Origin of the sequence: Devosia ginsengisoli (assembly GCF_024707105.1) — a bacterium.
Classification (GTDB): Bacteria; Pseudomonadota; Alphaproteobacteria; order Rhizobiales; family Devosiaceae; genus Devosia; species Devosia ginsengisoli_A.
In genome coordinates, this window is the sequence record NZ_JANQAJ010000006.1 from 617,262 (window position 1) to 726,798 (window position 109,537).

Annotated in this window: 122 protein-coding genes and 6 pseudogenes (1 of these 128 running past the window's edge); 59 read left to right on the forward strand and 69 right to left on the reverse strand. The window is 64.0% G+C overall.

What is annotated here, in order from left to right:
• Positions 1–606, forward strand: partial view of a cyclopropane fatty acyl phospholipid synthase gene (cfa, locus tag NVV79_RS06765; protein WP_303987444.1) — the 3' portion only. It extends 513 nt beyond the left edge of the window; the window shows 606 of its 1,119 coding nt (coding positions 514–1,119); the start codon falls outside the window, past its left edge; it ends in the stop codon at positions 604–606.
• A gap of 50 nt (positions 607–656) precedes the next feature.
• Here the strand turns inward: cfa and NVV79_RS06770 are convergent, their stop codons facing one another.
• Together NVV79_RS06770 and NVV79_RS06775 are read right to left on the reverse strand one after the other, a co-directional pair.
• Positions 657–1,001, reverse strand: a complete 345-nt coding sequence (locus NVV79_RS06770; RefSeq protein WP_303987446.1) for a VOC family protein — start codon at positions 999–1,001, stop codon at positions 657–659.
• Positions 1,002–1,012: 11 nt separating this feature from the next.
• The gene (locus NVV79_RS06775; protein ID WP_303987448.1) at positions 1,013–2,536 is read right to left on the reverse strand and encodes a YifB family Mg chelatase-like AAA ATPase; all 1,524 of its coding nucleotides are present in this window, start codon (positions 2,534–2,536) and stop codon (positions 1,013–1,015) included.
• A 182-nt stretch (positions 2,537–2,718) separates the two neighbouring features.
• On the opposite strand from NVV79_RS06775, the gene NVV79_RS06780 reads away from it, so the two are divergent.
• The gene (locus tag NVV79_RS06780) at positions 2,719–3,558 is read left to right on the forward strand and encodes a GH25 family lysozyme (RefSeq protein ID WP_303987450.1); all 840 of its coding nucleotides are present in this window, start codon (positions 2,719–2,721) and stop codon (positions 3,556–3,558) included.
• A gap of 59 nt (positions 3,559–3,617) precedes the next feature.
• Here NVV79_RS06780 and NVV79_RS06785 read toward each other — a convergent pair whose 3' ends face one another.
• A complete protein-coding gene (locus tag NVV79_RS06785; protein ID WP_303987452.1) occupies positions 3,618–4,049 on the reverse strand; it encodes a hypothetical protein in 432 nt (143 codons plus the stop codon).
• A gap of 71 nt (positions 4,050–4,120) precedes the next feature.
• A complete protein-coding gene (locus tag NVV79_RS06790; protein ID WP_303987455.1) occupies positions 4,121–4,327 on the reverse strand; it encodes a hypothetical protein in 207 nt (68 codons plus the stop codon).
• A gap of 354 nt (positions 4,328–4,681) precedes the next feature.
• Here NVV79_RS06790 and NVV79_RS06795 point away from each other — a divergent pair, with 354 nt between their 5' ends.
• Positions 4,682–4,804, forward strand: coding sequence for a hypothetical protein (locus NVV79_RS06795; RefSeq protein ID WP_303987457.1), 123 nt, complete (start codon positions 4,682–4,684; stop codon positions 4,802–4,804).
• Positions 4,805–4,912: 108 nt separating this feature from the next.
• Here the strand turns inward: NVV79_RS06795 and NVV79_RS06800 are convergent, their stop codons facing one another.
• The 8 genes from NVV79_RS06800 to rsmI all read right to left on the reverse strand — a co-directional run bounded on the left by NVV79_RS06800 (position 4,913) and on the right by rsmI (position 9,045).
• Positions 4,913–5,065: a hypothetical protein gene (locus tag NVV79_RS06800; protein ID WP_303987459.1), complete on the reverse strand. Its 153-nt coding sequence runs from the start codon at positions 5,063–5,065 to the stop codon at positions 4,913–4,915.
• 87 nt (positions 5,066–5,152) lie between these two features.
• Entirely contained in the window at positions 5,153–5,791 is a 639-nt protein-coding gene (locus NVV79_RS06805; protein ID WP_303987461.1) for a MarC family protein, read from the reverse strand.
• A 3-nt stretch (positions 5,792–5,794) separates the two neighbouring features.
• Positions 5,795–6,175, reverse strand: coding sequence for a helix-turn-helix domain-containing protein (locus NVV79_RS06810; protein ID WP_303987463.1), 381 nt, complete (start codon positions 6,173–6,175; stop codon positions 5,795–5,797).
• A gap of 9 nt (positions 6,176–6,184) precedes the next feature.
• Entirely contained in the window at positions 6,185–6,430 is a 246-nt protein-coding gene (locus NVV79_RS06815; protein ID WP_303987465.1) for a type II toxin-antitoxin system RelE/ParE family toxin, read from the reverse strand.
• A gap of 31 nt (positions 6,431–6,461) precedes the next feature.
• The gene (locus NVV79_RS06820) at positions 6,462–6,842 is read right to left on the reverse strand and encodes a hypothetical protein (RefSeq protein ID WP_303987467.1); all 381 of its coding nucleotides are present in this window, start codon (positions 6,840–6,842) and stop codon (positions 6,462–6,464) included.
• Positions 6,842–7,792: a glutathione synthase gene (gshB, locus tag NVV79_RS06825; protein WP_303987469.1), complete on the reverse strand. Its 951-nt coding sequence runs from the start codon at positions 7,790–7,792 to the stop codon at positions 6,842–6,844. The genes NVV79_RS06820 and gshB overlap by 1 nt, the downstream gene beginning before the upstream one ends.
• A gap of 7 nt (positions 7,793–7,799) precedes the next feature.
• Positions 7,800–8,189 (reverse strand): YraN family protein, encoded by a 390-nt coding sequence (locus tag NVV79_RS06830; RefSeq protein ID WP_303987471.1) that lies wholly within the window; start codon positions 8,187–8,189, stop codon positions 7,800–7,802.
• Positions 8,158–9,045 (reverse strand): 16S rRNA (cytidine(1402)-2'-O)-methyltransferase, encoded by an 888-nt coding sequence (gene rsmI, locus NVV79_RS06835; RefSeq protein WP_303987472.1) that lies wholly within the window; start codon positions 9,043–9,045, stop codon positions 8,158–8,160. The genes NVV79_RS06830 and rsmI overlap by 32 nt, the downstream gene beginning before the upstream one ends.
• A 75-nt stretch (positions 9,046–9,120) precedes the next feature.
• On the opposite strand from rsmI, the gene NVV79_RS06840 reads away from it, so the two are divergent.
• A complete protein-coding gene (locus NVV79_RS06840; RefSeq protein WP_303987474.1) occupies positions 9,121–10,335 on the forward strand; it encodes a penicillin-binding protein activator in 1,215 nt (404 codons plus the stop codon).
• Between the two features lie 44 nt (positions 10,336–10,379).
• A complete protein-coding gene (locus NVV79_RS06845; protein WP_303987476.1) occupies positions 10,380–11,186 on the forward strand; it encodes an MBL fold metallo-hydrolase in 807 nt (268 codons plus the stop codon).
• A gap of 286 nt (positions 11,187–11,472) precedes the next feature.
• On the opposite strand, the gene hemW is transcribed toward NVV79_RS06845, so the two are convergent.
• The 3 genes from hemW to rph form a co-directional block, all read right to left on the reverse strand.
• Positions 11,473–12,609 (reverse strand): radical SAM family heme chaperone HemW, encoded by a 1,137-nt coding sequence (hemW, locus tag NVV79_RS06850; RefSeq protein WP_303988346.1) that lies wholly within the window; start codon positions 12,607–12,609, stop codon positions 11,473–11,475.
• A 10-nt stretch (positions 12,610–12,619) separates the two neighbouring features.
• Positions 12,620–13,261 carry a non-canonical purine NTP pyrophosphatase gene (locus NVV79_RS06855; RefSeq protein WP_303987478.1) on the reverse strand — a complete coding sequence of 214 codons (642 nt, stop codon included), beginning with the start codon at positions 13,259–13,261 and terminating at the stop codon, positions 12,620–12,622.
• A 204-nt stretch (positions 13,262–13,465) separates the two neighbouring features.
• Positions 13,466–14,182: a ribonuclease PH gene (gene rph / locus NVV79_RS06860; RefSeq protein ID WP_303987480.1), complete on the reverse strand. Its 717-nt coding sequence runs from the start codon at positions 14,180–14,182 to the stop codon at positions 13,466–13,468.
• A gap of 140 nt (positions 14,183–14,322) precedes the next feature.
• Here rph and hrcA point away from each other — a divergent pair.
• Both hrcA and grpE read left to right on the forward strand, forming a co-directional pair.
• Positions 14,323–15,400 (forward strand): annotated as a pseudogene (gene hrcA, locus NVV79_RS06865) (heat-inducible transcriptional repressor HrcA).
• 77 nt (positions 15,401–15,477) lie between these two features.
• Positions 15,478–16,056, forward strand: a complete 579-nt coding sequence (grpE, locus tag NVV79_RS06870; protein ID WP_303987482.1) for a nucleotide exchange factor GrpE — start codon at positions 15,478–15,480, stop codon at positions 16,054–16,056.
• A 227-nt stretch (positions 16,057–16,283) separates the two neighbouring features.
• On the opposite strand, the gene pncA is transcribed toward grpE, so the two are convergent.
• Both pncA and pabB read right to left on the reverse strand, forming a co-directional pair.
• The gene (pncA, locus tag NVV79_RS06875; RefSeq protein ID WP_303987484.1) at positions 16,284–16,919 is read right to left on the reverse strand and encodes a bifunctional nicotinamidase/pyrazinamidase; all 636 of its coding nucleotides are present in this window, start codon (positions 16,917–16,919) and stop codon (positions 16,284–16,286) included.
• A 2-nt stretch (positions 16,920–16,921) separates the two neighbouring features.
• Positions 16,922–18,688 (reverse strand): aminodeoxychorismate synthase component I, encoded by a 1,767-nt coding sequence (gene pabB / locus NVV79_RS06880; RefSeq protein ID WP_303987486.1) that lies wholly within the window; start codon positions 18,686–18,688, stop codon positions 16,922–16,924.
• 161 nt (positions 18,689–18,849) lie between these two features.
• Between pabB and NVV79_RS06885 the strand changes: the two genes are divergently transcribed.
• The 11 genes and pseudogenes from NVV79_RS06885 to NVV79_RS06935 all read left to right on the forward strand — a co-directional run bounded on the left by NVV79_RS06885 (position 18,850) and on the right by NVV79_RS06935 (position 29,118).
• Positions 18,850–19,182 (forward strand): hypothetical protein, encoded by a 333-nt coding sequence (locus tag NVV79_RS06885; RefSeq protein ID WP_303987488.1) that lies wholly within the window; start codon positions 18,850–18,852, stop codon positions 19,180–19,182.
• Positions 19,183–19,416: 234 nt separating this feature from the next.
• Positions 19,417–21,334 (forward strand): annotated as a pseudogene (dnaK, locus tag NVV79_RS06890) (molecular chaperone DnaK).
• 114 nt (positions 21,335–21,448) lie between these two features.
• Entirely contained in the window at positions 21,449–22,045 is a 597-nt protein-coding gene (locus tag NVV79_RS06895; protein ID WP_303987489.1) for a hypothetical protein, read from the forward strand.
• A gap of 116 nt (positions 22,046–22,161) precedes the next feature.
• Positions 22,162–22,623, forward strand: a complete 462-nt coding sequence (locus NVV79_RS06900) for a hypothetical protein (RefSeq protein WP_303987491.1) — start codon at positions 22,162–22,164, stop codon at positions 22,621–22,623.
• A 260-nt stretch (positions 22,624–22,883) separates the two neighbouring features.
• Complete coding sequence (locus tag NVV79_RS06905; RefSeq protein ID WP_303987493.1) at positions 22,884–23,969, forward strand: alpha/beta hydrolase; 1,086 nt, start codon at positions 22,884–22,886, stop codon at positions 23,967–23,969.
• 152 nt (positions 23,970–24,121) lie between these two features.
• Positions 24,122–25,261, forward strand: a complete 1,140-nt coding sequence (dnaJ, locus tag NVV79_RS06910; protein WP_303987495.1) for a molecular chaperone DnaJ — start codon at positions 24,122–24,124, stop codon at positions 25,259–25,261.
• A gap of 1 nt (position 25,262) precedes the next feature.
• Complete coding sequence (locus tag NVV79_RS06915; RefSeq protein WP_303987496.1) at positions 25,263–26,147, forward strand: glycosyltransferase family 8 protein; 885 nt, start codon at positions 25,263–25,265, stop codon at positions 26,145–26,147.
• Between the two features lie 161 nt (positions 26,148–26,308).
• A complete protein-coding gene (locus NVV79_RS06920) occupies positions 26,309–26,854 on the forward strand; it encodes an NADPH-dependent FMN reductase (RefSeq protein WP_303987498.1) in 546 nt (181 codons plus the stop codon).
• Position 26,855: 1 nt separating this feature from the next.
• The gene (locus NVV79_RS06925; protein WP_303987500.1) at positions 26,856–27,461 is read left to right on the forward strand and encodes a histidine phosphatase family protein; all 606 of its coding nucleotides are present in this window, start codon (positions 26,856–26,858) and stop codon (positions 27,459–27,461) included.
• 188 nt (positions 27,462–27,649) lie between these two features.
• Positions 27,650–28,348 carry an orotidine-5'-phosphate decarboxylase gene (gene pyrF / locus NVV79_RS06930; protein ID WP_303987502.1) on the forward strand — a complete coding sequence of 233 codons (699 nt, stop codon included), beginning with the start codon at positions 27,650–27,652 and terminating at the stop codon, positions 28,346–28,348.
• Positions 28,345–29,118, forward strand: coding sequence for a TIM barrel protein (locus NVV79_RS06935; RefSeq protein ID WP_303987504.1), 774 nt, complete (start codon positions 28,345–28,347; stop codon positions 29,116–29,118). Before pyrF ends, NVV79_RS06935 begins: the two co-directional genes overlap by 4 nt.
• Before the next feature lie 176 nt (positions 29,119–29,294).
• Here NVV79_RS06935 and NVV79_RS06940 read toward each other — a convergent pair whose 3' ends face one another.
• Together NVV79_RS06940 and NVV79_RS06945 are read right to left on the reverse strand one after the other, a co-directional pair.
• Complete coding sequence (locus tag NVV79_RS06940) at positions 29,295–30,299, reverse strand: adenosine kinase (RefSeq protein WP_303987506.1); 1,005 nt, start codon at positions 30,297–30,299, stop codon at positions 29,295–29,297.
• A gap of 63 nt (positions 30,300–30,362) precedes the next feature.
• Positions 30,363–30,929: a TetR/AcrR family transcriptional regulator gene (locus tag NVV79_RS06945; protein ID WP_146291012.1), complete on the reverse strand. Its 567-nt coding sequence runs from the start codon at positions 30,927–30,929 to the stop codon at positions 30,363–30,365.
• Between the two features lie 58 nt (positions 30,930–30,987).
• Between NVV79_RS06945 and NVV79_RS06950 the strand changes: the two genes are divergently transcribed.
• Positions 30,988–31,443, forward strand: coding sequence for a DUF2214 family protein (locus tag NVV79_RS06950; RefSeq protein ID WP_303987508.1), 456 nt, complete (start codon positions 30,988–30,990; stop codon positions 31,441–31,443).
• A gap of 15 nt (positions 31,444–31,458) precedes the next feature.
• On the opposite strand, the gene nth is transcribed toward NVV79_RS06950, so the two are convergent.
• A complete protein-coding gene (gene nth / locus NVV79_RS06955) occupies positions 31,459–32,115 on the reverse strand; it encodes an endonuclease III (RefSeq protein ID WP_369684705.1) in 657 nt (218 codons plus the stop codon).
• Between the two features lie 66 nt (positions 32,116–32,181).
• Here nth and NVV79_RS06960 point away from each other — a divergent pair, with 66 nt between their 5' ends.
• Together NVV79_RS06960 and NVV79_RS06965 are read left to right on the forward strand one after the other, a co-directional pair.
• Complete coding sequence (locus tag NVV79_RS06960) at positions 32,182–32,667, forward strand: DUF2244 domain-containing protein (protein ID WP_303987512.1); 486 nt, start codon at positions 32,182–32,184, stop codon at positions 32,665–32,667.
• Positions 32,668–32,740: 73 nt separating this feature from the next.
• Complete coding sequence (locus NVV79_RS06965; RefSeq protein WP_303987514.1) at positions 32,741–33,610, forward strand: bifunctional helix-turn-helix domain-containing protein/methylated-DNA--[protein]-cysteine S-methyltransferase; 870 nt, start codon at positions 32,741–32,743, stop codon at positions 33,608–33,610.
• 256 nt (positions 33,611–33,866) lie between these two features.
• Here NVV79_RS06965 and NVV79_RS06970 read toward each other — a convergent pair whose 3' ends face one another.
• The 3 genes from NVV79_RS06970 to dapB are packed head-to-tail and all read right to left on the reverse strand — an operon-like array spanning position 33,867 to position 35,763.
• The gene (locus NVV79_RS06970; protein WP_303987516.1) at positions 33,867–34,481 is read right to left on the reverse strand and encodes a 2,3-bisphosphoglycerate-dependent phosphoglycerate mutase; all 615 of its coding nucleotides are present in this window, start codon (positions 34,479–34,481) and stop codon (positions 33,867–33,869) included.
• Positions 34,478–34,930 carry an EVE domain-containing protein gene (locus tag NVV79_RS06975; protein WP_303987518.1) on the reverse strand — a complete coding sequence of 151 codons (453 nt, stop codon included), beginning with the start codon at positions 34,928–34,930 and terminating at the stop codon, positions 34,478–34,480. The genes NVV79_RS06970 and NVV79_RS06975 overlap by 4 nt, the downstream gene beginning before the upstream one ends.
• A 5-nt stretch (positions 34,931–34,935) precedes the next feature.
• Positions 34,936–35,763, reverse strand: coding sequence for a 4-hydroxy-tetrahydrodipicolinate reductase (dapB, locus tag NVV79_RS06980; RefSeq protein WP_303987520.1), 828 nt, complete (start codon positions 35,761–35,763; stop codon positions 34,936–34,938).
• Between the two features lie 117 nt (positions 35,764–35,880).
• On the opposite strand from dapB, the gene NVV79_RS06985 reads away from it, so the two are divergent.
• Positions 35,881–36,231, forward strand: coding sequence for a VOC family protein (locus tag NVV79_RS06985; protein WP_303987521.1), 351 nt, complete (start codon positions 35,881–35,883; stop codon positions 36,229–36,231).
• Positions 36,232–36,379: 148 nt separating this feature from the next.
• On the opposite strand, the gene coaA is transcribed toward NVV79_RS06985, so the two are convergent.
• The 7 genes from coaA to hisB form a co-directional block, all read right to left on the reverse strand.
• Entirely contained in the window at positions 36,380–37,330 is a 951-nt protein-coding gene (gene coaA / locus NVV79_RS06990; RefSeq protein ID WP_303987524.1) for a type I pantothenate kinase, read from the reverse strand.
• The gene (locus NVV79_RS06995; protein WP_303987526.1) at positions 37,330–37,647 is read right to left on the reverse strand and encodes a phosphoribosyl-ATP diphosphatase; all 318 of its coding nucleotides are present in this window, start codon (positions 37,645–37,647) and stop codon (positions 37,330–37,332) included. The genes coaA and NVV79_RS06995 overlap by 1 nt, the downstream gene beginning before the upstream one ends.
• Before the next feature lie 149 nt (positions 37,648–37,796).
• Positions 37,797–38,600 carry an imidazole glycerol phosphate synthase subunit HisF gene (hisF, locus tag NVV79_RS07000; protein WP_303987528.1) on the reverse strand — a complete coding sequence of 268 codons (804 nt, stop codon included), beginning with the start codon at positions 38,598–38,600 and terminating at the stop codon, positions 37,797–37,799.
• Complete coding sequence (hisA, locus tag NVV79_RS07005) at positions 38,597–39,328, reverse strand: 1-(5-phosphoribosyl)-5-[(5-phosphoribosylamino)methylideneamino]imidazole-4-carboxamide isomerase (protein ID WP_303987530.1); 732 nt, start codon at positions 39,326–39,328, stop codon at positions 38,597–38,599. The genes hisF and hisA overlap by 4 nt, the downstream gene beginning before the upstream one ends.
• Entirely contained in the window at positions 39,325–39,975 is a 651-nt protein-coding gene (hisH, locus tag NVV79_RS07010; RefSeq protein ID WP_303987532.1) for an imidazole glycerol phosphate synthase subunit HisH, read from the reverse strand. The genes hisA and hisH overlap by 4 nt, the downstream gene beginning before the upstream one ends.
• Positions 39,972–40,319: a DUF2628 domain-containing protein gene (locus tag NVV79_RS07015; protein WP_303987534.1), complete on the reverse strand. Its 348-nt coding sequence runs from the start codon at positions 40,317–40,319 to the stop codon at positions 39,972–39,974. Before NVV79_RS07015 ends, hisH begins: the two co-directional genes overlap by 4 nt.
• 137 nt (positions 40,320–40,456) lie before the next feature.
• A complete protein-coding gene (hisB, locus tag NVV79_RS07020) occupies positions 40,457–41,044 on the reverse strand; it encodes an imidazoleglycerol-phosphate dehydratase HisB (protein ID WP_303987536.1) in 588 nt (195 codons plus the stop codon).
• A 123-nt stretch (positions 41,045–41,167) separates the two neighbouring features.
• Here hisB and NVV79_RS07025 point away from each other — a divergent pair, with 123 nt between their 5' ends.
• The 4 genes from NVV79_RS07025 (at position 41,168) to hslU (ending at position 44,105) form a co-directional block, all read left to right on the forward strand.
• On the forward strand, positions 41,168–41,659 hold the full coding sequence (locus NVV79_RS07025; protein ID WP_303987538.1) for a hypothetical protein: 492 nt from the start codon (positions 41,168–41,170) through the stop codon (positions 41,657–41,659).
• Between the two features lie 63 nt (positions 41,660–41,722).
• A complete protein-coding gene (gene hslV / locus NVV79_RS07030) occupies positions 41,723–42,283 on the forward strand; it encodes an ATP-dependent protease subunit HslV (protein WP_303987540.1) in 561 nt (186 codons plus the stop codon).
• Complete coding sequence (locus NVV79_RS07035) at positions 42,280–42,798, forward strand: GNAT family N-acetyltransferase (protein ID WP_303987542.1); 519 nt, start codon at positions 42,280–42,282, stop codon at positions 42,796–42,798. Before hslV ends, NVV79_RS07035 begins: the two co-directional genes overlap by 4 nt.
• Positions 42,795–44,105 (forward strand): ATP-dependent protease ATPase subunit HslU, encoded by a 1,311-nt coding sequence (gene hslU, locus NVV79_RS07040; RefSeq protein WP_303987544.1) that lies wholly within the window; start codon positions 42,795–42,797, stop codon positions 44,103–44,105. Before NVV79_RS07035 ends, hslU begins: the two co-directional genes overlap by 4 nt.
• A 149-nt stretch (positions 44,106–44,254) precedes the next feature.
• On the opposite strand, the gene NVV79_RS07045 is transcribed toward hslU, so the two are convergent.
• The 3 genes from NVV79_RS07045 to NVV79_RS07055 are packed head-to-tail and all read right to left on the reverse strand — an operon-like array spanning position 44,255 to position 45,964.
• Positions 44,255–44,623 (reverse strand): helix-turn-helix domain-containing protein, encoded by a 369-nt coding sequence (locus NVV79_RS07045; RefSeq protein WP_303987546.1) that lies wholly within the window; start codon positions 44,621–44,623, stop codon positions 44,255–44,257.
• Between the two features lie 10 nt (positions 44,624–44,633).
• A complete protein-coding gene (locus NVV79_RS07050) occupies positions 44,634–45,221 on the reverse strand; it encodes a Smr/MutS family protein (RefSeq protein WP_303987548.1) in 588 nt (195 codons plus the stop codon).
• Between the two features lie 29 nt (positions 45,222–45,250).
• Complete coding sequence (locus NVV79_RS07055) at positions 45,251–45,964, reverse strand: Tim44/TimA family putative adaptor protein (protein WP_303987550.1); 714 nt, start codon at positions 45,962–45,964, stop codon at positions 45,251–45,253.
• 163 nt (positions 45,965–46,127) lie between these two features.
• On the opposite strand from NVV79_RS07055, the gene NVV79_RS07060 reads away from it, so the two are divergent.
• Together NVV79_RS07060 and secB are read left to right on the forward strand one after the other, a co-directional pair.
• A complete protein-coding gene (locus NVV79_RS07060) occupies positions 46,128–46,577 on the forward strand; it encodes an FxsA family protein (protein ID WP_303987552.1) in 450 nt (149 codons plus the stop codon).
• Positions 46,578–46,666: 89 nt separating this feature from the next.
• Complete coding sequence (secB, locus tag NVV79_RS07065; protein WP_303987554.1) at positions 46,667–47,188, forward strand: protein-export chaperone SecB; 522 nt, start codon at positions 46,667–46,669, stop codon at positions 47,186–47,188.
• Between the two features lie 137 nt (positions 47,189–47,325).
• On the opposite strand, the gene dnaQ is transcribed toward secB, so the two are convergent.
• Genes dnaQ through NVV79_RS07085 form a run of 4 tightly spaced genes read right to left on the reverse strand, consistent with a single transcriptional unit; the run spans position 47,326 to position 50,067 of the window.
• Complete coding sequence (gene dnaQ, locus NVV79_RS07070; protein WP_303987556.1) at positions 47,326–48,042, reverse strand: DNA polymerase III subunit epsilon; 717 nt, start codon at positions 48,040–48,042, stop codon at positions 47,326–47,328.
• A complete protein-coding gene (gene coaE, locus NVV79_RS07075) occupies positions 48,039–48,635 on the reverse strand; it encodes a dephospho-CoA kinase (protein ID WP_303987559.1) in 597 nt (198 codons plus the stop codon). The genes dnaQ and coaE overlap by 4 nt, the downstream gene beginning before the upstream one ends.
• Before the next feature lie 2 nt (positions 48,636–48,637).
• Complete coding sequence (locus NVV79_RS07080; RefSeq protein ID WP_303987560.1) at positions 48,638–49,468, reverse strand: shikimate dehydrogenase; 831 nt, start codon at positions 49,466–49,468, stop codon at positions 48,638–48,640.
• Positions 49,465–50,067 (reverse strand): Maf family protein, encoded by a 603-nt coding sequence (locus NVV79_RS07085; RefSeq protein ID WP_303988348.1) that lies wholly within the window; start codon positions 50,065–50,067, stop codon positions 49,465–49,467. The genes NVV79_RS07080 and NVV79_RS07085 overlap by 4 nt, the downstream gene beginning before the upstream one ends.
• A 498-nt stretch (positions 50,068–50,565) precedes the next feature.
• Between NVV79_RS07085 and hemE the strand changes: the two are divergent.
• The 8 genes and pseudogenes from hemE to NVV79_RS07125 all read left to right on the forward strand — a co-directional run bounded on the left by hemE (position 50,566) and on the right by NVV79_RS07125 (position 59,224).
• A pseudogene (gene hemE / locus NVV79_RS07090) lies at positions 50,566–51,529 on the forward strand (uroporphyrinogen decarboxylase).
• Between the two features lie 29 nt (positions 51,530–51,558).
• Complete coding sequence (hemJ, locus tag NVV79_RS07095; RefSeq protein ID WP_146290984.1) at positions 51,559–51,987, forward strand: protoporphyrinogen oxidase HemJ; 429 nt, start codon at positions 51,559–51,561, stop codon at positions 51,985–51,987.
• Positions 51,988–52,243: 256 nt separating this feature from the next.
• Positions 52,244–53,509, forward strand: coding sequence for a transcription termination factor Rho (rho, locus tag NVV79_RS07100; protein ID WP_303987562.1), 1,266 nt, complete (start codon positions 52,244–52,246; stop codon positions 53,507–53,509).
• 9 nt (positions 53,510–53,518) lie between these two features.
• Positions 53,519–54,808, forward strand: a complete 1,290-nt coding sequence (mnmE, locus tag NVV79_RS07105; protein WP_303987564.1) for a tRNA uridine-5-carboxymethylaminomethyl(34) synthesis GTPase MnmE — start codon at positions 53,519–53,521, stop codon at positions 54,806–54,808.
• Between the two features lie 104 nt (positions 54,809–54,912).
• Complete coding sequence (gene mnmG, locus NVV79_RS07110; RefSeq protein ID WP_303987566.1) at positions 54,913–56,775, forward strand: tRNA uridine-5-carboxymethylaminomethyl(34) synthesis enzyme MnmG; 1,863 nt, start codon at positions 54,913–54,915, stop codon at positions 56,773–56,775.
• Positions 56,775–57,422, forward strand: a complete 648-nt coding sequence (rsmG, locus tag NVV79_RS07115; RefSeq protein WP_303987568.1) for a 16S rRNA (guanine(527)-N(7))-methyltransferase RsmG — start codon at positions 56,775–56,777, stop codon at positions 57,420–57,422. The genes mnmG and rsmG overlap by 1 nt, the downstream gene beginning before the upstream one ends.
• Before the next feature lie 27 nt (positions 57,423–57,449).
• A complete protein-coding gene (locus NVV79_RS07120) occupies positions 57,450–58,250 on the forward strand; it encodes a ParA family protein (RefSeq protein ID WP_303987570.1) in 801 nt (266 codons plus the stop codon).
• A 101-nt stretch (positions 58,251–58,351) separates the two neighbouring features.
• Complete coding sequence (locus NVV79_RS07125; protein WP_303987572.1) at positions 58,352–59,224, forward strand: ParB/RepB/Spo0J family partition protein; 873 nt, start codon at positions 58,352–58,354, stop codon at positions 59,222–59,224.
• A 43-nt stretch (positions 59,225–59,267) separates the two neighbouring features.
• On the opposite strand, the gene holA is transcribed toward NVV79_RS07125, so the two are convergent.
• The 3 genes from holA to leuS are packed head-to-tail and all read right to left on the reverse strand — an operon-like array spanning position 59,268 to position 63,401.
• Entirely contained in the window at positions 59,268–60,290 is a 1,023-nt protein-coding gene (gene holA, locus NVV79_RS07130) for a DNA polymerase III subunit delta (protein WP_303987574.1), read from the reverse strand.
• A complete protein-coding gene (lptE, locus tag NVV79_RS07135) occupies positions 60,290–60,796 on the reverse strand; it encodes an LPS assembly lipoprotein LptE (RefSeq protein WP_303987575.1) in 507 nt (168 codons plus the stop codon). Before lptE ends, holA begins: the two co-directional genes overlap by 1 nt.
• The gene (gene leuS / locus NVV79_RS07140; protein ID WP_303987576.1) at positions 60,783–63,401 is read right to left on the reverse strand and encodes a leucine--tRNA ligase; all 2,619 of its coding nucleotides are present in this window, start codon (positions 63,399–63,401) and stop codon (positions 60,783–60,785) included. The genes lptE and leuS overlap by 14 nt, the downstream gene beginning before the upstream one ends.
• A gap of 129 nt (positions 63,402–63,530) precedes the next feature.
• Here leuS and NVV79_RS07145 point away from each other — a divergent pair, with 129 nt between their 5' ends.
• The gene (locus tag NVV79_RS07145) at positions 63,531–64,205 is read left to right on the forward strand and encodes a YggS family pyridoxal phosphate-dependent enzyme (protein ID WP_303987578.1); all 675 of its coding nucleotides are present in this window, start codon (positions 63,531–63,533) and stop codon (positions 64,203–64,205) included.
• Between the two features lie 310 nt (positions 64,206–64,515).
• Entirely contained in the window at positions 64,516–65,199 is a 684-nt protein-coding gene (locus NVV79_RS07150; protein ID WP_303987580.1) for a response regulator transcription factor, read from the forward strand.
• 79 nt (positions 65,200–65,278) lie between these two features.
• Here NVV79_RS07150 and NVV79_RS07155 read toward each other — a convergent pair whose 3' ends face one another.
• Positions 65,279–65,932: an NADPH-dependent F420 reductase gene (locus NVV79_RS07155; RefSeq protein ID WP_303987582.1), complete on the reverse strand. Its 654-nt coding sequence runs from the start codon at positions 65,930–65,932 to the stop codon at positions 65,279–65,281.
• Between the two features lie 217 nt (positions 65,933–66,149).
• On the opposite strand from NVV79_RS07155, the gene NVV79_RS07160 reads away from it, so the two are divergent.
• The 3 genes from NVV79_RS07160 (at position 66,150) to NVV79_RS07170 (ending at position 68,381) form a co-directional block, all read left to right on the forward strand.
• Entirely contained in the window at positions 66,150–67,043 is an 894-nt protein-coding gene (locus tag NVV79_RS07160) for a LysR family transcriptional regulator (RefSeq protein WP_303987584.1), read from the forward strand.
• Positions 67,044–67,203: 160 nt separating this feature from the next.
• Entirely contained in the window at positions 67,204–67,662 is a 459-nt protein-coding gene (locus NVV79_RS07165) for a Crp/Fnr family transcriptional regulator (RefSeq protein WP_303987585.1), read from the forward strand.
• A gap of 71 nt (positions 67,663–67,733) precedes the next feature.
• A complete protein-coding gene (locus NVV79_RS07170) occupies positions 67,734–68,381 on the forward strand; it encodes a DUF930 domain-containing protein (RefSeq protein ID WP_303987588.1) in 648 nt (215 codons plus the stop codon).
• A 5-nt stretch (positions 68,382–68,386) separates the two neighbouring features.
• Here NVV79_RS07170 and NVV79_RS07175 read toward each other — a convergent pair whose 3' ends face one another.
• The 5 genes and pseudogenes from NVV79_RS07175 to rimM form a co-directional block, all read right to left on the reverse strand.
• The gene (locus tag NVV79_RS07175) at positions 68,387–69,199 is read right to left on the reverse strand and encodes an exodeoxyribonuclease III (protein ID WP_303987590.1); all 813 of its coding nucleotides are present in this window, start codon (positions 69,197–69,199) and stop codon (positions 68,387–68,389) included.
• Between the two features lie 397 nt (positions 69,200–69,596).
• Entirely contained in the window at positions 69,597–70,187 is a 591-nt protein-coding gene (locus NVV79_RS07180) for a hypothetical protein (protein WP_303987592.1), read from the reverse strand.
• A gap of 92 nt (positions 70,188–70,279) precedes the next feature.
• Positions 70,280–70,832: pseudogene (rplS, locus tag NVV79_RS07185) on the reverse strand (50S ribosomal protein L19).
• 187 nt (positions 70,833–71,019) lie between these two features.
• Positions 71,020–71,712, reverse strand: a complete 693-nt coding sequence (gene trmD / locus NVV79_RS07190; RefSeq protein ID WP_303987594.1) for a tRNA (guanosine(37)-N1)-methyltransferase TrmD — start codon at positions 71,710–71,712, stop codon at positions 71,020–71,022.
• On the reverse strand, positions 71,709–72,245 hold the full coding sequence (gene rimM / locus NVV79_RS07195) for a ribosome maturation factor RimM (RefSeq protein WP_303987596.1): 537 nt from the start codon (positions 72,243–72,245) through the stop codon (positions 71,709–71,711). The genes trmD and rimM overlap by 4 nt, the downstream gene beginning before the upstream one ends.
• Positions 72,246–72,361: 116 nt before the next feature.
• Between rimM and NVV79_RS07200 the strand changes: the two genes are divergently transcribed.
• Positions 72,362–72,658: a hypothetical protein gene (locus NVV79_RS07200; protein WP_146290969.1), complete on the forward strand. Its 297-nt coding sequence runs from the start codon at positions 72,362–72,364 to the stop codon at positions 72,656–72,658.
• A gap of 51 nt (positions 72,659–72,709) precedes the next feature.
• Here NVV79_RS07200 and NVV79_RS07205 read toward each other — a convergent pair whose 3' ends face one another.
• From NVV79_RS07205 to htpX, 8 genes are all read right to left on the reverse strand, one after another.
• Complete coding sequence (locus tag NVV79_RS07205) at positions 72,710–73,015, reverse strand: hypothetical protein (protein ID WP_146290968.1); 306 nt, start codon at positions 73,013–73,015, stop codon at positions 72,710–72,712.
• 156 nt (positions 73,016–73,171) lie between these two features.
• On the reverse strand, positions 73,172–73,600 hold the full coding sequence (locus tag NVV79_RS07210; RefSeq protein WP_303987600.1) for a metallopeptidase family protein: 429 nt from the start codon (positions 73,598–73,600) through the stop codon (positions 73,172–73,174).
• On the reverse strand, positions 73,591–74,997 hold the full coding sequence (gene leuC, locus NVV79_RS07215) for a 3-isopropylmalate dehydratase large subunit (protein WP_303987602.1): 1,407 nt from the start codon (positions 74,995–74,997) through the stop codon (positions 73,591–73,593). Before leuC ends, NVV79_RS07210 begins: the two co-directional genes overlap by 10 nt.
• 90 nt (positions 74,998–75,087) lie before the next feature.
• Positions 75,088–76,440, reverse strand: coding sequence for a lipopolysaccharide biosynthesis protein (locus NVV79_RS07220; RefSeq protein ID WP_303987604.1), 1,353 nt, complete (start codon positions 76,438–76,440; stop codon positions 75,088–75,090).
• A 123-nt stretch (positions 76,441–76,563) separates the two neighbouring features.
• Positions 76,564–78,150, reverse strand: a complete 1,587-nt coding sequence (gene purH, locus NVV79_RS07225) for a bifunctional phosphoribosylaminoimidazolecarboxamide formyltransferase/IMP cyclohydrolase (RefSeq protein ID WP_303987606.1) — start codon at positions 78,148–78,150, stop codon at positions 76,564–76,566.
• 171 nt (positions 78,151–78,321) lie between these two features.
• Entirely contained in the window at positions 78,322–79,917 is a 1,596-nt protein-coding gene (locus tag NVV79_RS07230; RefSeq protein WP_303987607.1) for a heparinase II/III family protein, read from the reverse strand.
• Between the two features lie 112 nt (positions 79,918–80,029).
• The gene (locus NVV79_RS07235; protein WP_303987609.1) at positions 80,030–81,328 is read right to left on the reverse strand and encodes an RsmB/NOP family class I SAM-dependent RNA methyltransferase; all 1,299 of its coding nucleotides are present in this window, start codon (positions 81,326–81,328) and stop codon (positions 80,030–80,032) included.
• Between the two features lie 9 nt (positions 81,329–81,337).
• On the reverse strand, positions 81,338–82,321 hold the full coding sequence (htpX, locus tag NVV79_RS07240; protein WP_303987611.1) for a zinc metalloprotease HtpX: 984 nt from the start codon (positions 82,319–82,321) through the stop codon (positions 81,338–81,340).
• A 94-nt stretch (positions 82,322–82,415) separates the two neighbouring features.
• Between htpX and NVV79_RS07245 the strand changes: the two genes are divergently transcribed.
• Positions 82,416–82,619, forward strand: coding sequence for a DUF1674 domain-containing protein (locus NVV79_RS07245; protein ID WP_303987613.1), 204 nt, complete (start codon positions 82,416–82,418; stop codon positions 82,617–82,619).
• A 34-nt stretch (positions 82,620–82,653) separates the two neighbouring features.
• On the opposite strand, the gene NVV79_RS07250 is transcribed toward NVV79_RS07245, so the two are convergent.
• From NVV79_RS07250 to ccmA, 6 genes are all read right to left on the reverse strand, one after another.
• A complete protein-coding gene (locus tag NVV79_RS07250) occupies positions 82,654–82,797 on the reverse strand; it encodes a Flp family type IVb pilin (RefSeq protein ID WP_303987615.1) in 144 nt (47 codons plus the stop codon).
• 112 nt (positions 82,798–82,909) lie between these two features.
• Positions 82,910–83,443: a DsbE family thiol:disulfide interchange protein gene (locus NVV79_RS07255; RefSeq protein WP_303987617.1), complete on the reverse strand. Its 534-nt coding sequence runs from the start codon at positions 83,441–83,443 to the stop codon at positions 82,910–82,912.
• Complete coding sequence (ccmD, locus tag NVV79_RS07260) at positions 83,443–83,589, reverse strand: heme exporter protein CcmD (RefSeq protein ID WP_303987619.1); 147 nt, start codon at positions 83,587–83,589, stop codon at positions 83,443–83,445. The genes NVV79_RS07255 and ccmD overlap by 1 nt, the downstream gene beginning before the upstream one ends.
• A complete protein-coding gene (locus NVV79_RS07265; protein ID WP_303987621.1) occupies positions 83,586–84,347 on the reverse strand; it encodes a heme ABC transporter permease in 762 nt (253 codons plus the stop codon). The genes ccmD and NVV79_RS07265 overlap by 4 nt, the downstream gene beginning before the upstream one ends.
• Before the next feature lie 117 nt (positions 84,348–84,464).
• Positions 84,465–85,118, reverse strand: a complete 654-nt coding sequence (ccmB, locus tag NVV79_RS07270) for a heme exporter protein CcmB (protein ID WP_303987623.1) — start codon at positions 85,116–85,118, stop codon at positions 84,465–84,467.
• Positions 85,115–85,750, reverse strand: coding sequence for a heme ABC exporter ATP-binding protein CcmA (gene ccmA, locus NVV79_RS07275; RefSeq protein ID WP_303987625.1), 636 nt, complete (start codon positions 85,748–85,750; stop codon positions 85,115–85,117). The genes ccmB and ccmA overlap by 4 nt, the downstream gene beginning before the upstream one ends.
• A gap of 170 nt (positions 85,751–85,920) precedes the next feature.
• Here ccmA and acnA point away from each other — a divergent pair, with 170 nt between their 5' ends.
• Positions 85,921–88,593 carry an aconitate hydratase AcnA gene (gene acnA / locus NVV79_RS07280; RefSeq protein WP_303987627.1) on the forward strand — a complete coding sequence of 891 codons (2,673 nt, stop codon included), beginning with the start codon at positions 85,921–85,923 and terminating at the stop codon, positions 88,591–88,593.
• 122 nt (positions 88,594–88,715) lie between these two features.
• Here acnA and NVV79_RS07285 read toward each other — a convergent pair.
• A pseudogene (locus NVV79_RS07285) lies at positions 88,716–88,883 on the reverse strand (helix-turn-helix domain-containing protein); the annotation flags it as partial.
• 196 nt (positions 88,884–89,079) lie between these two features.
• Here NVV79_RS07285 and NVV79_RS07290 point away from each other — a divergent pair.
• Both NVV79_RS07290 and NVV79_RS07295 read left to right on the forward strand, forming a co-directional pair.
• On the forward strand, positions 89,080–89,817 hold the full coding sequence (locus NVV79_RS07290) for a thioredoxin family protein (RefSeq protein ID WP_303987629.1): 738 nt from the start codon (positions 89,080–89,082) through the stop codon (positions 89,815–89,817).
• Between the two features lie 334 nt (positions 89,818–90,151).
• A complete protein-coding gene (locus tag NVV79_RS07295; protein ID WP_303988349.1) occupies positions 90,152–90,499 on the forward strand; it encodes a DUF2794 domain-containing protein in 348 nt (115 codons plus the stop codon).
• Between the two features lie 153 nt (positions 90,500–90,652).
• Here NVV79_RS07295 and NVV79_RS07300 read toward each other — a convergent pair whose 3' ends face one another.
• Together NVV79_RS07300 and NVV79_RS07305 are read right to left on the reverse strand one after the other, a co-directional pair.
• Complete coding sequence (locus tag NVV79_RS07300; RefSeq protein ID WP_303987631.1) at positions 90,653–91,153, reverse strand: GNAT family N-acetyltransferase; 501 nt, start codon at positions 91,151–91,153, stop codon at positions 90,653–90,655.
• 103 nt (positions 91,154–91,256) lie between these two features.
• Complete coding sequence (locus tag NVV79_RS07305; protein WP_303987633.1) at positions 91,257–92,027, reverse strand: Bax inhibitor-1/YccA family protein; 771 nt, start codon at positions 92,025–92,027, stop codon at positions 91,257–91,259.
• Between the two features lie 201 nt (positions 92,028–92,228).
• On the opposite strand from NVV79_RS07305, the gene thpR reads away from it, so the two are divergent.
• From thpR to rlmN, 4 genes are all read left to right on the forward strand, one after another.
• Complete coding sequence (gene thpR, locus NVV79_RS07310; RefSeq protein WP_303987636.1) at positions 92,229–92,768, forward strand: RNA 2',3'-cyclic phosphodiesterase; 540 nt, start codon at positions 92,229–92,231, stop codon at positions 92,766–92,768.
• A 236-nt stretch (positions 92,769–93,004) separates the two neighbouring features.
• Positions 93,005–93,526: an invasion associated locus B family protein gene (locus tag NVV79_RS07315; RefSeq protein WP_303987637.1), complete on the forward strand. Its 522-nt coding sequence runs from the start codon at positions 93,005–93,007 to the stop codon at positions 93,524–93,526.
• Positions 93,527–93,610: 84 nt separating this feature from the next.
• Positions 93,611–94,114: an invasion associated locus B family protein gene (locus NVV79_RS07320; protein WP_303987639.1), complete on the forward strand. Its 504-nt coding sequence runs from the start codon at positions 93,611–93,613 to the stop codon at positions 94,112–94,114.
• A gap of 201 nt (positions 94,115–94,315) precedes the next feature.
• Positions 94,316–95,524, forward strand: a complete 1,209-nt coding sequence (gene rlmN, locus NVV79_RS07325) for a 23S rRNA (adenine(2503)-C(2))-methyltransferase RlmN (RefSeq protein WP_303987641.1) — start codon at positions 94,316–94,318, stop codon at positions 95,522–95,524.
• Positions 95,525–95,527: 3 nt separating this feature from the next.
• Here rlmN and NVV79_RS07330 read toward each other — a convergent pair whose 3' ends face one another.
• The 4 genes from NVV79_RS07330 to NVV79_RS07345 form a co-directional block, all read right to left on the reverse strand.
• The gene (locus tag NVV79_RS07330) at positions 95,528–96,388 is read right to left on the reverse strand and encodes a hypothetical protein (RefSeq protein WP_303987643.1); all 861 of its coding nucleotides are present in this window, start codon (positions 96,386–96,388) and stop codon (positions 95,528–95,530) included.
• A gap of 107 nt (positions 96,389–96,495) precedes the next feature.
• Positions 96,496–97,344 (reverse strand): 23S rRNA (adenine(2030)-N(6))-methyltransferase RlmJ, encoded by an 849-nt coding sequence (locus NVV79_RS07335; protein WP_303987645.1) that lies wholly within the window; start codon positions 97,342–97,344, stop codon positions 96,496–96,498.
• A 58-nt stretch (positions 97,345–97,402) separates the two neighbouring features.
• Positions 97,403–98,050, reverse strand: a complete 648-nt coding sequence (locus NVV79_RS07340) for a LysE family translocator (RefSeq protein ID WP_303987647.1) — start codon at positions 98,048–98,050, stop codon at positions 97,403–97,405.
• Positions 98,051–98,125: 75 nt separating this feature from the next.
• Entirely contained in the window at positions 98,126–98,593 is a 468-nt protein-coding gene (locus NVV79_RS07345) for an Lrp/AsnC family transcriptional regulator (protein WP_303987649.1), read from the reverse strand.
• A 127-nt stretch (positions 98,594–98,720) separates the two neighbouring features.
• On the opposite strand from NVV79_RS07345, the pseudogene NVV79_RS07350 reads away from it, so the two are divergent.
• Both NVV79_RS07350 and NVV79_RS07355 read left to right on the forward strand, forming a co-directional pair.
• Positions 98,721–99,944 (forward strand): annotated as a pseudogene (locus tag NVV79_RS07350) (argininosuccinate synthase).
• A gap of 176 nt (positions 99,945–100,120) precedes the next feature.
• Entirely contained in the window at positions 100,121–102,217 is a 2,097-nt protein-coding gene (locus NVV79_RS07355; protein WP_303988351.1) for a bifunctional diguanylate cyclase/phosphodiesterase, read from the forward strand.
• A gap of 2 nt (positions 102,218–102,219) precedes the next feature.
• On the opposite strand, the gene NVV79_RS07360 is transcribed toward NVV79_RS07355, so the two are convergent.
• Positions 102,220–102,792, reverse strand: coding sequence for a TetR/AcrR family transcriptional regulator (locus tag NVV79_RS07360; RefSeq protein WP_303987651.1), 573 nt, complete (start codon positions 102,790–102,792; stop codon positions 102,220–102,222).
• A gap of 153 nt (positions 102,793–102,945) precedes the next feature.
• On the opposite strand from NVV79_RS07360, the gene NVV79_RS07365 reads away from it, so the two are divergent.
• From NVV79_RS07365 to NVV79_RS07375, 3 genes are all read left to right on the forward strand, one after another.
• Positions 102,946–103,869: a hypothetical protein gene (locus NVV79_RS07365; RefSeq protein WP_303987653.1), complete on the forward strand. Its 924-nt coding sequence runs from the start codon at positions 102,946–102,948 to the stop codon at positions 103,867–103,869.
• Between the two features lie 81 nt (positions 103,870–103,950).
• Positions 103,951–104,589: an RNA polymerase sigma factor gene (locus tag NVV79_RS07370; RefSeq protein WP_303987655.1), complete on the forward strand. Its 639-nt coding sequence runs from the start codon at positions 103,951–103,953 to the stop codon at positions 104,587–104,589.
• Entirely contained in the window at positions 104,586–104,969 is a 384-nt protein-coding gene (locus NVV79_RS07375; RefSeq protein WP_303987656.1) for a VOC family protein, read from the forward strand. Before NVV79_RS07370 ends, NVV79_RS07375 begins: the two co-directional genes overlap by 4 nt.
• 21 nt (positions 104,970–104,990) lie before the next feature.
• On the opposite strand, the gene NVV79_RS07380 is transcribed toward NVV79_RS07375, so the two are convergent.
• Positions 104,991–105,677: an outer membrane protein gene (locus NVV79_RS07380; RefSeq protein WP_303987658.1), complete on the reverse strand. Its 687-nt coding sequence runs from the start codon at positions 105,675–105,677 to the stop codon at positions 104,991–104,993.
• A 285-nt stretch (positions 105,678–105,962) separates the two neighbouring features.
• Between NVV79_RS07380 and typA the strand changes: the two genes are divergently transcribed.
• The 4 genes from typA (at position 105,963) to NVV79_RS07400 (ending at position 109,515) form a co-directional block, all read left to right on the forward strand.
• Positions 105,963–107,777, forward strand: a complete 1,815-nt coding sequence (gene typA / locus NVV79_RS07385; protein ID WP_303987659.1) for a translational GTPase TypA — start codon at positions 105,963–105,965, stop codon at positions 107,775–107,777.
• Positions 107,778–107,935: 158 nt separating this feature from the next.
• Entirely contained in the window at positions 107,936–108,556 is a 621-nt protein-coding gene (locus NVV79_RS07390) for a DedA family protein (RefSeq protein ID WP_303987661.1), read from the forward strand.
• A 347-nt stretch (positions 108,557–108,903) separates the two neighbouring features.
• A complete protein-coding gene (locus NVV79_RS07395) occupies positions 108,904–109,197 on the forward strand; it encodes a YggT family protein (RefSeq protein WP_146290932.1) in 294 nt (97 codons plus the stop codon).
• 6 nt (positions 109,198–109,203) lie between these two features.
• Positions 109,204–109,515, forward strand: coding sequence for a DUF167 family protein (locus NVV79_RS07400; RefSeq protein WP_303987664.1), 312 nt, complete (start codon positions 109,204–109,206; stop codon positions 109,513–109,515).
• Positions 109,516–109,537: the final 22 nt, after the last annotated feature.

A 109,537-nucleotide genomic window follows, 5' to 3' on the forward strand; every position in this document is an offset into this window, starting at 1 on the left:
TTTGCCGCCGAACGCTATGGCGTATCGGGGCTGGGCGTCACCGTCAGCAAGGAGCAGGCGGCCTTGGCCAATGAAAGAGCCAAAGACTTGCCGGTCGAAACCAGGCTGCTCGACTATCAGGCACTGGACGGGCAGTTCGACCGCATCATCTCGATCGGCATGTTCGAGCATGTCGGCTACAAGAATTATCGCGCCTATTTCGAGAAGGCCGCCAGCCTGCTCAAGCCGGACGGGCTCTTCCTGCTGCACAGCATTGGGGGGCACACATCGACCACGCATGGCGACCCATGGAGCGAAAAATACATCTTTCCCAATGGCATGCTGCCCTCCATCGCGCAGATCGGCAAAGCCATAGAGGGCCTGTTCGTCATGGAGGACTGGCACAATTTCGGCGCCGATTATGACCGCACGTTGATGGCCTGGCGCGATCGCTTCGACGCCGCCTGGCCCAGGCTCGAAAGCGAGAAATATGACGCGCGCTTCCGGCGCATGTGGCGCTATTACCTATCCGTCTTCGCTGCCCTGTTCCGCGCTCGCAATATCAGCTTGTGGCAGGTGGTGCTGTCACCGGGCGGCGTGCCAGGCGGCTATCAAAGCATCCGCTGACCCGGATTCACGTGAAACACTTATCCACAGGCTTATGCACAGGGTGCCGCCTAGCCGGTCCCCACAGGCGCGCCGCCCAAGCCGATCTCGTTGCCGTCAGGATCGCGGTAGAGCGCTTTGCGGACGCCATTGCGATAGGTCAGCCGCTCCGTCGGCTCGATACCGCGCTCGGCAATCTGCTCTACGCGGATATCGAAATCATCGACGAAAATGGTGACGATCGAATGCCCGGCGTGACCGGGCTTCTCCTCGATGGCAATGCAGCGATGCTCGGCCAGTTCCGCCTCGGTCGCGGAGGTCACGAAGCTGGGCTCGGAGCCCAATAGACGCGCATACCACGACGTGGCCGCCCGGATGTCGCGAACATAGATGCCGGCATATAAATCGACTGCCATGAGCCGCTCCTTCAGGCCGCCCCGAAATTGAGCCGATAGCTCAACGCTTCGGCGATATGCGGGCGGCCGACGCGTTCGACTCCGGCGAGGTCGGCCAGGGTGCGGGCGACCTTGAGTACGCGATGATAGGCGCGGGCCGAGAGGTTGAAGCGCTCGGCCGCCTGCAGCAGCAGGGCCTGGCTTTCCTTGTCGGGATTGACCACCGCCTCGATCAGCGTCGAACTTGCCGCCGCATTGGTGAACACGTCCGGCGCGCCATGTTCAGCAAAGCGCTGCCGCTGCCTCTGGCGGGCGCGGGCCACGCGTTCGGCAACGGCTGCCGAACTTTCGGCCGCCGCCGATGGCGCGATCATGTCGGCGGCGGTCACAGCCGGCACGTCGATGCGGATATCGATGCGGTCGAGGAAAGGCCCGGATACGCGGGACTGATAGTCGTCGGCGCAGGCCTTGCCACGGCGGCAGATATGGCCGGGCGTACCGGCCAGCCCGCATTTGCAGGGATTCATCGCCGCGATAAGCTGGACGCGGCTGGGGTAGCTGACCCGCGCATTGGCGCGGGCGATGACGGTTTCGCCTGATTCCAGCGGCTGGCGCAGGCTGTCGAGCACGCTGGGGGCGAATTCGGGCAATTCGTCGAGGAATAGCACGCCATTATGCGCCAGGCTTACCTCGCCCGGCCGCACCCGCAGGCCACCGCCCACCAGGGCTGCCATGGAAGCGGAATGGTGTGGCGCGCGGAAGGGACGGCGATCGGAAATTGCCCCGCCGGCCAGCTCACCGGCAATGGATTGGATCATCGAGATATCGAGCAGTTCGCGCGGCTCGAGCGGCGGCAGGATGGAGGGGAGGCGCGCCGCCAACATGGACTTGCCAGCACCGGGCGGGCCGACCATGAGCATGTTGTGGCCCCCGGCCGCCGCCACTTCCAGCGCGCGGCGGGCCACCTGCTGGCCACGGATATCGGCCAGGTCGGGCAAGCCGCCCTGCGGCAGGTATTTGCTGGGCACGGGCCGGGCCGCAAGCTGGTGGCCGGTCAGGTGATTGGCGATGGCGAGCAGGCTTTCGGCCGCCACGATATCGAGCCCGTCGCCGGCCCAGGCCGCTTCGGCACCCGAAGGTTCGGCGCAGATCAGGCCCAGATTGCGCGCCTGTGCGGCGATGGCGGCCGGCAATATGCCGCCGACATGGGCCAGGCGCCCGTCGAGCCCCAATTCGCCCAGAGCCAGATAACCATCGAGCGCGTCCTGCGGAATGGCGCCGATGGCGGCCATGACGCCCAGCGCGATGGGCAGGTCGTAATGGCTGCCCTCCTTGGGCAGGTCGGCCGGCGCCAGATTGACGGTGATGCGCTTGGGCGGCAGGCCCAGGCCCGAGGCGACCAAAGCGGCACGCACGCGCTCGCCCGATTCATTGACGGCCTTGTCGGGCAGGCCAACCAGGATGAATTTCGGAAAGCCCGGTGTGATCTGCACCTGCACATCGACCGGCACAGCCTCGATGCCCTGAAACGCCACTGTCGCTACACGGGTGACCATCGCCCAATGCCCCAAGCCCTGGGGACAGCTTAGCAAGGCACGTGTCGGATAACAAGAACGTAAAGCGAACGAATTATGGCCTGTTAACCACGCCGCTTGCCACACTGGTAAACCTAATCTGGCGTTAACCGGTCCATGTTGAATCAAAGGCTCAGTTTCGTCATGCGTAGAGTTCTGTCCCGATGCTTGCCAGCCGGCCTTTTCCCTCGTTTTCCGCGATCGCAAAGGGCGCTGCTTCGGCCATGCTGGCGGCTTTGCTGGTAGCCTGTTCGTCGGGTGGCGGGCTTTATGGCCCCATCCAGGGCGACAACCGGCCCCATTCGGGGGTGGACCGGGCGCGCAATATGCCGATCCAGGGGATCGACGTGGCGCGCTACCAGGAAAACGTGGATTTCCGCTCCGCCTTCCAGAGCGGCATCCACTTCGTCTTCATGAAGGCCACCGAGGGCAAGGACTATCTCGACCCCAATTTCCGCACCAACTGGGTGCGGGCGCGCGATGCCGGCATGCCGCGCGGTGCCTATCACTTCATGACCTGGTGTTCGCTGGCCTCGGAGCAGGCGGCCTGGTTCGTGCAGAATGTGCCCAACGATTTCGACGCGCTGCCGCCGGTACTCGATCTCGAATGGAACAACCATTCGAGCTGCAAGAACAAGCCGAGCCGGGCCGATGCGCTGGAAAAGATCCGCTACATGCTCGATGCGATGGAGCGCCATACCGGCAAGCTTCCCATCATCTATACCGACATGACCTTCCACCGCGACATTCTGCAAGGCGAGTATTTCCCCAATGCCTTCTGGCTGCGCTCGACCGCGGCCGAGCCGCATGAGCGCTATGGCAACCGCACCTGGACCTTCTGGCAGTGGACGCAGACCGGCGTGGTCCGCGGCGTGCGTGGGGAGGTCGACCGCAATGCCTTCTACGGCAACCAGAATGACTGGATCACCTTCCTGCTGACTGGCTGCGATCCGCGCGCCATTGCCTCGCTGGGGCCGACCGGGCGGTGCCAGTCGGCCAAATAGCGAAGCTTGTTGTCACGTTTCCGAACCGCAAAGCCGGCAGCCACTTTTGCTGAAAATCTCTACTGCCCGCGCCACATCCGGGCGCGGCCATAATCGACGATCTCGGCATCGGCCTCCGGCTGGTAGAGAACCGCGCTGACGATGATGGGCCCCTGTTCCGCATCATAGGTGAATTCCTGCTCGTCGCGCATGCCCAGCAGGGCCAGGCCGTAGAGCGAGCGAAGCGAGACGGTCTGCCCGATGACTTCGCGGGCCGCCCCCAGCACCAGGCGATGCTCGAGCCAGCGGCCATCGCCGACGCGATAGCGCACCTGGCTGTTCATGGTGACCACGCCCGGATCGATCCGCTCGGAATCGACGATATCGGCCTGCACCAGCTTGTGCCGCAGCAGGTCGAAATAGCCGCGCTCTCCAGAGGGACGCGCCATGGCGATGCCGCGCAGAATGGCATAGTCCCGATCGGTCATGACGAACTGGGGCAAGTCCGACATTGTGTTGAAGCTCCTTGTCACCGGAATGGGGAAGAAGGGCGCCGAACCGACGGCACGGCGCCATGGTCCGGTCAGGGCTTGGACGAGCCCAGGGCGGTCAGGATGCGGGCGCGGTCTTCGAGCGCACGCAGGCGGATAGTCATGGTTTCGGTCTTGATCGGGGTCTGCGGAGGCAGGCGATATTCAAGGCCCGGCAGGGTCGCAGTGGCCCAGTCGGTGAAGCGCTGCAGCTTGTGGCTGCCGCTGATGGGAAGGGTCAGGGAATATTTGAACGTCATGGTGATTTTGTCCGAGCACGCGCATCGCCGCGGCCGGCTTCCATGGGAAACAGACGCATAGGCGATGACAGGTCACCCGCTTGCGCGGGTTAGAGATCAGCGGGGAATGGGGAGATTAGCCTGGCCCGGCCCTTGCAGAAGCAGGTCGCCGAACCAGGTCAAACGCCTCGAAGGAGGCGAAACCGGTGATGCGGGCGTTGATCGGAAAAAGATGCGCACATGCTCACTATCAAAGCAGAACCCGCCGGAAAGTCAAATCGGGTGCCGATACCAGCGGGTTCGGCTTGCCAGTATCAGGGGGCAGAGCTAGCCTTTGCGCGTTACGAACCGGGTGAATGCCCCCAGGAGGATGGAATGGCCAAAGGTCAGATGCGTAGCAACAAGGAAGCCAAGAAGCCCAAGAAGGACAAGCTGGCCGCCGCCAAGCCGGTAACCGGCCTGGGCGCTGGCAGCGCCGGCAACGCTGCCAAGAAATAGGCTCCGGTCACCAGAGCGTTTTCCGCAAAAGTGGGTCCGGAAAACGCGATGGAGTACGCCTGAATGGGCGGCCGGCTGGTGCGGGCCGCCTTTGCTTTGCCCAATGCGCTAAAGGGAAGTAGCCTCGATCGGCAACAGGACTTCGGAGCGGGCGACAGTGGTCTGGGCCGAGCTGGCGGCCAGCATGGCCAGGATCATCAGGGCGATTGCAGTGGCGACGCGCATGGAATCAGGGTCCTCGGACAGAGGGGTCTGAGGCATTCAGATGCGCTCGCCGGGCCCTCATAGTCAACGACAGCGTTAAGACTTGATTAACATGGCAATTTTACGAAATTGCGACGCAGTTTTTCAGGCGGCGCCACTCAGCAGGCCGCTGGTCCTGACGCCATCGAAAACGAACTGCACGGCCAGGGCCGCCAGCAGAATGCCAACCATGCGCGACACCACGGCAAGGCCCGTGACGCCGAGCAGGCGCTGAATGGGAATAGCGACCAGCAAGGTCAGCCAGGCCAGGAACAGGATCACCACGACGGCCACCAGAACGGCCCAGAATTCGAGGTCGGTCTGAGTGCCCGTGGTCAAAAGGATGACGGCGCTGATGGCGCCGGGCCCGGCCAGCAGCGGCATGGCCAGCGGGAAAACGGCGATATCGTCGCGCTGGCGGGCCTCGACCTCTTCCTCGTCGGTCGTGCCGGTGCCGCCCGAATGGCGGGCGAAGACCATGTCGATGGCGATCAGAAACAGCAGCAATCCGCCCGCGGTGCGCAAAGCCGGGATAGTGATGCCGAAGACTTCGAGGATCGGATTGCCCAGCACGCCGAACAGCAGCAGGATCACCCCCGCGATGATGACGCCGCGCGTGGCGAAGACGAAGCGCTGCCTGGCCGTGTTGTGCTTGGTGAGCGCCGCGAAAATGAAAGCGATATCAGCCACACCCACCGTGGCGAACAGGGTCGCGAAAGCGACGAGAAATGTGGTGGTGGGCATGGGCTAGACCGCAAGCCAGCCGGTCGGCAGGTTGAGCGCCAATGCAATACGGGCTGCAGTATCGCGCGACAACAGGACTTGCCCGCTTTCGACCTGCATCAGATGGTCCAGCGGTAGTGTGCTTGCCTCGGCCAGCTCATGTTGGTTCAAACCGCGCCATTCCCGGAAGGCTCTGACCCGGCCCTTGCCCTGCAGGATCGCCGCGGTGATATCGGCGGGCAATATCTCCTCAGGCGAGGCCGCTGCCAATGCCGCAGTATAGGCAGCGACGTCGGCTCCGTCTTCAAATGCCTCCTCGCTTGCAGCAACGAGGGCCTCGTATTCGGCGCGCGGCATGACAACCATTTCTTCCCCGGCCGGCGTGGTGATGGTTTGGATACCCATGTTTTCTCCCTAACGATAGGTCGTCGTCTCGCGCTTACCGACCTGGATCACGAGAATGGTTTGCCGATCCTCAGCAAACAGCACACGATATCGGCCAATCCGCAGTCGGTATCCCGATTGCCCTTGCAAGGCCTTTATATCACCGACGCCACGGGTTGCGTAAAGGTCCAGTCCAGATGCTATCTGTTGCTGCGCCGCCGTTGGAAGTGCATCAAACATTTTAGCAGCGCCAGCGGTCATAACGATTGTCTTCAACGACCCCCTCCGGCTCAGCTGATCGCTATGTTTAGAGCATCCTTGCGCCCGCTGCCAGGCCGGCCAGCAGCAGCAAGGCCAGCACGTCGATCCAGCCGCGCGAGCGGGTGAGCCAGGTGGGGTGGGGTCGATCGGTGGGCAGAAAGCGCAGCAGCCAGATCGCGCCATAGAGTACCCAGACGGCAAAGAACGCGACCATGAGCAGGTCGGCCCAGCCCGAGCGATTGAAGCCGACCATGATGCGGGTCACGCCGGCGCCGGCCAGGATGGAGAGCAGGTAGACGGCCAGCACGATGCCGGATTTCTGCCAATAGGCGGCCGTCAGGCGTGGATCGACCGGCAGGTTCCGGCGCCAGCGGCGGAACAGGAACCAGCCAACCGCGCCGAGGATCGCCGTGACCAGCAGATACATCAGGCGCGGCGCTTTTCGATGGCGTCCCAGATCATCACGGCAATGTCAGGCCCGCCGAAGCGCTTGATCTCGCGGATGCCGGTGGGCGAGGTCACGTTGATCTCGGTGAGATAATCGCCGATGACGTCGATGCCGACGAAGATCATGTCGCGCTCTTTCAGCGCGGGCGCGATCGTGGCGCAGATTTCCTTCTCGCGCTCGGTCAGCGGCGACAGTTCCGGGCGGCCGCCGACATGCATGTTGCTCCGCGCCTCGCCTTCGGCGGGGATGCGGTTGAGGCCGGCCACCGGCTCGCCGTCGATAATGATGATGCGTTTGTCGCCCTTCCGCACATCCGGGAGATATTTCTGGATCATGAAGGGTTCGCGGTAGTTGTTCTCGAACAGTTCGAGCAGGCTCACCAGATTGTGGTCGCCCTCCTGGATGAAGAACACGCCGGCCCCGCCATTGCCGTAGAGCGGCTTGACGATGATGTTGCCGTGTTCCTTGCGGAAATCATGGATCATCGCCCGGTCGCGCGTCACCAGGGTCGGGGGCATCAGTTCGGGGAATTCGGTGACGAGGATTTTTTCCGGCGCGTTGCGCACGGCGGCGGGCGGATTGACCACCAGGGTTTTCGGATGCAGGCGCTCGAGCAGATGGGTGAGCGTGATATAGTTCATGTCGAAGGGCGGATCCTGGCGCATATGGATCACGTCTTGCGTCGACAGATCGACCCGGCGTTCTTCGCCCAGCGTGAAATGCTCGCCCTTGGGCTTGTCGAACACCTCGATGGGCGCGGCTAGCGCCGAGACGACATTGCCGCGCAGGGCCAGCGTATCGGGCGTATAATGCAGCAATTGGTGGCCGCGCGCCTGGGCTTCCAGCATCATGGCGAAGGTGGAATCGCCGCGCGGATTGATCGTGGCGACATGGTCCATCTGGACCGCGACTTTGAGTTTTTTGGCCATTTAGGTCTCAGGAGGAAGCGTCGAAGGCGTTGATGACATGGCGCGGCCATCGGCCGGGTGCAAGGAAAATTACGTCGAAGCGGAGGTTCGTGCCCGCCTTGGCGGGATGGCGCGCCAGCCAATATTGCGCGGCGCGGGTGATGCGGGAGCGGTTGACCGCCTCCAGCGCCTCCATTTCGCGGGCGGCCACGCTGCGCGCCTTGACCTCGATGAAAACCGTGGTGCCGAAGCGCTCGGCGATGAGATCGATCTCGCCGACTGGGGTTTTGCAGCGGCGCTGGACGATGCGGTAGAGCTTGAGGCGTAAGAACCAGGCGGCCAGCGCCTCGCCGCGATGGCCGCCGAGATAAGCCTCTACGCGGGCTTTACTTTTCGGCTTTGAGGGCGAGGGCGGCATCATAGACCTCCTTGCGCTTGAGCCCGAATTTTGTGGTCACTTCGTCGACTGCAGCCCGCAGGGGTTGGTCTTCCATCGCGGCAGTCAGCGCCGCCTGCCAATCGGCGGCATCGGGCGCGGTGGGGGCGTCGGCGCCGGCCACGACGATGACCGCTTCGCCCTTGGTTTCGGCCCCCGCGAATTCGGCGGCGAGTTCGGGCAGCGTGCCGCGATGGACCCGCTCGAAGCGTTTGGTGAGTTCCAAAGCCACTGCGGCCTGCCGCTCACCCCAGAGCTCGGCCATGGCGGCCAGCGTATCGTCCAGCCGACGCGGGCTTTCGTAGAAGACCATGGTTTCACGTGAATCGCTCAGTGCCTTCAAGGCATTGCCGCGGGCGCCGGATTTGGGCGGCAGGAAGCCGTGAAAGGCGAAGGCGTCGGTGGGCAGGCCCGCGACAACCAGAGCGGAAAGCAAGGCGGAAGCGCCGGGAATGGGGAAGACCGGCTGGTTTGCCTCGGCCATGGCGCGAATCAGCGGGAAGCCGGGGTCTGATAGCAGCGGGGTGCCGGCATCGGAGATGAGCGCGATGGCCTGGCCGGCGGCGACGCGGGCGACGATGTCGTCGGCCTTGGCGCGCTCATTGTGTTCGTGCAGCGCCACGCGGCGGGCCTTGATGCCATAGTGATCGAGCAGGCGGGCCGACATTCTTGTGTCTTCACAAAGGATTACCGAGGCGGCGGCCAGGGTTTCGAGGGCGCGGATGGTGATATCGCGCAGGTTGCCGATCGGGGTGGCGACGACGTAAAGGCCGGGCGAAAGCGGGGGCGCGGTGAAGGCGGAGCCAGCGATGAAATAGCCTTGCGTGGGGACGGTCATGCTTTCACGGGGTTGAGAATTGGTTAGCACTTTGCTGCCAATTGTTAACAGACTGCTAGCGTTGAGAGGCCCGACATGCGGAAGCTCGGGAAAGTCATAGCACGGGGGTTGGGCGCGGTGGGCGTCTTTGCGCTCGCCGCCTGTTCGCCCATCCAGATCGGCTCGCGCGTGCTCGACTTCGGTGGGGATGCGCCCGCCCAACCCATTCCCGGCCAGACCGGCATGATGCCATCAGGCCCATCCCAGAGCATTGGCCGCGGGCCGGTGCAGGTGGCGCTGCTGCTGCCGTTGACCGGTGATCCGGGACTGGCGCAGGTGGGGCAGTCACTGGCCAATGCCAGCCGGCTGGCCATGAACTTTATCGAGGCCAATCCCAATATCGCCGAGAATATCACCATCAGCCTGCGCGATACCGGCAGCACTGTGGCCGGGGCGACGGCGGCGGCCAATGCGGCTTTGGCCGGCGGGGCCAAGCTGATCCTGGGGCCGCTCAAGGCCGACGCGGTAACAGCGGTGGGCGCGGTGGCGCGCTCAAGCGGCGTGCCGGTCATAGGCTTTTCCAACAATCCGACGGCGGCGAGCCCGGGCGTGTACCTGCTGAGCGTTCTGCCCGACATGGAGATGAAGCGCTCGCTCAACTGGGTCAAGCAACAGGGCAGGCGCGGCATTGCCGGGGTGTTCCCTTCCACCGATTTCGGGCAGGCGCAGCAGACCGCGTTCCGCCAGCAGGCCGTGATCGCGGGCTTTGCGCCATCGGCGGTCTATACATTCTCCAATGTCAGCGAGGCCCGGCAGATCATCGACCAGGCGCTGCCGCAAATCCAGAAGGGCATGATCGATACGCTTTACCTGCCCGACCGCACGACGGCGCCGAGCTTCGGCGCGCTGCTGGCGCAGGCGGGCATCACCAATGAAATGGTGCAGATCGTCGGCTCGGCCGACTGGGAGGGCGACCCGGCCATTGCCGGCGCGACCCAGCTCAGCGGCGCCATCTATCCCGCGGTCGATCCGGCCGGCATGACGGCGATCCGGGCCGATTACCAGCGGCAGTTCGGCGGTCAGCCGCATGCTTTGGCGACCATTGCCTATACGGCTGTGATCCTGGCCAATGTGAACACGCTCTCCATGGCGACGCCGCCCTATAATCCGGTGCTGATGACATCAGCGCAGGGCTTTAATGGCCGCGACGGGGTATTCCGCTTCCTCGGCAATGGAAGGGCGGAATATGCGCTGGCGATCAAGAGAATCGCACCGGGCGGCGCGCAGATAGTGGAGGGGGCGGGGCTTTAGGTCCTCGCCGCGCGGACGTAAGGTGGGCGCAAAGGAGCCTGCCCATGACGATCTGGATCTGCAAGACCTGTGGGGCGCAGCATGCGCCGAGCGCCAATCCGCCGGACCATTGCGCCATCTGTGACGACGAGCGGCAATATGTCGGCGCCGGTGGACAGGAATGGATCGACCGCGATTCCATCACCGCCAGCCATGCCAATGACTGGCGCGAGATCGAGCCGGGGCTTGCGGGTATTGGCCTGACGCCGACGATCGGCATTGGCCAGCGGGCTTTGCTGGTGCAGACGCCTGACGGCAATGTGTTGTGGGACTGCGTGCCCATGGTCGATGGCAAGACCGTCGACCGGATCAGGGCGCTGGGCGGACTCACGGCCATCACCTTCTCGCATCCGCATTTCTATACCGGCATGGTGGAATGGAGCGAGGCCCTCGGCGGCGTGCCGATCAAGCTGCCCGAGGCGGACCTGGACAATGTGATGCGGCCGAGTTCGCGGATCGAGCCGTGGAGCGGGGATGTGCTGGAGGTGCTGCCCGGCGTCACCGTGCATCGGCTGGGTGGGCATTTTACCGGCAGCAGCGTGCTGGAATGGACGGCGGGTGCCGGCGGCAAGGGGGCGATCCTGGTCGGCGATACGATCCAGGTGGCGCCCGACCCGAACTGGGTCAGCTTCATGCGCTCCTATCCCAACATGATCCCGCTGCCGGCGCGCGAGGTGCGGCGCATTGCCGACCGGGCGGCGGCTTTGCGCTTCGACCGCATCTATGGCGGCTGGTGGGACCGGGTGGTGCAGGCAAACGGCAAGGATGTCGTGGCGCGGTCGGCAGCGCGATATATTCGGGCGTTGGAGTAGGGGGCTCTTTCCAGAGTGTTCCCAAGCTTCTCTGGCTCCCCGTCACCCCACCCTCAATCCCTCCCCATCAAGGGGAGGGAGGCGCCAGCGTTGAGGCCGGTGTTCATCGTCTCCCTCCCCCTTGTGGGGAGGGATTAAGGGTGGGGGTGTCGGGCCCGCCACGACTTCGGTGCCAGATGAAGCCTCGACACCCCCCTCCCCAGCTTTGCCAAGGCCCTGCGGCCAGGCGGCGCTACCCTCCCCTCAAGGGGGAGGGTGAGTAGGAGCCGAGACATCAGGTTTGAGGTTAAGCCGCCAAATCCGCGACTACGGCATCGAGCACCGGGAAACCTTTGTCGGTGACGCGGAGGTTGCCGTTGGGCAGGCTTTCGACGAAGCCGTAGCCCTTGAGGGCTTCGATCTGGGTCTTGGAAATCTGGCGGCCGGAAATGGCGGTGAAGCGGGCGGGGGAGATACCTTCTTTGAGGCGTAGGCCCATGACGAGGAATTCATCGCCCTGCTCTTCCCAGGTGAGGACATCGTCCACCACCATGCCGTGGCCTGACGCCTTGACCTTCTTCTGCCAGTCGAAGGGCATCTTTTCGGCGGCGGTGGCGTGGCGCTGGTTGTTGATCATGAGCCGGCCATGGGCGCCGGGACCGATGCCGGCATATTCGCCATAGCGCCAATAGAGCATGTTGTGCCGCGACTCCTGGCCGGGACGGGCATGATTGGAAATCTCGTAGGCGGGCAGGCCGGCCGCCGATGTCAGCTCCTGCGTGATTTCGTAGAAATCGGCCGCCAGGTCTTCGTTGGGCATCTTGAGCTTGCCGGCCTGGTGCAGGTCGAAATAGCGCGTGCCCTGCTCGATGGTGAGCTGGTAGAGGCTGATATGGCCCTGGGCGAGCCAGAGGCCTTCCTTGAGCTCGTCTTCCCAATCTTCCAGCGTCTGTTTCGGACGGGCATAGATCAGGTCGAAGCTGGAGCGCTCGAAGACCGATTGCGCGATGCGCACGGCGGCGATGGCTTCATCCACCGTATGGCGGCGGCCCAGTTCGGCCAGCGGACCTTCGCGCAAAGATTGCACGCCGAGCGAGACGCGGTTGACGCCAGCGGCGCGATAGCCCTTGAAGCGGTCGACCTCGACGCTGGTCGGATTGGCTTCCAGCGTGATTTCGGCATTGCGATCCATCGTCCAGTGTTTGGCGATGGCGTCCAGAATCCGTCCGGTCGATTGCGGGTTCATCAGCGACGGGGTGCCGCCACCGAAAAACACCGACTGCACGACGCGGCCCGGCGCCAGTTCGGCAGCCGTGGCGATTTCGCGCTCATAGGCGGCGACATAGTCGATCTCGTCGAAGGGGCCGCGATGGACGTGGGAATTGAAGTCGCAATAAGGGCATTTGGACGCGCAGAACGGCCAATGCACGTAAACCCCGAACATGTCATTCGGGTTAGCGCTCAATCTGACCCTCCACGAATTTGGCGAAGGACCGGGCGCGGTGGCTCAGGCCCTGCTGGCCGGGGGACCAGGAATGCTTCATTTCCGGCGGCATCTGGCCGAAGGTGATGTCGTAGCCATCGGGCATGAACATGGGATCGTAGCCATGGCCGCGTTCGCCACGCGGCGGCCAGACCAAAGTACCGGGGCAGACGCCGTGATAGATGACGTCGCGCCCATCAGGATGGGCGAGGCAGAGCGTGGCGTTGAACGCGGCGCGGCGGCGCGAGGGCTCGGTGGCATTGGCTGCCTGCAGCGCATCTTCCACACGCTTCATGGCGCGGTTGAAATCGCGCGGCACGCCGGCCCAGTCGGCGGTATAGACGCCGGGATCGCCATTGAGCGCATCGACGCAGAGGCCGGAATCGTCCGACAGCGCCAGCATGCCGGAGGCATGGGCGGCGGCATGGGCCTTGAGGCGGGCATTCTCGGCAAAGGTGGTGCCGGTTTCCTCGGGCTCGGGCAGGCCGAGCTCGCCGGCCGAGACCAGTTCGAGGCCAAAGGGCTCGAACAGCTCCTGGAATTCCTTCAGCTTGCCGGCATTGTGGGTGGCCAGGACGAGGCGGTCACCTTCGCGGAGACGGGGGATGCTCATCTGCTTCCCTCCAGCGCGCGGCGAATATCTTGCCAGATGACACAGTCGTTCGGCGAAAAGGCCCCCTCATCCGCCCTTCGTGCACCTTCTCCCGCGAGGGGAGAAGGGGACACCGCGTGTACGGAAGCCACAGAACCACCCTTCTCCCCTCGCGGGAGAAGGTGGCGCGTAGCGCCGGATGAGGGGTTTTCTTGCCGAAAAACATCATGCTTCCAGCGCCGCCTGTTGCATCAGGGTCAGTTCGCCGATGCCGGATTCGGCCAGGGCCATGAGGCTGTTCAATTCTTCGCGCGAAAACGGGACCTGCTCGGCGGTGCCCTGGATTTCGACGAACTTGCCCGAGCCGGTCATGACGAAATTGGCGTCGGTATGGGCTTCGACATCTTCGAGATAGTCGAGATCGAGCACCGGGGCGCCGCGATAGATGCCGCAGGAGACGGCGGCGACCGAATCGCGCAGGGCCTTGCCCTTGGTCAGCTTGCGCTCGTCCATCCACTTGATCGCATCGGCCAGGGCCACATAGGCCCCCGATATCGAGGCGGTACGGGTGCCGCCATCGGCTTCGAGCACATCGCAATCCACGGTGATCTGGTTTTCGCCCAGAAGCTGCATATCGACCACGGCGCGGAGCGAGCGGCCGATGAGGCGCTGGATTTCCTGGGTGCGGCCGGATTGCTTGCCGGCCGTGGCTTCGCGGCGGGTGCGCGAGCCGGTGGCGCGGGGCAGCATGCCATATTCGGCGGTAACCCAGCCCTGGCCCTTGCCGCGCAGCCAGCCGGGCAGGCTGGTTTCGACCGAGGCGGTGACCAGCACCTTGGTATTGCCGAAGCTGACGAGGCAGGAGCCCTCCGCCTTCTGGGCGACATTGCGCTCAAACGTCACGGGACGCATCTGGTTGGGCTCACGTCCGGAAGGGCGCATCGGGTATCCGTCAGAAATTGCAGTTAACCGCCTCTTAACCCTAGCCGGGCCGGCTCACAAGCCGCGGGTGCTTGGCTGATGGCTGCAATGCGCTTAAATGAGGTTGCACGGTTAAAGCGGACGATTTTATCGAACTCCCCATGGTCAGACCGCCGGAAGACTTCCTGAGCGTGCTCAATGCGCGCAGCCAGGACATTTTCAAGAAGATCGTCGAGCGGTATCTGGACACCGGATCGCCGGTGGGATCGCGTGACCTTTCCCGCATGCTGCAGGTGGGGCTGTCGCCCGCCTCGGTGCGCAATGTGATGGCCGATCTCGAGGATCTCGGGCTGATCGCCGCGCCCCATACCTCGGCCGGGCGGGCGCCGACGCAGGAGGGGTTGCGGTTTTTCGTCGATGCCATGCTGGAAGTGGGCGCCGTCAACGAGAGCGAGCGCAGCCAGATCGCCCAGAGCATCGAGGGGCAGCATCGCGGGCAGGTGGAGGATGTTCTCATAGAGGCCAGCCAGTTGCTGAGCGGGCTGAGCCAGGGCGCGGGCGTGGTCATCGCCAGCAAGGCCGATATCATTTTGCGGCATATCGAATTCGTGCGGCTGGACGCCACGCGGGCCATGGCCATCCTGGTGGGGCAGGACGGGCAGGTGGAAAACCGCATCATGGACATTCCGCCCGGCCTCACCGCCTCTGATCTGACCCAGGCGGGCAATTACCTGGCCCATCACGTGGTCGGCCGCACCATTGCCGAGGCGCGCAAGGCGCTGGCTGCGCTGCGGGCCGAGCAGCGGGCCGAACTGGACGAATTGACGCAGAAGCTGGTGGATGCCGGCATTGCCACGCTGGCGCAGGCTTCTCCGGCCAGCCAGCCGACGGTGATCGTGCGCGGAAGGGCCAACCTCATCAACGACGCCATGGCGAGCGACGACCTGCTGCGCATGCGGCAACTGTTTGACGCGCTGGAAAGCAAGGATGGATTGCTGGACCTGCTCGGCGACGCGGAGAAAGCCGAGGGGAGTGCGCATCTTCATCGGCTCGGAAAACAAGCTGTTTTCGCTGTCGGGGTCTTCGGTGATCCTCAGCCCCTACAAGGATGCCAATGACAAGGTAGTGGGCGTGCTGGGGGTGATCGGGCCGACGCGGCTCAACTATGCGCGCATCGTGCCTGTCGTGGATTATACCGCCAATGTGATCAGCGCGATGATGGCGCGGAAGCGGCCCTAAGTCGCGTCAGGCTTGAAATGCGTGCCGCTTTGGCCGATATCCGGCACAAATCTCAAAACTTGCGGAACAGAACAATGATGAGCGACGAGAACGCCGCCCCGGACGAAAACCCTGAAGTCGAAAACCCGGCCGAGCCGGAGATCGATCCCGTTGAGGCGCTGCGGGCCGAAAATGCCGAACTCAAGGATCGCGTGCTGCGGACCATCGCGGAGATGGAAAACCTGCGCAAGCGCACCGAGCGCGATGTCAACGATACGCGCAGCTACGCCATTTCCGGCTTTGCCCGCGACATGCTGAGCGCCACCGATGCGCTGAGCCGCGCATTGGTCATGCTGCCGGCGGAGGCGCGCGAAAACGGCGACGCCACGACCAAGAGCCTGATCGAGGGTATCGAACTGGCCGAGCGCGAAATGCAGCGCCTGCTGGCCAAGCATGGCGTGACGCCGATCGAGGCCGAGGGGCAGAAATTCGATCCGCACAAGCACCAGGCCATGTTCGAAGTGCCCGATCCGAGCAAGCCGGAAGGTACGGTAGTGCAGGTGGTGCAGGCCGGGTTCGCCATCGGCGACCGGGTTTTGCGCCCGGCCATGGTCGGTGTTGCCAAGGGCGGCCCGAGCCAGGCGCCGGTCGATGAGGCCGTGGACAAGAGCGCGTAAGGCTTTCTGGCCTGCCATTCGGCCATAGGCGGCGGCCTCGAAGTTTCACGTGAATCCCCGCGCGAGCGGGGATTTTTCGTTTGGGGAATATTGGGCCACGCCCTCGTGGTTCGAGGCGCTAAAGAAGCGCACCTCACCATGAGGGCTACTGAAATACCGCGCTACAAGTAGCCTCATGGTGAGGCGGGAGCGCAGCGACCCTCGAACCACGAGGGCGTAGCACGGAGCTACCCCAATATGTCCGTGCTCATCACCCGCTCCACGCCAGCTTCCGCCATATCGGCCCAAGCCTTGGCGAGGCTCCCGGCATTGTCGATGGCGCGCGTCGCGTCTTCGATGACGGTCACGTCGAAGCCACCGGCGGCGCCGTCTATGGCGGTCCAGCCGACGCAGAAGTCGGTGGCGAGGCCCACGATATAAAGCCGGTCGACATCGCGTTCGTTCAGATAGCCGGCCAGGCCGGTCAGGGTTTCGCGGTCGGCTTCCTGGAAGCCGGAATAGGAATCGATAAGGCGGTTATAGCCCTTGCGGATGATGAGCTGGCCGTGGGGGATGTCGAGATCATCGGAGAGTTCGGCGCCGCGGGTGTTCCACATGCAGTGATCGGGCCAGAGGACCTGGCTGCCATACGGCAGGTCCACGGTCTCGAACGGGGTCTTGCCGGGATGCTGGCTGGCGAAGGAGATGTGGTCCGCCGGGTGCCAGTCCTGGGTCAGGACGACATTGGTGAAGCGTCTGGCCAGCGTATTGATTAGCGGCACGATTTCGTCGCCGCCGGATACGGCGAGACTCCCGCCGGGCAGGAAATCGTATTGCATGTCGACGACGACCAGCACATCGGTCGGCCTGATTTCGATGGTCATGCTCACTCCTTTACCCATTCGGCGCGGATGAGGCCGCGTACGGAATTGCCCAGCCAGATTGCCTCGGCGGCTTCGAGATCGGCAAGGGTCAGGATCTGCTCTTCAGCCTTGCCCGTAGCGATGAGCTCGGCGCGCAGCGTGCCAGGGAGGAGGCCGGAGGACAAAGGTGGGGTGAGCAGTTTGCCGTCACGTTCGATGAAGAGATTGGTGATCGAGCCTTCGGTAAGTTCGCCGCGCTCATTGAGGAAGAGGACTTCGTCCACGCCACGGGCGGCATGGGCCTGCTGGCGGGGAGTGTCGTAGAAAGCGCGATTGGTGGTCTTGTGCATGAGCCAGAGGCTTTGCGAATCCAGCCTTTCCGGGGCGATGGAAAAGCGGAAGACCGGCGGATTGGGCGGCAGCGGAACGGCGGTGATGGCCGGGCCTGATGCATCGAGCGTCAAGCGGACGCGCATGGTGTCGGCGGGGAAGGATTGCGATTCCAGCAGGGCACCAATCGCCGCGCGATCAAAGGGCAAGGTGAAATAGGCTGATGAAGCCGCCATGCGATCGAGGTGCCGGTCGAGCAGGGAATAGCCGCCCGTCCGCTCCCAGAGCAGGGTTTCGATCAGGGTGACCGGTTCGGCCGGGGTGGTGAAGAAAGCCATCTTGAGCAGAGCCTCGCGATATTCGTCGGCGGCAACGCTGTCGGCGACGATGCCGCCGCCAATGCCGATTTCGCCATTGCCTTCATTGTCGATGACAGCGGTGCGGATGGCGACATTGAGGGTCAGATCGCCGTCGGGGGCGAAATGGCCGATGGAGCCGGTATAGACGCCACGCGGGCCGACTTCGACCTGGTGGATAATTTCCATGGCGCGCAGCTTGGGCGCGCCGGTGATGGAGCCGCAGGGGAAGAGATTGGCCAGCAGATCTGACGTGGTGATGCCAGGGCGGCGCTTGGCCGATATGCCCGAGGTCATGGTGTGGAGCGTCGAATAGGTTTCTACCGTGAAGAGGTCGGTGACCCTGACCGAGCCGATGTCGGCGACGCGGCCGAGATCGTTGCGCAGCAGATCGACGATCATCAGGTTCTCGGCGCGGTTCTTTTCGTCGCTGGCCAGGGCGGCGCGACCGGCCTCGTCCTCAGCCAGGGTGCGGCCGCGCTTCAGCGTGCCCTTCATCGGGCGGGCGGCGAGCCTGCCGGCGCGGCTGGACACGAAGAGTTCGGGCGAGCGGGACAGTATCCACTGGCTGCCGGTATTGACCAGCGCGCCATAGGCGACGGGCTGCTTGCGCACCAAGTCGCGATAAAGCGCCAGCGGGTCGCCTTCGAGGCGGAAGCCGGCCTTGAAGGTGAGATTGACCTGATAGGTGTCGCCGGCTGAGATCAACGCCTTAACCGTGTCGAAGGCCCGGCCATAGGTGGCTTCATCCATGCGGGGGGCGATATCGAGCGCCACGCCGGTGCCGGCGCCGGCTAGGCGGGTTTCCACCTCGGCGGCGGTCAGACGTTCGGGCGCGTGGTAGAGGCCGAGCCAGAGCAGGGGCGTCGGGCCGGGCGGGGGCAGGAATGGGGCCAGCCGCTCCTCGAAGAGGAAGCCCAGTTCATAGGCAAGGAAGCCGGCGGCATGGAGGCCGGCTGCATTCGCAGCTTCGAGCCGGCGCAGGGCGGCGTAGGCCCCTTCCGCGTCATGGACGACGAGGATATCGCGCGGCTCGGTGAACAACAGATTCTCCCCCGATGGGGCGAGCGTATCGTGCAGCAGGACTGAGCCGGGGGCGAACATGCCTGCGCTTCTAGAGCATTTCGGGGTCGGGGTGGAACAGGGAAGTGATGGCGCACTGCCTCAACCCGCCCCCATGAACAGGGGTTGGAGGGTAATTCGCCCGGAGGCAAATTTCGCCGGTCGGCCGCGGGATGCAAGGCCGGTCATCTGGGGACGCAGTCATGAAGACGATCATCAGGGGTGGCGCTGCCGCATTGGTGCTGCTGGGCAGCGCCTTGCCCGTGGCAGCCGAGGACATCTATTTCACGCTCTACAACGAGAGCAACCGCTCGCTGCACTATTTCTATGCCAGCCCGTCGGCCTCGACGCGCTGGGGGCCGGACCTGCTGCGCGGCGGCCATACCTTGCGGGCCGGCTACAACGGCACGGTCACCATCGCCGATGGTTCGACCGAGTGCTATTACGACTTCAAGTTCATCATGGCCGACCGCAGCGAGACGGTCGTGAATGACATCAATATCTGCGACCTGGGCAGCTACACGATCTACGACTGAGCAGCCTGCCGGCGGTCTGGCCGCACATCGGCAGCAAGGGGCACCGTTCCGGCCGGAGCGGTGCCGCTGCTTTTGGCGCAGGGAAGCGCTTGAAGCGACCGGGCCACCCCCCTATATAGCCAGCAAGCCCAGCAATGGGCGCATTCCAGTTGCAAGGAACCCGGCCGTGATGGCCACGGGGCTGCCTCGCGAGAGGGGTTCCACCATGGGTTTGCTGAAAGAGAGGCTAGAGTAATGGCTAAAGTCATCGGTATCGACCTGGGTACCACCAATAGCTGCGTCGCCGTCATGGATGGCGCCAATCCCAAGGTTATTGAAAACGCGGAAGGGGCGCGTACCACCCCCTCGATGGTCGCCTTTTCCAAGGATGGCGAACGTCTCGTCGGCCAGCCGGCCAAGCGCCAGGCGGTCACCAATCCGGAAAACACGCTGTTTGCCGTCAAGCGCCTGATCGGCCGTCGTTTCGACGACCAGGTCGTGGCCAAGGACAAGGACCTCGTCCCCTTCAAGATCGTCAAGGCCGACAATGGCGACGCCTGGGTCGAAGCGTCGGGCGACAAGTATTCGCCGAGCCAGGTCTCGGCCATGATCCTGCAGAAGATGAAGGAAACCGCCGAAAGCTATCTCGGCGAGACCGTCACGCAGGCCGTCATCACGGTTCCGGCCTATTTCAACGATTCCCAGCGCCAGGCCACCAAGGATGCGGGCAAGATTGCCGGCCTTGAAGTGCTGCGCATCATCAACGAGCCGACGGCGGCCGCGCTCGCCTATGGCCTCGACAAGAAGAATACCGGCACGATCGCGGTCTATGACCTGGGTGGCGGCACGTTCGATATCTCGATCCTCGAAATCGGCGATGGCGTGTTCGAGGTGAAGTCGACCAATGGCGACACCTTCCTGGGTGGCGAAGACTTCGACATGCGCCTGGTCGATTACCTGGCCGACGAGTTCAAGAAGGAGCAGGGCATCGACCTGCGCTCCGACAAGCTCGCGCTGCAGCGCCTCAAGGAAGCTGCGGAAAAGGCCAAGATCGAGCTCTCGAGCGCGACGCAGACCGAAATCAACCTGCCCTTCATCACCGCCGACGCCTCTGGCCCCAAGCACCTGACGCTCAAGCTCAGCCGCTCCAAGCTCGAAACGCTGGTGGATGACCTGATCAACCGCACCATCGAGCCCTGCAAGCAGGCGATGAAGGATGCCGGCGTGTCAGCCAGCCAGATCGACGAAGTCGTGCTGGTGGGCGGCATGAGCCGCATGCCCAAGGTGCAGGAAGCGGTTAAGCAGCTGTTCGGCAAGGAGCCGCACAAGGGCGTGAACCCGGACGAAGTCGTGGCGCTGGGCGCGGCCATCCAGGCCGGCGTGCTGCAGGGCGATGTCAAGGACGTGCTGCTGCTCGACGTGACCCCGCTGTCGCTGGGCATCGAGACGCTGGGTGGCGTGTTCACCCGCCTGATCGATCGCAACACGACGATCCCAACCAAGAAGAGCCAGACCTTCTCGACCGCCGAGGACAGCCAGAGTGCCGTGACCATCCGCGTGTTCCAGGGCGAACGCGAAATGGCCGCCAACAACAAGCTGCTGGGCAATTTCGACCTGACCGGCATTCCGCCCGCCCCGCGCGGCGTGCCGCAGATCGAAGTAACCTTCGACATCGACGCCAATGGCATCGTGCAGGTTTCGGCCAAGGACAAGGGCACCGGCAAGGAGCAGCAGATCCGCATCCAGGCCAGCGGTGGCCTGTCGGACGCCGACATCGAGAAGATGGTCCAGGAAGCCGAGCAGAATGCCGAGGCCGACAAGAAGAAGCGCGAAGCCGTCGAAGCCAAGAACCAGGGCGAAAGCCTGATCCACTCGACCGAAAAGTCGCTGGGTGAATATGGCGACAAGGTCACGGCCGAGGACAAGGCCGCCATCGAGACGGCCATTGCCGACCTCAAGGGCGTGCTCGAAAGCGACGATGGCGACGCCATCAAGGAAAAAGACCGACGCGCTGGCCCAGGCCTCGATGAAGCTGGGCGAGGCCATGTACAAGGCCAGCCAGGCGGAAGCCGAAGCCAAGGCCAATGGCACCAGCGACGAGGAAGATGACGACGTGGTCGATGCCGACTTCGAAGAGGTCAAGGACGACGACGACGACAAGAAGTCGGCCTAAAACTTCTTCCAGGCAGATTGCAGGGGTCCGGCGCGCGCCGGGCCCCTTTTCGTTGTCGGCATGAGGGGCATGGATTAGGATCGGCCACCGCGACAACAACGCCACGGCCCAGCTTTGACCGACACGCCCCCGCCGCCCCCATCCAGGCGCCGCATCGTCACCAGCTTCCTGGGGGGCGATCGCACCCCGATGTGGTTCACGCTGATCATGCTGCTGGCCGGCGCAGCCGGCACCTATTTCCTCGCTCCGCAGGTCAACGCCCAGTTCGAGGCGCAGAAGCTGCGCACCGATTTCGTAGTGCGCAACTACAACGACCTCCGCGTCAAGATGGAGGATTTCCAGGGCCTCTATTCGGTGGTGGCGCAGAAGCTGGTGACCGGGGAACCGGTGCAGGACGAGGTGCTGCGCCTGCAGGAACTGGTGGCGCGGGTCGGTGCGCAGAACCTGGCGCTGCTGCCCATGTTCACCGCGGAAGCCGGGCCCAGGGCGACGGCCGAGGTCAATGCGGCGATGAATGGCATGATCAACGTGATTTTCGCCAATGCCGGCAAAGTCATCGAGACCGACGAGCAGGTGGCGGCCTATCAGGCCGAGGTGATGGCGGCGACCAATGCATTGGTGGTGCCGCTGCTCGAACTCTATGTGCGCATCGGCGAAGTGGGGCGGCTCAACCCGACCGAAAAGAATGCCCAGCTCACGCCGGACGGCTGAGCTTCCCGTCCATCAGGAATGCTCCGCCCATCGCGGGCACCCCGCGATCCGGCCCTGGGATGGCATCGGACGAGCTATTCATTCGCTATTTGCTGCCCGATGGCTTAGGGTGACGAATGAACATTCCAGACCCCAAGACCTTCACCGACCCTGAAAAACTGCGCAAGCTCATGGCCAATGCCGTGCGGCTTGGCTATGACGACCTGGCTTTCGGCTGCCAGCTCCGTATTGCCGAACTGGCCGGCGCCGAGCACGAAGCGGGCGTCGAGCGCGCCTTCTGGACCAGCCTGGTGGCTGCCGAGGAATTCCGCACCGCCGAGAATGGCCGCGCCACCAAGCTCATCAAGGTCCGCGCGAAACACAAGAAGTTCGGCGCGGTGCGCGTGCTGTCCGAACAGGTGATGACGCCGGACCTATCCGACGGTTTCGACAAGCTGGTGGCCCATGGCCGCGGCGACCTGACGGGCGAGGCGATCGTGGTCGGCCACGAGGACGAATTCAGCATCGACGCCGTCAATGCCGCGCGCAAGAAGCTGATGGACCATGGCGTGGCGATGACCGCGACTGTTGCCGCCTGAGCTTGCTGCAAAGGGCCATGGCTCCATGCCGCTGACTCCTGCCATTCGACCGCAGGTTTCATGGCCTTCTCGCCTAAAAACGCTCCGCTGGAGCGTTTTTTGTCCAAAGGGCCGACGAGAAGTTTCACGTGAATCCGTCTTTCGGCCCTGGAGCGATCCGGGGCCTTTTTGTCGGGCGCCGCAAAATGGGCCCAATCGCGCCCAACTCCCTCCCGGTTTTGGCTGTCCAAGGAGCTTTCACGAAAGCGCGAGGCCTCGCCATGTCCGATCCACATAGCCATGAGCCGTCCCACGACCGGAAGGACGATTCCATCGGCCGCATTGCCGAGCTGATCGGCGGTGATCCGATGCAGCGGCTCGATGCCGATATGAAGCATGTGCTGGACCGGCTGACCGAAATGGGCGCCCGGCCGCTGGAACTGCTGTCGCCCGACGTGGCGCGGCGCCAGCCACGACCCGCCGAGGCGATCAGCGCCATTCTGGGCCGGCAGGGGCGCGAGCGGCCGGACGATGGCGTCGAGGCGGAAGATATCGTCCTTGACGGGGCCGAGGGGGACCTGCCGGGGCGGATCTATCGCCCGCTGGGCCTGTTGAGCCGGCTCAATCCCATGGTGCTTTACTTCCATGGCGGCGGATTCGTCACCGGCGATCTCGACAGCCATGATGCGTCCGCCCGGGCCATTGCCCGGCGCACCGGGGCCATCGTGGTGTCGGTGGCCTACCGGCTGGCGCCTGAGCACCCGTTTCCCGCCGCCCATGACGATGCCTGGGCGGCCTGGAACTGGCTGAACCAGCAGGCCAAGACGCTGGCCGGCGACAAGAAGCGGCTGGCCCTGGCGGGCGAGGATGCCGGGGCGAACCTGGCCGCCCATGTGGCTCTGCGGGCGCGAGCCGGGCGCGGCGCGCAGCCGGTGCATCAGGTGCTGATCCACCCGATTGCCGGCAATGACATGACCACCGCCTCCTATGGCGAAACGCTGCGGGCACGCCCGATCGGGCTGCCGGCCATGCGCTGGCGCTTCCGGCAGGTGTTTGCCGACGAGGCCGAATCGGCCGATGCCCGCATCAATCTCGTCGCGCACGAGGACTGGGCCGGCGTGGCGCCGGCAACCATCGTGCTGGCGGGGATCGATCCGCTGCGCTCGGAGGGCGAGGCGCTGGCCGAGATGCTGGAGCAGGCTGGCGTCGCGGTCAATTGCTGGACCTATGAGGGCGTGGTGCAGGGTTTTTCGGGCTCGGCCTCGTCGTCACCAAGGCGCTGTTCGCGCAATCGGACACGGCCGACGCGCTGGGCAAGGCCTTTGCGCCGGCCCGGCACAGCTAGTCCTCCGAATCAGCATTGTTGAAGCCGGCGGTCTGTCTTGCTAAGGAGCGGACCAGTGGTTTTGCCTATAGCGGCCCCAGACCCCCTTGCGGGGCGAGGGGTCGATTGCCATCTAGGGGCTAGGATTTTGGCGGGGCGCGTCTGTCGCGACCGGCCGTATCGGAGAACGGGTTTTTGTCCAAACGGGATTTCTACGAGGTGCTCGGCGTTCAGAAGGGCGCCGACGACGCGGCGCTGAAGAGCGCCTATCGCAAGCTGGCCATGCAGCACCATCCGGACCGCAACCCCGGCAATGCCGAGGCGGAAGCCCGGTTCAAGGAAATCAACGAGGCCTATGACACGCTCAAGGACGGCCAGAAGCGGGCCGCCTATGACCGGTTCGGCCATGCCGCCTTCGAGAATGGCGGCGGCCGCGGGGGACCGGGCGGCTTCGGGCCGGAATTCACCTCGTCCATGTCGGATATCTTCGACGATATTTTCGGCGACTTCATGGGCGGCGGTCGCGGGCGCGGCGGTGGGGGCGGCGCGGCCAAGCTCCGCGGCAGCGACCTGCGCTACAATCTGGAAATCAGCCTCGAAGAGAGCTTCGAGGGCCGCACGGTCGAAATCGACGTGCCGACGCTGGTGGGCTGCACCACCTGCGACGGTTCGGGCGCCAAGCCGGGCACCGGCACCCATACCTGCCGGCAGTGCAACGGCCATGGCAAGGTGCGCGCGGCGCAGGGGTTCTTTACCATCGAACGCACCTGCCCGGTCTGCCAGGGCCGTGGCCAGATGATGGACCAGCCCTGCACCGATTGCGGTGGCCAGGGCCGCCGGCAGGAAAACCGCAAGCTCAGCGTCGATATCCCCAAGGGCATCGAGGACGGCACGCGCATCCGCCTCGCCAATGAGGGCGAGGCCGGCTTGCGCGGCGGCCCGCCGGGCGATCTCTATATCTTCATCTCCATCCGCCCGCATGACCTGTTCCAGCGCGATGCCGCCGACCTTTATGCGCGGGTGCCCATCGCCATGACCACGGCGGCCCTGGGCGGGGAATTCGAAGTGCCGACGCTCGATGGCGCAAGGGCCAAGGTCAAGGTCGCCGCCGGCACCCAGCCGGGCCAGCGCGTGCGGCTCAAGGGCAAGGGCATGCCGGTTTTGCGCAGCAAGGATGTCGGCGATCTCTATGTACAGCTCGACATCGAGACGCCGCAGGCGCTGAGCCGGCGGCAGCGCGAATTGCTGGAAGAATTCGCCAAGCTGGAGACCGAGGAAAACAGCCCGACCTCGGGCGGGTTCTTCACCAAGCTCAAGAAAATGTTCGAGGCCTGACGTGTCCCAACCTGGCGAGGAGGCGGGCGGTTCGATCGAGATCGCCTTGGCGTTCGACGACGCCTTCTGGGCGCCGACCTATGCCACGATGCGCTCGATCTGCCTGACGACGCCCCATCCCGAGCGGTTGCGCTTCCACCTGCTGCACCGCACGCTGACGCCGGAGCACCAGGCGGCAATCGCCAGCATCGGGCACGACTATGGGGCGCGGCTCGATTTCATCGATATCGATGCGCGCGGCATCCTGACCGATCGCATCGCGAACTTCCCCCGCATCAAGCTGCGGCGGCTCAACCCCATCGTCTATGCCCGGCTTTTCCTGGGCGACCTGCTCGATCCCGATATCGCGCGGGTGCTCTATCTCGACAGCGATATCTTCGTGCGGACGGCGCTCGATCCGCTCTATGGCATGGACATGCAGGGCCATGCCATTGCCGCCGTGCTGCAGCCCGACCGCATGCATGTCATTGCCGGCAAGGACCTGCGCGCCCGCAATGCCTTTTCCATGGCGCAGCCCTATTTCAATGCCGGGGTCATGCTGATCGACATGGCGCAATATCGCCAGATGGACTTTGCCGCGGCGCTGGCGCGGCTGCCGGCCGCGGAACTCGCCCTGTTCTACTACGATCAGGACATGATCAATTTCTGCTTCCGGGGGCGCATATTGGAGGTCGATCCGCGCTGGAACCTGCAGAATGCCGAACCGGCGCATGAAGTGTTCAACCCCGCCATCGTGCATTATTCGGCCAATCCCAAGCCGTGGTTCGCCTGGTCGCGGGTGGCCTTCAAGCGCACCTATCGGCACCTGATGACCAACGAATATTACTACCTGTATCGCCGCGAACGGATGGTGCGGATGGTCAGGACCTGGCTCAAGCTGGCCTGAGCGCCGAGGACCAGCGGTGCGCTGGCTCGCGGCCGCGACTGGCTGCAAGCGTCTGCGGGCAGGCTCCGGCGAGGCCGGGGTATTGCCGCCATTCCGTCAATGTCCTAGCAACGACGAACGGGGCCGCGCCGCACGCGATGGCCGGCAATACAGGACATGCCATGACGACCGCCCTCACGCTTTCCGGCTCCATCCGCCAGGGCTCGCGCAACCGGATGCTGCAGGACCATATGGGGCGCAAGCTCGTCGCGGCGGGTGTCACGGTCAATGCCATCAGCCTGGCCGATTTCGACATGCCGATCTTCAACGAAGACCTGGAGCCCGACCAGGTGCCCGAGGCCGCCGGACGGTTGGCCGAGCTGTGGCGGAGCCATGACGCGGTCTTCATCGCCACGCCCGAATATAATGGCGGATTGCCGCCGCTGCTGGTCAATATGCTGGCCTGGCTGAGCCGGCAGAAGCCCAGCCCCTTCCGCCACCCCGTCATCGGCATTGGCGGGGTGAGCTCGGGCAAATACGGAACGATCTGGGCGCTGAGCCACCTGCGCGACAGCCTGTCCAAGGTGGGCGGGCTGGTGGCGCCGGGCCTGCTGGGCATCGGGCCGGACGAGGATGTGTTCGACGAGAATGGCGATTTCGTCGAACCGGCCATTATCCGCAAGGTGGACCAGTTGGTGCATGATCTCATCCATATCAGGCGGGGCTGACATGAAGGCGCTTTACCTCACCCATCCGCAGGTGGTGATCGACCCCAATGTGCCGACGCCGCGCTGGGGGCTCAATGCAAAAGGCCTGGCGCGGGCGCGGGCCTTTGCCGCAAGCGGCGTGGTGCCCGATGCGGCGATGATCTTTTCCAGCGACGAGACCAAGGCGACGGATCTGGCCGGGGCCATAGCGGCGGCCATCGGCGCAGAAGTGATCGTCGACCCCGCCATGGGCGAGAATGACCGCAGCAGCACCGGCTTCCTGGCGCCCGAGCAATTCGAGGCGACGGCCGACCGCTTCTTTGCCGAGCCGGGGCAGAGCATCGAGGGCTGGGAGACGGCCAGCGATGCACAGGCGCGCATCGTCACGGCGGTGCGTCGGGCGCTGGACAATGTTCTGGCCGGCAGGCCCGCGGTCTTCTGCGGACATGGGGCGGTGGGGACCTTGCTCAAATGTTTCGTGGGCAGCCGCGTGATTGCCCGCGACGAAGACCAACGCCGCATGGCCGATCCGGGCGGCGGCAATGCCTTTGTCTTCGATCTCGAGGCCATGGAATTGCACAGCGACTGGATGCCCATGGAGGCTCTGGCGCCGGGCTGGTTCGACTAGTGCTTCAAAAGACCTCATGGTGAGCCTGTCGAACCACGAGGTCGAGCGAGTGGAGGCTTGGTGCCACGACCTCGTCCTTCGACAAGCTCAGGATGAGGTCTACTGGATATGCCGGAGCTTGCCGCAACTTGCGAAGCGGCGGTTTTTGCTCTAACGCAGGTCCAATAGCGACATCGGAGGAAGACTCAATGGCAGGCCAATTGATCGTGGCCCTCGACGTTTCGTCACGCGGACGCGCCGAGGAAATCGTGTCGCTACTGGGGAACGCAGTCGATTTCTACAAGATCGGCTACCAGTGCTTCTATGGCGCAGACGGCTTCGCGCTGGGCAAGGACCTGCTCAAGGCGGGCAAGAAAGTCTTCTTCGATCTCAAGCTCCTCGATATCGACAATACGGTCGAAAAGGGCGTGGCGGCGATTGCCGAGAGCGGCGCGACCATGCTGACCGTGCATGCCTATCCGCAATGCATGCGGGCGGCCGTGCGTGGCGCCGCCGGCTCCGACCTCTGCGTGCTGGGCGTATCGGTGCTGACCTCGATGGACGATGCCGACGTGGCCGAAGCCGGCTTTGCCCGCGACACGGCGGGGCTGGTGGCCCTGCGGGCGCAGCAGGCGCGCGATGCGGGCATTGGCGGGCTGGTGGCCTCGGCGCATGAAGCCGAAATGGTGCGCACCATCATCGGGCCGAAAATGGCCATCGTCACCCCCGGCATTCGGCCGGCCGGCTCGGCCATGGGCGACCAGAAGCGCGCCATGACCCCCGGCGATGCGCTGGCCGCCGGCGCGACGCATCTGGTGGTCGGACGCCCGGTGATTGCCGCCGCTGATCCCGCCGCGGCGGCGCGGGCTATCCTGGCCGACATGAATACCGGCCTGCGCGTGGCGTGATGCGGCTTTCCGCCTGTATCGAAATGCTGTTCGTCCCCGAAACGGACGATTTTGCGCAGCGTATCCGTCTCGCCAAGGCCGAAGGCTTCGAATTTGTCGAATTCTGGCTGTGGTCCAGCAAGAATCTCGACGCCATCAAAGGCGCCCTCGACGAGACCGGTGTGAAGCTGGCCGGCATCGTGGCCGAGCCCTTTGCCGAACTGACGCGCGAAACCGACCATGACCGGTTCCTCGCCGGGCTCGAAAAGAGTCGCGATGTGGCCATAAGGCTGGGTGCGCCGGTGCTGATCTGCCAATCGGGACCGCTGCTTGATGGCGTGGACCGTGCGCGCCAGCATGATGCGCTGGTGACGGCCATGGCGCGTTCGGCCGAGGTGCTGGCCGGCTCGGGCGTGAAGCTGGGGCTGGAGCCGCTCAACGATCGCGTCGATCACCCCGGCTATTACCTCACCAGCAGTGCCGAGGGCTTCGATATCGTCGACAAGGTCGACCGGCCGGAAATCGGCATTACCTACGATCTCTACCATTCCATGGTGATGGGCGAGGACCCCGAAGTGGTGGCCGCCGGACGGCTCAACCGCATCGTGCATGTGCATGTCGCCGACCATCCGGGGCGTAACCAGCCGGGGAGCGGATATCTGCCGCTCAAGCCGAAGCTCGATTGGCTGTTGGGGCAGGGGTATGCCGGCGCCGTGGGGCTGGAGTTCAAGCCGACGGGGACGACGGCGGATGCGCTGCGGCAGATGCGGGGGAGCTTGGGGCTCCGCTAGCCTCGGCGTTCTTGGCTCCACCCCACCCTCTATCCCTCCCCATCAAGGGGAGGGAGGCGCCAGATCGATCTTTCAAGGATCATCTCGGATATTTTCCCGACCACCGGCCGGGCTTCCCCTCCCCCTTGTGGGGAGGGAATGAGGGTGGGGATACTCACACGAGCAGGCGCTGGGGTTTACCCCACCAACCCATGTTCTGCCGTCAGGTCCTGCAGATCCAACTGCGGCCGTGCGCCGATATGGGAGATGACTTCGCTGGCAGCCAGGCATCCCGTCTTGAGCGCCGATTCCAGCGTCTGCCCCCGCGCTATACCGAGCAAAAACCCCGAGGCGAAGAGGTCGCCGGCGCCGGTGGCGTCGACCACCTTGTCGACGGGAAAGGCGGGGACCGAGGTCACTTCGCCATTATAGATGGCCATGGCGCCATCGGCGCCCATGGTGATGGCGGCCAGTTCGGTATCCTTAGCCACTTGGCGCACCGCTTCGCCCAGATCGTCGGTCTCGTAGAGTGATTTCAGCTCATGCACATTGGCGAAGACATAATCGATGGTCTTGGAGCGCATCAGGTCGAGGAATTCGGCGCGGTAGCGATCGACGCAGAAGGGGTCGCTGAGGGTGAAGGCGGCGGCGCGCTCGTTCTTGTGGGCATAGTGCGCAGCCAGCACGAAGGCCTTCTTGGCCTCCACCGGGTCCCACAGGAAGCCTTCCATATAGGTGATGGCGGCGGCGCCGATCTCGTCGGGCTTGATATCCTGTTCGGTGAGCTGGTGGCAGGCGCCGAGATAGGTGTTCATGGTGCGCTCGCCATCTTCACTGAGGAAGATCATCGAGCGGGCGGTGAGGGCGCCATTCTTGAGGCGGGAGGTGGCGTAATGCACGCCGATGGCGTCGAGATCGCTTTCGAACACGTCGCCCAGCGGATCGTCTGCCACCTTGCCGACAAAGGCGGCGCGGCCGCCCAGGGAGGCGACGCCCGCCGCGGTATTGGCGGCGCTGCCGCCCGAAATCTGCTGCCGGCCCAGCGGCATCTTGCCATAGAGGTCCTCGGCCCGATCGGTATCGATCAGGTGCATGATGCCCTCTTTCATGCCTTCGGCTTCGATGAAGCCCTTTTCCACCGGGGCAATGATATCGACAATGGCATTGCCGATGGTGAGGACGTCGAAGCGGGTCTGGGTCATCAGGAGGTTCCGGCGCGAGAAAAGCCGTCAGCCGGTTTAGAGCATGAGGGAAAGCTCGGCAACCTAGTGCCGCTCAATGATGTCGCTGATCAGCGCCTCGATATCCTCACCGGCCTGCAGGGCGATCTGGCCGTCCAGCAACAGCACGGCGAGGCCATGCACCCGTGCCCAGGCGGCCAAAGCCGTCACGCGGCTGGCGCGGGTATCGCCGCTGCCACCGACATGGCGGAGCGTGGCAAAGGCGGCATCGGCGGCCATGCGCAGGCCGGGGCGGTTGTCGCGCTTGAGCTGGGGCGAAAACATCAGCCGGAACAGGGCGGCATTGCGAAGGGCAAAAAGCACATAGGTCTTGCCCATGACCGAGAGCATGTCGGGCGGATTGGCTTCGGCCACATCCTCCATGGCGCGGGTGAAGCGCTGATAGCCGGTGACGGCCAAGGCTTCGAGCAAAGCGGCGCGGTTGTCGAAATGGCGATAGGGCGCCGCCGGGGACACGCCCACCGCCCGCGCCAGGTCGCGCAGGCCGAGCCCGGCCTCGCCGTCGCGTTCGAGAATGACCAAAGCCGCCTCGAGCAGGGCATTGCGCAGGTCGCCATGGTGATAGGGGGCGTTTGGAAGAGATGTTGACATTGCTTACTTCTGGGCGGATATATGTAAGCATTGATAACATGACCTGTTGAGCGCGCAAATGGATATCGACCTGATCCTGGCCATCGGCCATCACCTTGCAGTGTTCCTGTTGGTGGCGATCCTCGCCGCCGAATTCGCCCTGCTGCGGCCGGGTCTGGCCGGCGCGCGCGTCGGGCAATTGGCGCGGATCGACGCGGCCTATGGCGGCATGGCGATGCTGGTCATCGTGGTGGGCGTGCTGCGGGTGATCTTCGGCGCCAGTGGCTGGGAGTATTACGTCGCCAATTATGCCTTCTGGGCCAAAATGGCCGCCTTTCTCGCGGTGGGCCTGCTGAGCATCCAGCCGACGCTGGCCATTCGTCGCTGGGACAGTGCCGGAAAGGGCGATGCCGGCTATGCCGTGCCGCATACGGAAATCGCGGCGAGCCGGCGGTTCATCCACCTACAGGCAGGGATGCTGGTGTTGATCCCGATCTTCGCGGCCGCCATGGCGCGCGGATATGGCGTGAGCTGAGCGAGAACCGGCGCGTTACTTGCCGGTCGGCAGCGGCGTCTTCGGCTCAAAGCGGCACCATTCGGCAATGACGCAGCGCCAGCATTCGGGCTTTCGCGCCTTGCAGACATAGCGGCCGTGCAGGATCAGCCAATGATGGGCATGCAGCATATATTGCGTCGGCACCGCCTTGAGCAATTGCTGCTCCACAGCCAGCGGCGTCTTGCCGGGGGCGAGACCGGTGCGGTTGCCGACGCGGAACAGGTGGGTATCCACTGCAATAGTAGGCTGCCTGAACCAGATATTGAGCACCACATTGGCCGTCTTGCGGCCGACGCCGGGCAGGGCTTCGAGCGCGTCGCGGTCGTCGGGCACTTCGCCGCCATGCTTGTCGAGCAGGATCTGGCTCAGCGCGAAGACATTCTTGGCCTTGCCGCGATAGAGCCCGATCGTCTTGACCAGTTCGGTGATGCGCTCAACGCCCAGGGCCACCATGGCCGCTGGCGAGGGAGCGAGTTCGAACAGGCGCTTGGTGGCCTTGTTGACCCCGGCATCGGTGGCCTGGGCCGAGAGCACCACGGCGACCAGGAGGGTAAAGGCATTGAGATAATCGAGCTCGCCCTTGGGCTCGGGCTCGATTTCGTGAAAGCGGGCGAAGATCGCCTCGATATCAGCCTTGGGAAGGGCCTTCACTTTTTTCGCCGCCGCCATTCTCTCGCCTCTGATTCTGCGCCTATAGTCAGTGGTGAAGAGTCAGCCATGCCAATGCAAGCCACAACCACCACACCCCTGTTCGCCGCCGCGCTGAAGCCGGACCAATCGCCGCGCCTGTTCGGCGGCTGGCTGGCCTTCGTGCTGGCCGCCATCGCAGTCATGCCGCTGGCCGTGCTGGTGCCCGGCGTGCTGCAGCCCACCGCCATTGCCTTCGCCATCGGCGGGGCGGGCCTCGTGGCGCTGTCGCTGCGGCAATCACGGCGACGCAAGCTGACGCAGCAGGTCACGCTCTGGCCCGACCAGCTCGAAATCGCCAGTACGGACCGCCATGGCGTGCGCACCTTGCGCCGGTTCGATCCGGCCAGCGTCAGGCTGGTGCTGGAGCGCGACGAGAACGAGAAAACCGTCGCCATGCGGCTGCGCGCCGGCACCGATGAGATGGAGCTTGGCGCCTTCCTCAAGCCCGAGGATCGCTCGAGCTTCGCCAAGGCCTTCGGCACGGCTTTGCGCCGGGCACGACAGGCTGCCTGAAGCCGTCAAAACCGGGTCGCATCCACGGCCTGCCTCTCCTACATAGACACCCAGACAAATGACGGGTGTTCCGATGAACCAGATCACGCATATGACCCCTGCGACGGACTATGACACCATCCGCGCCGCCATCCGCTACCTGAGCGAGAACGGACCCGATGGCACCGATCTTGCCCGCTTTGCGCGGGGCCTGGGCATGACGGAGCGGCAGCTGACCGAGCTGTTCCGCCGCTGGTGCGGCCTTTCGCCCAAGAGCTTCGCCCAGGCCGTGGCTTTGGACCATGCCAAGAGCCTGTTGCGCAGCAAGGAGAGCGTGCTCGACACCACTTATGAAGTGGGCCTGAGCTCAACCTCGCGGCTGCATGACCTGTTCGTGACCTATGAAGCCATGCCGCCCGGCATTTTCCGGGCCGGTGGCGAAGGCATCGACATGGTCTGGGGCGCCGCGCCATCGCCCTTCGGCATGGCGGTGGTGACAGCCACCGATTACGGCATGTCGGGCCTGGGCTTTGCCGATGCGGACATGACGATCGAGCAGGCCTTCGAGGACCTGGCCAATCGCTGGCCCAATGCGCGCTTCGTCCGGGACGATGCCCGCGTGGCCCCCATGATCGCGCAGGCCTTCGATCCGGCGCGCTGGTCGCCCGACCATCCGGTGCGCGTGGTGCTGATCGGCACCGATTTCGAGGTCAAGGTGTGGGAGACGCTGCTGAAGATTCCCTGCGGCCAGGCCACGACCTATCAGAGTGTCGCCAACCAGATCGGCCGGCCCACGGCCGCGCGAGCGGTCGGCGCAGCGGTCGGCAAGAACCCGATCAGCTTCGTCGTGCCCTGTCATCGCGTGGTGGGCACGTCAGGGGCGCTGACCGGCTATCACTGGGGCGTGCCGCGCAAGCGGGCCATCCTGGGCTGGGAAGCCGGGGTGGTTTCGGCGGCGCATTAGCCATTCGGGCATAGCCCTCATGGCCTTCTCACCTAAAATCGCTCCACCGGAGCGATTTTGCCTTCGGCCGGTTCGAAGTTTCACGTGAATCGCGAGGTCTCATCTGCCCACCGCCAGTGCCACACCCACCAGCCGTCATCCTCGGGCTTGACCCGAGGACACTGCACTTGATGGACTTGCGGCAAGTATAGAGCCCTCGGGTCAAGCCCGAGGGTGACGATCGCGGTTGGGGAAGCGCCGGTGGCGAGAGTGGACCCTAAAGCGCCACCCGCTCCACCAGCTTGCCGTCCGGCCCGATCCTGTAGATCGTCGGCTCCCCCGTAGCGATCTCGCGCTTCAAAATCTCATCCGGCGACAGCCCCTCGATGGCCATGACCAGCGCACGCAGCGAATTGCCATGCGCCGCCACGAGCACGGTCTTGCCGGCTTGCAGCAGCGGCACGATTTCGGCCTGGTAATAGGGCAGGGTGCGGTCGGCGGTGTCCTTGAGGCTTTCGCCGCCGGGCGGGGGCACGTCGAAGCTGCGGCGCCAAACCAGCACCTGTTCCTCGCCCCACTTTTCGCGCGCATCATCCTTGTTGAGGCCAGAGAGGTCGCCATAGTCGCGTTCGTTGAGGGCGGTGTTCCTGACGATGGTGACATTGTCGATTGCCATTTCCTCCAGCATCAGGTCGAGCGTGTGCTGGGCCCGGCGCAGGGCCGAGGTATAGTAGCAATCAGGCACAATGCCCTTGGCCTTGAGCGCCTTGCCCGTGGCGCGCGCTTCCTCGATGCCCTTTTCCGTCAGGTCCGGATTGCGCCAGCCGGTGAAGAGGTTCTTGAGGTTCCACTCGCTCTGCCCGTGGCGCACGAGGATCAGGGTACCGGTCATTGGCTAGTCTCCGAGATTGAAGTTTGGCCGACGCTCATGGCGGCGGCAATGCGGGAAAAGTCGGCGGCGCTGACTGAGAACAGCGACTTGCGGAAATACATGCCCCAATGGGCGGGATCGCTGACGAAATCGAGCTGGGGCAGCAGCAGGTAGATATCGGCTTCCTGGGCGTCGAGATAATGCGCGCGGCGCATCCAGGCTTCGGTGGCGCCCATGACCGCGCTGGGCCCGGGCGCGCCTTCGGCAATGGTGCCGATGGCGGTGAAGCGGCGCACCGCATCCTTGCCGCCCAGGGTTTCGGTCGGCGAATAATAGGCGAAGGCGTCGCCCGGCTGCAGGCGTTTGACAGCGCTATGCTTGCCATGGGCGAACATGACGAAGCCCTGCTGGCGACCCACGCGCACATGCGCCGCCGCCGCCACACCGATCCAGCAGGTCGGCGTGGCCATGCCGGTCACAGCCCCAGCACGTCGGTCATGGAATAAAGCCCGGCGGGCTTGCCGGCGGCCCAGAGCGCGGCGCGGGCGGCGCCATTGGCGAAAATGGCGCGATCCTCGGCGCGGTGATTGAGCTCGATGCGCTCGGAGGGGCCGGCCAGGATCACCGAGTGATCACCCACGACCGTGCCGCCGCGCAGGGTGGCAAAGCCGATCGTGCCGGCTTCGCGCGGGCCGGTATGGCCGTCGCGGACGCGGATGGAATGGTCGCGCAAGGCGATATTGCGGCCCTCGGCAGCGGCTTCGCCCAGCATCAGAGCGGTGCCCGAGGGGGCATCGACCTTGCGGCCGTGATGCATTTCGAGAATCTCGATGTCGTATTCGGCCAGCGTCGCGGCGGCCTTGCGCACGAGGCTGGCCAGCACATTGAGCCCAAGCGAGAAATTGCCCGACTTGACCACGCGGGCGCCGGCCTGCGCCGCATGGGCGATGGCGGCGTCGTCGGCCTCGGAACAGCCTGTCGTGCCGATGACATGGATGAGGCCGCGTTCGGCGGCCTTGGCGGCGAGGGCTACGCTGGCCTGGGGGGCAGTGAAGTCGATGATGGCATCGGCGCCAGCAAGGGCGGCGTCGATATCGTCGGTAATGGCGATGCCCAGCGGGCCGATGCCGGCGAAGAGGCCCGCATCCTGGCCGATGGCTGGCGTGCCGGGCCGGTCGACGGCGGCATGGAGCTTGGCGACGGCGCCGTGCAGGGCGAGACCGTTGAGCGCGGCGACGGCACGGATATTGGCCGCGCCCATGCGCCCACCGGCGCCCGCCACCACGACCTTGAGTTCCGCCATTGCGCTCTCCCGAATTCGGCTTGCCCTATAGCAGCGCCTTGGCCAAACGCCAACAGCGCTGCCCCATTGCCGTCAACATGGTAAGGTTGAGGTTGCTGTAAAACCAAGGGGAGTGATTTGACCATCACCAATGCGCTGGCCGGCATCGCGGTAGACGATATTGCCGACGCGCTCGACTTCTATGAGCGCCTGTTCGGCCGGCAGGCCGATGCCAGGCCGATGAAGGATGTTGCCGAGTGGAAGCTGACCGGCGGCGGCTGGGTGCAGGTCTTCACCGATGGCGACCGTGCCGGCGCCTCGTCGCTGACGCTTGTTGTCGATGACCTCGGCGAGGAACTGGGCCGGCTGGAGCTGCAGGGGCTGAAGCCGGTTTCCAAGGCGATCGGGGATTTTTTCAAGACGGCGAAGTTCCGGGACGGGGATGGCAACCAGGTCATCCTGAGCCAACCGCAGCCGGGGACGTATTGAGAGGGGTCGATTGTCCGATCCCTCCCATCCACAATCGCTTCCCGCGGACTTGATCCGCGGGTCACTCTCCATACGGCACAAAGCGGATAGAGACCCCCGGATCAAGTCCGGGGGAGGCGGTTGTGGGCGAGGCGAATACTGCGCCCCGCTAAACCCGCCGCAACTGCACCGTTTCGATCAGATGGCTCTTGCCCTTCTTGAGGATCAAATCCGCCCGCCCCCGCGTCGGCAGCACATTTTCCACCAGGTTGGGCAGGTTGATGGTGCGCCAGACTGTGCGGCCGAATTCGCCGGCTTCTTCCTGGCTCATCTCGGCGAAGCGGCGGAAGAATGAGGTCGGGTCCTTGAAGGCGGTTTCGCGCAGGCGGAAGAAGCGCTCCATGAACCAGGTTTCGAGATCGTCATTGTCGGCGTCGATATAGACCGAGAAATCCATGAAATCGGAGGCGAACAGGATGGGGGCACCATCCTTGGGTAGCTCGCCGGGCTGGAGGATGTTGAGGCCTTCGACGATGAGGATATCCGGCCGGTCGATGGTCACTTCGCTCCCCGGCACCACGTCATAGACCAGGTGCGAATAGACCGGCGCCTGCACATTGGCCTTGCCCGATTTGATATCGCTGAGGAACTGCACGAAGCGGGGCCGGTCATAGCTTTCGGGGAAGCCCTTGCGCTCCATGATGCCGCGTTCGGCCAGCACCGCGTTGGAATGCAGGAACCCGTCGGTGGTGACGAGATCGACCTTGGGGCTCGAGGGCCAGCGCTGCAGCAGAGCCTGGAGGATACGCGCCGTGGTGGATTTGCCTACCGCGACCGAACCGGCCACGCCGATGATGAAGGGCACTTTCTGGTCGGGCGTATCGAGAAAGCGGGTCGACACATTATGCAGGCCCTGGATGGCCTCGACATAATAGGACAGCAGCCGCGTCAGCGGCAGGTAGACCTCTTCGGCCTCTTCGAGCGAGATGGGATCGCTCAGCGTGCGCAGGCGCTCGATATCGGCGGCATCCAGCGTCATCGGCTGGCCGTCGCGCAAGGCGCTCCATTGCGCCTTGGTGAAATGATGGTAGGGCGCGAGGACCGGGGGACGGCGGGCCATCAAGCCTGGTCCTTCCGCGATGCCTTTTCGGCGAGGCCCGACTGGGCCGTGCGGCTATCGAGTTCGGCCATGACTTCGGAAAGCGGCAGATTGGCGGCGCGCAGCACGACGAGCAGGTGATAGAGGACGTCGGCCGATTCCTTGACCAGTTCGGCGCGATTGCCGGTCACGGCTGCGATCACCGCTTCGGTGGCTTCCTCGCCCAGCTTCTGGGCGCATTTCTCCATGCCGCGGGCGATGAGCTTTGCCGTGTAGCTCTCGTCGGGCGAGGCCAAGGCGCGGGTGGCAATGCGGGCTTCGAGGTCGTCGAGGGTCATGGCAGAGAAGTCTCCTCCTGCACGATGTCATCCCGGCCTTGAGCCGGGATCCATCTTGAGATCTCAGGATGGGCCCCGGGTCGAGCCCGGGGTGACATCGCATTTGGGGCAGCTTTTAAAGCAAAAGCACCGGCGCCGTCACGTTCGACTTAAGCCGCTGCCGGCGCATCCATGCGAACCGCCACGCCGTGGTCGCGGAGATAGGCCTTGGCCTGGGGAATGGTGAAGGTGCCGAAGTGGAAGATGGAGGCGGCCAGCACGGCGCTGGCATGGCCCTCTTTCACGCCATCGACCAGGTCCTGCAAGGTGCCGACGCCGCCCGAGGCAATGACCGGCACTTCCACCGCATCCGCTATGGCGCGGGTGAGCTTGAGGTCGAAGCCGGACTTAGTGCCGTCCCGGTCCATCGAGGTGACCAGCAATTCGCCAGCGCCGCGCTCGACCATGGCAACGGCAAATTCCACCGCGTCGAGCCCGGACGGCTTGCGGCCGCCATGGGTGAAGATTTCCCATTCGCTGCGATTGTCGCCCCCGACTCGCTGGTCGAGCCGCTGCTTGGCATCGACCGAGACGACGATGCATTGATTGCCGAACTTGTCGGCGGCGCGGGAGATGAAATCGGGATCGTTCACCGCCGCCGAATTGATCGCCACCTTGTCGGCCCCGGCCAGCAGGAGCTTGCGGATATCCTCGATGGTCCGCACGCCGCCACCCACCGTCACCGGCATGAAGCAGTGTTCTGCCGTGCGCGCCACGACGTCGAAAATCGTGTCACGACCTTCATGGCTGGCGGTGATGTCGAGGAAAGTCAGCTCGTCCGCGCCCGCCGCATCATAGGCGATGGCGGCTTCCACCGGATCGCCGGCATCGCGCAGGTCGACGAATTGCACGCCCTTGACCACACGGCCGCCCATGACGTCGAGGCAGGGGATGAGGCGGGTCTTAAGGGTCATGCTGTGGCTTTCAGAAGCGCGAGTGCTTCACGTGAATCAATCCGCCCGTCATAGAGCGCGCGGCCGGATATGGCGCCTTCGAGCACGGCGGCATCCGGCCGTGTAAGGCGCTCGATATCGGCCATGGAGGCCAAGCCGCCAGAGGCGATGACCGGAATGGACGTGGCGCGGGCCAGTTCCAGCGTCGAGTCCCAGTTGATGCCAGCCAGCACGCCATCGCGGTCGATATCGGTATAGATGATGGCGGCCACGCCGGCGCCCTCGAAGCGCCTGGCTAGTTCGATCACCGACAGCTCGGAGGTCTCGGCCCAGCCTTCAACCGCCACCATGCCCTTCCGCGCATCGATGCCGACAGCGACCTGGCCGGGCCACTGTTTTGCGGCCTCTTTCACCAGGGCGGGATCGCGCACCGCCACCGTGCCGAGGATGACGCGGCTCAGGCCCTTGGCCAGCCAGGACTCGATATGAGCCAAAGTGCGGATACCACCGCCAAGCTGGACCGGGAAATTCACCGCCTTGAGGATGGCTTCCACCGCCGCGCCATTGACGCTCTCGCCGGCAAAGGCGCCGTTGAGATCGACGACGTGGAGATATTGGAAGCCCTGCTCCTCGAAGCTCCTCGCCTGCGCAGCCGGGTCGTCGTTGAACACGGTGGCCTGGTCCATGTCACCCAGCTTGAGGCGCACGCATTGGCCGTCCTTGAGGTCGATGGCGGGAAACAGGATCACGGCGTCCACCTCAGGAAATTCTCGATCAGTTGCAGTCCCAGCGCCTGGCTTTTTTCCGGGTGGAACTGGGTGCCGAACATGTTGTCGCGGCCGACACAGGCGGTGACCTGCCCACCATAATCGGTGGTCGCCAACAGCGTATCGGCGCTCTCTGTCACCAGGTGATAGGAGTGCACGAAATAGGCATGCAGCCCATCCGGACCATCGGGAATGCCCGACAGCAGCGGATGCGGGCGGGTAATGGAAATGGTGTTCCAGCCCATATGCGGAATCTTCAGCGCCGGATCGGACGGGGCGATCTTTTCGACCGCACCGGGAATCCAGCCCAGACCCGGCGTCACCACCTTCTCGCGGCCCTCGGATGCCATAAGTTGCATGCCGACGCAGACGCCCAGGAACGGCACGCCGCCCCTGACAACGCGCTCTTCCAACGCCTCGACCATGCCGGAGACGGCATCGAGCCCGGCCTTGCAATCGGCGAAGGCGCCCACGCCGGGCAGCATGATGCGATCGGCGGCGCGAACGCGGTCGGGATTGGCAGTCACTTCAATGGTGATGCCGCCCAGCCCGTTGGCCATGCGCTCGAATGCCTTGGCGGCGGAGTGGAGATTGCCCGCGCCGTAATCCACGATGGTGACGAGGCTCATTGCAAAGCCTCCAGTTGCGCCATGTCGGCGCTAACAGCGACACGCTCACCGCGATGGGTCCAGCCGCGCCAGGTGAGGGCATGGCGGCGCAGGCCGGGCGCGGCAAAGCCAAGCCAGATGGCGGCAAGCGCATAGAGCAGGAAAGTGGTGTCGCCGCCGATGAAGCGGGACAGCACGACCAGCGCGACAACTTTCAGCACCCAGGCCACCAGCTCGAGCCAGAGGCCATGCGCCACGAGGAAGAGGGGCGGCAGGATAGCGGCGAACCAGGAGAACTTCTCCGGCACGGCCGCGGGCAAAGCCGGCTTGCCTTGCTTGGGATCGAAAATGGCGTAGAGGGTCACCGGACGCTCCAAAAACGCGATGTCATCCCCACGAACGCGGGGATCCATCTCGAGATTTCAGGGTGGACCCCGGCTCGAGGCCGGGGTGACACCGTGGTTGTGGCTGGATTAGTGCAAAAGGCCGGAAAACGAAAGGCCTACAGCGTACCCTTGGTGCTCGGCACGCGATCGCCGGCGCGGGGATCGATCTCCACCGCCTCGCGCAGGGCGCGGGCCACGGCCTTGAACATGGACTCGGCCAGATGGTGGTTATTGTCGGTATAGAAATTCTCGATATGCAGCGTAATCCCGGCATTCATGGCGAAAGCCTGGAAGAATTCGCGGAACAGCTCGGTATCCATCTCGCCGACCTTGTCGCGGCTGAACTCGGCCCGGAACACAAGGAACGGGCGGCCGGAAACATCCAGCGCGGCGCGGGTCAGCGTGCCGTCCATGGGCAGGTCGGCGCTGGCATAGCGGCGAATGCCCTTCTTGTCGCCCAGCGCCTTGAGCACGGCCTGGCCCAAAGCGATACCCACATCCTCCGCCGTGTGGTGGAAATCGATGTGCAGGTCGCCCTTGCAGGTCACGTCCATGTCGATCAGCGAGTGGCGGCTGAGCTGGTCGAGCATGTGATCGAGGAAGCCGATGCCGGTCGCCATGTTGTGTGCGCCAGTGCCATCGAGGTTCACCGAGACGGAAATCTCGGTCTCGGTGGTCTTGCGGGTGATACTGGCTTTGCGCATGGCACTCTCCGGGGTCGGCGGCTCAGTAGCAGATAGGCACGGTTGCGTGAAGATTGGGTTTCCGCGCCATCGCCGCTTCACATTTCGGTGCAGGCTGATTGCCTCAACGACAAGGATCGATCCATGAGTCCAATATTTGCTGTCGCGGCCCTTTTGCTGCTCACCCCCGCCGCCTTTGCCCAGGCGAGTCGCGATGCCTGCGACATGATAGACAAGAACGGGTTGGAAGCGCTGCTCGGCCCGGCGCCTGACATCGTGGAGCAGCATGGCGCGGGCACGGGCGTATCGTTCTGCCACTGGAGCAGTGGGGAGGGCGCGGGCGTGAGGCTGCATTCGATCACGGCCATGAGCCAGAATATCGTGGGCGGTACACCGCTCGACTATTTCCGGCAGAGCCAGGACTACCAGATCGAGAGCCTGACCCCGGCCAATGCGCATGAGATCGTCGGACCCTGGCAGGCCGGCTATATGGTTGACGTGACGACGGAGCCCAACCCCGACCAGGTCTACAGCATCACCTTCATCAACAAGGACGATACGGTGACGGTGGAAACCTACGGTCTGCCCAGTGAAAATACGATGAGCTTGGCCGAGGCGGTGGCGGCGGGGATGTAGGCGCATTGCAATCCCGTCGCCACCGCCTAAATATCACTCAACAGTTCTGGAGTACCTCCCCAAATGAGTGACAACAACTTCCCCGGGTGGCACGGGACGACGATCGTTTCCGTGCGCAAGGGCAACAAGGTCGTGGTGGCTGGCGATGGCCAGGTGTCCATGGGTCAGACGGTGATGAAGCATACGGCCAAGAAAGTCCGGCGGCTGGCCGGCGGCAAGGTGATCGGCGGCTTTGCCGGTTCCACCGCCGATGCCTTCACCCTGTTCGAACGACTCGAAGCCAAGCTCGAGCAATATCCCGACCAGCTGATGCGGGCCGCGGTGGAACTGGCCAAGGACTGGCGCACCGACCGCTATCTGCGCAAGCTCGAAGCCATGATGATCGTGGCCGACAAGAGCGATACGCTGGTGCTGACCGGCACCGGCGATGTGCTGACGCCCGATCACGGCGTGATCGCCATCGGCTCGGGCGGCAATTATGCGCATTCCGCCGCGCTGGCCCTCCACCAGGCCACCGAGCTCGATGCCGAGGATATCGCCCGTCGGGCCATGAAGATCGCCGAGGAAATCTGCGTCTATACCAATGGCAATGTGACAACAGAAACCATCGAGCTCGGCGCGTGACTTTCTCGATCCGCCGGCTGATCCGGGATGATGTCCACGCTTACAGGGCCATCAGGCTCGAAGCTCTGACCGATCATCCCGAGTCCTATGGCACCTCGCCGCAGAGTTTCGCCACCCGCCCGCTTGCGGCCCTGCAGACCATGATGGATCGCATGGCGGTTTTCGGCGTGGTGACGGAAAGTGGCGAGCTGGCGGGTATCGTGGCCTATGCCCGCGATGACGGCGAACGCGAGACCCATCGCGGCTGGCTGCTGCAGGTCTATGTGAAGCCGGATATGCGCGGCACGGGTGCGGCGGTGGCCTTGCTGGAAGCGGCGGTGGACCATGCCCGGGCCGAAGTGATCCAGCTCCACCTGATGGTGGGCGCGCATAATGCGCCGGCCATCCGGCTCTATGAAAAGGCGGGGTTCAAGACCTATGGCACCGATCCCCGCTGCCTTTACGTGAACGGTCGATACATCGACGAACACATGATGGTGCGCTTCCTCGACAAGGCACCTGGAGACCAAAAATGAGTGAAACCAATTTTTCCCCGCGCGAGATCGTTTCCGAGCTCGACCGCAATATTGTCGGCCAGGACGACGCCAAGCGCGCCGTGGCCGTGGCCCTGCGCAATCGCTGGCGCCGGCAGCAGCTCAGCCCCGAGCTGCGCCGCGAGATCACGCCCAAGAATATCCTGATGATCGGGCCGACCGGCGTCGGCAAGACCGAGATCAGCCGGCGGCTGGCCCGCCTCGCCCAGGCCCCCTTCATCAAGGTTGAGGCCACCAAATTCACCGAGGTCGGCTATGTCGGCCGCGACGTGGAGCAGATCATCCGCGACCTGGTGGAAGCCGGCATTGCCGTGTTGCGCGACAAGCGCCGGGCCGATGTGCAGGCGCAGGCCCATGCCAATGCCGAAAACCGCGTGCTCGACGCGCTGGTGGGCAATTCGGCCGCCCCCTCGACGCGTGATTCCTTCCGCAAGAAGCTGCGCAATAACGAGCTTGACGACAGCGAGATCGAAATCGAGATGACGCCGTCCACCGGCACCGGCGGTTTCGAAATCCCCGGCATGCCCAATGGCGGCATCGGCATGATCAACCTTTCCGACATGTTCAAGCAGGCCATGGGCGGGCGCGGCGTCAAGCGCAAGATCAAGGTCAAGGACGCCTATGAGCCGCTGATCGCCGAAGAGGCCGACAAGCTGCTCGACCAGGAACAGCTCAAGACGGAAGCCATCGAGCTGGTGGAAAATCACGGCATCGTCTTCATCGACGAAATCGACAAGGTGGCGCATCGCGAAGGCGGGGCGCAGGGCGGGCCGTCGCGCGAAGGCGTGCAGCGGGACCTGTTGCCGCTCATCGAAGGCACGACGGTTTCGACCAAGTATGGCCCCGTCAGCACCGACCATATCCTGTTCATCGCCTCGGGCGCCTTCCATGTTTCGAAGCCCAGCGACCTGCTGCCCGAATTGCAGGGCCGGTTGCCGATCCGCGTCGAACTCAAGGCTCTCACCCGCGAGGACTTCATCCGCATCCTCAACGACACCGATGCGAGCCTGATCAAGCAATATGTGGCGCTGATGAGCACCGAAGGCGTGACGCTGGACTTTACCCAGAACGCCATCGAGGCGATTGCCGATGCGGCGGTGCAGGTCAATAATTCGGTCGAGAATATCGGCGCGCGGCGCCTGCAGACGGTGATGGAGCGGCTGGTGGAAGACATCAGCTTCGAAGCCCCCGACAAGCAGGGCCAAACCATCACCATCGACGCGGCTTTCGTGGCGGAGAAGGTGGGCGTGCTGGCCGGCGATACGGATCTGAGCAAGTTCGTGCTGTAGGGGCTACAACCACTCCACCCACGGCATCACCCCGGCGCCGGCCGGGGTCCATCCTGAGGTCACGCCACGTCCACAGCAGGTTGCGGCATCTCAGGATGGATCCCGGATCAAGTCCGGGATGACACCGCGGTCGGGGTGGCGATAACCAGCTATCGCTTCCTCCCGCTCCGCCGCACCACCTCATCCCTCAGAAACCGCAAATCATCGGCATCGAGCTTGCCGATATCGGCAGCCAGCCGGTTGGTCAGTTCCGTCGCTTCCGGCGCCAGGCCCCCGGTGTCGATGGTCACCTTGGGGTCGCTCATCTCCGCCAGGCGCTGCAGTTCCTCGGCCTCGTCCCAGATCACGTTGAAAAAGGCGATCATGCGGTGCAGCAGGAAGCCGGTGGGGCGGCCGCGCTTGCCGTGTTCCAAGGCCGAGAGATAGGCGCTCGATACATTGAGCGCCGCCGCCATTTCCTTCAATGAAATGCCGCGCGCCTCGCGCAGTTCACGGATTTTTGCCCCCAATGGCGTCATTGTTGCGTTCTCATGCGCGCCGCAGGCGTACATACCACGCTCCCTCCCCACCATGGCCGCGCGCCGCCACGCTCCAGCCCGAGACCATGGGAGACAGGCTCGGCTCGTTGAGCCAGATGGGCAGCATGGTGCGCAGCACCCCGCGTTCGGTCATGGCGGCGATATAGTCATTGTCGGTCCGGACGCCCTTGCCGGTGATCACCAGCACGGTGCGGTCGCCCCGCATGAAACGGGCATGGATGAAGTGATGCAGCGCCGCCCTTGCCTCGTTCTGGCTCATGCCATGCAGGTCGATGCGGCCATCGATCTCGATACGGCCGCGGCCGACCTTCCTGCGGATGGCCGGATCGACCGCCTTGTCGGGCAAGGCTGCCGAGGGCAGGGGCGCCTGATAGGGCGGCAGGAAGGCTTTTCGCGCAGGCTGCCGGCGAGGCGGCGCCTTGCTCACAGCCACCGGCGCCGGTTCCTCGGGGGGCAGGGGCAGCGGAGTGCCGGCGAATTTCAGCAGGCCCTTGCGCCGCAGCGGATCGACCGTCGATGCCACGGCAGTCCACAGATGGAAGTCGTGCGGCAGGCGCCTGGGATCACGCTTGGACATGGCAATGCGCCGCTACCTGCCGCCTGGGATCAGTCGAGCTGGCTCGTGGTGATGACCTTCCAGTTGGGGTCGCGCGACTTGGGATTGCGCGCGAAGGTCCATTCGTCGGCCACGGTCTCGACCTGGTCGGCATTGCCATCGACCAGGTTGCCATCCTTATCGCGGGTGGCCGAGACCACTTCGGCATGGAAGCGCACGGTGATCAGCACGTTCTTGCGATCGTATTCGGCTTCGGAAATCTCGACCTTGGGCAGGCCGACAAAGGTGAAGTCCACGCTCTGACCGGCGGCTTCGCGCTCGGCGATGGCGCGCTGGAAGCCGTCGAACACATCCTTGTCGAGCAGGTTCTTCAGCGTCTGCCGGTCGCCGGCCGCATAGGCGGTGACGACCATCTCATAGGCCTGCTTGGCGCCATCGAGGAAGCTCTTGGGGGTGAAGCTGGGGTCGGCGGCGACCACGGAACGGAAGCCGGCGGCCAGCTGCTCGTCGCCATGGGCGAACTGCTCGATCTCGGCTTCGGTCTTGCGGGCGCGGCGTTCGTCGTCGAGATCGGGGGCGCCGGTACCGCGCGGGCGCAGGGGCACCACGGTTTCCTCGGGCGCCTCTGCCGTGGCTGGTTTGCGGCGTTCCATCGGGGGCCGCTCATTGCCGGTGCGGGTGCCCAGCACCGAGCGCAGGCGGAACAGCACGAAGACTGCCACAGCAATCACGATGAGGGTCGGCAGATCGAAGAATTCATCCATTGCGCAATGTACCTTACCTGAGCGCGCCGGAGAAAATCGACGCTTGGGCGCTCGTTGAGCGCATCATTTCGCCTATATATAGGCAAAGCCTCACCCCAAAACCAGTTCACGATGGGGCGAGACAGCGTTTTGCCGTACTGGCACAAAGAAGGAAACCCCGACCTTGGCACGATTTTTCGCTCTCGGGCTCATTGCCCTGCCAATCATCGAGATCGCTGTTCTCATCAAGGTGGGCCAGACCATCGGCCTGTTGCCGACGCTGGCGCTGATCATTGGCGCCGCCATACTGGGCGGATTGTTGCTGCGCCAGCAGGGGCTCTCCGTCCTCACCCAGTTGCGTGACAACGTCAATACCGGCCGCATGCCGGGCCGCACCATTGCCGATGCGATGATGATCGGGCTGGCGGCGCTGTTCCTGGTGCTGCCGGGCTTTCTGAGCGACGTGGTGGCCCTGGCCCTGTTGCTGCCCCCGGTGCGCAACTGGATCTATGCCGCCCTGGCCAGCCGCGTGACGGTGGTGGATACGACCACCACCTATCGCCGCCGCGATCCGTCGGCCGGCCGCATCGAAGGCGCGATCGATCTCGACGAGGACGATTACCGCCCACGCTGACGGCGCTATTGAATGGGTGCCAGCCTTGTCGCTTCCCGACAAAGGTGGTAGCCACGCCGCAACAATATGCTCGTGAAGGACTGCAGCACATGGCTGACGAAACCCAGGGCGGCGCGGCCCCCAATCCCGCAAACCTGCCCTCGATGAACCTGGTGGGCCAGTATATCCGCGACCTCAGCTTCGAAAATCCGGGCGCGCCCAGCTCGATCATGGCCGGCGGCGGCAATCCGGCGTTCAACGTCTCCATTTCGGTGGGCGTCAAGAAGCAGGCCGACGACGTCTATGCGGTCGAACTGACGCTCAATGCCAAGGCCAACCGCGAAGAGACCGTGCTGTTCAATGTGGAGCTGGTCTATGGCGGCGTGTTCCGCCTGAAGAATGTGCCGGAAAACCAGCTCAGCCAGTTGCTGATGATCGAATGCCCGCGGCTGATCTTCCCGTTCGCGCGCCAGGTGCTGGCCTCGACCACCCAGCAGGGCGGCTTCCCGCCGCTGATGATGGAACCGGTCGATTTCGCCGCCATCTACCGGCAGAACCTGGCCAAGCTGGCCGCCCAGCAGGGGGCCGCACCGCTGACGGCCAATGCCGCCGAGACTGACAAGCCGAACTGAGAAATCCTACAGAAGCCTCATGGTGAGCTTGTCGAACCACGAGGCGTGGCACGATTCCGTCACGACCTCGTCCTTCGACAGGCTCAGGATGAGGTCTGCTGCATGATCAGGAAGCCCCGCCCAGTGCGGGGCCTTTTTCATTCCGCCGCCACGCCGTTCTCGACGCCATAGCGAGCCCAGATGGACTCGGCGCCCAAAGTGGCCACAAGCCTCTCATGAGCGGCGATTTCGCCTTCGGTGATGCGTGGCGGCAGAGCCACCGGCCGGGGCAGGGCAATGGCGCGAGTGGCGATGGCGTCGGCGCCCGAGACGCGGCTTTCGGCCACCAGGGCCAGGCTCACCTGCTTGCCGCCGATCAGTTCGAGATAGACTTCGGCCAGGATTTCGCTGTCGAGCAGCGCGCCATGCAGCGTGCGGCGGGAATTGTCGATGCCGTAATGCTTGCACAGGGCATCCAGGCTCACCCGCGCGCCGGGATGCTTTTCACGCGCCAGCATGACCGTATCGAGCACGTCATTATCCAGCGGGCGCTGGCCGGCGCGTTCCAGCTCGGCATTGAGAAAGCCCATATCGAAGGGCGCATTGTGGATGACCAGCCGCGCATCGCCGAGGAAATCGCGGAATTCCTGGGCCAGTGTGTGGAAGAGCGGTTTGTCGGCGAGGAATTCGTCGCTCAGCCCATGCACGCGAAAGGCCTCTTCCGGCATGGAGCGCTGCGGGTTGATATAGACGTGGTAATGCCGGCCGGAGGGAATGTGGTTGATCAGCTCGACACAGCCGATTTCGACCAGCCGATCGCCCGCTGCGGGCGACAGGCCGGTGGTTTCGGTATCGAGCACGATCTCGCGATTCACTGTTTTGGCCCTTTGGCTCGGAGTTCCGCCACAAGGTCGGCGACCTGGCCGACCGTCTGTTCGATGGGCAGGCCCGTGTCGAACAGATAGGTGGCATGAGCCTTCTTGTCGGCTTGGGGCATCTGCCGGGCAAGGATGGTTTCGAGCTTTCCACTAGTCATTCCCGGCCGGGCCAGCGCACGTTGCCGCTGGATGGCCTCATCGACCCAGGTGACGGCCACGGCATCGAACCCGTAATCATGGCCGCTTTCGAACAGCAGCGGCACTTCCACCACCGCCAGAGCATGGCCCTGCGCTTCGGCGTCGTCCATGAAACGGGCAATACGCGCGCAGACCAGCGGGTGGACCACCGCTTCCAGGCGCTTGAAGCCGGATGGATCCGCCGCAAGCCGTTGCGACAGCAGGCTTCTGTCGATCCTGCCATCAGTGGTAATTCCGGGGAAAAGTGCTTCCACCGGGGCCACCGCCTCGCCCTCATACAGCGCCGCCACCGCCTCATCGGCGGAAAAGACCGGCACGCCGAGATCGGCAAAGGCCTTCAACACGGTGGATTTGCCTGTTGCGATCGAGCCGGTCATGCCGATGCGCCACATGCTCAATGCCCCAATGTCGCTTCGATACGGGCGCGCAACGCCGGCGTCACCTCGGGCCGCACCCCGAACCAAGCCTCGAAGCCGGGCACGGCCTGATGCAGCAGCATGCCCAGGCCATCGACGGTCCTGAAACCATGCGCCGCCGCCTCGGCCAGCAGCGGGGTGACCAGCGGCACATAGACGATATCGGTCACCAGCGTGTGTTCCGGCAGCAGGGCAAAATCGAGCCAATCAAAGCGTGTGCCATGCATACCGATGGAGGTGGTGTTGATGACGATGCCGGTGCGCGGCGCCAGACTGGCGAAAGCGTCAAAAGCATGCGCCTCGAACGGGCCTTCGATCTCGCCGACCAGCGCCTGCGCATTGGCCAGGGTCCGGTTGAGGATATGCACCTTGCCGCCATTGCGCCGCTGCAAAGCCACCAGTACGGCCCGCGCCGCGCCGCCGGCGCCAATCACCATGGCGTCATCGGGCCCGTCGGACCAGCCGGGCGCGGCCGCATCGAGATTGCCGAGAAAGCCGAGATAGTCAGTATTGCTGCCCAGCACCTTGCCTGATCGAACGACAAGCGTATTCACCGCGCCGATCTTTCGCGCCAGCGGATCAACGGTGTCGCACAGGGCAAAGACCGCTTCCTTGTGCGGAATGGTGACATTGCCGCCGGCAAATTCGCCGCTGCGCAGCCGCTCGAAAAACGCCGGCAGGCCGTCCGGCGCCACGTCGATCGCCTCGTAGCTGCCATCGATGCCGTGTTCGGCGAGCCAGGTACCGTGAATCAGCGGCGAGCGGGAATGGTTGATCGGATGGCCGATGATGAAGGCTTTGGTGGTCAATTGAGGGTCTCGGGGGCAAAGGTGCGCAAGGCGGCCAGGAGGGGCAGCAGCGGCAGGCCCAGAATGGTGAAATAGTCGCCGGTTACGGTTTCGAACAGACGGATGGACGGGCCTTCGAGGCGATAGCCGCCGACCGAGGTGAGGGCGGCATCGCCTTCGCGATCCAGCACGTCGTCGCGTTCCCGGGCCGTGAAATCGCGCATGGTCAATTCGGCCGTCTCGACGCCGGACCACAGCAGCACATCGTCGCGCACCAGCGCCACGGCGGCATGCAGGCGATGGGTCTTGCCGCGCAGATAATCGAGCTGGGCCGCCGCTTCGGCGCGATTGGCCGGCTTGTGCAAAAGCGTGGGGCCCAGGCTCAGCGTCTGGTCGGCGCCGATAACAATGGCGCCGGGATTGGTCGCGGCGATGGCCGCGGCCTTCTTCTCGGCCAGCAGCAGGGCAACGTCCCTGCCATTGCCGCCGCCATCGATTGCCGCCTCTTCCAGCAGGCGTTCGTCGATATGGGCCGGCAGGCAGGAAAAGGCGAGGCCCGCCTGCTCCAGCAAGGCTTTGCGCGTGGCGCTCTGGCTGGCAAGGATCAGCATGGGGACGATGTTTTCCACACTGTCATCCCCAGCTCAAGCCCGACCTGTGACTATGACTCATGGTTTTGGCCGCGCCTCCGATTTGTTCGACCTGGTTACCAAAACATTAACATTTGGACTCCGCACCCGTCCCGCGACAGGCCTTGGATAGGTCTGGGGATAACCCGGCAGCGCACAATCCGGGCCACCAACCGGTTTTGCACAGCATGGTGCGAATCATTGACTCGGGAGTCACCGCGTTAAGGCTTGCTTAACCATTGCGGCGCAGGCACGGCCCGATTGGTCCACAGGCGGTGTTAACAATGCGTTAACCATAGGCCTGCGCCTTTGTGCCGCCATGCGGGCGATTGTGGACGGCGCTGAATTAGCTCAAAACACCGCCATGATAATACTGATACTAAGTCAGAAAGACTCTTTAGGGAAATGGAAGGGAAGGGTGACGTGACCCACAAGCCCCTGCTTGCCACCGTGCTCGGCCAACGCCAGGAACGGCCACCGATCTGGATCATGCGCCAGGCAGGCCGCTACCTGCCCGAATATCGCGCCGTCAGGACCGAGGCGAAGAACTTCCTCGAGCTCTGCTATACGCCCGATCTCGCTACCGAGGTCACGCTGCAGCCGTTGCGGCGTTTCGATCTCGATGCGGCCATTCTCTTCTCCGACATTCTCGTCGTGCCCGACGCCCTGGGCCAATCGGTGCGCTTCGAAGCGGGTGAGGGACCTGTCCTTGATCCCGTGAGCGCTGCCGGTATTGCCGGGCTGGGGAAGGAAAGGGATGCGCTGGACCATCTTGCGCCGGTCCTTGAGACAGTGCGGCGGCTGCGGGTGGCCCTGGCGCCGGAAAAGACCCTGATCGGCTTCTGTGGCTCTCCCTGGACCGTGGCGACCTATATGATCGGTGGCCGCGGTTCGCCAGACCAGACGGCGGCCCGGCTGTTTGCGCTGCAGCATCCGGAGGCTTTTGCCGATCTGCTGGATGTGCTGGTGCAAACCAGCGTGGATTATCTGGTGGCGCAGTTCGAGGCCGGCGCCGATGTGGTGCAGCTATTCGAGAGCTGGGCGCTCAATCTGGACGATGTGGCTTTCGCCGAGCGGGTGATCGAAACCAATCGACGGATCGTCGAGGGCGTGCGGGCCAGAGTGCCCAATGCGCCTGTTATCGGCTTTCCACGCGGTGCGGCGGGGAACCTGGCCCGTTATGCCGACCAGACCGGCGTCAATGCGCTGGGGCTCGACTATGCCACGCCGCTTGATTTTGCGGCGCAGCACCTGCCGTCATCGCTGCCGGTGCAGGGCAATCTGGATCCCCCTGCGTCTGGTGGCCGGCGGGCCGCAGCTCGATGCGCGGGTTGACCAGATCATTGCCGCCTTCGCCGATCGGCCGCATATTTTCAATCTGGGCCACGGTATCGTGCCGGAAACCCCGATCGAGCATGTCGAGCGGCTGGTGAACCGGGTCAAACACGGTTAGCGCAACCGGACTGTTGAGGAGTTCGAAAAGTGTATGAATGGGTCAAGGCGCTGCACGTCATTTCCGTCATCGCCTGGATGGCCGGCATGATGTATCTGCCGCGCCTCTTCGTCTATCACGCCGAATCGCCTGTCGGCTCCGAGAAGTCCGAGACTTTCAAGGTCATGGAGCGCAAGCTTTATCGGGGCATCATCACCCCGGCGATGATTGCCACCTGGATTTTCGGCCTGTGGCTGGCCTTCGGCTTTGGAATTGTCGACTTTTCCATGGGCTGGATGTGGCTCAAGGCGGCTATGGTCCTGGCCCTATCGGGTGTCCATGGCTGGTATGGCGGGTTGCTGCGCAAGTTCCAGAATGACCAGAACACGCGGCCGCACACCTTCTACCGGGCCATCAACGAAATCCCCTTCGTCATCGCCATCATCATCGTCATCGCGGTCATCGTGAAGCCGTTCTGATACGCCCACTCACCGCGCGTGACCCTCGGGCTTGACCCGAGGGTCCTGCACTTGAGGCAGGAAGTTTCACGTGAATCTGCGCTCAGCCCGCATTCTGCGACGGTTTCGTTCTTGAAACTGCCGTCGGATCGCGCTACATGCCTTGCCAACGCATCCCAAACATAGCCGACCTCCCCGGTCGCTGCGCGGTGCCTACCCCTCCCAGATATATCGCCGACATCGACGATTACCGTTTCCCAATAGGGTCTCCCGCTACATGCAGAATATGAAGCTCAGCGAGCTCAAGGCCAAATCCCCGGCCGAACTCCTGGTGTTCGCTGAAGAACACGAGGTCGAGAATGCCTCGACCATGCGCAAACAGGAATTGATGTTTGCCATCCTCAAGGAACTGGCCGCCCAGGAAGTGGACATTACCGGCGAAGGCGTCGTCGAAGTCCTCCCCGATGGTTTCGGCTTCCTGCGCTCCCCGGACGCCAACTACCTTCCAGGCCCCGACGACATCTATGTCAGCCCATCCCAGATTCGCCGCTTCGGTCTCCGCACCGGCGACACGGTCGAAGGCCAGATACGGTCTCCCAAGGATGGCGAGCGCTATTTCGCGCTGCTCAAGGTCAATTCCATCAATTTCGAAGATCCCGAGGCGGTCCGCCACAAGGTCAACTTCGACAACCTTACCCCGCTCTATCCCGAAGAACGGCTCCGCATGGAGCTGCCCGATCCGACCCTCAAGGATCGCTCGGCCCGCCTGCTCGATCTGGTGGCGCCGCTCGGCAAGGGCCAGCGCGCGCTGATTGTTGCACCGCCACGTACCGGTAAAACCGTACTGTTGCAGAATATTGCACAGTCGATCGCCACCAATCACCCGGAATGCTATCTGATCGTGCTGCTGATCGACGAGCGGCCGGAAGAAGTGACCGATATGCAGCGCTCGGTGCGCGGCGAAGTCATCTCCTCGACCTTCGACGAACCGGCCAGCCGCCACGTTCAGGTCGCAGAAATGGTGATCGAAAAGGCCAAGCGCCTGGTCGAACACAAGCGCGACGTGGTTATCCTGCTCGATTCCATCACCCGCCTCGGCCGGGCCTATAACACCGTGGTGCCGAGCTCGGGCAAGGTGCTCACCGGCGGTGTGGATGCCAATGCGCTGCAGCGCCCCAAGCGCTTCTTCGGCGCCGCCCGCAATATCGAGGATGGCGGCTCGCTGACCATCATTTCGACGGCGCTGATCGATACCGGCAGCCGCATGGACGAAGTGATCTTCGAAGAATTCAAGGGCACCGGTAACTCGGAAATCATTCTCGACCGCAAGGTTGCCGACAAGCGCATCTTCCCGGCGCTCGACATCACCAAGTCGGGTACCCGCAAGGAAGAGCTGCTGGTTGAGCCCGATATTCTCAAGAAGATGTATGTGCTGCGCCGCATCCTCAATCCGATGGGGACGATCGACGCGATGGAATTCCTCATGGACAAGGTCCGCCAGACCAAGACGAATTCCGACTTCTTCGATTCGATGAATACCTAAGCCGCTCCCATGCGGTCGGGCGATACCATCGTGGCGCTGTCCTCCGGGGCACCGCCGTCCGGAGTGGCGGTCATCCGCCTCTCCGGGCCCGATGTGAAGACTATTCTCCAGGACATATCGGGCACTCCCCCCGAACCGCGACGGCTGACGCTGCGACCCATTGGCCGTGACTCGCTGCTCGATCGCGGCCTCGTCGCCTGGTTTCCGGCGCCGCATAGCTTTACCGGCGAAGATTGCGCCGAATTGCAGGTGCATGGCTCCCCCGCCGGCGTCCGCGCTATTCTCAAGCTCATCACCTCGAACGGCGCGCGGCTTGCCGAAGCCGGCGAATTCACCCGCCGTGCCTTCGAGAATAGCAAGCTGGACCTGGTCGAAATCGAAGGTCTGGGCGACCTGCTCGAGGCCGAAACCGAGAACCAGCGTCGCCAGGCTCTGGCCCGCTTCGAGGGCGGGTTGTCGCAACGCGTCGATGCCTGGCGGGACCAGTTGCTCGATCTGCGGGCCGAAATCGAGGCAAGGCTCGACTTTTCCGACGAGGGCGATGTGGCCGAAGCGCTACCCGCGAGCTTCGGCGACAGCATCGCCGCCCTGCGGACCGATATAGCTACCGCTCTGGCTTCGCTGGAACATGGCCGCATCGTCCGCGAAGGCATTCGTGTTGCCCTGGCCGGCCCGCCGAACGCCGGAAAATCCAGCTTGCTCAATGCCTTGGCCAAGTCCGACATCGCCATCGTCACCGACGAAGCCGGCACGACGCGCGATGTTCGTGAAGTCCCGCTCGATATCGGCGGCCAGCTCTATATCCTGCTCGATCTGGCCGGGTTGCGCGACACCGACAGCAAGGCCGAAGCCGAAGGCGTGCGCCGCGCCCGTCAGGCCATCGAACAGGCCGATATCGTGCTCTGGCTGCACGCCCCCGATATTACCGGCACGCCCCCCGCCAATGGTGACAGGATCATCAAGGTTGGCACCAAACACGATCTGGGCACGATGCCCGGCATGGATGTCGACGTCTCCGTGCAATCGGGCGCTGGCCTGGACGTGCTGCTGCAGCGGATAGAGGCCATTGGCCAGACGCTGTCCAGCGGTGAACCGGCCTTGCTGAGCCGCGAGCGCGACCGCCTGGCTCTGGAAAGCGCCACCGCGGCTTTGGAGGCGGCGGCGCGGCAACTGGCGGTGCCCGAACTGGCAGCCGAGAGCCTCCGCATTGCCTCGCAAGCGCTGGAACGACTGGTGGGCCGGCTCGATGCCGAGCGTGTGCTGGACCGGTTGTTTGCCAGCTTCTGTATCGGCAAATGATTCACGTGAAACACGCGCGGCGATCTCGAATGGCTGCTGCGATCGCCGTTGGAATTGATTCACGTGAAACATTGGCCTATTGAGACCGCCTTCGGAGACATTGCATGAGCGACTATGCCGTCATCGTCGTTGGGGGTGGTCACGCCGGCTGTGAAGCCGCGGCGGCTTCGGCGCGCCTGGGCGTTCCCACGGCCTTGGTGACGCACAAGTTTGCCACGATCGGCGAGATGAGCTGCAATCCTGCCATTGGCGGCCTCGGCAAGGGCCATCTCGTACGCGAGATCGATGCGCTGGATGGTTTGATGGGTCGCGTGGCCGATCAGGCCGGCATCCAGTTCCGCGTGCTCAACCGCCGCAAGGGCCCCGCCGTACGCGGTCCCCGCGCCCAAGCCGACCGCAAGCTCTATCGCCAAGCCATGCAGGCTGCCATCACCGCGCAGCCCAATCTCGACGTGATCGAGGGCGAGGTCGACGATATCGAAGTCACCAATGGCGTGGTCAGCGGCGTCGTGCTGTTGGATGGCCGCCGTCTCGGTGCCAAAGCGGTCGTGCTGACAACAGGCACTTTCTTGCGCGGGCTGATCCATCGCGGAGAGGAAACCACGCCGGCGGGGCGCGTCGGCGAAAAGCCGGTGCTCGGTCTCTCCACCCGGTTGGAAGCCCTCGGTCTGCAACTCGGTCGCCTCAAGACCGGTACGCCGGCGCGGCTCGATGGTAGCAGTATCGATTATACTGCCCTGGAGGAACAGCCGGGTGACGATGTGCCCGAGCCATTCTCCGCCCTGACCGCTGAAATCACCACGCCGCAGGTCTCCTGCCATATCACCCGCACCACAGCCGAGACGCATCGGATCATCACGGCAAACCTGCATCGTTCCGCCATGTATGGCGGCCGGATCCAGAGCCGCGGCCCGCGCTATTGTCCGTCCATCGAGGACAAGGTGGTGCGCTTCGCCGATCGCGGCAGCCACCAGATTTTCCTTGAGCCAGAGGGACTTGACGACCAAACGGTCTATCCCAACGGGGTCTCCACCTCGCTGCCGGCAGAGGTGCAGGAAGACTTCCTGCGCACCATGCCGGGGCTGGAAAATGTGCGGATCATCCGGCCCGGCTATGCCATCGAATATGACTATGTCGATCCGCGCGAGTTGCGGCCGACGCTCGAAGTGAAGCGCCAGCCCGGGCTTTACCTGGCTGGGCAGATCAATGGCACGACGGGTTATGAAGAGGCCGGCGCCCAAGGCCTGCTGGCCGGCGCCAATGCCGCACTGGCCGCAATCGGTGGCGAGCCGCTGATCCTGTCGCGCACCGAAAGTTATCTCGGCGTCATGGTGGACGACCTGGTGACGCGCGGCGTGGCCGAGCCCTATCGCATGTTTACTTCGCGCGCCGAATTCCGGCTGCATCTGCGTGCCGATAATGCCGATCAGCGGCTGACATCGCTGGGCATGGAAAAGGGCCTGGTCGGGGAAGAGCGCGGCGCGCTGTTCGCCGAAAAGGCCGCCGCCCTCACCAAGGGTCGTGCCTTGCTGAACCGCCTCACCGCTTCGCCCAATGCGGCGCGCAAGGCGGGTATTGCTGTCAATGAAGATGGCAAGCTGCGCTCGGCTTTTGACCTTCTGTCCTATCCCGATGTGACGCCGGCTGACACCGCTCGGCTCTGGCCGGAAGTGCTTGAAATTCCATCTGAAATCATCGAGCAACTGGTTGTTGACGCGCAATATGCTGTCTATCTCGACCGGCAGCGTGACGATATCGATGCGGTCCGGCGCGACGAGCAGAAGCCGATTCCTGATCAACTCGATTATGCCGCGATTCCCGGCCTATCGATGGAATTGCGGCAGAAGCTGCAGCAATATCGGCCGCAAACTATTGCCCAGGCCCAGGCTATGGACGGGATGACACCGGCGGCCGTCACGCTGCTGCTGGCGGTGATCCGCCGCGGCGACCTGCGCAAGGCAGGCTGATGGCGGATAGTGATGCCATCGCGCCCTATGCGGCGCATTTCACGCGGCCACTCGCCGATGTGATCGCCGATCTGGAATCCTATGCTCAGCTGCTCCGCAAGTGGCAGGCGGTACAGAATCTTGTTTCACGTGAAACACTGAATGCCGTCTGGTCGCGGCATTTTGCCGACAGCTTGCAGGTTCTGAAATTGCTGAAGACGGGTGATCGCGCCTTTCTCGACCTGGGCAGCGGCGGTGGCCTGCCGGCCCTGCCACTGGCCATTGCGCTCAAGAGCCCGAATCACCATTTCACCCTTATCGAGCCCAATGGGAGAAAAGTGAGTTTTCTCCGCACTGTAGCCCGCGAACTGGGCCTTATCGTCGCGGTAGAAGGTGTGCGCAGCGATCAGGTTGATTCACGTGAAACACCAGTGCCCGATGTGATTACCTCGCGTGCGCTGGCCGGTTTGCCCACGTTATGCGGCTGGATGCAGCCTTTCTTTGGCCCGGAAACGCGGGCAATCCTGCATAAGGGCAGGGAACATGTTGAAGAACTGGCGGAAGCGGTTCCGCATTGGGACTTTAACGTGGTAGTAACCAAGAGTGACACCGATGCAGAAGGTGTCCTGCTCACGCTTACAGATTTGCGTGCGAAAACAGTGAGTTAGTTAGCGGCGAACGAGCTGGAGGCCATTGTGGCGCCCCGTATCCTGACATTGGCGAACCAGAAGGGCGGCGTGGGCAAGACCACGACCGCGATCAATCTTGCGACCGCCCTGGCCGCCATTGGCGAGCGCGTGCTGATCGTCGATCTCGATCCGCAGGGCAATGCCTCGACGGGCCTCGGCATTTCGCGCACCGACCGCGACGTGTCGTCCTATGACCTGCTGGTGGGCGAAGCGACGGTAGCGCAGGCCGCCATCATGACGTCGGTGCCCAATGTGGCCATCGTGCCCTCGACCATGGACCTGCTCGGGGTCGAACTGACCATTGCCGGCCAGGCCGATCGCGCCTTCAAGCTGCGCAATGCCTTCAAGCAACTCGGCGACCTGACGATCAACGAGCGACCCGTGAGCTATATCCTCATCGATTGCCCGCCCTCGCTCAACCTGCTGACGGTCAATTCGCTGGTCGCGGCGGATGCGGTTCTGGTGCCCCTGCAATGCGAGTTCTTTGCGCTGGAAGGTCTGAGCCAACTCCTTCAAACCATTGAACAAATCCGCTCGACGCTCAATCCGCGCCTATCGATCCAGGGCGTTGTGATGACCATGTTCGACAAGCGCAACAACCTCAGCGAACAGGTGTTGCAGGATGTGCGTCAGGAAATGGGCGCGCTGGTCTATGACACGGTCATTCCACGCAATGTGCGGCTCAGCGAGGCGCCGTCCTATGGCAAGCCGGCTTTGCTCTATGATCTCAAATGCGCCGGCAGCCAGGCCTATCTGCGTCTGGCTACCGAAGTCATCCGCCGCGAGCGGCAGCTCAACGCGGCATAGATCATCATGGCCGGGATGATCCGTAATTTTTTGTTTTGTCGTGTTTTCGAAGCGCAGAAGTGGTGTCCACCTTTGCTGAAAACACTCCAGGAGAGCCCGAGATGAACGACAAACCCACACGCCTCGGTCGCGGGCTCGCGGCATTGATTGGCGACATGGCGACGGTAGAAGGCGCCCGCGTCACCGAATCGGGCGGGGTCAAGCGCCTGCCGGTCGAATTCATCATCGCCAACCGCGCCAATCCGCGCCGCAGTTTCGATCCCGACCAGCTCGAGGAGCTGACCAATTCGATTCGCGAAAAGGGCGTCATGCAGCCCTTGCTGGTGCGGCCGAGCGAGGATCCCAATATTTTCGAGCTGATCGCCGGCGAGCGCCGTTGGCGCGCCGCACAGAAGGCGGGTCTGCATGACGTGCCGGTCATCGTGCGCGAAGTGGGCGACAAGGAAGCGCTCGAGCTCGCCATTATCGAAAATGTGCAGCGCGCCGATCTCAATCCGCTCGAAGAAGCCATGGGCTACGGCCAGCTGATCGAACAGTTCGACTATACCCAGCAGGACCTGGCCCAGGTGATCGGCAAGAGCCGTTCGCATGTCGCCAATACGTTGCGCCTGCTGCGCCTGCCCGAGGATGTGCGCGGCATGGTGGCCAGCGGCACGCTGACGGCTGGCCATGCCCGGACGCTGATCACCGCCGAGGATCCTGCGACCCTGGCGCGGCAAATCGTGGCTGGCGGCCTCTCGGTGCGTGAAGCGGAGGCCCTGAGCCAGCAGCGCGAGGTTGCCGGCAAGAAAAAGCCGAGCGAATCGCATGCAGAGCGCGATGCCGATACGGTGGCGCTGGAGCGGCGGCTATCGGATGCGCTGGGGCTTTCGGTGTCACTGTCGCATAGCGAACGCGGCGGTAAGCTGGAGATTCGCTACAAGACGCTGGAACAGCTCGATGGGCTGTGCGTGAAGCTCACGGGCAGCAATTAGACAACTTCACCATGAGGTCCTTGCTGGGGTTTCACGTGAAACGCTAATGCGCCGCAGCCATCATGCAGATGGCCAGCAAGGCCCGGCGCAGGCTGGATTCGGCCAAAGCGGGGCGCCGACGGCTGTCTGACGTGGCCTGCAGGATGCGTTCCGAGGCCGTGGCCAGCGCAGTGTCCGACCACAGGCGCAATTGCTGCTCGAGGCTGGAAATCCGGGAAAAATGCGGCTTGGGGCGCAGGCCTTCCAGCACCATGCGTGGCGTCTTGCCGGTATCCACCTCGGTGCGCCAGCGGCGCAGATTGGCGAAATGGATGGTGGACATGGCCAGTAGCCTTTGCGGATCGACTGCCGACGACAAAGCCCGGTCCAGCGCCAATTCGAGCTTTTCGGCGTGGCCGGCGCCGGTGGCGTCGAGAATAGCGTCGATGACCAGCATGCCATTGTCGGCACAGAGCAGCAGCACGTCCTCACGGGTCAGCATCTTGCTGCTTGCGGCATAAAGGCAGAGCTTTTCCAACTCGCGCCTTGTGATTTCCCGGTCATTGCCGAGGATTTCGCGCAAGGTGGTCACTACATCGGGGTCGATGCGAATGCCGTGCTGGTTGAAGGTCTCACGGATCAGCGCCTGCAGCGTCTCGTCGCTATCGGGGTAGCAGGGCAGGGCGCGACCCAGCCTGGCCGCCTCCACCAGCGCCCGCAGTGCGTCGCGCGGTGGCAGGTTGCCGGCTTCGAGCACGATGGCCGCGCCGGCGGGGTCGTCGCGCAATTCCGTTAGCGTCATCACCAGCGACTTGCCGGCGCCGCGCACGCGGATGATGCGCTTGCCGCCGAACAGCGACATGGTGCGGGCTTCGACGGCGAGAATGGAAGGGTCGGCATCCACTTCGGCGCCGTCAAGCACCACCACGCTGGCCGATTCGGGGTCGTCGCTGCTCAATTGGCGGATCAGGCGCTGCGCCGTTTCGCGCACCAGGCCGGCATCGGGACCATAGGCGAGGAAAATGCCCTCGCTCAGGTCGGGTCGGGCCAGGAAACGGGCGACTTCATGCGCCTTGAGAGCCGTCATCAGCGGCTGAGCGCGGCCAGCAGGGCCAGGCGCAGCGATTCGGCGGCGGCCTTGGCGGCGCGCTCGTCGGCATCGGTTCGGGCGGCCGTATCGGCCAGAACCTGGCCGCTGGTCGTATATTCGGCGCTGGCCTGGCGAGTGAGGACGAGCGGTTCGGCCGTGGTGCCGTCGCGGCGCGTCAGGGTCAGCGTTGCCGTCACCGTGGCGCGGTAGGGTTTGTTGGGATTGGCCGTGGCCGAATAGCCGATGGCCGGGGCGGATGAAGAGACCCGCACCTGCGCCAGCGGCGCCGTTTCATTCTCGGAGCGGCCGAAACGCAAAGCCAGTTCCTGATAGACGATCTGTTCCAGCCGCGTTGCCGGCTTGGCATAGGCCAGCTCCAGCAGGGGCTGATTGGCCGCCGTGCCGCTATAGACCGGCGTGAAGCTGCAGGCGCCCAACGCCGTGGCGAGGCCCAGCGCGAGGCTTGCGGCTGCTAGATGGCGCAGGGGCTTAAACAACGACATTGACGATCCTGTCCGGCACGACGACGATCTTTTTCGGCACCTGTCCGGCCAGAATGCGGACAATCTCGTCCATTGACAAGACCAGCTTTTCCACCTCGGCTGGTGGCGTGCCCTTGGCCACGGCGATCTCGCCGCGGCGTTTGCCGTTGACCTGGATGGGGAGGGTCACCGTGTCGTCCACCAGCAGCGCCGGGTCGACTTCCGGCCAGGGCGCGTCGGTCACCAGGCCCGGTTTGCCCAAGGCCTGCCAGCAGGTTTCGGCCAGATGCGGCATCATCGGCGCGATGAGCTGGATCAGCCGCTCGACGCCTTCCTGCAGCGCCCCGATCCGCGCCGCTGGAGCGGCCGAAGCCAGGCCCGCGGCGCGCACCAGCGCATTAGTCAGCTCATAGATCTGCGCTACGGCGCGATTGAAGCGCAGGCCCTCGATATCCTCGCCGACCGTATGCACGGCCCGGTGCACCGCCTTGCGCAGGTTCTTGGCTTCATCATCGTCCGTTCCAAGAACAATCTCGGAAGATTGTTCCATCAATGCAATAGTTTCACTGACCAGTCGCCAGACGCGCTGCTGGAAGCGGCTGGCGCCTTCGACGCCGGCCTCGGTCCATTGCACGTCGCGCTCCGGCGGAGAATCCGACAGCATGAACCAGCGGGCCGTATCGGCGCCGTAAGTGGCGACGATCTCGTCGGGATCAACCACGTTCTTCTTGGATTTGCTCATCTTTTCCACGGAGCCGATGGTAACAGGCTCGCCGGATTCGATGTGCCGGGCGGAGCGCTGCTCGCCCGCGGCTTCCAGCACCACCTCGGTCGGCGGCACCCATTCGCCCGCTGATGACTTGTAGGTCTCGTGAGTCACCATGCCCTGGGTGAACAGGCCCTTGAATGGCTCGTCCAGGTCCACATGGCCGGTCGCCTTCATGGCGCGGGTGAAGAAGCGCGAATAGAGCAGGTGCAGGATCGCGTGTTCCACGCCGCCGATATACTGGTCCACAGGCAGCCAGCGGTTGGCCACGGCGGGAATGGTCGGCGTATCGGCATGCGGGGCGGTGAACCGGGCGAAATACCAGGACGAGTCGACGAACGTGTCCATCGTGTCGGTTTCGCGCCGCGCCGCGCCGCCGCATTGCGGGCAGTTCACATGCTTCCAGGTCGGGTGATGATCCAGCGCATTGCCCGGTTTGTCGAAACTGACATCGGCGGGCAACACGACCGGCAAGTCCTTCTTGGGCACGGGAATGGTGCCACAGGTCTCGCAATGGATGATCGGGATGGGCGCGCCCCAGTAGCGCTGGCGCGACAGGCCCCAGTCGCGCAGGCGGTAGTTGACTTCCACCTTGCCCTGCGGCTGGCCGTCGACGCTGCGGGCGGCGAAATGCTCGGCAATAGCCTTCTTGGCCGCGTCCACCGTCAGCCCGTCGAGGAAGCCGGAATTGTAGATCACGCCGGGATCAGTCACGGCCTCGTCGGCAATGGCGAAGCTGGCGGCGTCGGCACCAGAGGGCAGCACGACGGGCACCACCGGCAGGTCATATTTGCGGGCGAAGTCCAGGTCGCGCTGGTCATGCGCCGGGCAACCGAAAATGGCGCCGGTGCCATAGTCCATCAGCACGAAATTGGCGACATAGACGGGCAGGGTTTGCCCCTCGATGACCGGATGCTTCACGCGCAATCCGGTGAACACGCCCTTTTTCTCGGCCTTTTCCAGCGTTTCGGTCGCCGTGCCCTGACGATGGCATTCGGCGACGAATTCGGCCAGGTCAGGATTGTTGGCGGCCAATTCGGCCGTCAGGGCGTGGTCGGGCGACAGCGCGATGAAGGAGGCGCCGAAAATGGTGTCCGGACGCGTGGTGAAAACGTCCACGCTGGTCGCCGCCGTGGCCTCATCAGGCACCAGTTCGAACAGCAGGCGCAGGCCTTCGGACTTGCCGATCCAGTTGCGCTGCATGATGCGCACTTTCTCGGGCCACCCCGTCAGTTCGTCCAGTGCTTGCAGCAAGTCCTCGGCATAGTCGGAAATCTTGAAGAACCACTGGGTCAGCTCGCGCTGCTCCACCACGGCGCCCGAGCGCCAGCCGCGCCCGTCGATGACCTGCTCATTGGCCAGCACGGTCATGTCGACGGGGTCCCAGTTGACCTTGGATTTCTTGCGCGTCACCAGGCCTGCCGCCATCATGTCGATGAACATGGATTGCTGGTGCTTGTAATATTCGGGCTCGCAGGTGGCGATTTCGCGCGTCCAGTCGATGGACAGGCCCATGGACTTGAGCTGGGCCTTCATCGCCTCGATGTTCTGGCGGGTCCAGGTGCCCGGATTCATGCCGCGCTCGATGGCGGCATTTTCCGCCGGCAGGCCGAAGGCGTCCCAGCCCATGGGGTGCAGTACATTGCGGCCCCTGGCGCGGTAATAGCGCGCCACCACGTCGCCCATGGAATAGTTGCGCACATGGCCCATATGGATGCGGCCGGACGGGTAGGGGAACATCTCGAGGACGTAATAGGGCTCGCGCGGATCGTCATTGGCGCTGACAAAGCTGCGGGCATCGTCCCACACCTTCTGCCACTTGGGTTCCATTTCGCGCGGATTGTAGCGTTCGCCGCTCACTGAACTCGTCCTTGGATGATTTGGCGCAGGCACCGGGTAAAGTCCGGCGCGGCTTGCGTTTAGGGGGATTTTGGCTACCGGACCATCACCAGAAATCCCCACCAAGGTCAACAGGAACAGGGCGAAAGCATGGACTTGGCCGCCGCCGGCAACCTCGCTGCCATCAAAGAGCGCATCGCCCGCGCCCATGCCCGCTTCGGCGCCCCGCCCGAACGGGTCGAGCTGGTCGCCGTCTCCAAGACTTTTCCGGCTGTGGCGATCGAGCCGTTCCTGGCGGCCCGGCAGCGCGTCTTCGGGGAAAATCGCGTGCAGGAGGCCAAGGACAAGTGGCCCGGTCTGCGGGTCCGCTATCCCGATATCGAGCTGCACCTGATCGGGCCGCTGCAGACCAACAAGGCGCGCGAGGCGGTGGCCCTGTTCGACGTCATCGAAACAGTGGATCGCGACAAGCTGGCCGGCGTGCTGGCGGCCGAAATGGCGCGGGCTGGCCGCAAGCTACCCTGTTTCGTCCAGGTCAATATCGGGCTCGAGGACCAGAAGGCGGGCATTGCCCCGGCCGAAACCGTGGCCTTCGTCCAGCGCTGCCGCGATGTCCACGGGCTCGATATCATCGGCCTCATGTGCATCCCGCCCGACGGCGTGCCGCCCGGGCCCTATTTCGCCCATCTCGCCACCCTGGCCCGCGACGCCGGCCTTGCCCGCCTCTCCATGGGCATGAGCGGCGATTTCGAGGTGGGCATCGCCATGGGCGCGACGCATGTACGGGTGGGTTCGGCCCTGTTCGGGGCGCGGCCTCAGCCCTAGCATTGGTGCGCGTGGCCCCACCCCCACCCTCAATCCTTCCCCATCATGGGGAGGGAGGCGCCAGCTCGAATGTCGGTGTTCATCGTCTCCCTCCCCTTGTGGGGAGGGGTCAAGGGGTGGGGGTGCGCCACACGCACAGACCTTGCGAAAGTGCCACACCCTATTTTGTCGTCATTACAGCAGGCACTGCAACTTCCGCCGCTTTTCTTCGTTGCTGTGGGCAATAACGCCGTTGTGATTGGCTGGCCAAAAACCGGTCGCAATATTGTGACCCATGGCGGGGGCCGATGCAAAAAGACCGGAGAAAACAATGAACAAGCGACGCATCCTGCTGGTGGACGACGACGCTGATCTTCGCCAGACCCTGGTCGAGCAATTGGAAACGCAGCATGAATTCCAGATTATGCAGGCGGGAACCGCCAATGATGCTCTCAAGGTGACCCGCGAAAACAATATCGACCTGATGATTCTCGATGTCGGCCTGCCCGATATGGATGGGCGCGAGGCGGTCAAGGTGCTGCGCAGCGAGGGCTATAAGAGCCCTATCCTCATGCTGACCGGGCATGACAGCGATGCCGACCAGATCCGCGGGCTCGATTCCGGCGCCAACGACTATCTCACCAAGCCCTTCCGCTTTCCGGTGCTGCTGGCCCGCATCAATTCCGCTTTGCGCCAGCATGACCAGAGCGAGGATGTGGTCTTCACCATCGGCCCCTACAGTTTCCAGCCTTCGGCCAAGCTGCTCGAGGCCAATGACGGTGCCAAGGTGCGGCTGACCGACAAGGAAACCTCCATTCTGAAATATCTGTACCGGCAGGGTCCCAAGACCATCACGCGCGACGTGCTGCTCAAGGAGGTCTGGGGCTACAATAACCGGGTCACCACCCATACGCTGGAAACCCATATCTACCGCCTGCGCCAGAAGATCGAGCGCGACCCCTCCAATGCGCGCCTGCTGGTCACCGAAGAGGGCGGCTATCGCCTGGTGCCGTAGAGACGGCCTCTGGCGCCATTTCCCCCAGGCTATGCAAACCTGATCAGGAGATGGCGCCGCCACGGGTGCGGTAAAGCCGTTACTGCTCCTTCTTGAGCAGGTCCTGGAAGATCAACTGCCCCCAGACACGGCCGCGTGCATGCACCAGCGCGCCACCCTCGTCGAATTTTCCCAGCTCGATGGGCGCGAAGCCGAGTTGTCTGGCCAAGGCCGCCACGGGCGCGACGGCGTCCGCGTTGTCGCTCGACAGGAAGACCACCCGGTGGCCGCCCTCGACGACCGGATCGGTCGCCAGGGTGGCTGCAATCAGGTGATTGAACCCTTTGACGAACTTGGCGCCGGGGAACGCCTTCGCGGCGAAGGCGGAGGATGGCAGATTGTCCAGCTCTCCAGGAGGCACTCCAAACACGTTCGTCGCGTCGATGATTGTCTTGCCTTCCCAGTTCGGCAGGGCCTTCGCAACCGCGCGATGCTCCCCAAACGGGATTGCCAGGATGATCGTGTCGGCAGCCCCGACTGCTTCTTGCAGCGACTTGGCGACGACCGTGGGTCCGATCGCCCGAGCCTGCGGCGCCAATGCCTCGGGCGGACGGCGGCTCGCGACGATCACGTCGATGTTCTTGCGGGCAAAGGCCTGGGCGAGAGCCTGGCCTATCTTGCCGAATCCTATAATCGCGTAGCTCATAATGCTTCTCCGTTCTGTTGGTTGGATCGTCCCTCGAGACCTCAACATGGGTCCGCCGGAGCCAGGCGTTGAGTGCGGAAGCGCGCATATCGGTGGTGCGAAATCGATCCGGCTGGACGATTGGCGTCGGCCGCGAAGATCATTATCCGCCGCTCGGAATCGGGTGGCGCACTGACGATGGGGGCTATGATAACAGCCCGCATTGCTGTTCGATGTGTTAGATGCGGGGCTTCGGAAGGCGCACCGCGCGGTGCGGAGCTGCACCATGATCGACTGGGACGACGTTCGCTATTTTCTTGCCGTCGCGCGCGGAGGCTCCGTGCGGGCGGCCGCCATGCGCCTCGAGGTAAATCACTCGACCGTGCTGCGCCGCATCGCTCAGTTGGAGGAACGCCTCGGGGCGCATATGTTCGAAAAGCTGCCCTCTGGCTACCGCCTGACGGAAGCGGGCGGCGAGGTCCTCGAACTGGCCAACCAGATGGAGGCGTCGTCGCATTTGCTGGAGACGCGTGTCTTCGGTCGCGACCAGAGTGCGCGCGGGCTCTTGCGGGTGACGCTTCCACCGTTCCTCGCCACACATCTGCTCATGCCGGATCTCGCCGACTTCGCGCGTCTGCACCCGGACATCGAGATAGAAGTCCTGTCGTCCGGAGCGGTGGCGAATCTGACCAACCGGGAGGCCGACATCGCGATCCGCATTGTCGCCGACCGCAAGACCCTGCCGCTCAATCTTCACGGCCTGAAAGGACCGGAGCTGTTCAGCGGCGTCTACATGTCTCGCGATCGACTGGCTGCCTGGCATGCGGGCGCGCCTGATCCCATCCGGTGGATCGTCATAGACAATCATGGAATTCCGGGCTGGGCGCGCGAGGGAGAGATTCCCACTACGGGAGTTCCGTTCAGGACCCCGGACGCCGAGACGCAGATCGTTGCGGCGCGGCAAGGCATCGGGATGACGAAACTGCCGTGCTTCGTCGGAGATACCGACCCTCTATTGGTGAGGGTGCCGGGCACCGACTTGCCCATGCATGGAACGCTCTGGCTTCTCACGCAGGGGGAGACACGCAAGACGAAGCGCGTGCGGCTCTTCACGGAGTTTGTATCCCACAGGCTCGCCGCATACGCTCCGCTTCTCGCGGGGCTGTCCGTGCGCGATTGAAGCGCGGCAGGTCGCCGGCGACGCTCGGGGTCCCGCCTTCCCTATCGGGAGGACAAACCCGGTGGACCGTCGCAAAATCCGGTACAAAGCGAAGCAAAATGCCCTATAGGTTGAAGCGGCTCCGTTCCGGCGGAGCCGCGTGTGCATCCGGATTGGGCCTATGATCAGGGACGATGCGGCCGAGGCGCTGGCCCAGGCCGAATTCTTCGATATCTGCGACGACGAGCAGCGGCGCATGCTGGCCTTTGCCGGCGACATGCACCGTTTCGATCCCGATGCGGTGCTCTACAAGGCCGGCGACGTGCCGCAGGGCGCGTTCGTGCTGATCGAGGGCACGCTCAAGGCCAAGCCCGAAGGCCCGGGCGCCGGCAAGCCCTATGCGATTTCCGAGCCGGGCAGCGTGGTCTCGGCCATGGCGCTGATCCTGGCCAAGCCGCGCCCGGTGACCATTACCGCCGTCACCGATGTCAGGACGCTGTTCGTGCCGCGCACCGCCTTCCTCAAGCTGGTGCAGCAATCGCCCGACCTGGCGCAGCGCGCCGTGGCCCGCGTCGAGCGCGACCTGGGCAATTATCTCGATGCGCTGGAGCCGGTGCGGCGGAAGATGAAGGCGGAATAGGGCTGGGGGCCCGCAAAGTGCCGCAAAGTCCTGTCACCGACGGCCATATCAGCCGCCTTCGCCAACCGGACATGCCCCATAGGCCCGACATTCTCGTTCGATGGACGCTGCCGGCTTCGCTCCTCGCTCATGGAGCATTGCTGGCCGCGTTGCTGCTGCTGACGGTGCCCCGCACGCTGGAGCGGGTGCCGATGCGGGCGATCGCCGTGGAGCTGGTGCCGGCGCAAGCAGAGCCGCCTCCACCCGCTATCCCTGCAACCGAAGCCATGCCGGCTGCACCGGTCGAGCCGGCACCACCCGAAACTGCCGGGGACGATGACGGCATGGTGGTGGCCACGGATTTCTATGCTTCCGGCATCCTGTCCGATCCGGCCAATGCGGAAGTGCGCAGGAATTTTCCGCTGCTGGCCACCAGCGAGCAGGTCATCCAGCTCTGCAACATGGAGGCGCTGGAGCAATTGCGCAGCGCCGAGCCAGCCGTCATGGCCGATGCGCTGGTGGGCTATGCATTCGACAGCATGGAGGTCAGCGGCAACGCGCTCGATGCCGAGGGGGGCGCCGTACGCAGCGGCGGAAAGTGGTTTCACTTCCGCTATCACTGCGCCGTGGCGCCCGATATTGCCAGTGTCAGCGCCTTCGAATATGCGATGGGTCCCGCCATCCCCCGGGGCGAGTGGGAGGAGCACTTCCTCAATGCCGATGACGACTGGCTGAACTAGCAGATTCAGACTCCGGCGAAGCGGGCAATGACCGGCACATGGTCGCTCGGCTGCTTGGCATAGCCGCGGAAGGGCTTGATGATTTCGGCGCCGATGCAGTGTTCTGCCACATCAGCCGTCGACCAGATATGGTCCAGCCGCCGCCCCTTGTTGGCCAGTTCCCAATTGGCGCTGCGATAGCTCCACCAGGAATAGAGTTTCTGGTCATAGGGCACATGCTTGCGCACCAGGTCGGTCCAGCCATGCCCGCCATTGAGGATGGCATTGAGCGCTTCGGTCTCGACCGGGGTATGGCTGACGATCTTGAGCAGTTGCTTGTGGCTCCAGACGTCATTTTCATGCGGGGCGATGTTGAAGTCGCCGGCAATCAGATGCCCGCGCTGGAAGACGGGATCGGTGAACCAGTTGGTGAGTTCGGACAGGAAGCCCAGCTTGTGCTTGAACTTGGGATTGACCTCGGGGTCGGGCTCGTCGCCGCCGGCCGGGATATAGAAATCGTGCAGGGTCACCGGGCCGTGGCCGAAATCGGTCAGCGCCGAGATGTGGCGCGATTCGGGGATTTCGCAGAACACCCGGCTCGATACATCCGTCAGCGGAAATTTCGAAACGATGGCGACGCCGTGATAGCCCTTCTGGCCATGCACGGCCATATGCGGATAGCCGGCCTCGATGAAGGCATTGCGCGGAAACTGGTCGTCCAGGCACTTGATCTCCTGGAACATGATCACATCGGGCGCGTGCTGGGCGATGAAATCGAGCACCATGGGCAGGCGCAGCCGGATGGAATTGATGTTCCAGGTGACGATGGAGACGGGCATGGCAAGACTCGAACGGAGAGGGAACGCGTCCCTTATCGCCAAGCCGGCGGCAGACCACAAGCCGCAAATGACCTATGCAGACAGCCGAAATCGCCGCCCGGCTTTCGCTTGCGGTTACACGGGTAATGGGCGGCCTTTGACTCGATCCAGTTTACTAACTCAGGGAGCCAAGGGCCGCCCATCACGGATCTGGAGTTTCCTCACCGGGTCCGGACACAGGTGGGACTATATCGCAAGCCCAGCTGCCGACTTTCTGCCCGGCCAAACGGGCGCCCCCGTCTCCAGCCTCCCCGCCCGGCCCTGCGTCGGGGCCGCGTGAATGGCGGGAATGGACAGGAGTATGCGCTCGAGATTCGGCACGGGGATAAGTTTTTTCGATTGCCGCCGAGCGCAGCCCCTACCACTGCGGATTTTCGGCTTTCCAGCGCTCGACATCGGCCAGGCTCGCGCCGCCCGCCAATACGGCGTGGTAGATGTGCCAACTGCCCACTACCGGCCCATAATAGTCCGGCCGGGCCATAGCCTGGGTCTTGAGGCGCAAGATCAGGTCACGGTCGGCGTCGGCCAGCCGCGCCATCAGCGCGGCATCCCCGGCCTGGCGCCTGGCATAGTCGTCCGGCTCCCAGCCCCAGATGTCCGACTTCCAGGCCGTGCCGTCGGCCTCGACGAACTGGATGCCCCAATAGAGGCCCGCGCCGAGCGGGTGGGGGTCGACATAATCATCCCACATCTGCGCCTTGTGCAGCCGCAATCCGGCCCGTTCCAGCCCGGCATTGAGAGCGGCCAGCATGGCGGCCCATTCGATGCGGTAGCTGGCCGGCACGGGCATGTGGATGTCGATATCGGGCCAGACCATCAGGTCATAGCGGGCGCTGCCGGTCAGTGCGCAGGTGCCGAAGCGCTCGGTGAACAGATCCGGCCAGCCGGTATTGTCCAGAATGAGCTGGGCCTGCTGGCGCAGGCGCCGGGATGTTTCGCGTAAATCCATCTTGCTTCCTCCTTCCGATAACGAAAAAGCCCGGCTCCTTGCGGGGCCGGGCTCTGAATTGCTTCAGGCAAGGGCGGGTATGAGAACCCGTTTTATTCTGCCTTGGGGGCCTCTTCGGCAGCAGCAGCCTGTTCGGCGGCGGCAGCAGCGGCTGCGGCTTCCGCATCCTTGGCGGCCTGCTCGGCGGCAAAAGCCTCGGCAGCAGCGATCTTTTTCGGCTTCACGCGCCTCGCGGGCAGCCTGGGCAGCCTCGCGCTCGCCGGCCTCGATCTTCTTGGTGCGGGAATTGGTCGATTCGAAAATACGGGCCGACTTGCCGCGACGATCGCGCAGGTAATAGAGCTTGGCGCGACGGACCTTGCCGCGCTTGAGCACTTCCACGCTGGCCACGTTGGGCGAGTAATAGGGGAACACGCGCTCGACGCCTTCGCCATACGAAATCTTGCGCACGGTGAAGCTGGCGGTGATGCCGCCGCCATTGAGGGCGATCACGACGCCTTCATAGGCCTGCAGGCGTTCCTTGTCGCCTTCACGGATCTTGACCCACACCTTGATGGTGTCGCCATGGGTGAAGTCGGGCAGTTCGCGCTTGGCGGCGAGAGCAGCAACCTGCTCGGCCTCAAGCTGTTCGATGATATTGGTCATGTCGATTCCGTTCTGAATCTTTTCAAAGGAGCGTTTATCGGGCCTTTCGGCTCGTCGCCCGGTCTTGGTTGGTAACGGAGGTTTTTCGTCTTTTTATTGATGCGATCAGGGTCCGATAAGCCCGACATCGCAATAGTGGCGCGGCTATAGGCGAAAACGGCCGCTGAGTTCAGCGTTTGCTGCGGTTTTATGACTTTGTCGTCTTCAGCAGGTCCGGCCGGCGCGTTGCGGTGAGGGCCTGGCTCTGTTCGGCGCGCCATCTGGCGATTTTCCCGTGGTCGCCCGAGGTCAGTATGGCGGGGATGTCCATGCCCTCGAAACTCTGCGGCCTGGTATATTGCGGATATTCCAGCAGTCCGTTCTCAAAACTCTCGTCGGCATGGCTGTCGGCGCCGCCCAGCACGCCCGGAATGAGCCGTATCACGGCCTCCAGCAGCACCATGGCGGCGACTTCCCCGCCAGCCAGCACATAGTCGCCGATAGAGATTTCCTCGAGCTGCCGGTTATCGATGACGCGCTGGTCCACGCCCTCGAAACGGCCGCAGACGATGACCGCGCCGGGCCCCAGTGCCAGCTCGCGGGCCCTTGCCTGGGTCAGCGGCGTGCCGCGCGGCGACATCAGGATGCGCGGGCGGGGATCGGATGCGGGCGCTACCGTATCGATGGCCCTGGCCAGGATATCGGGCTTGAGCACCATGCCGGCGCCGCCACCTGAAGGGGTGTCATCGACAGTGCGGTGCCGGTCGGTGGCAAAATCACGCAAGTGGGTCGCCTCGAGCGACCACAATCCGTCCGCCAGTCCGCGCCCCAGCACCGAGGCGCCCAGCGGGCCGGGAAACAGCTCGGGAAACAGCGTGATGATGGAAGCCGAAAAGCTCAATCGGGCTCTTCCTCGCCCTCGGCGGCATCCGTTGGCACGATGATGGTGAGATAGCCTTCGGCTATATTGACGTCAGGCACGACGGCCTTGGTGAAGGGGTAGAGATAGGTATCCCCGCTCTGGGAATCGCGCACCTCGATGAGGTCGCCGGCGCCGAAATTGGGCAGCGCCGACACTTTGCCGATGCTGACGCCATTATCGAGCCGCACATCGAGCCCGATCAGGTCGGCATGGTAGAAATCGTCCTCGTCATCAGGCTCGGGCAGGCGGGCGCGATCGACAAAAAGGCTCACCCCGTTGAGCGCCTCGGCAGCATTGCGGTCGGAAATACCCTTGATGTGAGCAATGACCACATTTTTCTGCAGCCGCACCTTGGTCAAGGTGACGGTGAGGCCGGCGCGGTCGGTATCGAGCGGACCATAGCTGCCGATGGCTTCGGGATCCTGGGTGTGGGTGGCGATGCGCACCTGGCCCTTGATGCCATGCGCGGCGCCGATCTGGCCCAGGAAGATTTGGTTGGTCTTCGTCGTCATGCTCGCTCCGCCAGCTTTGTGGAGCGTATTAGCAGGCGCTGGGCGGCTTGGGAATTGTTGCGGAACCAAGCAGGCGGCGCGACACTTGTGCAAGCAAAGCCAGCAAGGAGCCCGCCATGCCCAGAATTCTCACCGATCGCGACGATATCCGCCAATGGGCCGAGGCCCGGGGCGGCAATCCCATGCTCATGGATACGCCTGACGGCACCGGCATGCGGACGCTGCTGCAACTGACATTCGGCCAGCACGCCATCAATACCGATGGCAATGAAGGGCCCGACCGCATTGGCGGCTTTCACCTGGTCAGCTGGGAAGAATGGTTCGCGGCGCTGGACGAGGGTGGATTGGCGCTGCGCGTGTCAGATGACCCGGCGGGCGGCAACGAGGCGGAGTTCGAGTTCGTCGAACGCTAGCGCGATGGCTCCAGGCGCCTCGTCATATGCCGTCCGCAGGGTGAAGCCGGCTCAGTTGGTGGCCGGCAGCGCGTTGAGGCCGCCCTCGTAGAGGTGCATGGTGGCTTCGATATCTTCGATATGCATGGCCAGGCCCTGCTCGACGGCCTCCACCTGACGGCGCAGCAGGTCGCGGCGCGAGATCAGCTCGAAGCGTTCGCTTTCGAGTTCCTTGAGGGCAAGGTCGATCCGGTCACGATGCGAGGCCAGGCGCTGCACCATGGGCGCGGCCTGCTTGGCGGCATCCTGAAGGACGGTTTCGATCTGCTCGATTTCGGGCTGTACAATCTTGAGGGTCGTCTTGGACCGCACGGTCATTTCGGTGTTTCCCACATCTTGATTACATCCTGCGCGGAATCGACGGGCCAGCGGCTATCGGGAGCGCAGTGGTGCAAGTAATAGCCTGTAGCGTGGAAATCCCAAGATTTACCGTTGGTTTACCTTAACAGCGGCCGGGCGCGACAACAGCATCGTCTAGTCGTGGTCGGCTGCGGCTTCAATTGCTTCCATGTCTTCGTCGGAAAAGCCGAAATGGTGGCCCAGTTCATGCACAAGCACATGGGTGACGATTTCGCCCAGCGTATTGTCGTCATGCTCGGCCCAATAGTCGAGAATGGCGCGGCGATAGAGGAAGACGGTGTTGGGCAATTGTCCGGTCTGCGGCACGGCGCCGTCCTCGGTCATGCCGATGCCGGAAAACAGTCCCATCAGCTCGAACGGGCTTTCCATGCCGAAGCCGTCGAGAATGTCGTCCTCGGCGAATTCGGCGACCGAGCAGGTGACATCCGATGCCAGCGAGCGGAACGGCTCGGGCAGGTCTTTCAGCGCGGCCGTGGCCAGCGCCTCGATGTCATCGAGGGTGGGCGCGAAACGCGCCCCCCAATCATCGTGACTTACTGCCACTCGCGGATGTCGACGAAGTGACCGGCAATCGCCGCGGCCGCGGCCATGGCGGGCGAGACGAGATGGGTGCGGCCCTTGAAGCCCTGGCGACCCTCGAAATTGCGGTTGGAGGTCGAGGCGCAGCGCTCCTGCGGCTTCAGCTTGTCCGGATTCATGGCCAGGCACATGGAGCAACCGGGCTCGCGCCATTCGAAGCCGGCATTCTTGAAAATCTTGTCGAGGCCCTCGGCCTCGGCCTGATCCTTGACCAGGCCCGAGCCGGGCACGACCATGGCATTGACTGACGCGGCGACCTTGCGGTCGCCGATCACGGCCGCCGCCGCGCGCAGGTCTTCGATACGGCCATTGGTGCAGGAGCCGATAAAGACGCGGTCAACGCCGATCTCGGTGATCGGTGTGCCGGGCTTGAGGCCCATATAGTCCAGGGCCCGCCACTTGGAGGCGCGCTTGTTCTCGTCTTCGATGTCGTCGGGGTTGGGCACTGCGCCGGTGACGGTGATGACGTCCTCGGGCGAAGAGCCCCAGGACACGATGGGCGGGAGCTTGGCGGCGTCGAGAATGACCACCTTGTCGTAGACCGCGCCCTCGTCGGTATAGAGCGTCTTCCAGTAATCGAGCGCCATGTCCCAGGCCTTGCCGGTCGGTGCGCGGTTGCGGCCCTTCACATAGTTGAAGGTGGTTTCGTCGGGCGCTATCAGGCCGGCGCGGGCGCCGCCCTCGATGGTCATGTTGCAGACCGTCATGCGGCCTTCCATGGATAGCGAGCGGATGGCTTCGCCGGCAAATTCGATGACATGGCCATTGCCGCCGGCCGTGCCGATCTCGCCGATAATGGCAAGGATGATGTCCTTGGCGGTGACATGGGGCGGCAGCTTGCCGTCCACGCGCACCAGCATGTTCTTGGCCTTCTGCTGAATCAGCGTCTGGGTGGCCAGGACGTGTTCCACTTCCGAGGTGCCGATGCCGTGCGCCAGCGCGCCGAAAGCACCATGGGTCGAGGTGTGGCTGTCGCCGCAGACAATGGTCATGCCGGGCAGGGTGAAGCCCTGTTCGGGGCCGACGATGTGCACGATGCCCTGGCGCTTGTCGAAGGGGTCAAAATATTCGATGCCGAAATCCCTGGTATTCTCGGCGAGAGCGGCGATCTGGATCGCGCTTTCCGGGTCCGGATTGGGCAGGCTCCGGTCGGTGGTGGGCACATTGTGGTCGACCACGGCCAGGGTGCGCTCGGGGTGGCGCACCTTGCGATTGTTCATGCGCAGGCCCTCGAAGGCCTGCGGACTCGTCACTTCATGCACGAGATGCCGGTCGATATAGAGCAGCGAGGTGCCATCCTCGTTGTTCTGGACCAGATGGTCGTCCCAGATCTTGTCGTAGAGCGTGCGGGCCTTGGTCATTGCGGTATTCCGGCAGGGAAAGTTTGGAGTGGTTCTAAGCCGGGAGGGCCTGGCGGTCAAGCATAACCGTACTCATGGGTACGGTTATGGTCAGGCAGGGCGATCCACGGCGCGGCGCACCGAAAATACGCCGAACAGGCTGGTATCGAGCCCGATGCGCTGGCGGCACCACAGCGCAATGGCAAGCTGGGCGATAATGCGCGCGCCCATATTGGCGGCGGCGGCGCCGACAATGCCGAAGGTCGGGATGACGGCGATCTGCACCAGGAAGCCCAGCCCCATGATGATGCCGAAAATACCGACATAGGCGCGTTCGTGGCCGGTCATCATCATGACGATCTTGGAGGGGCCGGTGGCGGCATCGAACAGCAGGCCCAGGGCCAGCAGCACCAGCACCAGCGTGCCCTCGGCATAGGCCGGACCGAAGAAGCTGAGGATCCATTCGCCCCAGAAGGCGAAGCCGGCAAAGATCACCAGCGAGAAGGCGAAACCCGCCCAGGCGCAGAGCGCCGTTATGGCCTGGGCCTGGCGCATCTGGCCGGCGTGATAATGCTCGGCCACCATGGGCGCGATGACCAGTTCGATGGCGAAGGTGAAGAGCGTCATCAGGCCGGCGGTGCGGAAAGCGTTGAAATAGACGCCGGAGCTTTCGAGATCGAGCATCAGCCCGACCAGGATCACGTCGGCGTTGAGCGCGGCGGTTTCGATCAGGGCGCCCAACATCAGCCAGCGGCTGATGCCGCCCCAGCGCTGCCAATAGGCGCGCACGCCACGCCAGGTGGGGGCCAGCACATAGCCGGCCCGCATGGCCTGCCAGAATTGCAGCCCCAGCATGCCGGACAGCAAGGCGGCCGACAGGACCAGGGCGTCAGGGCCGCTGAGCACGATGCCCAGGGCGAAGAGCCCCAGCACCGCGGCGGGCAGCGCCAGGCGCCAGAGGATGTCGCGCGGCACCAGGGCGGTCCAGAGCGAGCCTTGCGCGCGCAGGGCCGAGGAATTGTATTCGGCCAGGGCCATGGGCAGGACGAGGAAGGCGGCGCCGTAGAAATGGCTGGCGGTGTCTTCGATGGTGACGAATTGCAGGGCGACAAAGACGATGGTGGCGAGACCGAGGCTGGCCACGAGGCTGGCCAGGATGGTCAGCATCGAGGCGGAGCGGACCGCGGCGATGGCGGCCTGTTTCTGCCCAGCCACGCTTTCCTGCGGCCAGAGGCGCAGAACGGCCATGGGCTGGCCGACACCGGCCGCGATGGCCAGCACGGTGGCGATGGCCAGGCCAAAGGCGAAATGGCCGTATTCGTCCGGAGTCATGGTGCGCGAGAGCGCGACATAGGTGAGATAGGTGAGGCCGGCAGTCGCCACCTTGATGCCCAGCGAGCCGAAGGAACGCCACAAGCCCGTATGCAGCAGAGCCGACAGATCTGAGGGAATGGGTAGTCGCATGAGACGCCTCGGGGCCGCGGGCCATCCGGCCGCGATCCCGACAATCTGCCATGCCAGTCTTAGGAAGCTCTTACCTGAGCCGGTACAGGCAGGTTACATATTGGTAAGGTCGGCCCGCCCCGATTAGTGCCGGAAATGGCGCATGCCGGTCATGACCATGGCGATGCCGGCGGCGTCGGCGGCTGCTATGACCTCGTCGTCGCGCATGGAGCCGCCCGGCTGGATCACCGCGGTGGCGCCGGCCGCGACCAGTGCTTCCAGACCATCGGCGAAGGGGAAGAAGGCGTCGGACGCGGCCACCGAACCCCGGGTCAGCGCGCCCTCGATGCCGGCGGCTTTCGCCGCATCAATGGATTTGCGATGGGCGGTGAGGGCGGAATCGACGCGGGACATCTGCCCGGCGCCAATGCCGACGGTGGCGCCGGATTTCACATAGACGATGGCGTTGGATTTGACGTGCTTGGCCACCTTGGCGGCGAGGCGCAGGTCGGCCATTTCGGCCGCGGTGGGCTGGCGTTTGGTCACGACCTTGAGGTCGCAATCATCGACATTTCTGTTGTCGCGCGACTGGACCAGCAGGCCACCAGCCACGGACTTGACCATCAGGCCATCGGCCTTGGGGTCGGCGATGCCGCCGGTCAGCAGCAGGCGGAGGTTCTTCTTGGCGGCAATGATGTCCTGGGCTTCCTGCGTCGCCGAGGGGGCGACGATCACCTCGGTGAAGACCTTGACGATCTCGGTGGCGGTGGTGGCGTCGATCTCGCGGTTGGTGGCGACGATGCCGCCAAAGGCCGAGACCGGATCGGTGCGCAGGGCGTCCCTGTAGGCGGTCAGCAGGTCACCGGCCACGGCCACGCCGCAGGGATTGGCATGCTTGATGATGGCGACGGCGGCGACTTCGGCGGGGTCGAATTCGCTGACCAGCTCGAAAGCGGCGTCGGTGTCGTTGATATTGTTGTAGCTCAGGGTCTTGCCCTGCAGCTGGGTGGCGGTGGCGACGCCGGGACGGTCCTCCCCATTGGCGTAGAAGCCGGCCCATTGATGCGGGTTTTCGCCATAGCGCATGACTTCGCGCAGGGAGCCGGCAAAGCTGCGGAAGGGGATCTCGGGATAGTCGATTGCCCGGGCGAACCAGGTCGAGATGGCGCTGTCATAAGCGGCGGTGCGAGCATAGGCCTTGGCCGCCAGCTTCTGCCGCAAGGCGAAGGGCACGCCACCGGTCTCGGTGATGTGGCCGAGGATTTCCGGATAATCGGCGGGGTCGACGACCACGGTCACATAGGCGTGGTTCTTGGCGGCGGAGCGGACCATGGCCGGGCCGCCGATATCGATATTCTCGATGATATCGTCATAGGAGGCGCCGGAAGCGACGGTCTTTTCGAAGGGATAGAGGTTGACCGCGACGAGGTCGATGGCGCCGATTTCGTGTTCTGCCATCGAAGCGGCATGGTCCGCCTTGTCGCGGACCGCCAGGAGGCCGCCATGCACTTTGGGGTGGAGCGTCTTGACACGGCCATCCATCATTTCGGGGAAGCCGGTGAGGTCGGCGATCTCGCGTACCGGCAGGCCGGCATCCTTGATCAGCTTGTGCGTGCCGCCGGTGGAGACCAGTTCCACGCCGGCGGCGCTCAGACCTCGGGCGAAGTCGGCCATGCCTGACTTGTCGAATACCGAAAGCAGCGCCCGCCCGACCTTGACCGTCTTGCTCATGAGGATGTCTCGCCCTGTGCTGTGAGTTGCGCGCTCGCTAGCACGAAGCTTTGTCAGGGGCCACCCTATTCTCAACAGCCTCATGGTGAGCCTGTCGAACCACGAGGCGTGACTGGATGGTGCCACGACCTCGTCCTTCGACAGGCTCAGGATGAGGTCTGTCGAACATCGTCAGCTCTGCTCGAGCGTAAAAATCCACGCCACTTCCGCATCGGCGGCGACATCGGCTTCCAGTACCAGCTGGCGTGTCTTGTGGAAGCCGAGATAGGCCGATTGGCGCACGCTTTCCTCTTCGCGGAACTGGGCGCCTTCCCAGAGGAAGCTCCAGACGGCGCCATTGGGCAGCACCAGCCGGACAATGCCCTCGCCACGATTGCGGCGCACCATGACGCCCGGTGCGAGGTGGAAGCGGATGGCGAGCAGGCCCGAAGGCGTGCCGCCGGCCATCATGCGATCCTGCCCGACCAGGGTCGTGCCGCCGGAGAGGAGCGTGAGCCGCCGTTCGAGAGTGACGCCGAAATGCCTGGCATAGGCATCGGTGCCCAGCGTCAGCAGGTGGTCGGCCGAGTCCAGGGCAATGGTCGGCGTGCCGCCAATGGCGTCTTCGGCATCGATGGTGGGGCCGGAATGGGCCACGCCCTGGCGGAACAGGGCCTTGCTGTCGGGCAGGTCGGATGGCGCGGGGCCGCAGGAGCCCAGGATCAACTCGCTGCCATGGGAGAATTCGAAAGCCAGGGCGCTGGCATGGATATCGCCGGCCAGGCCCGGTTCGGGCAGGAGCCCGGAATCGGCGATCACCACCGCCTCGCCGTCGCGCAAGATGCCATAGCCGCCCAGCAGCATGGAGCGCTGCCGCCGATTGGGGCCATTGGCCTGGATGGCGATCAGCACGTCATGGGGCAGGTGGCCGCAACCATTGAAATAGGCCGGTTCGCCGCTCGACAGGGTCAGCGCGTCGAGGCTTTCATGCATGCGGTCGATCTGCGCCCCCAGCTCGTTGCCCGCCTCCGATTTCACCGCGGCGGCGATGCGGCGGATGCTGACCAGGTCGACCAGCAGTTGCATCTGCAGGCGCGGGTTGCGCGACTTGTGCATTCCGTCGGCATCGAGCTGGTTGGCCAAGAGGGCATTGAGCAGTTCGACCCGGCGCGGCACATCGGTCTTGTCGTCCTGCTCGCAATGCTCGGCACCCAGCAGGGCAATGGCGGCAAACAGGGCATCGGCCGGATCGCTGGCCAGGGGTCCGCGCACCTTGAGGCTCTGGATCTGCGCGCCCAATACGCGCTGCACCGTGCGGGCCTCGGGTTGCGTGGCGCCATCGAGCAGCAGCGGCAGGTGGCGCAACCAGTTGAGCACGCGCTGCGCGGTCAGCGCCGGATCCCAGGTATCGTGCTGGAACTGGCCTTCCCGCCCGATCCAGTCGAGCACCAGCATGCGGGCGAAGCGGCGTTCGCCGGGGTCGCGCACGTCGCGGAAATGCCTGAGCCAGGAAAAGCCGTGCAGGTTGAGCCACCAGTCGACATGGTCAACATCGAGGCTGAAGGGGGAGGCGCCGCCGGTTTCGACCAGCTTGGATGCCAGCAGGTACCGTCCCGACATCATGTCGCGCACCGCTTCGCGGTCGGCGGGGCGGAATTCGGGCAATTCGCCGGCAAAGGCATCATCGGCCAGCCCACGCCAGGTCCAGCGCAGGATGGGCAGCGTCACCACCGTATCGGCAAAGCCGAAGGCGAAACGACGCAGCACATGGAGAAGCGGGGGCGCCATCAGCGCACCTGCTTCCGCCGCGCGGTATCCGCCAGCGTTGCTTCGTCTCTGCCCGTCAACGACCCATTCCCTGTTCGGTGCCCTTCCCCAACGGCACCATCAGTTTGTTTTTTCAGCGGCGGCGGAAGCGCGCCACGAAGAATCCGTCCATGCCACCATCGCGTCCACCCGGTGCCATGCCGGGATGGGTCCGCACCAGACCAAGCGCCGTCACGGCCGTTTCGAGGCCCGGCAGTTCGGCCGGCGTTACCGGCCAGAGCTCCAGGCCGGGCAGGGCATCGAGCGCCCATTCCACCTGATTCTCGCCTTCCGCTGGCTCCAGTGAGCAGACGCAATAGACGAGCACACCTGATGCATCAAGGCAGCGGAAGGCGTTGGCGAGCAGTGCGCGCTGCAACCGTACCCTTCCGGCAACATCGCCGACCGAGCGGTGCCAGATCACCTCGGGGTGGCGGCGGAACGTGCCGGTGGCCGAGCAGGGGGCGTCGAGCAGCACCCCGTCATAGGCCGTAGATGGGGCATAATTGCCGGCATCGGCCACCACGGTTTCGGCCGTGTAGTCGAGCCGGGCGAGATTCTGCTTGAGCCGCTCCATTCTGACGGCGTCGCTGTCGAGCGCCGTCACCTTGTAGCCGGCTTTGACGAGCTGGGCCGTCTTGCCGCCCGGCGCGGCGCAGAGATCGAGCACGCGACCGCCGGCCTTGGCGCCGAGCAGGCGGGCCGGAATGGCCGAAGCGGCGTCCTGCACCCACCACTGGCCTTCGGCAAAGCCGGGCAGGGCTTCCACGGGCCTGTCGCGCTGGTCGATGCGGATCGTATCGGCCATGACGCGCTCGGCGCCGAGGGAATCGATCAGGTCCTGATCGTCGGTCTTGAGCGTCAGATCGAGCGGTGCGCCAGCCAGAAGAGCAGTCGAAAAGCCGTCGATCGCCGCTTCGCCATAGGCCTCGAGCCAGGTATCGCCGAAGGTGTCAGGGATCAGCAGGTCATCGCTGAGCATGCCGAATTTGGCGGAATTGGCCTGCGCGTTGCGGAGCACGGCATTCATCAGGCCGCTCAGATGGCGCGCCTTGGGGTCGCGCTTGGTGGCTTCGACGGCGAGGAACAGGGCGCTATGGGCGCCGAGGTCGGGCAGGAAGACCAGTTGCGCCAGCGAGAGCCGCAGCACGGCTTCGAAACTGCCAGACTTGCCGGGCATGCCCTTGTCGAGCAGCGCATGGATGATGAAATTGAGCTGGCCCTGCCGGCGCAAGGCAGTGGTGATCAGCCGGTTGGCCAGGGCGCGATCGCGCCCATCCGCCAGCTCGGCGGCCGTGAGAGGCACGAAATTGTCGCCCGCCAGAACTTGCTTCAGCCGCTGTGCGGCAACGAGGCGGAGCCTGAGCCCCGCCGGTTCGGTCTTTGCTTTCACGCTTCTTCTTTATCCCCAGGGACCGCGTTGTCCGCCGTCCTCGTCGGTTCGTCCGACGGTCGGCACGCGCCAGCCGCCGCCGGTATCGCGGCCGGTCGAAACCGGAGCAGGGCGGGGCTGAGGCCTGCGGTCCTTATCGGCTACCTGCATGCTCGCTGCAAGCTTGCGCAAGGCCTCGATGCGGTTGCCGGTATCGGGATGGGTGGCAAAGAGGTTGTCCATGCGCTGCCCCGAAAGGGGATTGATGATATACATATGGGCCATGGCCGGGTTGCGCTCGGCCGCGATATTGACCTGCCGCCCGGCGACGCCGGCGATTTTCTGCAGGGCCGAGGCGAGGGCCAGCGGATCGCCGGAAATCTCGGCGCCGTCCTTGTCAGCTTCGTATTCACGCGTACGGCTCACCGCCATCTGCACCAGCATGGCGGCGACAGGCGCGAGGAAAACCATCAGCAAGGCGCCGATGCCGCCCAGCGGATTGTCTCGGTTATTGCCGCCGCCGAAGAACAGGCCGAACTGCGCCAGGGCCGAAATGGCGCCAGCAAAGGTGGCCGTAATGGTCATGGTCAGCGTGTCGCGGCTGCGGATATGGGCCAGTTCGTGGGCGATGACCGCCGCGACTTCCCGGGTTTCGAGATGCTTGAGCAGGCCCGAGGATACGGCGACAGCGGCATTGTTCGGATTGCGGCCGGTGGCGAAGGCATTGGGCTGGTCGGTATTGATCACATAGACCGCCGGCGTCGGAATGCCGGCCTTGCGGGACAGGATATCGACCATGTCGTAGAGTTCGGGCACGCGGCTCCGCTCGACCGGCATGGCATTCTGCATGCGCAAAACCAGCTTGTCGGAATTCCAGTAGCTGAAGAGGTTGGTCACCAGCGCGAAGAGAAAGGCGATCATCATGCCCGACGTGCCGCCGATGAAATAGCCGACGACCATGAACAGAGCCGTCAGCGCGGCCAGCAGGACAGTGGTACGAAACGCATTGAACATCAGGAGCCCTTGGGTTCGAGTTCTCAAGCAATTATGTTGTGTGGGAAAGGGGGTCATGCAAGCGGCATGACCAAATCGTAATCCGGATACGACCATGAGCGACGAAGAGACTGCGGAGGAAGCCCCGCGCCCACCCCTGAGCGAAGCGGCCAAACGGGCGCTGGCCGAGGCCAAGGCGCGCCGCGCCGAGATCGACGCGAAGGGCGCCTTCGCGCCCAAGGAACAGGGTGGTCGCGGCGGGCTCGAACCCGGCCGCTACGGCGATTGGGAAATCAAGGGCCTGACCAGCGACTTCTGAGGCGAGTGCTGCGCGGCGCGCCGGCCATACGCGGTCAGCCGACGATATCGGCGAGACTGAAGCCGGCGGCGGAAACGGCGACGGTGGTGGCAACGGTCAGGATGGCGGCAATCAGGCCATATTCAACCGGGGTAATTCCGGCCTCGTCGCGGGCAAAACGCAAAACAACAGACAACATGAGACGCTTTCGCAATAGGTCGAACCCGGACCATGCCTCGGTCTGGCTGAATATAATCTGAACGAAAGGCGTTTGTCGCGTTTCCGACGCGGAAAGTGGTGCCGAAAACGCTCTAGCCGCGCGCTTTTTCGATGGCCGGCAGCAATTCGGTTTCGATGGCGTCGGGGGTCAGCGGGCCGACATGCTTGAAGGTGATGATGCCCTGGGGATCGACCACGAAGGTTTCCGGCACGCCATAGACGCCCCAGTCGATCGAGACGCGCCGGTCGCGATCGGTGCCGACGGCGTCATAGGGATTGCCCAGTTCGGCGAGGAAGGCGCGGGCATTTTCCGGTGCATCGGCCTGGTTGATGCCGAAGAGGCGGACGCCGGTTACCTCTTTCAGTGCCACCAGCAGGGGATGCTCGTCGCGGCAGGGAATGCACCAGGAGGCAAAGACATTGACCACGGTCACTTCACCCTTGAGCGAAGCGGTATCGAAGCCCGGCACGCCCAGTTCGGGCACTTCCTGCATGGCGAAGACCGGGGCGGGCTTGTCGATCAGCACAGAGCGCACCAGGCCCGGATCCCGGTCGATGGAAAAGGCGAAGACCGCCACGAGGGCGACCAAAGCGATCAGCGGCAGGGCGAAGAGCAGGTAGCGCATCAGCGGCGGCGTGCTTCTAGCGAAGCGAGCTTTTTCGCGGTGGCGCGGGCATCGTAGAGGGTCCAGCCGATCAGTCCGGCCACGCCTGTCGCAACGCCGAGATAGGCCCAGATGATGAAGACGGCATGGGGTCCGAGATCGATCATGCCGTGCTCCCCTGCGCTGCCTTGCGCTGCAGGGTCATCACGCGGCGGCGGCGGACTTCGGTATGCATGGCCTTGAGCTGCAGCGTGATGAACAGGAAGGTGAAGGCGAAGAACATCACGAAAAGCGGGGTCAGGATCGAACCGGGCATGGTCGGGCCGTCGGCGCGGAACACTGATGCCGGCTGGTGCAGGGTGCTCCACCAATCGACCGAGAACTTGATGATCGGGATATTGACCGCGCCGATCAGGGTGAAGACAGCAATGACGCGGGCGGCGCGCAACTGGTCGTCGAAGGCGCGCCACAAGGCGACGATGCCGAGATAGATGAAGAGCAGGACCAGGGTCGAGGTCATGCGGCCGTCCCATTCCCAGAACGTACCCCAGGTGGGCCGGCCCCAGAGGGCGCCGGTGAAGAGGGCCAAAGCGGTGAAGAGGGCGCCCAGCGGGGCGGCGGCTTTCATCGATACGTCGGCCATGGGGTGGCGCCAGACCAGCGTGCCGAGCGCGGAAACCGCCATGACGCCATAGACGAACTGGCTCAGCCAGGCATTGGGCACGTGGACATACATGATGCGCACGGTATCGCCCATCTGGTAGTCCTCGGGCGAATTGAAGAAGGCGAACCACAGGCCGACCACGAAGAGAACGGCAGTGAGAATGGTCAGCGGCCAGAGCAGCGGCGTGGTCCAGGCCACGAATTGTCCCGGATGGGCAATCCGGTTCCACCAGCTCTGCTTGGGTGTGGTGTCTATGCTCATGATCTCAGTAGACCTCATCCTGAGCCTGTCGAAGGACGAGGTCGTGGCACAAGGCTCTCCACTCGCCCGACCTCGTGGTTCGACAAGCTCACCACGAGGTCTCGGGGCAGTCATGCTCTAGTCTTCGCCCGAGCTTATCGCAAGGGCGGCGGCAAAGGGAGCCAAAGCCACGGCCATGAGGCTCAATGCCGCAAGAAACAGCAAAGCGGCGGAGGATTGGGTGGCGCTGATGCTGCCGGTGCCGAAGATCAGCACCGGAATGGAGAGGGGGGCGACGAGGATGGGGGCGATCAGCCCGCCGCGCCGGATTGCCACGGTGACGGCGGCTCCCACGGCGCCGAAGGCGGCCAAAGCGGGGGTGCCGACCAGCAGCGAGATCAGCATGCGCCAGAAGGTCTCGACATCCATGGCCAGCAGCATGGCGAGGAAGGGGCTGGCGACGATCAGCGGCAGGGCGGAGACCAGCCAATGGGTGATCAATTTTGCGGCAACCACCGCGCTCAAGGGCAGGTCCGCCTGACGCAGCAGGATCAGCGAGCCATCCTCGTGATCGGGGCGAAACAGCCGGTCGAGCCCCAGCAGCATGGCGAGGAATGCGGCGATCCACACCATGCCGGGGGCGATACGGGCGAGCAGTTCCCGATCGGGCCCCACGGCGAAGGGCACAATGGCCCCGACGATGATGAAGAACAGCACCAGCGTCAGCACATCGCCGCCACCGCGCCGCGCGAGGCGCAATTCGCGGACCAGCATGGCGCGAAAGGCGCTCATGGCCGTGCCCCCAGCACCACTGTTTCCATACGGGCAGGGTCGGGCAGGGTGATGGGATCGTGGGTGGCCGCGATGGCCAGCCCGCCCATGTCGAGATGGTTGTCGAGCAGCCGCGTCACCAGGTCATGGCCTTCGGCGTCGAGCGCCGCGGTGGGTTCGTCGAGCAGCCAGAGCGGACGCAGGCTCACCAGTAGCCGTGCCAAAGCCAGCCGCCGCGACTGGCCGGCGGAGAGATAGCCGGCATCGAGATCGCCCAGCCGCTCCAGTCCGACCTGCTGCAAGGCAGCGTCGATGGATAGGCCTGTAGCGCCATTGACCGCGGCCCAGAAGCAGAGATTTTCGGCCACGGTCAGCCGCGGTTTGACGGCGTTGCGATGGCCGCAATAGTGCAGGGCAGGGCCGGTTTCTGCGTCACTGCCCTCAAGGGCAAAAACGCCATCGAGCGGGGCGACGATGCCGGCCAGGGTCAGCAGCAGTGTGGTCTTGCCTGATCCATTGGCGCCGCGCAGCAATAGACAGCGTCCGGGGGTGACGGAAAAATCCAGTGCGCGCGTCAATGCCATGCCGCCGCGCCCGCAAACGAGGCCGGTCGCGCGCAGGCTCAGCGGGGGGAAGACTTGCCTAGACGTCATGACCCCTTCTCGTATTGAACCCAAGGTCAGGCTGGCAAGCCCAATCGCAATTCTCTATAAGCCCTTATAGATTGGATTCATTCCAGGAAAGGCAGCGCTGTTGAGCGGTTTACGGGCGTCTCGTCCGGGCCGGCGCGCCGCCGCAACCGAACAAGATTAGGGCGGAAACCATGACCTCGGTAAACAGCTTCAAGTCGAAATCGACCCTTACGGTCGGCGACAAGACCTACACCTATTATTCCATCGAAAAAGCCGAACAGAACGGCCTCAAGGGCGTTTCGGCCCTGCCCCATTCGATGAAGGTGGTGCTGGAAAACCTGCTGCGCTTCGAGGACAACCGCACGGTCACCAAGGCCGATATCGAGGCGGTGGCCACCTGGCTCACCACCCGCACTTCCGAGCATGAAATCTCCTACCGCCCGGCCCGCGTGCTGATGCAGGACTTTACCGGCGTGCCGGCGGTGGTCGACCTGGCCGCCATGCGCGACGCCACCGCCAAGCTTGGCGCTGATCCGCAGAAGATCAACCCGCTGGTGCCGGTGGATCTGGTCATCGACCACTCCGTCATGGTCGACAGCTTCGGCACGGCTCTGTCCTTCGGGCAGAATGTCGAACTGGAATATGAGCGCAATGGCGAGCGCTACGAATTCCTGCGCTGGGGCCAGTCGGCCTTCGACAATTTCCGCGTCGTGCCGCCCGGCACCGGCATCTGCCACCAGGTCAATCTCGAATATCTGGCCCAGACCGTGTGGACCAAGGACGAGAATGGCGAGACCGTCGCCTATCCCGATACGCTTGTCGGCACCGATTCGCACACGACCATGGTCAATGGCCTGGCCGTTTTGGGCTGGGGCGTGGGCGGCATCGAGGCGGAAGCGGCCATGCTGGGCCAGCCGATCACCATGCTGATCCCCGAAGTCGTGGGCTTCAAGCTGATCGGCAAGATCAATGAAGGCATTACCGCCACCGATCTGGTGCTGACCGTCACCGAAATGCTGCGCAAGAAGGGCGTGGTCGGCAAGTTCGTGGAATTCTACGGCCCGGGCCTCGATTATCTCAGCCTCGAAGACCAGGCGACCATCGCCAATATGGCACCCGAATATGGCGCCACCTGCGGCTATTTCCCCGTCGACAGCGACACGCTCAAATACCTCACCACGTCGGGCCGCGATCCGCAGCGCGTGGCGCTGGTCGAAGCCTATAGCCGCGCCCAGGGCATGTTCCGCGAGACCAATTCGCCCGATCCGGTTTTCACCTCGACGCTCGAACTCGACCTCACCACCGTCGTGCCCTCGATCTCGGGCCCCAAGCGCCCGCAGGACCGTATCGCGCTCGACAATGCCAAGCAGGCCTTTGCTGCCGCCCTGCCCAAGGAATTCGGCAAGACCGACAATCCCAAGGTGCAGGTCGAAGGCACGGATTACGCCATCGGCCATGGCGACGTGGTGATCGCCGCCATCACCTCCTGCACCAATACGTCCAACCCGTCCGTGCTGGTCGCGGCGGGCCTGGTGGCCCGCAAGGCGCGGGCGCTGGGGCTGGATTCCAAGCCCTGGGTCAAGACCTCGCTGGCCCCCGGCAGCCAGGTGGTGACCGACTACCTGACCTCGGCCGGATTGCAGGACGATCTGGACGCCATCGGCTTCAACCTGGTCGGCTATGGCTGCACCACCTGCATCGGCAATTCGGGGCCGCTACCGGCAGAGATTTCCAAGGCCGTGCAGTCGGGTGACCTCGTCGCCGCCTCGGTGCTGTCGGGCAACCGCAATTTCGAAGGCCGCGTGAATCCGGACGTGAAGGCGAACTTCCTCGCTTCCCCGCCGCTGGTCGTGGCCTATGCCCTGGCCGGCTCGATGAATATCGACATCACCAAGGAGCCGCTCGGCACCTCCAAGGACGGCAAGCCGGTTTATCTGAGGGATATCTGGCCGTCGAACCACGAAGTGGCCGAGATCGTGCGCAAGCATGTCACCAAGGAAATGTTCCAGGGCCGCTATTTGGACGTCTTCAAGGGCGACACCAACTGGCAGAATATCGTCATCGAGGGCGGCCAGACCTATGGCTGGAATTCGTCCTCGACCTATGTGCAGAACCCGCCCTATTTCGAGGGCATGTCGATGGAGCCCAAGCCGGTCACCAATGTCGAAAAGGCCAAGGTGCTGGCGCTGTTCCTCGATTCGATCACCACCGACCACATCTCCCCGGCCGGCTCGTTCAAGGCCTCGACGCCCGCCGGCAAGTATCTCGAGGAGCGTCAGGTCGCGCCGCGCGACTTCAATTCCTACGGCGCCCGCCGCGGCAATCATGAAGTGATGATGCGCGGCACCTTCGCCAATATCCGCATCAAGAACCAGATGCTGGATGGCGTCGAGGGTGGCTATACCAAGGGCCCCGATGGCAGCCAGATGGCGATCTACGATGCCGCCATGGCCTACCAGGCCGCCGGCACGCCGCTGGTGATCTTTGCCGGCAAGGAATATGGCACCGGCTCGTCGCGCGACTGGGCGGCCAAGGGCACCAACCTGCTCGGCGTGCGCGCCGTCATCGCCCAGAGCTTCGAGCGTATCCACCGCTCCAACCTGGTCGGCATGGGCGTCATCCCGCTGCAGTTCAAGGACGGCGAGAGCTGGCAGACGCTCGGCCTCGACGGCACCGAGACGGTCGATATCGACGGCGTCACCGAAATCGCGCCGCGTGCCAAGGTCAATGTCCGGATCACCCGCGCCGATGGCTCGGTGGTCAATGTCGAAACGCTGTGCCGCATCGATACGGCCAATGAGCTCGACTATTACAAGCATGGCGGCATCCTGCACTATGTGCTGCGGAGCCTGGTGGCGGCGTAACCGCCTGGTCTTTGTTTGTCGCGTTTCCGAACCGCAAAACCGTTGCCACTTTTGCTGGAAACGCTCAGATCGAAATGCAAAAGGCCCCGCAAGCGGGGCCTTTTTCTTTTGCTGTTGTTCGATCAGGGAATGTCGAAGCCGCGCTCTGAATAGTCCTTCAGCTTGTTGCGCAACGTCCTGATCGAGATACCCAATATCGCGGCGGCATGTGTACGGTTGCCGTTGGTTTGCCGCAGGGTCGCGAGAATCAGGCTCAGTTCGACGTCGGAAACGGGTAATCCCACCAAGGCCTCGGCGGCCGAGATATCGGGATTGAAGTCCTGCATGTCATATCACTTTCTGAGCCCCCATATCCTGCTCAGAACGGGTCCAGCATTGCCCCTAATGGTTAACCAAAGATAAATTTCGCGCAGTCGGGCGGCAAAAGACATCTCTCACCCTCTTTTGACTAGCGGCGCTCCGCCGGCCCGGCTTACAACCTTGCCCATGACGCTCAAACCTCTCTTTGGCGCCGCCCTTGGCCTTGTCACGCTTGCCTCGCTGGTCCACCCGGCCAGTGCCGAAAGCATGCGCGCGCGCCCCAAGGCGGTGGTGGAATTGTTCACCAGCCAGGGCTGCGCCCAGTGCCCGCCGGCCGATGCTTTGCTCACCAGCCTCGCCGAGGCCGATGACGTAGTGGCGCTCGCCTATCACGTCGATTACTGGGATTATGTCGGCTGGGAAGACACGTTCGGCAACGAGGATTTTTCCGACCGCCAGCGTGCCTATGCCAAGAGCTGGGGCTCGTCGCGCATCTATACGCCGCAAATGGTGGTCAACGGCGCCAAGGGCGTGGTCGGGTCGCGGCGCAACGAGGTGCATGGTGCCATCGATGGCGCCAGCCTGCCGCTGGCGGTCGAGATCGCCCGCGACGGCGACATGCTGAAGGTGGCCATTCCGCCCGATACGGGGCTGGATAATGCGGTGGTCTGGATGGTCACCTATCTCGATCGCGCCGATGTCACGATCGAAAAGGGCGAGAATGCCGGCAAGGCCATGGTCTATACCCAGGTGGTGACCGGGCGGCAGGCGCTGGGCATGTGGGAAAGCGATAGTGGCGCCGATCTCAAGCTGCCGCTGCCCGAAATGCTCAGCGCGGGCAGCACCGGCATTGCCGTGATCGTGCAGCAGGAGCGCAATGGCCTGCCCGGCCCCATTCTGGGCGCTGCGACTTACGAGCGCTGAGTTTGAGACACAAAAATCCCGCCCCTGGGGGCAGGGACGGGAAAGTCTGACTGGTCAACTCAAATAAGGCGGCTGGCACCCGGGCTTCTGGGTTTGGGGGCTCGGTCGGCCCGGATGCCAGCCACTGGAGGCAATGACTGGACAATGCCGGGCCATTCTGGCGCGTTCACGGACAGATTGTGACCGAATTGGGGTTTTTGCACTCCGCTATCTCGCCCTTGCATCCTCAGGCGATTACCGCAATCATGACAGTGTGTTGACGAGTTGGATTCTCTGGGAGCCGAGCCGACCGGTGCAGGGCCGCACGCCGAAGGAAAAAACCGTCAGCCTGTCGCTGGTGCATGCCAGCGAGGCTTTGCCGAGTCCGGCATCCAGCAAGCTGCCCGCCATCGTCACCTTCGACCGCAGGGAGCTCCAGCTCATCCTCAATGTCTATGGCCGCAAGGTCGCGGCGGGCGACTGGCGCGATTATGCGATGGACTTCCTGCGCGAGCGGGCGGTGTTCTCCATCTATGCGCGCGTGTCCGAGCGGCCGCTCTTCATCATCGAAAAGACGCCGCGCCTGCGCAACCGGCAGGGACAGTATGCGGTGACCAACCAGCAGGGCCGCATCCTCAAGCGTGGCCATGACCTGGCTTTGGTGCTGCGCGTGCTCGATCCGCAACTGGCGGTGGTGGGGTGAGCCTCGTCGATGACGACAATTCTTGTGTCGTGCGCGGCCCGATCTCGCAGTAGACCTCATCCTGAGCCTGTCGAAGGACGAGGTCATGGCAGAAGAGCTCCACGCGCCCGACCTCGTGGTTCGACAAGCTCACCATGAGGTCTGCAAGTTCGGCTAAAGCGCCAGTTGCATATGCACGATGTCGAGCCAGCGGTCGAACTTGAAGCCCAGGGCTTCGTGGCGGCCGATATGGCGGAAGCCGAGCTTTTCGTGCAGGCGGATCGAGCCGGTGCCCTCGGCGGTGATGACGGCGATCATCTGCTTGAAACCGAAGGCCCGCGACTGGGCGATGATCTCGGTCATCATTGCCGAGCCCAGCCCGCGCCCCTGCGCGGCCGGCGCGCAATAGACCGAGTTTTCGCAGGTGAAGCGATAGGCGGGCCGAGGCCGGTAGACCGAAGCATAGCTGTAGCCGAGCAGGGCGCCGTCGTCGCCCTCCGCCATGACGATGGGATGGCCGAGGGCCTGCATATGCCCGAATTTTTCGGCCATATGGCTTTCGCCCGGTGCCTCCAGGTCGAAAGTGGCTACCGAATTGTGGACATAGTGCTTGTAGATCGCCGTGATGGCGGGCACGTCGGACCATTCGAAGGGGCGCAGGCGATAGTCTGGCACGACGAGATTTCCGGCAAAAGAAAGGGACCGCACCCCTTTTAGGCTGCGGTCCCCGATATCGTCCAACCAAATTGCTTGATTCAGCGATCAAGCAAGCCGTTGCTTACTCGCGGTTGCCGAACAGGCGGAGCAGCATCAGGAACAGGTTGATGAAGTCGAGATAGAGGCTCAGCGCGCCCATGATGGCGCCCTTGGCCAGCACATCGGCGCCATGCGACTCCGAATAGCCTTCCTTGATCTTCTGCGTATCGTAGGCGGTGAGGCCCACGAAGATCAGCACGCCGACCGCCGAGATGGCGAATTCGAGCATGGAGGACTGCATGAAGATATTGACCACCGAGGCGATGATCAGGCCGATCAGGCCCATGAACAGGAAGCTGCCCATCTGGGTCAGGTCACGCTTGGTGGTGTAGCCGTAAAGGCTCATGGCACCGAAGGTCGCGGCGGTGATGAAGAACACCTTGGCGATCGAAGCGTCGGTATAGACCAGGAAGATGGAGCTCAGCGACACGCCCATGATGGCGGCGAAAGCCCAGAACGTGGCCTGTGCCGCGCCCACGGAGAGCTTGTTGATGCCGAAGCTCAGCACCAGCACGAAGGCCAGTGGAGCGAGCATCACGACCCACTGCAGCGGGCTCGCATAGAGCAGGGCGCCCCACTGGGTCACCAGCTGGCCATTGGCGAGCTGGCCAACGGCGGCGTTCGGATCGGTGGTGATGGCGGCGGCGGCGGCGAACCAGGCCGCCAGGCCCGTTACCACCAGGCCGATGCCCATGTAATTATAGACGCGCAGCATGTAGCTGCGCAGGCCCTCGTCGATGGCCAAGGCCGAGCCGGCCCGCGCACCGAGGGTCTGACGGTCATATTCAGCCATAGTCGGTTTCCTTTCCCAGGTGATGCGGTTTGATACCGCCGGTGGGCATTGGTTGCCACTTGATGAGACAATATGGATGTGACCCCAAGCGTTTACAAGTGATCTTGCGACCCTGCGACGAATGGGCTGGCCCCGGAGTCGGTCTGTGTTACGGTCGGGGGCGAATCGCGTGTTTGAAATCCTGATGAAGAGGAGGGCCCCATGCCCCGGCTCTTTACCGGCCTTGAAATCCCGGCCGATGTTGGATTTGCGCTTTCGCTGAAGCGCGGCGGCCTCAGTGGCGCGCGCTGGATCGATGCGGAAAACTATCACATTACCTTGAGGTTCATCGGCGATGTCGATCACCAGACCGCCGATGAGGTGGCCGACAGCCTCGACCGGCTGTCCAATTCGCTGCGCTTTTCGGTGCGGCTGACCCATCTGGGCACGTTTGGCGGCGACAAGCCCCGGGCACTCTATGCCGGGGTGGAGCCCAGCGAGCAGTTGACCCGGCTGCAGGCGGCGCAGGAGCGGGTGCTGCAGCGTGCCGGCCTGCCGCCGGAGGGACGCAAATTCGTGCCGCATGTCTCGCTGGCGCGGCTGCGTGGCTCCAGCGCCGGGGAGGTGGCCCGCTTCATGGCCGAGGCCGGGCGGTTCGAGCCGCTCAGTTTTCCGGTCGGGCGGTTCGTGCTGTTTTCCAGCAAGGATTCGGTGGGCGGCGGCCCCTATGTGGTCGAGCAGAGCTATCCCCTGGCCGCTTAAGCCGTGCTTCTGGCGGCCTGATCACGGTCTTGCCCGTATCAACACATTGTTAACCCAAGCGGCGCAAACCGGGAGCAACTCGTGCGGGCCCGCCAAAATGCCGCCGCGATTGACTCGCAGTTGAAGCAAATTCGATCGAACGTGGCGGCGTTTGACACCTTGGTAACCATGTTGGGGGCAGAGTTCGCGGGCAGCTCCTCCCGGATGGGACCTTCGAAACAAAGGATGAATTGGCGATGACGACGAAAACCGGTGGCCTCGCATTCGGGCTCGCGGTCGGCGCGATCATGGCTCTGGCCCCTGCAGCCCAGGCACAGCAGGCGACCGAGCTCGGCACTTTCAATGCCTGGACGGCCTGGCAGGCGACGGATGCTTCCGGCGTGATCTGCTACGTTTCGGCGACCCCGCAAAAGTCCGAGCCCGCTGGCGCCAACCGCGATCCCATCCATTTCATGATCATCCACCGCAAGGGCATGGGCACCAAGAACGAGGTGCAGACCATTATCGGCTATCCGTTCAACACGACCAATGCCAAGGCCAGCGCCACGGTCGACGGCAAGGCCTATCCCATGGTCACCGAAGGCTCGGCGGCCTGGCTGGCCTCGACCGGTGACGAGAGCGGGTTCGTGCAGGCCTTCAAGGCCGGCAGCCAGCTCGTCGTGCGCGGCACCAGCCAGCGCGGCACCGATACGGTCGATACCTATTCGCTTTCGGGTGCAACCGCGGCGATGAACGCCATCGACGGCGCCTGCGCCTGATTTTTGGGTTGCCCCGCCGGGGCAATCCGCCCTATCTGGCCTGGGTCGAATGACCCGTTGCCCCTCCGCTTCCACGAGGCCCCGATGTCCAAATCTGCCGTGGCGCTCGCCCTTGTCGCCAGCCTGATCCTCACCACTGCCGCCAGCGCCCAGCAGGTGCGGATGCTGGGTGAGCATCGCGCCTGGTCGAGCTATGCCGCCAGTGACGCGGCCGGCGCCGTGTGCTTCGCCATGACCAAGCCGGAAGCGGTGACCCCGACGCCCGATGGTTATAGCCAGGCCTATATCTACATCACCAACCGCCCGGCCGAGAATGTCACCACCGAGTTCAACCTGGTGGCCGGCTTCCCCTTCCAGCCCGACAGCAAGGCCACGGTGACCGTCGACGGCCAGACCTTCAACCTCTTCACCCAGAACGACGCGGCCTGGCTCGACGATGCCGGCCAGGCTTCGACGCTGGCCAGCGCCATCCGCGCCGGCTCGAGCATGGTAGTGGAGGGTACGACGGCTGCCGGCATCAAGGTGACGGAAACCTATTCGCTGTCCGGCGCCACTGCGGCGCAGCAGTCGATCGGAAGCGGCTGCTGAGTTCCCAATAGACCTCATCCTGAGCCTGTCGAAGGACGAGGTCGTGGCAATATCGGCGTTCCCGACCTCGTGGTTCGACAAGCTCACCATGAGGTCTCGCCCGGACGCATGCCTTCCTCCCGGCACGGTGACTTTGCGTAACCATCACCGATATGCTATTGGCCGCGCCAATCCCGCATCTTCCGGACCTTTCGCCACGCCATGAGCATCGCGCTGAACCTTGACCATTCGACTGCCGTCCGCCCCGTCGCGGCCAGTCGTCCGTCGCTGATCGGTCTCAGCAAGCCCCAGCTCGCCGAGGCGCTGACCCATGCCGGCATTGCCTCGGACAAGGAAGCGCGCATGCGCGCCAGCCAGTTGTGGAACTGGCTCTATGTCAACGGCACCACCGATTTCGACCGCATGACCAATGTGGCCAAGCCGGTGCGGCAGAAGCTGGCCGACACCTTCATCCTCGATCGTCCCGAGATCGTCACCGAGCAGGTGTCGAGTGATGGCACGCGCAAATGGCTGTTCCGCTTCCGCGATCCGGCCAATCCCAACTATCCGCCGGTCGAGGTGGAAACCGTCTATATCCCCGAGCAGGATCGCGGGACACTTTGTGTCTCCAGTCAGGTCGGTTGCACGCTGACCTGCTCGTTCTGCCATACCGGCACGCAGAAGCTGGTGCGCAACCTCACGGCCGGCGAAATCCTCGGCCAGATCCTCATGGCGCGCGAGCGGTTGGGCGATTTCCCCGGCGGCACGCGCCCCGATGATGGGGGCCTGGTCCCCTCGGGCGAGACCCGCGCCATCACCAATATCGTGATGATGGGCATGGGCGAGCCGCTCTACAATTACGACAACGTCAAGCAGGCCCTGCTGATTGCCTCGGCCGGTGACGGCATGAGCCTTTCCAAGCGCCGCATCACGCTGTCGACCTCGGGCGTCGTGCCGTTCATCGAGCCCACCGGGCGCGAGATCGACGTCATGCTGGCCATTTCGCTGCATGCCACCAATAACGACCTGCGCGATGTGCTGGTGCCGATCAACAAGAAGTGGCCGCTCGAAGAGCTGCTCGAGGCCTGCCGCAACTATCCGGGCCTTTCCAATGCCCGCCGCATCACCTTCGAATATGTGATGCTCGATGGCATCAATGACAGCGATGCGGAAGCGCGCGAACTGGTGCGGCTGCTGGCCGGCATTCCGGCCAAGATCAACCTCATCCCGTTCAATCCCTGGCCCGGCGCCAATTACGGGACGTCGCCGTCGAGCCGCATCGAGCGCTTCGCCGACATCGTCAACAAGGCCGGCTATGCCAGCCCGGTCCGCACTCCGCGCGGCCGCGACATCTTCGCCGCCTGCGGCCAGCTCAAGAGCGAAAGCGAGCGCTTGAGCAAGAAGGATCGAGAGGCGCTGGCGGGGGTGTAATCGTCAGTTCACCGGCGATGACTCACCCGTCGTGGTGATGAGATCGATGGTCGACAGCTTGTCGTTCCAGCCGATGTCGTTGAGATTGTGCAGGCCGAAGCTGGCCAGCCGCCGCCCCTTGGCCGGATCGAAACGACTGTCGTTCGGGCCATGCTCGTGCAGGATCACGGTGGTGTTGCGCGGCAGGAAAATGCTGCTGACCACATCATGGGCCATGCCCAGTTCGGTGATCTCGTAGCGATAGACCCGCTGGATATATTTGCGCGCCGGCCCGCTGGGCCATTGCATCATCCAGTATGCGCGCTCGGAGATGATATTGCCGGCGCGCCAGGGGACGCCGACATTGTGACCCAGCCCGAGCCAGTGCTCGAACAGACGGATGTCGTTCCAGGGATAGGGCCAGTTGTCCTGGTTCTGGATGGCGGTTTCCCGCCGTCCATCGTCGAAATTGACATAGTCCAGCGTCAGGATGTTGAACCACACCTGCATCTTGAGGTCGGTGCCATTGGCGGCGGCGATGATCGACCAGGTGCTATGGGGCGGCTCCTTGTCGAGGTCGATCTCGATCGTGCCGGATGCCCGGTCATCGGCATCGGGCGAGTCGCGCTCGATGGCGCGCAACCGCACCTTGAACTTGTTGGAGGTCACGACCGGATAGATGACGGGCCTGTAATAGCTGTTCTCGACGAAACCCGTCGGCACCAGATTCTGATGCACGCTTCGCCGTTCGAAGCTGAAGGCCTGCTGCCCGCCAAAGTCGACATAGAGCTCGAGCTCGTAGCGGTTGCCGGAGGTTTCGGAAAAGTTGTGGCCGAGCCACTTGTTCATTTCCACATGCAGCTTCTTGCCGAAGACATTGGCCATGGCGCTCTCCCACATCGGTGGCGGCATGGTGCGGCAGCGCGCGGGAAGGCACATCCTTCAAATGAAGGACAGGTTACCGGCGCATTTACCATGCGGCTGCCGCGAAATTACTCTTCCGCCACCCAGTCCATCCGCCACTTTCCCTGCCCCTCACTGGCCAGCAGGTTGGCCAGTTCCGGCAGCAGAACCTGCATTTCCTCTTCCAGCACAAAGGGCGGATTGACCACGATCATGCCCGTGCCATGCAGCCTTGGAGGCGTGCTGGGCGCACGGGTCGTCAGTTCGATGCGGAGGATTTTCGTCATGCCCGTCGCCTTGAGGTCGCGGATGAATTGCTCGACTTCGGCGGGTTCCTTGATCGGATACCAGAAGGCATAGATCCCGCCCGGCCAGCGCTGGTGGGCTTTCACCAGGCCGGCCACCATGCGGGCGAATTCGCCCTTTTCCTCGAAGGGCGGGTCCACCAGCACGAGGCCGCGCTTTTCCTTGGGCGGCAGATGGGTGCCCAGGGCGGCCCAGCCGTCGAGATGGGTGGCGCGGGTCTGGATGTCGCCGGCAAAGTTCTCGCGCAGAGCGGCGGCATCGTCGGGATGCAGTTCGAGGGCAAAGAGCCGATCCTGCTCGCGCAGCAGGTGCCTGACGATGAGCGGCGAGCCGGGATAGAAGCGCAGGCCGCCACCCGGATTCTGGGCCCTGATCGCGTCGAGATAGGGTGCGGCCAGCTCCGTCGCCGGGCCGGACAGAGCAGCACCGATCAGCCGACCAATGCCATCGACCCATTCGCTGGTACGCCCGGCTTCGTCGCCTTCGAGATCGTAGAGGCCGACGCCCGCATGGGTATCGAGCACGCGGAAGGCGGCGGGCTTGCGCTTGAGGTATTCGACGATGCGAGTGAGGATCAGGTGCTTGACCACGTCGGCGAAATTGCCGGCATGGAAGGCGTGGCGATAGTTCATGGGAGCGTGAGCAGAAAAAGTTGCAGACTTTTTCGGTTCGCGAGCGCGACCATCAAGATCATTTTCGGCCTTCTGCCAGCAGGATGGTCGCGGCGAAGGCCATGAAAACGGCGGCAAAGCTCCAGTTGAGCGCCTTGCCGACCCAGGCATTTTCCCTGAGCGTGCGGGTCAGCCATTCGGCGAACAGCACGATGGCGATGACCACAGGCAGCGAGACCACGACGAATTCGACGCCGAGGAACAGCAGCTTGCCCACCGCCACAGGATCGTCGGCAGAGACGAATTGCGGCAGGAAGGTCACGAAGAACAGGGCGACCTTGGGGTTGGTGAGGTTGATCCCCAGCCCGGTCATGTAGCTCTGCCACCAGCTCGGCTGCTTGCCGGCCGTGCGTACCACGAGAATGCCGCCGCCCGAGCGCACCGCCTGGATGGCCAGCCAGACGAGATAGAGCGCCCCGACGATCTTGAGCACCCAGAAGGCGGCCGGGGCGGTGACGATCAGCACTGAAATACCGAAAGCCACCAGCGTCGTATGCACGGCAATGCCGGTCATGGCGCCCAGCACGGTGGCGAAGCCATGCGAACGGCCCCAGTTCATGGTGCGGGAGACGAACAGCGCCATGTCGGGGCCGGGCGTGACTGCCAGCACGAAACCGGCCAGCGCGAAGGCGAGGATGACGGACAGATCGGGGATGAAGGTGGGCATCGGATTGCTGCCGAAAGAGGTGCGGTGCACTCTTCTATCACCGCGTCATTCCCGCTGGCCACTGCGTCAATGCGATCAGCCCAGCGGCAATTCGTGGCTGCGCTTGATGGTCTCCATCGGCACGTCGGTCTTGACGCTCTGCACGCTGGGAATGCGCATCAAATAGTCGGACTGGAAGCGCCAATAGGCATGCAGGTCGGTGGTGACGACGCGCATGATGGCGTCGCATTCCCCGGTCGTGAGATAGCATTCGGCCACTTCGGGGAATTTGCGCACCGTCTCGGCGAATTGATGGGTGGTTTCGGCATCCTGCGTCTTGAACCAGATGCGCGCGAAGACCGTGAGACCCAGCCCGATGGCCGGGCCGTTGAGCACCGCGACATACTGGTCGATGACGCCCCGGTCCTCCAGCAACTTCACGCGGCGCAGGCAGGGGGAGGGGGAGAGACCCACCTCATTGGCCAGTTCCACATTGGACATGCGGCCATTGCGCTGCAATGCTCGGAGGATGCGGCGATCGATGGCGTCGAGTATTTCTGGCATGTCGCACGCAATTTAGTGTGTCATGTGGCAGGATATGCCAACAGATGCGCCAAAATTGCGATTATCGCAAGATTGTTGCGCGATGATTGGCCTATTATGTCAGCATTAAACCGGGAGCGGGATGCCAATGGCAAAAGATATCAAGAAGGTCGTGCTGGCCTATTCGGGGGGCTGGACACCTCCATCATCCTCAAATGGCTGCAGGAAACCTATGATTGCGAAGTGGTGACCTTCACCGCCGATCTTGGCCAGGGCGAAGAGCTCGAGCCGGCGCGCAAGAAGGCCGAAATGTTCGGCATCAAGGATATCCGCATCGAGGACCTGCGCGAGGAATTCGTGCGTGACTTCGTGTTCCCGATGTTCCGCGCCAATGCCATGTATGAAGGGCTCTACCTGCTCGGCACCTCGATTGCCCGTCCGCTGATCGCCAAGCGCCTTGTCGAGATCGCCCAGGAAACCGGCGCCGACGCCATTTCCCATGGCGCCACCGGCAAGGGCAATGACCAGGTGCGGTTCGAACTCACGGCCAATGCGCTCGACCCGTCGATCAAGGTGATCGCGCCCTGGCGCGAATGGGACCTGCGCAGCCGCACCAAGCTGCTCGAATATGCCGAGCAGAACCAGATTCCTGATCGCCAAGGACAAGCGCGGCGAAGCCCCGTTCTCGGTCGATGCCAACCTGTTGCACACCTCGTCCGAGGGCCGTGTGCTGGAAGATCCGGGCGTCGAAGCGCCCGACTATGTCTATCAGCGCACCGTGGATCCCGAACAGGCGCCGAATACGCCCGAAGTGATCAAGGTCGGCTTCGAGAAGGGCGATGCGGTTTCGGTCAATGGCGTGCGCCTGTCGCCGGCCGATTTGCTCACCAAGCTCAACGAGCTGGGCGGCAAGCATGGCGTGGGAAGACTGGACCTGGTCGAGAACCGTTTCGTCGGCATGAAGTCGCGCGGTGTCTATGAGACGCCCGGCGGCACCGTGCTCTGGCATGCCCATCGCGGCATCGAGTCGATCACGCTGGATCGGGGCGCGGCCCATCTCAAGGATGAGATCATGCCGAAATATGCCGAGCTTATCTATAATGGCTTCTGGTATTCGCCCGAGCGCGAAATGCTGCAGGCGCTGATCGACAAGAGCCAGGAATTCGTCACCGGCGAAGTCTCGGTCAAGCTCTACAAGGGCAGCGCCAATGTGGTGGCGCGCACGTCGCCCTATAGCCTCTATTCGGAAGATCTGGTGACCTTCGAAGAAGGCGCGGTGGCCTATGACCACAAGGATGCCGAAGGCTTCATCCGCCTCAATGGCCTCCGGCTCAAGACCTGGGCGGCGCGCAACAAGAAGGCGCGCGGCTGAGCCATGCATCTGCGGGCGGTCTGGATCATCCCTGAATGGTCCGGGCCGGCCTTCACCATCCGAACTTAATCGCTCGTTAACAAGAACGATCTAGCTTTCGTGCGGCGTCATTGCAGAAAGCATTGGGACGGGAGAAGCGGCGGGTGCGAGCAGAAGACGCTGGCAGCTTGAGCGAGATGGCTGAAGCTTTGCTGCTCGACGCTGCGCTCGAGAACATCCCCTATGGCTTCTGCGTCTGGTCCCCCCAGTTCCGGCTGGTGATGTGGAACAAGCATTATCGCGATCTCTACGGCTTCTCGGCCGATGCCATCTATCGCGGCATGACGCTGGAAGAAGTGGTGCAGCTGGCCAACCGGCTCGGCAACCATACCGGGCAAGATCCCGAAGAATTCTACGAAATCTATACCGGCGAGTTGCTGGCCAATCGCGGCGGTGCGCGCGCCAAGCGGCAGGAAGCGGTGCGTGGCGGCCGCACCATCGAAACCGCCCATATCTATTCGGACGCCCTGGGCTGGGTGGTGACGCATGAAGACATTACCGACGAGATCGCCCGCATCGAAATAGCGCAGAAGCGCAAGCTGGAGCTCGAACGGCAGAATATCCGGCTCGATGCCGCGGTGAACAATATCAGCCAGGGCTTATGCATGATGGACGCCAAGGGGCGGCTGGTCATCTGCAACGAGCCCTACGCGCGCATCTACAACCTGCCTTCGAGCCTGTTGCGGCCGGGCACGCAGCTCGAAGACATCCTCAGCCACCTGTTCGACATGGGCATGAGCGCGGGGGGCACGCGCGATGAATATATCGTCTGGCGCCGCGACGTCATCAACCGGCGCGAATATGGCAAGAATATCCACGAGCTCAACGGCCGCACCATCATGATGCAGCACCATCCGATGAAGGATGGCGGCTGGGTCTCGACGCATGAGGACATTACCGAGCAGCGACAGAACGAGGCGCGCATCCGGCATCTGGCCCGGCACGACGCGCTGACCGACCTGCCCAACCGCATCGAATTCCTCGAACAGATGGCCAAGACCGAGGCCGGCCTCAGCCGCGGTGAAATGGCGGCCGTGCTTTATATCGATCTCGACCACTTCAAGGCGGTCAACGATACGCTGGGTCATGCCGTGGGCGACGAGGTCATCAAGCAGGCTTCGGCCCGCCTCTGGGGCACGACGCGCGAAACCGACGTATTGGCGCGGCTGGGGGGCGACGAATTCGCGCTGCTGATGCGGCCCATCGACAGCGCCGCCGACGCCGCCAAGGTGGCCGATCGCATCATCAAGTCCATCGGTGCGCCCATGTCGATCGGCGGCCAGCAGGTCGAGATCGGCGCCAGCGTGGGCATTGCCATCGGGCCGGGCGACGGGGTCAAGACCGATGCCCTGGTCAAGAATGCCGATCTCGCCCTCTATCGGGCCAAGAGCGAAGGCCGCTCGACCTACCACTTCTTCGAGACCGGCATGGATGCCGACCTGCAGCAGCGCCGCTCCATCGAGGCCGGGCTGCGGCTGGCTTTGCAGCGCGAGGAATTGCGGCTGATGTTCCAGCCCTTGCTGGGCCTCAAGGAAAACCGTGTTACCTGCGTCGAGGCCCTGCTGCGCTGGGACCATGAAGGCCGCACCATCTCGCCGGTCGAATTCATTCCCATTGCCGAGGAAACCGGGCTCATCGTCGCCATCGGCGAATGGGTATTGCGCGAGGCCTGCAAGACGGCCGCGACCTGGCCGGGCGAAATCCGCGTCGCGGTCAATCTGTCGCCGGTGCAGTTCAAGAGCCGGGACCTGCTGGGCCTGGTCAAGTCGGCGCTATCGGAGGCGCGCATTCCGGCCACGCGGCTGGAGCTGGAAATCACCGAAAGCCTGCTGCTGGCCGAGAACGACACCAATCTCAAGGTGCTGCACGATTTGCGCGCCATGGGCGTGCGCATCTCGATGGACGATTTCGGTACCGGCTATTCCTCGCTGAGCTATCTGCGCAGCTTCCCCTTCGACAAGATCAAGATCGACCGCAGCTTCATGCGCGACCTGACCAGCCGCGGCGACAGCCAGGCCATCATCAAGGCGGTGATCGGGCTGGGGCAGTCGCTGGGCATGTCGACCACGGCCGAGGGTGTCGAGACCGAGGAACAGCTCGAAATGGTCCGCGCCCAGGGCGCGTCCGAGGTGCAGGGCTTCCTGTTCTCCCCACCCCTGGCGCCGGCGGCTCTGGCCAACCTGCTGCATTCCGAAGCGGTCAGCACTCAGGTCAAAAGCAAGAAGGCGTCCTGAGCCTATTCCGCCGCGCCGAAGCGCAGGCCATCCACGATGAGATCGACCATGCGCCGGGTATGCGCCTGGTCGGCCACCGACAGGTTGCCGATGGCGCGCAGCAGGTCATAGGGGGCGATATCCCGCCGTATTTCGCCCGCTGATGCTGCCGCATCGAGCAGCATGGCCAGGGCCGGCTCGAAGCTGGCCCGGAAATAGGCAGGCAGCGTATCGAAAGCGGGATCGCCCGAATGGAGGGCAGCCGAAAGCCCCGTTTTTGTAGCGATGAATTCGGCATAGCGCTGCAGCCAGCGGGCCAGTGCCTGGCCGGGCGCATATTCGGCCGCCAGCGCCGGTGCTGCTGCGGCGCAGGCATCGACTTCCCGACGGAATACCGCCGCGACAAGGTCCGCCCGCTTGGGGAAGCGGCGATAGAGCGTTCCCATGCCCACCCCGGCCCTGGCCGCGATCTCGCGCACCGGCGCATCGACGCCGGAAGCAGCGAAGACTGTCCTGGCCGCTTCCAGCACAGCGTCTTCGCTGCGCTGCGCATCGGCGCGCAGCTGTCGGTTCGGCTTTTGTCGGGCATCGGCCATGGCCGGCTTCCTCATTATTCATGTCCAGCAGGCAGCGCCTCTTGCTAAACGGAGCAATGCTCCGTATATGCGAAAGGCAAACGGAGCGTCGCTCCGATTTCTTGTTATAGCCGAGCCAGGCCGGTTCGGCCAGCAGCCAAGCAAGGGGCTCTCATGTCCGATCATCAAACCGAAACCGCTTCGCCTGTCGTCTCCTACGCACCTCTCCGGCTCGCCGCACCCCGGCGCGGGACGGACCTGCATCTGCGCATTTCCGCACCGGTCGGCGGGCAGGCGCTGCCCGTCGTCATTTTCTCGCATGGCTTCGGCCAGTCGCTGCATAGCTATGGCCCGCTGGTCCATCATTGGGCCGGGCAGGGCCTCGTGGTCATCCAGCCCACCCATCTCGATTCGCGCTTGCTGGGCATGGCGGCAGACGATCCGCGTCAGCGCCAGGTCTGGCGGCTCCGGGAGACCGACCTGACCGATATCCTCGACCAGCTCGACCGCATCGAGACCATGGCGCCCGCCATAGCCGGGCGGCTCGATCGCGACCGTATCGCCGTGGCAGGTCATTCCTGGGGCGCCCAGACCGCCAGCATGCTGCTCGGCGCGACCCACCCCGATCCCGATGACGGCTCGGTTGTCGATATCGCCGATGAGCGGATCAAGGCGGGCATCCTGCTGGCGGTGCCGGGCACGGGCGGCACCAATCTCAGCCCCTTTGCGGCCGAGCATTTCCCGTTCATGCATCCGGATTTTTCCGCGATGACCACGCCGGCCCTCGTGATTGCCGGTGACAATGACAAGGGCGCGATGACGGTGCGAGGTCCCGAATGGTGGCGCGAAGCCTATGACCTGAGCCCTGCCGGCAAGGCCCTCTTCACCGTTTTCGGAGGTGAGCATTCGCTCGGCGGCATCTCCGGTTACGAGGCAAAGGAAACCAGCGATGAAAGTCCGGCGCGGGTCGCAGCCATCCAGCGGCTTTCCACCGCCTATCTGCGCAGCGCGCTTTATCCGGGCAACCCGGCCTGGGAGGACGCAATTGCGGTATTGCGCGCCAGCCCCGGACCTGAAGGGACGGTCGAGAGCAAGTGACCTGATTCCGGCGGTCACCGCATCCTCTGGAATGGGGGTGCGGTGATTGCCTTTGGCGAGGGCCTTTGCCAGACTCGGCCTATGCGTCCAGGTCTTTATGCCCAGCTCCGTGCCATAGCCCGCCGCGAGACCCGCGACGCGGGGGCGGCCGAGGATATGGTGCAGGAGGCGCTGCTGGCTGCGGTGCTGGCCGGCCGCACCGATTTCGACGCCGGCGATACGGCGCGCTGGCTCAGCGGCGTGGTGCGCAACCGGGCGCGCATGGCCGCACGTGGCGCTATGCGCCGGCGGGGCCGCGAAACCCAATGGCAGGCCCAGGCGGTGACGCCGCCTGTGGCCGGAGAACCCACTGACGTCCAGGCGCTGCTCGTGGCGCTGCCGCCTGCGCTGAGGGCGGTGGCGGCGCTCACCCTTTCCGGTCACAACCGGCGGGAGATCGCCTTTCTGCTCGATCTTTCCGATGCCGCCCTGCGCCAGCGCATCAGCGCCTTGCGTCGCCGCGTGGTGCAGGCGGGGCTGGCCGCGCCGGCCGGTCTGCCGGGGCTCAGCCTCGACCTCGCCTATGGCCGCATCCGCGATGCGCTGCTGCCGAGCCTGTTGCGGCATGGCGGCCTGTTCGCCAGCCATGACCCAGATGGGCATCTTTTCATCGTCGCGCGCTCACAAAAGCCGACCTCGCGGCAACAGGCAGTGCAAACCACAATGGAGGGCTCGTCATGAGCTTCAAACCCAAAAGCGCCAGCATCGTCTTCTATGTCAGCGACATCGCCCGCACCGAAAAATTCTACAACGAGACGATGGGTCTCGAGCTTGTCCGCATGGAGGGTGCCGAGCCGTTCTGGCTTTCCGGCACGCTGGAGGGCGGACTCGATCTCGTCTTCTTCGAAATGGACGGCGTGCGCGGCAATACGCCGGCCCTGGTCTTTACCGTCGAGGGCGGCGGCATTGACGATGTCGTGGCGGCGCTGGTCGCGCAGGGCGTCACCATCGTCACCCCGGTTTCGGAGGCGCCGGGCGGCTGGAGCGCCGACTTTCTGGACCCGGATGGCTTTGGCCTCGGGCTCTGGCAGTCGGAAGAGTTTCCGCGCTCGCTGAAATAGGTCTGGCCGGGCGCGCCGGTGCTAGAAGCTGTAGCTTATGCCGGCGCGCAGCAGATTGACCGATGGGGCATTGGCGCGGTGCCGGTAGCCGGCCGGGATGAATGTCTCGACATCGCCGAGGCGAATATGCAGGTATTCGGCGCGGACCCGCCAATGTTCGTCCAGCGCCAGCTCGGCGCCGCCGCCGGCCGTCCAGCCCGTGGCCAGTTGCGCGGCAATCGGTGGGTCACCGGCTTCGCGCTTGGCAAAACTTGCCGCTGCGAGGCCCGCCGTGCCGTAAACCAGCAGATTGTCCGCGGCCCAGCCCAGGCGGCCGCGCAGGGTGGCCAGGGCGTTGATCTCGATCTCGTTGATCCGGCCAGCGGCCTGGGAATCGTCGCCGACAAAGCGGCCCAGGCCCAGATCGGCCTCGACGCCGAAGACCATGTTGCCATGCTGCTGCTGGTAGCCGGCCTGCAGGCCCCCGGTGACGCTCTGATAGGCAATGTCGCCATCGGGATCCCAGGTCAGCGTCACGACATGGAGAAAGTCATTGCTGGCGCCGCCCCAGCCATAGCCGACATGACCGCCAATATAGGCGCCGGACCAGTCATAGCCGCTCTGGCCGTAGCTGCCGCGACCGTCGAATGCGGGATAGGTGTCGGCCGCTTTTGCGCCGGGAACGAGTGTCAGGCTCGACAATACCAAGAGGCACACGCAACGCGTCATGGCAGGCGCTCCACATCGTCAGTGCCGCCAAAGATGAACAATCATGGTTAACAAATGATCGATGCGGGCGGCTGTCACGGTCGCCGTCGTTAACGCCGCAACCCACCTCTGCGCGTGCTGCGCTTGTGGAAAACCCATTGTTCCTGTATGGCAGCGCCAAATGCGCCGGTCCTGCGTTTCGCGGGAGCTGGTGTGCGTTCATCCCGCATGGTTCGTCCGTTGCAGTCCGCCTCCCCAAGACGCGGACCCGGTTCTGGGATCATGCCACCCAGAGGCCGACCCCATATGTCCTTGCGCAATATCGCCATTATCGCCCACGTCGACCACGGCAAAACCACGCTGATCGACGTCCTGCTCAAGCAGTCCGGTTCCTTCCGCGAGAATGAGCGCGTCGAAGAACGCGCCATGGACAGCAACGATATCGAGCGCGAGCGCGGCATCACCATTCTGGCCAAGGTCACGTCCCTTCTCTGGAAAGACACCCGCATCAATATCGTCGATACGCCCGGCCACGCCGATTTCGGCGGCGAAGTGGAGCGCATCCTTTCCATGGTCGATGGCGTGGTGCTGCTGGTCGACGCGGCCGAAGGCCCGATGCCGCAGACCAAGTTCGTGCTCGGCAAGGCTTTGGCCCAGGGCCTGCGTCCCATCGTGGCCATCAACAAGATCGACAAGTCCGACGAGCGGCATCTCGAAGTGCTCGAGGAAATCTTCGACCTGTTCATCGCGCTCGACGCGACCCCCGAACAGCTCGATTTCCCCGTGCTTTACGGTGCGGCCAAGCTGGGCTGGATGGCCAACGAGCCCGATGGCGCGCGCGAAAGCCTGGCGCCGCTGCTCGACAAGGTCATCGAGCATGTGCCCGAGCCCAAGGTTGAAGAGGGCCCGTTCCGCATGCTGGTCACCACCATCGAGCGCAACCCCTTCCTCGGCCGCATCCTGACCGGCCGCATCTTCTCCGGTTCGGTCAAGGCGGGCGATGCCATCCACACGCTCAACCGCGAAGGCAAGATTGTCGAAAAGGGCCGCGTCTCCAAGGTGCTGGCCTTCCGCGGCCTCGAGCGCAATCCGATCGATGTCGGCGAAGCCGGTGATATCGTCGCCATTGCCGGTCTCGAGACCACGACCGTGGCCGATACGATTGCCGTGCCCTCGGTCACCGTGCCGCTGGCTTCCAAGCCCATCGATCCGCCGACCCTGTCGGTGACCTTCCGCATCAATGACGGCCCGCTGGCCGGTCGCGAAGGCGACAAGGTGCAGTCGCGCGTCATCCGCGAGCGCCTGATGCGCGAAGCCGAAGGCAATGTCGCCATCAAGGTGACGCCGGGCACCGACAATGACAGTTTCGACGTGGCCGGCCGTGGCGAATTGCAACTGGCCGTGCTGATCGAAAACATGCGCCGCGAAGGGTTCGAGCTGACCATCGGCCGCCCCAAAGTGCTGTACAAGGAAGAAAACGGCGTCAAGCTGGAGCCGATCGAGGAAGTCATCATCGACGTCGATGATGAGCATACCGGCGCCGTGGTGCAGAAGCTGACCGAGCGCAAGGGTGAGCTGACCGACATGCGTCCCTCGGGCGTCGGCCGCACCCGTATTCGCCTGCTGGTGCCCACCCGCTCGCTCATCGGCTACCAGGCCGAATTGCTGAGCGACACGCGCGGTACCGCCATCTTCAACCGTCTGTTCCATGAATTCGCACCGTTCAAGGGCGAACTGGCCAGCCGCCGCACCGGCGTGCTGATCTCCAACGGCACCGGCCAGTCGGTGGCCTTCGCCTTGTGGAACCTGGAAGATCGCGGCCCGATCATGATCGATGCCGGTGTCGACATCTATGAAGGCATGATCATCGGCGAGCATAGCCGCGAGAACGACCTGGAAGTGAACGCGCTCAAGGGCAAGCAGCTCACCAATATCCGCACCACGTCCAAGGACGAGGCGGTGCGCCTGACCACGCCCAAGAAGCTGACCCTGGAACAGTCGATCGGCTATATCGCCGATGACGAATATGTCGAGGTCACCCCCAAGTCGATCCGCCTGCGCAAGATGTGGCTCGACCCCAATGATCGCAAGCGCATGAGCCGCGCCGCGAAGTCGGCGTAAGGAGAGCCGGCTTCGCCGGCACCCCCACCCTTGATCCCTCCCCACAAGGGGGAGGGAGACGATGGAGCTGCGGGGTCTCAGTCTGCGCCTCCCTCCCCATGATGGGGAGGGATTGAGGGTGGGGTGGGGCCACGAGCGCAAGACTTCGAGGAGCCCCCATGACCGACTGGATCATCCAGACCATTTCCGATCTCGGCTATCTCGGCATCTTCCTCGTCATGCTGGCGGAATCGATCTTTCCGCCCATTCCGTCCGAATTGATCATTCCCTTTGCCGGCTTTGCCGCCGCCAATGGCCAGCTCGACTTCTTCGGCGTGTTGGCCGCCGCCACGGTCGGCGCGGTGGTGGGCATGCTGCCGTGGTATTTCGCCGGGCGGCTGTTCGGGCTCGAACGGGTGCGCTGGCTGGCCGACCGCTATGGGCGGCTGCTGACCATGAATGCAGACGAGATCGACATGGCGGTCGGCTTCTTCCGCCGGTTCGGCCCCATCATCGTGCTGGTCGGCAGGCTGATGCCCATCGTGCGCACGCTGATCTCCATTCCGGCCGGCCTTGCCCGCATGCCGCTGCCGGTCTTCCTGCTCGCCTCTACCGCCGGGGCGCTGATCTGGAACACGATCCTGACCCTGGCCGGCTATATCCTGCATGAGCATTACGAGCTGGTCGAAGTCGTGCTCGATCCGCTGAGCTATATCGTGCTGGCCGGCGTGGTGCTGCTCTATCTCTTCCGCGTCATCACCTGGAAGCCGGCCAGGAAGCCGACGCCGCCGAACCCCTGATGCCTGTCGCAAAATGCAATGCGCCTCGCATTCTGCGAGGCAGGAACCGCTGCAAAACGCGAATGTTCACAGCACTTTAATCTCTATAGCCAGCATTTCCGGGCCTGTCCGGTCTGGCACGCTTCGTGCATTGCTCCCGCCGTCCGGCAGACTTTGTATTGCGTACCGGATGTCAGTCATTGGGGTCTCGTTCCGTGCGACCGGAGCGGGACCCTCATGCTTTGGTCTGTTCGCGTTTTCGAACGCAAAACCGTGGGCACTTTTGCTGAAAACGCTTTGGGCCCGCCACTTGTGAGCCGCCCGGCTTGGCCTTACATAGGCGGGCAGTGCAACCACCCGAGAGCGCCATGATCGCCCTGCTGCAAACCCTGTCGATGATCCTGACCCTGGTCTGGTGGGTCTTTCTCATCATGATCATCATGAGCTGGCTGATCAGCTTCAACGTGATCAATACGCGCAATCAGTTCGTTGCCGGGCTGTGGCGGGTGGTCAATTCCATCACCGATCCGATCCTGCGGCCGATCCGTCGGGTGATTCCGCCGATCAACGGGCTCGACCTGTCGCCGATCATCGTCTTCGTCATCATCTTCTTCCTGCAATCCTTCATCGCCAACGACCTGCCGCGCATGCTGCTGAGCTGATTGGCGGTGGCGGGACAGCCCTATCGGCTCGGCCCCACGGGGCTGAGCCTGTTTGTCCGCGTCACCCCCAATGCCGGGCGCGATGCTATCGAGGGCATCGAAATCCGCGATGACGGAAGCTGCGTGCTGCGCATCCGCGTCAAGGCGGTGCCCGACAAGGGCAAGGCCAATGCGGCGGCGGTGGCGCTGCTGGCCAAGGCACTGGGCGTGCCGAAATCGGCCATATCAGTCGCGGCAGGCGACACCAGCCGGTTCAAGACACTGGCAGTCAGCGGCGATGGTGCCGTGCTGGCCGCGGGCGTCGATGCGCTCGGCTGAGCGCATTCAGCCGCCATTCAGC

Coding starts and splice junctions, on each gene's coding strand:
- NVV79_RS07395 (WP_146290932.1), top strand. CDS start 108,904: ATGATCGCCCTGCTGCAAACCCTGTCGATGATCCTGACCCTGGTCTGG.
- acnA (WP_303987627.1), top strand. CDS start 85,921: ATGACCTCGGTAAACAGCTTCAAGTCGAAATCGACCCTTACGGTCGGC.
- NVV79_RS06795 (WP_303987457.1), top strand. CDS start 4,682: ATGGCCAAAGGTCAGATGCGTAGCAACAAGGAAGCCAAGAAGCCCAAG.
- rimM (WP_303987596.1), bottom strand. CDS start 72,245: ATGACGACGAAGACCAACCAAATCTTCCTGGGCCAGATCGGCGCCGCG.
- rlmN (WP_303987641.1), top strand. CDS start 94,316: ATGAGCATCGCGCTGAACCTTGACCATTCGACTGCCGTCCGCCCCGTC.
- rsmG (WP_303987568.1), top strand. CDS start 56,775: ATGGCGGATAGTGATGCCATCGCGCCCTATGCGGCGCATTTCACGCGG.
- NVV79_RS07200 (WP_146290969.1), top strand. CDS start 72,362: ATGCCCAGAATTCTCACCGATCGCGACGATATCCGCCAATGGGCCGAG.
- thpR (WP_303987636.1), top strand. CDS start 92,229: ATGCCCCGGCTCTTTACCGGCCTTGAAATCCCGGCCGATGTTGGATTT.
- NVV79_RS07370 (WP_303987655.1), top strand. CDS start 103,951: ATGCGTCCAGGTCTTTATGCCCAGCTCCGTGCCATAGCCCGCCGCGAG.
- htpX (WP_303987611.1), bottom strand. CDS start 82,321: ATGTTCAATGCGTTTCGTACCACTGTCCTGCTGGCCGCGCTGACGGCT.
- NVV79_RS06965 (WP_303987514.1), top strand. CDS start 32,741: ATGAACCAGATCACGCATATGACCCCTGCGACGGACTATGACACCATC.
- lptE (WP_303987575.1), bottom strand. CDS start 60,796: ATGTCGTTGTTTAAGCCCCTGCGCCATCTAGCAGCCGCAAGCCTCGCG.
- NVV79_RS06855 (WP_303987478.1), bottom strand. CDS start 13,261: ATGAGCATCCCCCGTCTCCGCGAAGGTGACCGCCTCGTCCTGGCCACC.
- NVV79_RS06785 (WP_303987452.1), bottom strand. CDS start 4,049: ATGTCGGACTTGCCCCAGTTCGTCATGACCGATCGGGACTATGCCATT.
- NVV79_RS07170 (WP_303987588.1), top strand. CDS start 67,734: ATGCCCCATAGGCCCGACATTCTCGTTCGATGGACGCTGCCGGCTTCG.
- NVV79_RS07380 (WP_303987658.1), bottom strand. CDS start 105,677: ATGACGCGTTGCGTGTGCCTCTTGGTATTGTCGAGCCTGACACTCGTT.
- typA (WP_303987659.1), top strand. CDS start 105,963: ATGTCCTTGCGCAATATCGCCATTATCGCCCACGTCGACCACGGCAAA.
- hslU (WP_303987544.1), top strand. CDS start 42,795: ATGAGTGAAACCAATTTTTCCCCGCGCGAGATCGTTTCCGAGCTCGAC.
- rho (WP_303987562.1), top strand. CDS start 52,244: ATGCAGAATATGAAGCTCAGCGAGCTCAAGGCCAAATCCCCGGCCGAA.
- NVV79_RS07255 (WP_303987617.1), bottom strand. CDS start 83,443: ATGCGCTACCTGCTCTTCGCCCTGCCGCTGATCGCTTTGGTCGCCCTC.
- NVV79_RS06780 (WP_303987450.1), top strand. CDS start 2,719: ATGCTTGCCAGCCGGCCTTTTCCCTCGTTTTCCGCGATCGCAAAGGGC.
- purH (WP_303987606.1), bottom strand. CDS start 78,150: ATGAGCAAGACGGTCAAGGTCGGGCGGGCGCTGCTTTCGGTATTCGAC.
- NVV79_RS06970 (WP_303987516.1), bottom strand. CDS start 34,481: ATGACCGGTACCCTGATCCTCGTGCGCCACGGGCAGAGCGAGTGGAAC.
- NVV79_RS07345 (WP_303987649.1), bottom strand. CDS start 98,593: ATGCCAGAAATACTCGACGCCATCGATCGCCGCATCCTCCGAGCATTG.
- hslV (WP_303987540.1), top strand. CDS start 41,723: ATGAGTGACAACAACTTCCCCGGGTGGCACGGGACGACGATCGTTTCC.
- NVV79_RS06920 (WP_303987498.1), top strand. CDS start 26,309: ATGACGACCGCCCTCACGCTTTCCGGCTCCATCCGCCAGGGCTCGCGC.
- NVV79_RS07165 (WP_303987585.1), top strand. CDS start 67,204: ATGATCAGGGACGATGCGGCCGAGGCGCTGGCCCAGGCCGAATTCTTC.
- hisH (WP_303987532.1), bottom strand. CDS start 39,975: ATGAGCCTCGTCACCATCGTGGATTACGGCGCGGGCAATCTCCACTCC.
- coaA (WP_303987524.1), bottom strand. CDS start 37,330: ATGGCCCGCCGTCCCCCGGTCCTCGCGCCCTACCATCATTTCACCAAG.
- NVV79_RS07145 (WP_303987578.1), top strand. CDS start 63,531: ATGGACTTGGCCGCCGCCGGCAACCTCGCTGCCATCAAAGAGCGCATC.
- NVV79_RS07180 (WP_303987592.1), bottom strand. CDS start 70,187: ATGGATTTACGCGAAACATCCCGGCGCCTGCGCCAGCAGGCCCAGCTC.
- mnmE (WP_303987564.1), top strand. CDS start 53,519: ATGCGGTCGGGCGATACCATCGTGGCGCTGTCCTCCGGGGCACCGCCG.
- NVV79_RS06885 (WP_303987488.1), top strand. CDS start 18,850: ATGAAGACGATCATCAGGGGTGGCGCTGCCGCATTGGTGCTGCTGGGC.
- NVV79_RS07245 (WP_303987613.1), top strand. CDS start 82,416: ATGAGCGACGAAGAGACTGCGGAGGAAGCCCCGCGCCCACCCCTGAGC.
- hemW (WP_303988346.1), bottom strand. CDS start 12,609: ATGTTCGGGGTTTACGTGCATTGGCCGTTCTGCGCGTCCAAATGCCCT.
- NVV79_RS07330 (WP_303987643.1), bottom strand. CDS start 96,388: ATGGCCAATGTCTTCGGCAAGAAGCTGCATGTGGAAATGAACAAGTGG.
- dapB (WP_303987520.1), bottom strand. CDS start 35,763: ATGGCGGAACTCAAGGTCGTGGTGGCGGGCGCCGGTGGGCGCATGGGC.
- coaE (WP_303987559.1), bottom strand. CDS start 48,635: ATGTGGCGCATCGGCATGACCGGCTCGATCGCAACAGGCAAATCCACC.
- NVV79_RS06905 (WP_303987493.1), top strand. CDS start 22,884: ATGTCCGATCCACATAGCCATGAGCCGTCCCACGACCGGAAGGACGAT.
- NVV79_RS06975 (WP_303987518.1), bottom strand. CDS start 34,930: ATGGCCACGCCGACCTGCTGGATCGGTGTGGCGGCGGCGGCGCATGTG.
- NVV79_RS07355 (WP_303988351.1), top strand. CDS start 100,121: ATGGCTGAAGCTTTGCTGCTCGACGCTGCGCTCGAGAACATCCCCTAT.
- rph (WP_303987480.1), bottom strand. CDS start 14,182: ATGCGCCCTTCCGGACGTGAGCCCAACCAGATGCGTCCCGTGACGTTT.
- pabB (WP_303987486.1), bottom strand. CDS start 18,688: ATGTTCGCCCCCGGCTCAGTCCTGCTGCACGATACGCTCGCCCCATCG.
- NVV79_RS06840 (WP_303987474.1), top strand. CDS start 9,121: ATGCGGAAGCTCGGGAAAGTCATAGCACGGGGGTTGGGCGCGGTGGGC.
- NVV79_RS07375 (WP_303987656.1), top strand. CDS start 104,586: ATGAGCTTCAAACCCAAAAGCGCCAGCATCGTCTTCTATGTCAGCGAC.
- NVV79_RS06925 (WP_303987500.1), top strand. CDS start 26,856: ATGAAGGCGCTTTACCTCACCCATCCGCAGGTGGTGATCGACCCCAAT.
- NVV79_RS07220 (WP_303987604.1), bottom strand. CDS start 76,440: ATGCGACTACCCATTCCCTCAGATCTGTCGGCTCTGCTGCATACGGGC.
- pncA (WP_303987484.1), bottom strand. CDS start 16,919: ATGACCATCGAAATCAGGCCGACCGATGTGCTGGTCGTCGTCGACATG.
- NVV79_RS07050 (WP_303987548.1), bottom strand. CDS start 45,221: ATGTCCAAGCGTGATCCCAGGCGCCTGCCGCACGACTTCCATCTGTGG.
- NVV79_RS07055 (WP_303987550.1), bottom strand. CDS start 45,964: ATGGATGAATTCTTCGATCTGCCGACCCTCATCGTGATTGCTGTGGCA.
- mnmG (WP_303987566.1), top strand. CDS start 54,913: ATGAGCGACTATGCCGTCATCGTCGTTGGGGGTGGTCACGCCGGCTGT.
- NVV79_RS06775 (WP_303987448.1), bottom strand. CDS start 2,536: ATGGTCACCCGTGTAGCGACAGTGGCGTTTCAGGGCATCGAGGCTGTG.
- NVV79_RS06950 (WP_303987508.1), top strand. CDS start 30,988: ATGGATATCGACCTGATCCTGGCCATCGGCCATCACCTTGCAGTGTTC.
- NVV79_RS07150 (WP_303987580.1), top strand. CDS start 64,516: ATGAACAAGCGACGCATCCTGCTGGTGGACGACGACGCTGATCTTCGC.
- gshB (WP_303987469.1), bottom strand. CDS start 7,792: ATGGCCAAAAAACTCAAAGTCGCGGTCCAGATGGACCATGTCGCCACG.
- NVV79_RS06995 (WP_303987526.1), bottom strand. CDS start 37,647: ATGACCCTCGACGACCTCGAAGCCCGCATTGCCACCCGCGCCTTGGCC.
- NVV79_RS07125 (WP_303987572.1), top strand. CDS start 58,352: ATGAACGACAAACCCACACGCCTCGGTCGCGGGCTCGCGGCATTGATT.
- NVV79_RS07230 (WP_303987607.1), bottom strand. CDS start 79,917: ATGGCGCCCCCGCTTCTCCATGTGCTGCGTCGTTTCGCCTTCGGCTTT.
- NVV79_RS06830 (WP_303987471.1), bottom strand. CDS start 8,189: ATGCCGCCCTCGCCCTCAAAGCCGAAAAGTAAAGCCCGCGTAGAGGCT.
- NVV79_RS06800 (WP_303987459.1), bottom strand. CDS start 5,065: ATGCCTCAGACCCCTCTGTCCGAGGACCCTGATTCCATGCGCGTCGCC.
- NVV79_RS07155 (WP_303987582.1), bottom strand. CDS start 65,932: ATGTTGAGGTCTCGAGGGACGATCCAACCAACAGAACGGAGAAGCATT.
- NVV79_RS06790 (WP_303987455.1), bottom strand. CDS start 4,327: ATGACGTTCAAATATTCCCTGACCCTTCCCATCAGCGGCAGCCACAAG.
- ccmB (WP_303987623.1), bottom strand. CDS start 85,118: ATGAGCGCCTTTCGCGCCATGCTGGTCCGCGAATTGCGCCTCGCGCGG.
- NVV79_RS06810 (WP_303987463.1), bottom strand. CDS start 6,175: ATGGGTATCCAAACCATCACCACGCCGGCCGGGGAAGAAATGGTTGTC.
- ccmA (WP_303987625.1), bottom strand. CDS start 85,750: ATGACGTCTAGGCAAGTCTTCCCCCCGCTGAGCCTGCGCGCGACCGGC.
- NVV79_RS06945 (WP_146291012.1), bottom strand. CDS start 30,929: ATGTCAACATCTCTTCCAAACGCCCCCTATCACCATGGCGACCTGCGC.
- hisF (WP_303987528.1), bottom strand. CDS start 38,600: ATGACCCTTAAGACCCGCCTCATCCCCTGCCTCGACGTCATGGGCGGC.
- NVV79_RS07360 (WP_303987651.1), bottom strand. CDS start 102,792: ATGGCCGATGCCCGACAAAAGCCGAACCGACAGCTGCGCGCCGATGCG.
- NVV79_RS07205 (WP_146290968.1), bottom strand. CDS start 73,015: ATGACCGTGCGGTCCAAGACGACCCTCAAGATTGTACAGCCCGAAATC.
- NVV79_RS06820 (WP_303987467.1), bottom strand. CDS start 6,842: ATGTATCTGCTGGTCACGGCGATCCTCGGCGCGGTTGGCTGGTTCCTG.
- NVV79_RS06845 (WP_303987476.1), top strand. CDS start 10,380: ATGACGATCTGGATCTGCAAGACCTGTGGGGCGCAGCATGCGCCGAGC.
- grpE (WP_303987482.1), top strand. CDS start 15,478: ATGAGCGACGAGAACGCCGCCCCGGACGAAAACCCTGAAGTCGAAAAC.
- NVV79_RS07045 (WP_303987546.1), bottom strand. CDS start 44,623: ATGACGCCATTGGGGGCAAAAATCCGTGAACTGCGCGAGGCGCGCGGC.
- NVV79_RS07315 (WP_303987637.1), top strand. CDS start 93,005: ATGACGACGAAAACCGGTGGCCTCGCATTCGGGCTCGCGGTCGGCGCG.
- NVV79_RS06770 (WP_303987446.1), bottom strand. CDS start 1,001: ATGGCAGTCGATTTATATGCCGGCATCTATGTTCGCGACATCCGGGCG.
- NVV79_RS06900 (WP_303987491.1), top strand. CDS start 22,162: ATGAACATTCCAGACCCCAAGACCTTCACCGACCCTGAAAAACTGCGC.
- NVV79_RS06805 (WP_303987461.1), bottom strand. CDS start 5,791: ATGCCCACCACCACATTTCTCGTCGCTTTCGCGACCCTGTTCGCCACG.
- NVV79_RS06960 (WP_303987512.1), top strand. CDS start 32,182: ATGCCAATGCAAGCCACAACCACCACACCCCTGTTCGCCGCCGCGCTG.
- NVV79_RS07320 (WP_303987639.1), top strand. CDS start 93,611: ATGTCCAAATCTGCCGTGGCGCTCGCCCTTGTCGCCAGCCTGATCCTC.
- hisB (WP_303987536.1), bottom strand. CDS start 41,044: ATGCGCAAAGCCAGTATCACCCGCAAGACCACCGAGACCGAGATTTCC.
- NVV79_RS07340 (WP_303987647.1), bottom strand. CDS start 98,050: ATGCCCACCTTCATCCCCGATCTGTCCGTCATCCTCGCCTTCGCGCTG.
- pyrF (WP_303987502.1), top strand. CDS start 27,650: ATGGCAGGCCAATTGATCGTGGCCCTCGACGTTTCGTCACGCGGACGC.
- NVV79_RS07025 (WP_303987538.1), top strand. CDS start 41,168: ATGAGTCCAATATTTGCTGTCGCGGCCCTTTTGCTGCTCACCCCCGCC.
- NVV79_RS07175 (WP_303987590.1), bottom strand. CDS start 69,199: ATGCCCGTCTCCATCGTCACCTGGAACATCAATTCCATCCGGCTGCGC.
- ccmD (WP_303987619.1), bottom strand. CDS start 83,589: ATGATCGATCTCGGACCCCATGCCGTCTTCATCATCTGGGCCTATCTC.
- leuC (WP_303987602.1), bottom strand. CDS start 74,997: ATGACCAAGGCCCGCACGCTCTACGACAAGATCTGGGACGACCATCTG.
- NVV79_RS07160 (WP_303987584.1), top strand. CDS start 66,150: ATGATCGACTGGGACGACGTTCGCTATTTTCTTGCCGTCGCGCGCGGA.
- NVV79_RS07335 (WP_303987645.1), bottom strand. CDS start 97,344: ATGAACTATCGCCACGCCTTCCATGCCGGCAATTTCGCCGACGTGGTC.
- NVV79_RS07390 (WP_303987661.1), top strand. CDS start 107,936: ATGACCGACTGGATCATCCAGACCATTTCCGATCTCGGCTATCTCGGC.
- NVV79_RS07265 (WP_303987621.1), bottom strand. CDS start 84,347: ATGAGCATAGACACCACACCCAAGCAGAGCTGGTGGAACCGGATTGCC.
- NVV79_RS07305 (WP_303987633.1), bottom strand. CDS start 92,027: ATGGCTGAATATGACCGTCAGACCCTCGGTGCGCGGGCCGGCTCGGCC.
- rsmI (WP_303987472.1), bottom strand. CDS start 9,045: ATGACCGTCCCCACGCAAGGCTATTTCATCGCTGGCTCCGCCTTCACC.
- NVV79_RS06940 (WP_303987506.1), bottom strand. CDS start 30,299: ATGACCCAGACCCGCTTCGACGTCCTCACCATCGGCAATGCCATTGTC.
- NVV79_RS07365 (WP_303987653.1), top strand. CDS start 102,946: ATGTCCGATCATCAAACCGAAACCGCTTCGCCTGTCGTCTCCTACGCA.
- holA (WP_303987574.1), bottom strand. CDS start 60,290: ATGACGGCTCTCAAGGCGCATGAAGTCGCCCGTTTCCTGGCCCGACCC.
- secB (WP_303987554.1), top strand. CDS start 46,667: ATGGCTGACGAAACCCAGGGCGGCGCGGCCCCCAATCCCGCAAACCTG.
- NVV79_RS07250 (WP_303987615.1), bottom strand. CDS start 82,797: ATGTTGTCTGTTGTTTTGCGTTTTGCCCGCGACGAGGCCGGAATTACC.
- NVV79_RS07290 (WP_303987629.1), top strand. CDS start 89,080: ATGACGCTCAAACCTCTCTTTGGCGCCGCCCTTGGCCTTGTCACGCTT.